Source organism: Streptomyces aurantiogriseus (assembly GCF_014649375.1).
In the GTDB taxonomy this organism is placed as follows: Bacteria; Actinomycetota; Actinomycetes; order Streptomycetales; family Streptomycetaceae; genus Streptomyces; species Streptomyces aurantiogriseus.
The window spans coordinates 1-96,327 of sequence record NZ_BMSX01000032.1 but is presented as its reverse complement, the minus strand read 5'-3'; the positions used below and the strand labels follow the sequence as shown (position 1 = coordinate 96,327).

Genomic DNA, 96,327 nt, shown 5'->3' with positions numbered 1-96,327 from the left:
GCGACGAAGCCGAGCGCGTCTTCACCGTCTGACGCCTCCCAGCTCTCCCCCGTTGAATCTTTGTTGAACCTTGATCCGCTCCATCCTCATCCGCCGCGGCGATCCCCACCGCGGCGCGACCTAAGAAGAAGGTCTCCGCTCCGATGAACGTGTTCCTGTGGATCCTGCAGGGCGTCCTCGCCGCGCTGTTCGTGGCCGCCGGCGTCACCAAGGCCACCCAGCCCCGCGAAAAGCTCATATCCCAGCTGCCGTGGGTCAGTGACGTCTCGACACCCGTGGTGCGTCTGATCGGCGTCGCCGAACTCGCCGGCGGCCTCGGGCTGATCCTGCCAGGTGCTTTCGACATCGCCACGGTGCTCACCCCGCTGGCCGCCACCGGCCTGGCTGTGATCATGGTCCTGGCCATGGGCCTCCACGCCCGCCGCAAGGAGCCGCAGGCCATCGGGTTCAACGCGATCCTGCTCATCGTCGCCGCGGTCATCATGTGGGGCCGGTTCGGGCCCCACTCCTTCTGACCACCCGGTCCCCCGCCCCTTCACAGCGGCCCGGTCCGCGACCACGCCGGTCGGGCCGCTCCCTCTCAACCCCTGTCCGCCTACCGGAGACGACCGTGGAACTGGGCATCATCTCCCTGTCCGACCTGCAGACCGACCCCGCCACAGGAAAACTGCACGACCCGGGGCGCCGCACCCGCGAGATCATCTCCTACGCCATCGCCGCCGACCAGGCCGGCCTGGACGTCTTCGGTCTCGGCGAGCACCACAGCTGGGACTTCGCTGTCGCCAACCCCGCCGTCCCGCTGGCCGCGATCGCCCAGGCCACCAGCCGTATCCGGCTGGCCAGTGCCGTGTCGGTGCTGTCCACCGCCGATCCGGTCCGGCTGCACCAGGACTTCGCCTCCCTGGACCTGATCAGCGATGGCCGCACCGAGATCATCGCCGGGCGCAGCGCGTTCGCCGAGGCGTTCCGCCTGTTCGGCGTGGACCTCGAGGACTACGACGACGTGTTCACGGAGAAGCTGCGGCTGCTGCTCACCATCCGTGAGAACCCCGAACACGTCACCTGGCGCGGGCGGTTCCGCCCGGCCATGGACGGCCTGTCCGTCCAGCCCCCGCCCCAGCAGCCGCAGTTGCCGCTGTGGCTCGGCGTGGGCGGCACCCCCTCCAGCGTGGAACGCGCCGGACGCCTCGGCCTGCCCATGGTGCTCGGCCTCATCGGCGGGGACATCCGACGTGCCCGCCCCCTCGTCGAGCACTACCGCGCGGTCGGCACCGCAGCCGGCCACCGCCCCGACCGGCTGCGGCTCGGCAGATCCGGCCACTTCTACGTCGGCCGCACCTCCCAGGGCGCACGCGACGACGTCTTCCCCTTCTACAAGGAATACGTCCGCCCCAAGCCGCCCACCGGACGCGGCTTTCACATCGGACGCGCCGATTTCGACGCCGCAGCGGTATCGTTCGGCGCGCTGATGGTCGGCAGTCCCCAGGAGATCATCGACAAGATCCTCGCCGAACGCGAAGTGCTCGGCATCGACCGTTACATCGGCCAGGTCGATTTCGGCGGCATGCCCGCCGGGATGGTCCACGACTCGATCGAGCTTCTCGCCACCGAGATCGCCCCCGTCATCCGCAGGGAACTCGCCCCGCCGGCCGGACCGGCCGCAGCCTGACGAACAGCTGAACCGGCGTCGCGGACGTCGGCGGCCACGATCTTGCGACATGCGCACCCTGTTCGAAAACGACGACCGACCTGAAAGCCTCGACGAGGATCGCGGCGTAGGGATTGACCAACACCCGGTCGACGTAGGACAACCCGGTCGCTCAACTCCTTCTGCGGGGTCTCAGCACCCGCAGGACGCTGACGTAGTTTCCGGTGCCAGGCATCGAGCATCCGCGCAGTTCGCCGGACCAGCGGTCACCGGCATGCCCGGTGCAGCGGAGTTCGTCGGCGTGACCCGGGTCGTCGTCACCGGCGGTCGTGTCACAGTGGAGGAAGACGCGGTCCGCGTCGAGGCAACGAAGTGCGTGGTGTTGTTGACCCGGATGGACGGGTCGTCGACTCCTGTGGACGCCAAGGCGCTGAGCGAGGCACTGCTCGCCGAGTACGACGAGTTGCTCGCCCGCCACGCCCCCATCCACGGCGAGCTCTACGACCCCGGGCGGAACTCGACCTGAGCGTGTCCGACAGCGACAGGGCTGCGACTCGATGCCCCCGCCACGCGCGCCGAGCTGCGGTTCGCACTGCAACCTGACGACCGGTCCTGAGCAGGATCGGGGCCGCGGTGCCAGCCGAGATGCCGAAGCCGGCCGCGGGCTGCGCGAGACCGTTGTGCCGACGCATCGTGACCCACTCGAATCAGCGGGGCGCTGAGAGCCGCTACCAGCTGACCCGGGAGGCGGCCGATCCCGCGTACTCGACTCGTGCGCGAGCCGGGATGGTCCCCGAGATCGCCGCCCGCACCTATCTGGACCCGGACGGGCTACGCGGCGTTCCCGCCGGGGCCGCGCTCCCACACGGCATCACACACGCCGCGCTCACGTCGAACTCGGCGGTTTCGGTGGTCACGGATTCGTCGGCAGCCTGAGAATCGTCTGCGCCGTGGCGTCAGGGTTCGCGTTCGTCTGGAGCACGTTCATCATCCTGTGCTCGAACAACCAACCGGCGTCCATCCAGTTCACGCGGGACCTGGCGGAACACCAGCATGTACGACATCTGGGTCGCCTTGTCACCCTCGATGGTGATGACGTTGTCGCTGGTGACACACACGGCAGAGAAGAGATGTCCCGTCTTTCCGAAGCCAATGTCGACAGGCTCTCCATGCTCCTGGGCGTCAAAGTAGGCTGCGATGGCCGCTCTGCCCTCGAAGCGCGCGGCCGACTCGAGTACGCCGTTCTCGGTGAAGGCTGCGGCGCAATCGGCGCCGCGTATCTGGTTGGCCATGTGATTGAAGCGTGCGGTAAGGCCACGGATGGCCAACTCGTCGGCGACTGTCCACCGTGGGGCCATCGCCGCCAGCCCCCTGGGCTGCGGCGGAGCGCGGTCTGGCACCCCGCGCTCCGCCGAGCCGCCTGGGTCCGGTTCGCTCAGACTGCTGGGGTCACCGGGCGCAGTACGTAGTCGTGGGTCACGGTGTGGTAGGGCGCATCCAGGCCGCGCGCCTTGAAGTCGGCCGGGTCGTCGTGGAGCTGTGTGGCGTGCACGCTGGACTCGGGCGTCGTGCGGGGTTCGAGGGTGTTGCCGACCCTCGGGTCGCCTTGAAAGTGGGACTGCGTGGTCAGCGTGTGGAAGCCGGCGGCGGTGACGATCGCGTGGATGTGCAGCGGGCGGGTGTCGACCCGGTCCAGTTTCTTGATGAGCCTGCCCAGGGGGCCGTCCTCGGCGATGCCCATGACCTCGATGCCGGGCATGACCGTGCGGTACTCGAAGCGGCCCTCATCGTCCGTGAGCAGCTTTCCGCGCAGGTTGAACGGGGGCAGGCTCTCGTCAAGGTCTATGACCAGAGGCCGGATCATCTCCGCGGTCAAGTTCGAGTAGTCGCCCTTGGCGTTGGTCATCCAGATGTCGAGCTCCGCGCCCGCGATCGGCTCGCCGCTCGTGGAGCGCACCTGTCCCGAGACGAAGAGCGCCTCGCCGGGTTCGTCGGGGCGCATGGGCAGCGCGTACGGGCGTTCCAGGACCGGCGCCCCGGGTACATAGGCCGGTCCCCTGCCGATCCAGGGGCTCGCACCGTCCTTCTCCGGATTCGCGTACGCGGCGCCCGGGTTGGCCTCCAGTACCGGATGCATGAAGAACTGGTAGATCGTCATGGGTATTTCGCCGGCTTCGGCGAGTTCCAGGGCCCATGCGATGGCTCGCTGGAACTCCTGCTCGGTCACTCCGTGCTTGATGATCAGATCCGCGATCGTCGACTGGAGGTCGTCGAAGACGACCTGGAGCCTGGTGCTTTCCGACGTACTCATCAAAGTCCCCTGCCGGTGGTGGGCGTCGGGCCGCGACGGCCCGGATCCCTCAAGTGGATATGGTACTCCAGTTGATGTTACATCAACTGGAATGGCTTATCCAATAAACCTTGTCCCGTAACTGCTGGTCACAGAATGTGCCCAACTCGGCGTCGGAGCCGTCTTGGACAACCCCGTTCACGGCACTGAATCCGCGCCCCCCTACCTTGTTGCGTACGTCCGCGCCCGGGAGGGAAACGTCGCCGGGCCGAAGCAAGGACCGCATGCGGGCGAGGAGGCCGGGTCGTTCGGCGGGCAGCAGGTTGCCGATGGGAACGCCCAGATTTGACCCTCTTGTGCGACGTTCATAAGGGCGCGTCAAAGAGGGACGCGGGTGGCCGTGGGCGAAGAACTACCTCGGCACAGCCTTGCCGCGTCAACGCCCGCTCAGCGTGACATCCGCGTTGTATGGAGGAAGACCAGCAGTTTCTGGTGCGGTTCATCACAAATACGGCTGATCAGGATCCCGGCGGCAGGTCCTGCTCGGTCCAGATGCACTTGCCGTCTCCGAAGAAGCGGGTGCCCCAGCGCCGGGAGAGGGCGGCAACCAGGTGGAGGCCTCGACCCCCCTCGTCCGTGTACCCGGCGCGCCGGATGCGCGGGGTGGTGAGGCTGTGGTCGTACACCTCGCAGATGAGTGACCGGCTGCGCAGGAGACGCAGGCAGATGGGTCCCTGTGCGTGCCGGACCACGTTGCCCACCAGCTCGCTCACCAACAGCTCGGTGGTCATGGCCAGTTCGTCCAGCTCCCAGACGCCGAGCCGGTCTCGGACGTGGGCTCGGGCCTGTCCGGCCGCCCTGGGGTCATGGGGCAGGTCATAGGAGACGACGTCGGCGGCGGGGGTGCCGTGGATGCGGGTGATGAGTAGTGCGGCGTCGTCGGTGGTTCCCTCCCGATCGGGTACCAGGGCCGAGACGATGTGGTCGCACAGCCTGTCGAGATCGCCTCCGTCGTCCGGCGGGTCGACGTCGAAGTACGGGGTGCGGCTCACTTCTTCGGCCAGGGTCCGGCGCAGCTGGACGAGGCCTTCCTCCGTGTCCCGGGTGGCGGACTCGACGAGACCGTCCGTGCAGAGCACCAGCAGGCTTTCGTCGGGCAGGTGCACCTCGTGGACGTCGAAGGGCGGTTCGGCGGCGCCGAGGGGAGGGTTGACGGTCAGTTCTGGACTGTGCACCGTACCGTCGGGATGCACCACGAGTGGCGGCGGATGACCTGCCAGGCAGAAGGAGCAGGTGCGCGCGACCGGGTCGTAGACGGCGTACGCGCAGGTGGCGTAGTGGTCATAGCCGAGGTCGCCGACGAGTTCGTTGAGGTGGCCGAGGAGTTCGGCCGGCTCCAGCTCCAGGTCGGCGAGCGTGCGGACGGCCGTGCGGAGTCGGCCCATGGTCGCGGCCTCGGTGATGCCGTGCCCCATGACGTCCCCGATCACGATGGCCACGCGGTCGGCGGACAGCGGGATGACGTCGTACCAGTCGCCGCCGGCCTCGTCCCCGCCGCGCCCTGCGGGAAGGTAGCGGGCGGCGGCGGAGGCGGCGGGCAGGGAGGGCAGCGTTCTGGGCAGCAGGTCGCGCTGGAGTCCCTGGGCCCGGGTGTGTTCGACGTCGTACAGGCGGGCCCGTTCCAGAGCCTGGGCGACCAGGCCGCTCAGTGCGGTCAGCAGGGTGCGTTCCTCCTCGTCGAAGGAGCGCGGCCGGGCGAAGGAGACGACACAGCAGCCGACGGCGTGACCCGAGGCGATGAGCGGGAGGAAGGCCCATGCCTGCATGGGCGACATCGCGGTCAGGCTCTTCAGGTTCGGATAGAGCTCGATGAAGGCGGCCGTGGACTCGACGAACGCCGGGGTTCGGGTGCGCAGCGCCTCGGTGACCGCGGTGTTGGCGGCCAGCGGGATGCCGTCGATCCTGCTGAGGAACTCATGCGGGTAGCCGACGGAGTCGACCACCCTCACTCGTCCGCCCTCCAGCGTCTCCACCACCAGTCCGTCCGCGCCGAACGCCGGCAGCACATGCTCCGCGACCGCCCGGACCACGTCCTGCGACGTCACGGCCTCAGCGAGGGCCACGGTCAGCACGCCCATCCGGGCGGTGCGCGCGGCCATCGCCCCTTCCTCCGCCGAGCCCGCGCCCTGCCCCAGCCGACGGTCGGTGACGTCGAGGAACGAGACCGCCAGCCCGCTGCCCGGCACGGGGTCGAGCCGGACGTAGTAGAGCCGCTGGTCGGTCGGCCAGCGCACGTCGAAGCCGACCGGCCGGCCCTCAGCGGCTGCCCGTCGGCACTGGGCCTCCAGGCCGTGGACACGGGTGGCGGGAAAGTCCCAGAACACGGTTCCGGGCTGTACCCGTCCGGCGGCAAGCAGGCGCTCGGCCTCCTCGTTGGCGAAGGTGACCCGCCAGTCGTCGTCGACCGTCACGAAGCCGACACGCAGGCCGCGCAGCGTACGGAGGAACGGCCCGTGCGGCACGTAGGTGCCGTCGGATGCCGGTGTGTCCAGGTGCTCGGCGGCCCATGCCGCCACCGACCGGAGCAGGGACCACTGGTCGGGGTCCGGTGCCGCGGATGCCACGGTGAACACCGACAGCGCGCCCACCGGCCCGTCGGGGCCGGGCAGCGGCACGGATGCCGTACCTGATGCCCCGACCCCGGCGACATCCCCGGTCAGCCAGACCTCGGAGACACCCCGGACGGCGCGGGCAGGCGCGCTGTCACCGTCCTCCGGGAGACCGGCCCATGCCTCGGTGACCGCGGGAGCGAGCCCGCTGACCGCCATGAGCCTCAGCGCTCCGGATCCGGGGTCCCGCCGGTGTACCACGCCGCCGAGTCCCCCCAGACCTGCGGTCGCCTGCTGCAGGGCCAGCAGCAGGGCCCGGTCGCCGGGCAGTCCTGCGGCCGCCGACGCCAGCAGCGCCAGCCGCGTCGGCACCGCCGCCCCGGCATGGCTCGCACGCTCCGCGGATTGAGCCGACACATCGCCTCCAGCTGGCTCGCGCCCTGACCGCACAGGAGCACGGCCGCGAGCCCGACGTAACCCACAGTAGTTTGTGTGGGGCCCACAGGCTCCTTGTGCTACCGGACTCCGCAGAGCCGCTACGCGGTCGCGAGGGGACTCACGAAGAAGTTGCTGAAGCCGCCGCTGCGCCGCGCCGTGCCGCTGATGGCCTCGTTGACGCGTTTGGGGGATGGACAACGTGTTCCAGCGGGCTCAGGTCGAGCGGTCCGGCCGCCACCATGTCGGCCATCGCCTGCCCCTCCCCCGAGGTGAACCATGCCGAGCCGATCATGGCCAGGCAGCTCGGTGGCGACGCACCAAGAACGGCTCCGCCGCGAGTGGATGCGCTCGTCGCAGCCGTCTGCGGCTGCTTGGGTGTGACTAGTAAACTCGGCCTCCCGCGTCGAGCAGCGGCGCGATCTTCTCGGCGTACTCCCGGACCGCCTCACGCGCCAGGTGCGGCGGCGGGTTGAGCGTGACGTTCCGAAGTCCTGCCGCCTGGAGCCCTCGCAGGATGTCGGCAATCTCGCGCGCCGTGCCCGTCAGGGTCGTCATGCGGATGATCTCCTCGGTCAGCACGTCCTCCTCGCCGGGGAGCAGATGCGAAAGGTGACCCCGGTGCGTCTCCTGGTACAGCCGGTCACGGGGGACGTCGAGGCGGGACAGCACCCTGCGCTCATAGATGTCCAGGCGGTCGCGTATCGGGGAAGGAAGGTGTGCACCTATAGCCGGGTTGTCGGCATACGCATGGAACGGCAGCATCGCGACTGGGCCGACCCGTTCGAGTGCGCGCGGCGACATCGGGGATTCCCCCTCCTCAAGGACGCACAGCCCCAGCGAACACATGGTGTAGAAGTCATCGGGACCCTTGCCGGCCGCAGCCGCCGCTGCTCTAGCCGCCGCCAGAGACGCTCCGAGCACCTCCGGCGCGTTCACCATCGCGTTGCAGCCCTGAAGGCCCATGATCCATCCGTTGCCGAGCTCGTATGCCACACCGCGCGCCCGTGGGCCGTCGGCTGCGACATAGATCGGGACACCGCGGTGGACGTAGCGATCCTCGGGGGCATGCGCCATCCGCACCCACTGCGAGGTGTCGCCCGCCCGGTGGGTGGCCTCCTCGCCGTCGAGCAAAGCACGGCACGAGGCGATGTACTCCGCGAGACGACTGACGGGCAGCGACTTCAGCCCCAGGATCGCGCGGCCCGTGTTGCCGGTGCCGAGGCCGAGGAAGGCCCGGCCGGGGGCCAGACGATTGACGGTCGCGATGGCGGTGGCACAGACGGGGGCGATGCGATTGCTGGGAATGGCGAGCATCGTCCCGATCCGAAGGGTCGATGTGCGCTCGGCGGTCAGTGCCATGGCCACGAACGGGTCACCGGCGATGAGGGGTGAGTCGACGAAACCCACACACGCAAAGCCGTGCTTCTCGGCATAGGCAGCGTCATCCCATGAACCGTGATAGCTCATAAGTACAAGACCGGCATCCACTACATCTCCTTTGTGTAACTTGGTGAAGGGATGTCCCGACCATGTAAGCGCCGGATATTTTGCTCGGCGACAACGGATACGACCGCAGCCCCAATCGGCGCGAACTACGCAGGCGCGGTCTCAAGGCGCCCGCCGAAGAAGCCGATCAGGTGAGCTTCTCTGGCTGTGGCTACCTATCGTGGTCGCGGACGTTCCGGTGGGCGTGCATGATCCATGCCGAGTCTCCGCTCGACCCGCCATCGACTAGGCAGGGACTGCGAATCGGCTTCCTCGGGGGAAGTCTGAACCCCAGGAGTTGGTGAAATCTCCATTCAAACCGGGCGGCTCCCATGCTCCCGAGCGCCCTTCATGCCTGCGACAGCATGGTCCGCTTATGGCCGCCCACAGCCAGGCAGGCGCCTCGCACCCTGTCGATCAGGCCGTCCGGATTGGCCGGGCTCTCGTCACTCCGCTACGCCACCATCCCGTCGGGCCGGACCAGAACGAAGGCCCGAGCGTAGAGGGCCGCCACCGCGGGATCATCAATCTCCACGATCCTCAAGGGGACCTGTCGCGCACGCGCCGCGACGACGAGACCGTGGGCGTCGGACGCCCGGCGGCCGAAACAGAGAAGGACCATTTCCTCGCCGAAAAGGTCGAGGGTGGACGCTCCGTCGGGCACCGCTCCGCCAGCACGGCGCCTGCAGCCATCACCTGCACCGCGGGACCAATCACCCGCCGTCGGAGAACCTCGTCTTCGCCACTGTCCCAACGACTGGAGCGCTATGCGTACTTGATGGCACGGGCCTGTGATGAGGGCCGTAATGCCGATATTCCCGTCCCGTGTGGAACTCATGTCGGGCCATGCATCACGCACCGGTTGGCCGCGGCTCGATGACCGTTCGCCCGCTGGCCCGCGCCCTCAGTCCGCTCCCCGAGGAATCACTGCCCGGCCTGCTCCTGCGGCTGGCATACCGCATGGAGCGCTCACCCGCCAGGGCTGCACGCTTGTGCGGACTGATGCCCCGTCAAAATCGGCTCCCGGGTAAGTACCTGATCTCCCTGCCCGCCGACCGGATCGGGTCATTCGCCGCAGCCACCCGCTTGAACGTGGAGGAGGCCAACGCACTGACGATGTCGTCCCTTGCTGCCGTCTACCCGCCCCTGGCATCCATTCGGATCGACGGCAGCCGCAACACCACGGCCGCGCGGAAGTCGTGGGCTGCCAGCATTTCCAGTCAATACTGTGCCGCCTGTCTTTCCGGGGACGGAAGTCCCGTCCAGACTCTCTATGGCGGTCCCTGGAAACTGCGCTGGCATCTTCCCGTCTCGTATGCCTGTGTCAGGCACCGCACCTTCCTCTCCCACACGTGCCCGAGTTGTGGGGGTACGCCAAATCGGCCGACGAATACAGAGCGTCAAGGGTTGATCACACACCGCACCACTAGCGGGTTGCACCCGGCTCAATGCAGGCGACTTGTGCCTGATGTGCACGGTGCTCCGGCTTCCTGCGCTGCCCGCCTGGACCACGACCGCCAGGGCGCGCGTGTGCCCGAAGCCGACCTGTCCATTCTTCTTGCCCTGCAGCACCGCATCGATCAGCGTCTGGTGTGTGGGCCATCCACCATCAGTGCAGGCCAGTCGGGCTCGAATCGCTACTTTTTTCCCGATCTGATCGTCGCTGCACATCTGATCCGGATCAGCTGGCCAGACGGTGCGCGATACGCTTCCTCGACGTCGCTGGCTGATCTGATCGACCGCCACGTTTCCTCCGCTGCCGCTCGCCGCTCCACCCCTGGGCCCGACGGACGCATAGCCATCGCCTGGGATGCCCCCGAGGACCCAGCGGAGTGCGCGGCGGTGCTCGTTGCCGCCGACAACCTCCTCAGTCACGAGGAACGCGATAACGCCGGGATGACCGATCACGTCCGGCCGCTCGCTGCGTCCGCCTTCAGCCGTAGTCCGGCCAACATCGGCGCCTCTTTGCGACGCGTGGACGTCTCCCCTGCGATGGCACGTGCCCTGCTATGCCATACGCAGGGTTTCTACCGTGCCGGTGGCCACCGGCACGCGCGGCAGCGCCTTCCCTCACGCCAGAGCCGCTTCCGAATCGAGCATGTGCCTGCTCTTCTGCCGCAGGAGTGGCTCTCCGCCCACTTCGACGACCTGTTGTCCCACTGGGCGCACCACACCGACTGGAAGGTGCGGCACCTGCGGCGCGTTTCAGCGCTCAAGCTCGCGGAGATGAGTGGCGGTGGCACCTGGCCCGATTGCGCGAAGACTCTCCGCATCCCGTGGAACACCGCGCAGCAGTCCCTCAAAGTCATCCGGCAGGAGTTGAATTCACGGCATCTGTGGTCGGACTTTGAGCGGTCCGTCGAAGGTGTGGCCAGCCAATTGGACTGGGGCACGGGTCGTGTTCACTACGGGCGACGCCGGGAGCTTCTTTCGTCCTGGCAGGTTCCGGCTGGTGACTGGGCCGAACTGTGCCGCGATCTCGTGCAGTTCGGCCAGGGGGCTACCTCCCCCACCTGTGACACCGCGACCGTGCTGATCTGGACTCATGTCACTCAGGGCGATCACCTTCACAGCCCCGTGCTCAGCGCCCTGAGGGAATCGGGCTGCAGCACCCAGCGCCTGGTCGCGTCGATCAACCAGCTCCGCACCCCAGCAGAGCGAGGCCCGCCTGGCATACGTCGCCGTGATGCCGGCGCTCCGCCGGCATCACCGTCGATGAAGTCCCGCCGTACCTTCCTCTCGACTGGTTCTCGGACCACTTCACCGACCTCAGAACTCAACTCCCCGACGCCACGTACCGCGACGACCGCCTTATCCGCCGCGGAGCGTCGCTCCGCCTCGCCGAACTGGTCACAGGGCTCACGTGGCCGGAGTGTGCGGAAGTGTTGGACGTCGGCAACGGCGTGGGGAGATACACGCGCAACGCGCTGGGCCGCCGACTTACCGAGAACCGACTGGGGCCGGCCTTCACCCGAGCTGTCGATCAAGTCGCCGAGCGACTCGTCGCCTCGGCCCACCGGACCAACTATGCCAACCGACGCCGCAGAATGGCACGTTGGAGTATGGGCGCCACCCACTGGTCCCGCCTCTTCGAAGAGTTGCCTGGACTCACGCACATGCGTACCACGGCAAATCCCCGCATCGCCTCGATCATCGTCTGGAGCGATGTCACACGGGCCGAAGCCCCGCACTGCCCCATCGTCAAGAAGGAGCGCGGCAGAGGAGACGCCCGACTGCTCACCTCCCGCACCAGCGCACTCCACGAAGCCGACATCGGCCGCGGCGAACGATTCCGCCTGCGCCAACGCCTCAGCCTCTATGCGACGCAACTCGCGGCAGCCTGCGACCAGAATCGGCCCCTGTGTGTCTCCGTGCGCGCGATCGTCGAGGAAGAGACCCGTACTCGCCGCACGGCCCAGTTGCGCTGACCCTGACCAATAAGCAGGTCAGCGGGGCTAGGACACTAACAAGCCAAGCCCATCGTGCGTCAGGCCAAGCGCTCCGCTCAGTGCCAACTATCCCGCTTTTGTGCCTACTAAAGAGCCTCGTCACAGTCACACTAGCGCCGCACCCGCGGCATCCCCAGCCCGATCCACGAGATGATCTCCCGCTGGATCTCGTTGTTGCCGCCGCCGAAGGTGAAGATCACGGCGGAGCGGTAGCCGCGTTCGAGTTCGCCGTGCAGGACGGCGCCCGCCGAGCCCTCCTGGAGTGCGCCCGGCGCCGCCACGACCTCCAGCAGCCAGGCGTAGGCGTCCCGGCGGGCCTCGGAGCCGTAGACCTTCACGGCCGAGGCGTCCTGCGGGGTGAGGGTGCCGTTCTGGAGGGCGCCCACCATCTGCCAGTTGAGGAGTTTGAGCGCGTCGAGCTTCACATGGGTCTGCGCGAGCCGGCGGCGCACCCACGGCAGGTCGACCACCCTGCGGCCGTCGGCGAGCTTGGTCTCCATCGCCCAGCACTGGACGTCGTGCAGGGCGCGGATGGCCATGGTGCCGTGGGCAGCGAGGGTCACGCGCTCGTGGTTGAGCTGGTTCGTGATCAGCCGCCAGCCCTGGTTCTCGGCGCCGACTCGGTGGGAGACGGGGACGCGGACGTTCTCGTAGTAGCTGGCGGTGGTGTCGTGGGAGGCGAGGGTGCGGATGACGGTGCAGGAGTAGCCGGGGTCGGTGGTCGGCACGAGCAGCATGGTGATGCCCTTGTGCGGTGGGGCCTCGGGGTCGGTGCGGACCGCGAGCCAGACCCAGTCGGCGGTGTCGCCGTTGGTGGTCCAGATCTTCTGGCCGTTGACGACGTACTCCTCGCCGTCGCGCACCGCGCGCGTCTTCAGCGCGGCCAGGTCGGTGCCCGCGTCGGGTTCGCTGTAGCCGATGGCGAAGTCGATCTCGCCGGAGAGGATCCTCGGCAGGAAGTACGCCTTCTGCTCGTCCGTGCCGTAGCGCATGATCGTCGGGCCGACGGTGTTGAGCGCCATCAGTGGCAGCGGGACGCCGGCCTGGGCGGCCTCGTCGAAGAAGACGAACTGCTCGGTCGGGGTCAGACCGCGGCCGCCGTACTCCTGGGGCCAGCCGACGCCGAGCCAGCCGTCGGCGCCGAGGCGGCGGATGGTCCGGCGGTAGAAGCGTTTCGCGCCGACGGGGTCGGCGTGCCGGGCGTAGGCGTTGTCCGGCACCAACTCGGCGAAGTAGGCGCGTAGTTCGGTGCGCAGTCGCAGCTGCTCGGGTGTGTGGTCGAGGTGCACGGCGCCTCCTGGCTTCCCAAGGCCGGTGTCCTGACGGCGCACACCGTAGAACGTGTTGCAGAAATTGGGAATGGCGGGGAGGGAAGAGGCCGGGGAAGGGCGGACCCGGGTGGGGCAGGATGACCTCCCGTGACGGGAGAAGAGCTCAAGGAGCTGCTGCGGCGGGCCGGTCTGGAGCCCGCGGAGCACTGGCGGACCGAGGAGGTGCTCCCGGCCCGGGCGGCCTGGCGCCGGATCACCTCCGGGGAGGCCGCGCCCCTGGTGACCGTACGGGGGGACCGGGCCGACGAGGTCAACGCGCAGTGGCACCGGCTCGCGGCCGAGAACGGTCTGTTCGGCGAGGACGGGACGTTCCTCATCGACGTGGAGGGCGACAGGCCGAGCTGCCGGCCGAGGAGCTGGACGCGGGTGCGGCTGACCGCCGGCTGGGACCTCGCCGGTGTGCTGGGTGAACGACCCGGTCCGCAGCCGGAGTTCGTCGCGATGCCGGTCGGCGAGGACACCGTACTCGGCGTGACCGCCGACCAGGACGGCGTCGTCCGGATCACCGTGGTCGACCGGATCACGGAGCGCATCGAGGCGGAGGCCGCGGCGGCGGCCGAGGAGACCCCGCGGGAGCGGGCGGCAGCATGGCGGTCGCTGTTCGAGGGACCGGAGACGCCGGAGAGGCTGCGCGCGCTGTGGGCGAACGGTCTCGGCGGCAACCCGGCCGCCCCGGACGACATACGCATCGGCCTGCTGGGCCTGTCGGGCCCCCTGCTGTACCGCCCCCAGCCGACGGCGGTCGTGGAGGCGGCCCTCGTCCACCCGGACTGGAACGTGCGGGGGAGGCTGGCCGAGCACCAGCCGAACGTCACACCGGAGCAGTGGGTGCGGCTGATTCTGGCCGAGGAAGACTCCCGGCGCCGGATGTCCCTCGTCTGGGCGGCCTGGTACCGGCGGACCGAACTCCCCGTCTCCGCCTGTGAGCGGCTCGCGGCCGACCCCTCCGCCCTGGTCCGGGAGGAGATCGCCCGGTTCCCGGGCGTGCCCGCGGCCCTTCTGGTGGCCCTGGCCGGCGACTCCCAGGCCTCCGTGCGGGCCGCGGCCTGCGGGGCGGCCTGGCCGCATCTGGACCAGCGGGCACGCGAGGAGCTGCTCGCCGACCCGGACGGCACGGTCCGTAGGGCCGCGCTGCTCCGGCACCATGAGGAGCGTCCGATGCCGCTGTCCGTGTTCGAGGCCGAGGGCTTGCCGGTCCGCGCGGTGGAGGGCTGCCGGCTGCGGCGCGACCTCGCCGAGCGGCTGGTCCGTGAGCAGGACCCGGAGGGACGGCGTTCCGTCGTGCGCAATCCGCACCTGGACACGGACCTGGTCCTGCGCCTCGCCGAGGACCCCGACGAGAGGGTTCGTTTCCAGGCGTCGGTGCACCCGGCTCTCACCGAGGAGGAACGCGCCCGCGTCGACTTCCCGCGCGACGACGCGCACATGCGGCACGACCTCGACTGGGTCACGGCCCTCCACGGCGACCCGGACGCCATGCGCCGCCTGGCCGTCTCCGCCCACCCCGCCGTCCGCCGGAGCGTCGCCCGTGCCCGGCGGCTGCCGGCGGACGTGGTCGAGCGGCTGGCCCGGGACGAGGACCGGGTCGTGCACCTCTTCCTGGCCGAGTCGTGCGAGGACGCGCCCCCCGAGCTGCTCCTGTCGGTGTGGCGGTGGTGGACCGGCAGCTTCAGCCATCCCGACCGGCCGCACGGCCACCCCAGCTTCCCCCGCCGCGATCTGCTCCGGTACGCCGACGACCCCAGCCCCCGGATGCGCCGGCTGGCCCTGGACGACCCGGACTCGACGGCCGAGCTCGTGGAGCGGTTCGGCCGGGACCCGAGCGAGGAGGTCAGAGAGCGGGCCGCGAGCGACCCCCGGCTGTCGGCCGCCTCGGCGGTACGGCTGCTCAGCGACCCGCACAGCCGGGTCCGGTACGCAGCCGCCCGGCACTCGAAGTTGCCCGCGCGGGTCCTGGTGGCCCTGCTGCGGGACATCGAGACGGCGGAGGACGCGGCCCGGCATCCGGCGCTGCCCGTCGCGGTCATGCGCCGGATCCTGGACGAGGCGAGCACCCGGGGGGTCGGCTGAGGCGCCCAGCGCCTGTCCGGCGGATCACGCCGGACAGGCCCTAGCCGAGCGTCGCCATGAAGTCGGAGCAGGCCTGGGCGCACGCTCGGCACGCGGCCGCGCTCTCCTCGGCGCCCGGGTACTTGTCGAAGACGTGCGCGCACTCCAGGCAGACGGTCCGGCACCACTCGAGCTGGACGCGGATGCCGGTCTCGTCCATCCGGTTGTTCTCGGACAGCACACGGCAGGTCGCGTCGCACACCTCCGCGCACATGATGCCCTTGCGTCGGACGAGTTCCTGCAGTTCCGTCCCGTCCGGATCCACGAGGCTCGCGCGCGTCGCACAGGCACGCGCACACTCGGTGCACGCCTGGGCACAGGCGAAGCGGTCCTCCAGGAACCGGAAGAGTTCCTGTTGGGATGTCGTCGAAGTCACACAGCGCGGGTAGCCCGGGCCCGGCCGCGTCAAACCAGGTCCTGCGCTCCGCTTCGGCCGCCGCCCGCGACGCCGTGCGCACGCAGAGCGACCGGCGCCACCGGGCGGTTCATGACCGGTTGCAGGGGTATTCGCCTGTTATGACTACCGCAAGCATGCAGCTGGCCGCGTCGAGCGGCCTGCTCAGCCTGGGCATGTTCGTGGTCGGCATCGCCGTCGTGGCCCTGTTGGCCGGCAGCTTCTGGCTGGGCGCGCGTATCAAACTGCGCGAGCCGCCCCGGCCGCGCCCCGACGAGCAGCCGCACCTGCCCCCGGACGGACCGGTGCACGAGGTCCGGGAGAACCGGGAGCCCGACGAGGTACCCGTCATGCCGAAGGACGGCCGCGCTCTCACCCCGTACGAACTGACCAACATGCAGACCCGGACGAGCGCGTCCAAGACGCGGCCGCGCTGGAGCCGGGGCAGCAGCGGCTCGTTCGGCGGGGGAGGTCTGGGCGCCCACTGAGCGGGCCGCCGCGCCCCGCGCGCGGATACCGCTCGAGGCCACCTGCGAACGGAAGTGAGACCCCATGGCCGACAACGGCCGCAGCACCCTGCCCCTGCCCGACTACGACCACCTGCCCATCGGCGGCCTGGAGAGCCGTGTACGGTCGCTCACGGCCGGGGAGGTGGAGGAGCTGCTCGCCTACGAGCGGACGCATGCCGACCGGCTTCCGGTCACCGAGCTGCTGACGTCCCGGCTGGAGCAGTTGGAGGCGGGCGCCGAACCGACCTCGGGCGATCCGGGAGCCCTGCGTCCGGAGCAGTCCCAGCGGCACACGGGCTCCCCGGTGTCGCCGGCGACCTCACCGCAGCCCCACAGTCCGCCGCCGCACGGCACCCCGGACCAGCGGGGCAAGCCGAAGGGGGACCGGATGTAGCGGTTCCCCGGCCGGGCGCGCGTCCCTCGCGCGCCTCGATCGGCGAAGGACACAGAGGGCCCGGGCCACCCGCCCGGGCCCTCTTCAGCAGTTCCGCAGGGCTCGCGCGGCCACCGACAGCGCCTGCTCGGCGTAGGTCCGGCCGAACAGGACCGCGTGGACGAGGAGCGGGAAGAGCTGGTGCAGTCCGACGCGGTCGGGCCGGCCGTCGGCGAGCGGTGCCGCCTCCTGGTAGCCGTCCAGCACCTCCTCCAGGTGGGGGCAGCCGAAGAGCTCCAGCATCGCGAGGTCGGTCTCGCGGTGTCCGCCGTGCGCGGCCGGGTCGATGATCCAGGCGTGCCCGTCCTCGCCCCACAGGACGTTGCCGGTCCAGAGGTCGCCGTGGAGTCGCGCGGGTGGCTCGGCGGGACCGGCGAGGTCGGGCAGGCGTTCGCAGACCTGCTCGACGACGGCTGTCTCGGCGGGGCGTATCGCGCCGTCGTCGACCGCCGTCCGCAGGTACGGCAGCACCCGGTGTTCGGCGTACCAGCCGGGCCAGTCGTCGCCGTCGGCGTTGCGCATGGGGGCGAGCCCGATGAAGGCGTCCCGGGGGCCGCCCGGCGGTGGAGCGCCGAAGGCGGGCGCCCCGGCGCAGTGCAGGGCGGCCAGGTCGCGGCCGAACCGGCGGGCGGTTTCCGGGCTCGGCCGGCCCGTCGGCACCCGGTCGGTCACCAGCCAGCGTTCGTCGTGCCCGTGCACGGACGGGATGTGGACCGCGCCGGCCTCGGCCAGCCAGCGCAGCCCGGCCGCCTCGGCGCGCACCGCGCCCGTGCCGTCACCGCGTTTGACCATCACCGTGCGCCCGTCGTCGAGAGCGACCTCGGCCAGGCTTGCGGACAGCGGGCGCTCGCGGACCGCGGCCGTTCCGGTGAGGCGGGCCGCGACCGCGCCGGGTGCGTCAGGCATGTACACGGCGCCCAGGGTACGGCGACGCAGTCGATGCGAGGCGCTGCCGGCGTCAGACTGCTGCTGCTCGGCGTGGGCCGCATGGTGGCGATGCGGCGGCGCGGCCCGGCATTCTTCCGCGGCGAGGTCCTGACGGCGCGGACACCGGCGCTGGTGGTGAACGACTGGGTTCGCCTGCCGGATGGCCAGGTTCGGGCGTGAACGGTCAGTAAGCGACATCACGGAGCGGAGACGGTGTGAAGGCGCTGTGATGGCCTGAATCGTCGCGCAAAGTGAGGTGGAACATGGCCGACTTGGTGCAGGCGGAACCGGCGGCACGACAACGGTGCGGCTGCCGCGCCCCCGCGCGGGAGGGCGGCGCCGAGGAGCGGTTCCGTGGGCTGCTGGAGGCGGCGCCGGACGCGATGGTCATCGTCGACGACACCGGCGTGATCAGGCTCGTCAACGCCCAGACGGAGGCCCTGTTCGGCTACGACCGCGAGGAACTGCTCGGCCACCCGGTCGAGTTGCTGATCCCGCACCGCTTCCGTGGCCAGCACACCGCGCACCGCGGCGGTTACGCGGCCAACCGGCAGGTCCGGCCCATGGGTGCCGGGCTCGAACTGCACGGGCTGCGCAAGGACGGCACGGAGTTCCCCGTCGAGATCAGTCTGAGCCCGCTGGAGACGGCGGAGGGCCTGCTGGTGTCGGCGGCCGTCCGGGACGTCAGCGACCGGAAGGCGGCCGAGGCCCGGATCAACGAGCTGGCCGCGCTGGTGGAGTCCTCGCAGGACGCGATCCTCGCCCACACCCTCGACGGCTGCATCACCTACTGGAACGCGGCCGCGCAGCGCCTGTACGGCTACACCGCCGAGGAGGCCATCGGCCGGCACGTCTCCCTGCTGGCCCCGCCGGAGCTGCGCGGCGACGTGCGGGCACTGCTCAAGCGGCTGCGGCGCGGCCGTAAGGTCGAGCACTTCGAGACGTTGCGGGTCACCAGGACCGGGGCCCTGCTGGACGTGGACGTCACGCTGTGGCCGACCCGGGACACGCACGGCACGGTGGTCGGGGCGTGCGCGATCGTGCGGGACATCAGCGACCGCAAGCGCGCGGAGGCCGAGCTCACCGCCCTGTACGAGCAGCAGCGGCACATCGCGCTCACCCTGCAGCGCAGCCTGATGGGCACCCCGCCCGCGCTGCCCGGCCTGGCCACCGCCAGCCGCTACCGGCCCGCCACCCAGGGCGCCGGTGTGGGCGGCGACTGGTTCGACCTGATCCCGCTGGGCGCCGACCGGGTGGGCGTGCTGATCGGTGACGTGATGGGCCGCGGCCTCGAGGCCGCCGCCGTGATGGGCCAGTTGCGCTCGGCCGCGCACGCCCTGGCGAAGACCGGCATGCAGCCGCGGCAGCTGATGCGGGCGCTCGACACCTGCGTCGCCGACCTCGACGTACCGGACCAGCTCGTCACCTGCTGCTACCTGGTGATCGCCCCCGACGCGGGCACGGTGACCGTCTGCTCGGCCGGCCATCTGCCGGTCCTGGTGGCCGGTGCCGGCGACGGCGTCCGCGCCCTCGCCAGCCCGGTCAACGCGCCCCTCGGCGTGGGGGACATCCTGTACGAGCAGTCCAGTTCGGAGATACCGCCGGGGTCCACCCTGGTGCTCTACACGGACGGTCTCATCGAGACGCCGGACGCCGACATCGAGATGCGCATCGATGAACTCACCGGCCTCCTGGACGGCCTCTTCACCGGCACGCCGTCTCTGGAGACCGCGGCGGACCAGGTGCTGGCGGGCCTGCTGCCGGACCCCGAGAGCCACAACGACGACGTGACCCTGCTGCTGGCCCAGCTGCCCGCCGCGCCGCTCGCGGCCGTCACCACCGACCTCCCGGCCGTCCCCTCCTCCGTCCCGGAGGGCCGCGCCTTCCTGCACAAGGCGCTCACCTCATGGCACTGCGCGGACCGCGCCGACGACGCCCTCCTGCTGCTGTCGGAGACGCTGACCAACGCCGTCCAGCACGGCGAGGGCCCGATCGCGCTGCATCTGCACCGCACGGCCACCGACCTCACGGTCGAGGTCGGCGACCGCAGCCCTCAGCTGCCGCAGCCGCGCCGGGCGGAGGAGGAAGAGGAGTCCGGGCGCGGTCTGCTCCTGGTCCGTGCCCTCGCCGACAGCTGGGGCGTGCGGCCGACGGACGAGGGCAAGACGACGTGGTTCACGCTGAGGTTGTGAAACCCTCGCGGCCCGTACCGATCGACTCGGACACGTGCGGCGGCCGGGCCGTGCCGCGGGCGCCCCGCGCCAGGGCGTGGGCGTCCAGATGTGCCTGGATGTACGGCACGGCCACCGCGTCGACCTCGACTTCGCCGTCGACGAAGGCGGGCTGGACGTTGACCTCGAAGACGACCCCGCCGTTCTCCACGGCCAGGTCGACCCCGGCGAAGGGCAGCCCCACCGACGCGGTGGCGGCGACCGCCAGTTCGGCGAGACGGGGCGGCAGGTCCGGCGGGGCGATGTGGACGGCGGTGGCGCCCTGGCAGGTGTTGCAGGGGGCGTCGGGCTCGGGCTGGAGGTGCTCGCGGGCGTGCACGACGCGGCCGCCGAGGACGAAGACGCGGAACTGGTGGCGTAGTCCGTCGGCGGTGACGTTGCCCGCGTCGCGGGAGAGCATCCAGTCGGTGCCGTGCTTGGCGTAGTAGGCGGTGGCGTCCTCCAGTTGGGCCGGGGTGGTGACGTGGAAGGTGTCGTTGCCGCCGGTGCCGACGACCGGGCGGGCCCAGGTGTCGTGGCCGAGCCGCTCGAAGGCGTCGGCAGCCTCGCGCGCGGAGGGCCGGGACAGCACGACGGTCTCCATCTGGGCGATGCCGTCCCGGCGGAAGCGTTCGACGGTCAGGTTCTTCTCCGTCGCCGTGCGCCAGGCCTCCGTGCCGGTGCCGAGGGTGACCACGTCATGGCGTTCCAGGACGTCCTGGAAGGCGGCGAGGGAGCGACGGCGGTGCGGCGGGATCTCGTAGAGGACGACGATGTCGGGCACCAAGTCCAGTTCTTCTTGCGGAACTTGGAGCCGTAAGCGGCCTCCGTCGCGGACGCCGCGGCCGGTGCCGCCGGTCGCGAAGTGCCGGGAGTCGATGCGGACGGGCGGTGTGCCGGTGAGCAGTTCCACCGCCTCGGCGAGGTACTCCCGGCAGCCTTCGGGCGACGTGGGGTCGGCGATCAGGGCGATGCACGGTCGGGACACAGCGGCCTCCAGTGGCTCTCGACGCGCGCCCGGACCGGGCACCCGGCTGCGCGGCCCGAACGGCGTCACGGGGTGGTGCCTGTCGCGCGGGTGGTCGTCGCAGCCGTCGCCCTGGAAGCCGCGCCGGTGTGCGGGCCGGGCCGGGTCCGGGCGAGGGCCGGGCCGGGACGGCCGGTGACCACGTCAGTGGTGGGACTCGCCCCGCCGGATCCGCGCCGCAGGGCTGGGCGGAACACTGTAGGCGTCGGGCGGGCGGCCGTACCAGGGCGCACGCCCAACGGCCCCCTGCCCCTTCCCCTGCGCCGTCCGCCCCCGTCCGTGCGCCCTGCCCGAGGCCCTGCGGTCGGCCGGCCCGGTGCGCGGTGCCGCCGAGCGAGACCGTCACCGTGTTCTGGAAGCACAAGAAGCCGGCGGGCCGGCCAACTGCTGTGCCTGTGCACGCACGTTGGCCGGCCCGCCGGATCAGGAGTACTCCCCGAGTTCCTGTTCAGTCACGCTTCTTGGTGTACACCACGACCACGTGGAAGCTGCGGTCTGCCAGCACCCCTGTCGAGTCGAACGTCTGAATGTACAGACAGTTGTCGGTGCCGGCCCGGCCCACGACGGTGATCTCACCGGGTGCCGACACCCCGCTGTTGCCGGGAATTCCGATGCTTGCGACGTAGGTACCGTTGGTGACCGGTACGTCGAAGCAGACCTGATAGGTGCCGACGGGGTTCTCGACCCTGGTCGCCGACGAGGCGCCGAAGCTCTGTCCGGCGACGAGAGTACCGTCGTCTCTCACGACGGCCCGCACGATCTTCTGATCCTTCCTCAGATCGAGGGCGCTGAGCCCCTTGGCGCCTGTTGCCGCGGTCGCCGAGTTCGTCGTGTTCGGCGGGACCGGTGTGCCTGCGGCGGCCGCGGGTGAGGCCATGAGAACCCCGGCGATCACGGATCCGGCCGCTGCCCACAGACCTCTCGCGGGCCAAGTGAAGCTCTTGGACGGGCCGTCGAGACGCCATGGGGCCCTGAGTCCGAATGTCACGCTTGCTTCCCTTTCTGTGAGTACGAGAAATCCGCAGACGCCTGGGGAAGCTTTCTGCCGGCATGCCGTCATCGCGAACCTGCGCCTGGGCGGTGCCCGGTGAACAGCCCGCGGGAGTCATGCAGGACCAGATGGAAGCCTTCCGCTCTCGACAGGCGCAACGGTCTCTCTCGGAAGCAGCAATTCCGCAGGTACCGCACCGTTTTCGCGATCGATCCGAGTTATCACCCGTGCGGGCCATCGAAATGCGCCGAACGGGACGGAGGAACTGGCGGCTCCTTCAGCCGTCCCAGGTCCAGTCGGCGACCTCGGGAAGGTCGGTGCCGTGGACGCGGATCCAGTCGTGGTGGCGCAGTCGCGCGTCCTCCATCCGCTGGCGCACGGAAGCGGCGCGCACCGCGAGGCCGGGGACGCGGTCGATGACGTCCATGACGAGGCGGTAGCGGTCGAGGTCGTTGCGGACGACCATGTCGAAGGGCGTGGTGGTGGTGCCGATCTCCTTGTAGCCGCGTACGTGCAGATGGGCGTGGCCGGTGCGGCGGTAGGCGAGGCGGTGGATCAGCCACGGGTAGCCGTGGTAGGCGAAGACGACCGGCTTGTCGGCGGTGAACAGGCCGTCGTACTCGAAGTCGCTCATCCCGTGCGGGTGTTCCCCGCTCGGCATCAGGCGGGCGATGTCGACGACGTTGACGACGCGGACGCTGACCTCCGGGAGGTGGGTGCGGAGCAGCTGGGCGGCCGCGAGCACCTCCTGGGTGGGGACGTCGCCCGCGCAGGCGAGGACGACGTCGGGTTCCCGGGTGCCGTCCTCGGTGCCGGCCCACTCCCACACGCCGGCGCCGCGTGCGCAGTGGACGCGGGCCTGGTCCAGGGTCAGCCAGTCGAAGCAGGGCTGCTTGCCGGCCACGATCACGTTGACGTAGTCGCGGCTGCGCAGGGCGTGGTCGGCCACCGACAGCAGGGTGTTGGCGTCCGGCGGCAGATAGACCCGTACCGCCTCCGGGCTCTTGTTGAGGATGTGGTCGACGAAGCCGGGGTCCTGGTGGGAGAAGCCGTTGTGGTCCTGGCGCCAGACGTGGGACGTCAGCAGGTAGTTGAGGGAGGCGATGGGGGCGCGCCAGGGCAGTCGGCGGGTGACGCGTAGCCACTTGATGTGCTGGTTGACCATCGAGTCGACGATGTGCACGAACGCCTCGTAGCAGGAGAACAATCCGTGCCGGCCGGTCAGCAGATAGCCCTCCAGCCAGCCCTGGCAGGTGTGTTCGGAGAGGATCTCCATCACCCGGCCGTGCCGGTCCAGGTGTTCGTCGACCTGGAGGGTCTGCGCCTGCCAGGCCTTGCCACTGGCGCCGTAGACGGCCTGGAGGCGGTTGGAGGCGGTCTCGTCGGGGCCGACGAGCCGGAAGTCGCGCCGCTCGGCGGTGGACCGCATGACGTCCTCCAGCAACTGGCCCAGGACGCCGGTGGGTTCGTGCAGGGTGGCGCCGGGCTTGTCGACTTCGACGGCGTACGTCTCCAGGGCGGGCAGGGGGAGTTCGCGCAGCAGGAGTCCGCCGTTGGCGTGCGGGGTGGCGCCGAGGCGGCGGGTGCCGTCGGGGATCCAGGCCAGGACATCGAGGCGCGGGCTGCCGTGCTCGTCGAAGAGTTCCTCGGGCCGGTAGGAACGCAGCCACGCCTCCAGCCGGCGCAGGTGCTCGGGGTTGTCCCGGACGGCGGCCAGCGGCACCTGGTGGGAACGCCAGGTGCCCTCCACGGGCAGGCCGTCCACCTGGGCCGGGCCGGTCCAGCCCTTCGGGGTACGCAGGACGATCACCGGCCAGCGGGGGCGTTCGCCGGCGCCGTCCTCGCGGGCGGCGCGCTGGAGGTCGGCGATGCGGTCCAGGGCGGTGTCCAGCGCCTCGGCCATCGCGCGGTGGACGGCGGCCGGGTCGTCGCCGGTGACGTGGATGGGGTCGTGGCCGTAGCCGCGCAGCAGTTCGTCCAGTTCGGGCTCGGGGATCCGGGCGAGGACCGTCGGGTTGGCGATCTTGTAGCCGTTGAGGTGGAGGATCGGCAGGACGGCGCCGTCGTGGACGGGGTCGAGGAACTTGTTGGAGTGCCAGGACGCGGCCAGCGGCCCGGTCTCGGCCTCGCCGTCCCCGATCACGCAGGCGACCAGCAGGTCGGGGTTGTCGTAGGCGGCGCCGTAGGCGTGGGAGAGGGAATAGCCGAGTTCGCCGCCCTCGTGGATCGAGCCGGGTGTCTCGGGGGCGACGTGGCTGGGGACTCCGCCGGGGAAGGAGAACTGTTTGAACAGGCGGGCCATACCGGCCGCGTCCCGGGTGACGTCCGGGTAGGTCTCGGTGTACGAGCCCTCCAGCCAGGAGTTGGCGACCACGGCGGGGCCGCCGTGGCCGGGGCCCCAGACGCACAGGGCGTTCAGATCGCGGGTCCGGATGACACGGTTGAGGTGCGTGTACACGAGGTTGAGCCCGGGCGAGGTGCCCCAGTGACCGAGCAGCCGCGGTTTGACGTGCTCCGGGCGCAGCGGCTCGGTGAGCAGGGGGTTGGCCATGAGGTAGATCTGGCCTACGGACAGGTAGTTCGCGGCGCGCCAGTGGGCGTCCAGTGTCCTCAGCTCGTCGTCGTTGAGCCGGGCGGACGTCTGCCGGGTGTCGACGGACATCTCGGGTTCCCTTCCGGTTCGGCTTCGGCGGGAGGTGCATGCCGTCCGTACCTCCCCACCCTCTCCCGGCCGCCGGGTACCCGCCAGGGCCGATCGGCCCATCCGGCGGAGGGGAAACGGCCCTGCGGCTCCCTGGGCCCCGGTCGGAACCTCTCGGGAATCCGTCGGGAAGCCGTCAGGAACCCGTCCGGCCCTGGTCGAGCCGGTCGATGTGGCGTACGTTCTGCCGGTCCTCGGCGTCCTCACTGACCTCGCCTCCGAACCAGGCGTCGAGGATCTCCCTGAGCAGCGGCTCGGAGGTCAGGCGCAGGCTGAGCGCGAGGACGTTGGCGTCGTTCCAGCGGCGGGCGCCGTCGGCCGTGTAGGCGTCGGTGCACAGGGCCGCGCGGACACCGGGCACCTTGTTCGCGGCGATCGACGCGCCCGTGCCGGTCCAGCAGCACACCACCGCCTGCTCCGCGGTCCCCTCGGCCACGTCCCGGGCCGCCGCCTCCGAGCACACCGCCCACTGCGGGTCGGCACCGGGGTGCAGCGCGCCGTGCGTCACGACGTCGTGGCCGCGATCGCGCAGCTCCGCGACGAGGGCACGGGCCACGGGTTCGTCCATGTCGGAGGAGACGGAGATCCGCATACCTCGGAGCCTACTGCTTCTGGACGCCACGCCCGCAGCCGCCTTAAGGTGCCCGAGAAAGCGCTTTCTAACATGCCCATGCCATGTTCTTCCCCGGGGAAAGGGGCGCTACTCATGCCGCACACCGCACCGCAGGACCCGTCGCAGGGGTGGACCCGCAAGGCGTTCCTCAGGGGGATGACGGCCGTCGGGCTGACCCCGCTCCTCCCCGGCGTACTGTCCTCGGAGGCCCGAGCCGCGTCGGCGGACCGTGCCGGCGACTTCGCGCTGGTGCGCGACGGCGTCGCGGTCGACGTGTTCGTGGACGCTGCGGACGACGCCGCCGTGGTCCGCGCGGCCGGCGATCTCCAGGCGGACGTCGAACGCGTCGGCGGGGTCCGGCCGGCCCTGCGGCACACGCTGCCGGAGCGGGCCGCCGGACTGGTCGTGGTGGGCACGATCGGCGCGAGCGATGTCGTCGACCGGCTCGTCGCGCAGGGCCGCCTGGACGTCTCACGGGTGAAAGGCCGCTGGGAGGCGTCGGTGACCCAGGTCGTGGACCGTCCGCTGCCCGGCGTGGACCGCGCCCTGGTGATCGCGGGCAGCGACCGGCGCGGCACGGTCTACGGCGTCTACGACACCTCCGAGCGCATCGGGGTCTCCCCCTGGTACTGGTGGGCCGACGTCCCGGTCGAGCACCGCGACACCGTGACGGTGCCGGCCGGCCCCCTCAAGCGGTACGAACCCTCCGTCCGTTACCGCGGCGTGTTCGTCAACGACGAGCAGAACCTGACCACTTGGTCCCACCGCACCCAGGAACCGGACAAGAACATCGGCCCGAGGACGTACGAGCGGATCTTCGAGCTGCTGCTCCGGCTGAAGGCCAACTACCTCTGGCCGGCCATGCATCCGTACTCCGACTTCTTCAACAAGCACCGCGAGAACCCCGAACTCGCCGAGCGCTACGGCATCGTCGTCGGCTCCAGCCACCCCGAGGCCCTGCTGCGCAACGGCGTCCACGAGTGGGCGCCCTGGGCGGAGGAGCACCGCGGCGCGGACGGAAGTGTGCCGGTGTACGACTACACGGTGAACCCCGGTGTCATCTCCGACTACTGGAGAGCCAGGGCCCGGCAGAACGCCGCGTACGAGAGCAGCTGGACCCTCGGTATGCGCGGGCTGCACGACAGCGCGCTGGAGACCAAGTACGCCACCACGATCCCGGAGAAGGTCGCGGTGATGAACGACATCATCGCCGACCAGCGCCGGATCCTGGCCGAGGAGGTGGGTGCCGCCGCCGAGCCGCAGATCTTCATCCCGTACAAGGAGGTCCTGGAGCTGTACAACGCGGGCGTCCGGGTGCCCGAGGACGTGACGCTGATCTGGCCCGACGACAACCACGGCAACATGCGCCAGCTGCCCGACGCGGCGGAGCGCGCCCGGGCGGGCGGCAACGGTATCTACTACCACCTCTCCTACTGGGGCCGGCCCCGTAGCTACCTGTGGCTGGACACCACCCAGCTGGCGAAGGTCTGGCAGGAGTTGCGGCGGGTGTACGAGCACGGCGCCGACCGTATGTGGATCTTCAACGTGGGGGACGTCAAGTCGATCGAGACCGGGCTGTCCTTCTGCATGGACATGGCCTGGGACGTGGACCGTTGGCACGCCGACGACGTCGAGGACTTCCTGGCCGAGTGGGCCGGGCGGCAGTTCGGGCGCCGCCACGCCCGGGAGATCGCCGAGATCCGCACCAAGTACTACCGCCTGGCAGCCGAAAGACGCCCGGAGTTCATCGACCGCGGGATCTTCTCCGTCGTCCACCACGGCGACGAGGCGGGGCGACGGCTGGCCGCGTACGACCGGCTGCTGGAGCGGGCACGGGCCGTGGGGGCCAAGGTGCCGGAGGCGTATCGGGACGCCTTCTTCGAACTGGTCGAATACCCGGTGCACGGCGCCTACTTGATGAACCTGAAGTACTACTGGGCGGACCGCAACGCGCTCGCCGTGCGTCAGGGACGCGGCGCGGGCACGAACCGTTTCGCGGACCTGGCCCACGCCGCGCACGCCGAGGAACTGGCGATCACCCAGCGGTACAACACCCAGGTGGCGGGCGGGAAATGGGACGGGATCGTCAACCCGTACCCCTCGCAGATCCCGAAGGCGCCGGGCCGCCCGACCGTCACGCGGCTTCCCCGGCAGGAGACGTCCGGGCTGGGAGTGGCGGCCGAGGGCAACGAGACCGGTACGGCACGGCCGCTGTCGTTCTCCTCCTACTCCCGCGACCGCCGCTTCGTGGACGTCTTCAACACCGGCTTCCTGGCGGTGGACTGGGCTGCGGAGGCCAGCCATCCCTGGGTCGTGCTGAGCGCGGCCGGCGGCTCCCTGACCGAGCAGACACGGCTGTGGGTGGGGATCGACTGGGCGCGCGTGCCCGAGGGGGCGTGGGATGCGACGGTCACCGTCAGCGGTGCCGGGCAGCGGATCGAGGTGCCGCTGCGGGTGCGCAACGACGGGGAGCGGGCGCGCCGGCGGGCGCGCGGGTTCGTCGAGGCGCACGGGTACGTGTCGATCGACGCCGTGCACGCCGACCGCCGGGTGGCGCGTGGCGGGGCCCGCTGGCGGACCGTGCGCGGGCTGGGCCGTCGTACGGCCGCCGTGGAGGCGGTGCCCTCGACGGCGGCTGCGGTGACCGGCGACTTCGCCACGCGGGCACCGGAGTTGAGGTACCGGGTGCGCTTCACCGGCACCGGGACCTTCCCCGTCACCGTCTTCCGGCTGCCGTCCCTGGACGAACGCGGTCACCGCCGCCTGGCACTCGCGCTCGACGACCAGCCGGTCACCGTCCTGTCCGGACAGGCCGTCGCCACCGGCAACCGGGGTGACGCCTGGGCCCGCAACGTGGAGGAGGGCGTCGAGAAACTGACCGCGACGGTGACCGTCACCGAACCGGGCGAGCACGTCCTGCGGCTGTTCATGGCCGACCCCGCGATCGCCGTCGACCAGATCGTCATCGACACGGGCGGACTGCCCACGGCGTATCTGGCGCCGCCGGAGAGCTACCACTCGGTGTTCCGTCCCGAGCCTGCTGCCGTGGAGGGTGTGGACACACCGGACGTTTGAAGTGCTCTCCCGGCTGAAGCCGGGAGATTCCCTCCTACCTCACGGCGGCGGGCTTGACGCCTCGTTGGGCGTCTCCGCCCGGCTGCTGCGCGAGGAGTACCAGGCGCCCGCCGCCGGCTCGCGGCGATCCACGCGGCCGTGCCCGTGCCGCTGGTGCCGCATGTGCCGCGCGGTGCGAGCGGTCTCCGCGGCGAGAAGCTGCGTGGGCGTCCTCGCCCGCGGCGTCGCCGAGGGTGACGTCAACGCGGAGCTGCGGCGGGGCCGCCCGCGGGGCGGTGACGGCCGCGCCCTGGACCTCGTCGACCGCCTGTCCTCCGACCGAGTGACATCCGATGTGGGACAGCGAAGGTCCTGCGTCCGGCTCGGCACCCTGGCCCCACGGCGAACACGCGCGCTCCCCCGCCCGGGTTCCCCTCCCCCCGGCCTTCCCTCAGGAGGACAAGGATGTCTCCCCGTCCCCGCACCGCCGCGGTCGGTCTCGGTGCCATGGGCCTGCCCATGGCCCGGCGACCGGCCGGTGCACGCCCCGTCGTCGTCCACGGCACAACCACCGGACGGCGCGCGCCGTCCCCGAAGCAGTCGGCGGGAGGGCGAGGATGAGCGACGACACGCTCCTGGTCATCGCGGTCGCCGGTGTCGCGGCCCTGCTCCTGCTCATCCTCAGGGCAAAGGTCCAGCCCTTCGTCGCCCTCGTCGTCGTCAGTGTCGGCGTCGCGCTGGCCGCGGGCGTGCCGGCGGCCGATGTCGTGAAGACCGTGGAGGAGGGCATGGGGGCCACGCTGGGCCACATCGCGACCATCATCGCCCTGGGCGCGATGATCGGCCGCATCATCGAAGTCTCCGGCGGAGCCCACGCGTTCGCGCACGCCCTCATCGACAGGTTCGGCGGCAAGCGCACCCCGCTGGCACTGACGGTCGCCGGTTTCGTCCTCGGCATCCCGGTGTTCTTCGAGGTCGGGCTGATCATCCTGATGCCCATCGCGTACGGCGTGGCCCGCGCCTCCCGCAGGCCGCTGCTGGTGTACGCGCTGCCGATGGGCGCCGCGATGCTCACCGTGCACGCCTTCCTGCCGCCGCACCCCGGAGCGGTGGCCGCCGTCGAGGCGATCGGCGCCAGTCAGGGGCTCGTCCTGCTGATGGGCATCCCGCTCACCGCGGTCGTCGTCCTGATGGGCCACCTCGTCGCACGCCGCCTCACTCGCCGCGCGTACCCGATGGATCCCGCCGTGTACGCCGAGGTGTACGGCGACCAGGAGCCGGGCCCGGACGGCGGGGGCACCGGCACTGCAGGCACCAATGACGCCGCGCCGGACCTCACCGCGTCGCCCGCTGCCGTCGGCGACGGTCACCGTACCGCCGTCCTCTCCAGACCGGCCGCCACGGCCACCGGGATCCGGCCGCCGTCGCTCGGCATGGTGCTGACGCTGATCGTCACCCCGATCCTGCTGATCCTCCTGGGCACCCTCGGCCAGAACCTGCTCGCCGACGGCTCCCCGCTCCGCGCCGTCCTCACGGTCCTCGGTGCCCCGATGGTGGCCCTGCTGATCGACCTCGCCCTGTGCGCGTACTTCCTGGGTGCCCGGCGCGGCTGGAGCCGTGCGCACCTCGCCGAGGTGATGGGCTCGGCGCTGCCCTCCGTCGCGATGGTGATCCTGGTGGCCGGCGCGGGTGGTGTCCTCGGCAAGGTGCTGATCGCCGGCGGCATCGGCGACGCGGTGGCCGACGTGCTGGAGCGGAGCGGGCTGCCCGCCCTGGCGCTGGCCTTCGTGACGGCGCTGGCGCTGCGCGCCGCCCTGGGCTCGACGACCGTGGCGCTGATCACCACGGCCGGCATCCTCACCCCGCTGCTGCAACGCGCCGAGCTGTCGACCGGTCAGCTGTCGCTGGTGGCGCTGGCGATGGGCGCGGGCGGTCTGGCCGTCTCGCACATCAACGACGCCGGCTACTGGATGTTCACCAGGCTCGTCGGCCTCGACGTCCCGACCGGTCTGCGGACGTGGACCGTCCTGACCACCGCCATGGGGCTGATGGGCTTCGCGCTCACGGCCTGCCTGTGGCCGTTGGTCTGAGCCGTCGGCCGTACGCCCCCTCCGGCTCGACATCGGCTGCCGCTGCGGACGTCACCCGCTCCCCGAGGCCTTCTTGATCGCTTCGCGGATCCGGGAGTACGTACCGCAGCGGCACACGTTCTCGATGCGGTCGATGTCGGCGTCGGTCGGCCGGTCCGTCCTCTTCAGCAGGGCCACCGCGGCCATGATCTGGCCCGGCTGGCAGAAGCCGCACTGCGCGACGTCGCAGTCGAGCCAGGCCTGCTGCACCGGGTGCAGCGTGTCGCCGTCGGCCAGGCCTTCGATCGTGGTGATCTCGCGGTCCGCGCAGTCCGCGACCGGGACGACACAGGGCTGGATCTCCTCGCCGTCGAGATGACTCGTGCAGGCGCGGCAGACGCCGACACCGCAGCCGTACTTGGGTCCGGTGATGTGCAGCAGGTCCCGCAGCACCCACAGCAGGGGCATGTCGGCCGGTGCCTCGACGGTGACCTGTCTGCCGTTGAGGACGAAGGAGTAGGAGGGCATCAGCACCTTCTCGGAGGTCGAGATGTCAGAAGTCGGGGTCTCAGAAAGTCGGGGTCGCAGAAAGTCGCGGTCTCAGAGAAGTCGCGGTCTCAGAAGTCGAGGGGGAAGCGGCGGGGCTTGGTACCGGTGGCCCGCGCGTAGGCGTTGGCGACGGCGCCGGCCGCGGCCGGGACGCCGAGTTCGCCCGCCCCGCCCGGCTCCCCTCGGGAGGGCAGGATGTGCGCCTCGAAGTGCAGGGGGGCGTGTCGCTGCCGGGCGTAGCGGAAGTCGGCGTAGCTGCTCTCCCGGACGGCGCCCCGGTCGATGTGGAGGCCGGCCTGGAGGACGGTGGAGATGCCGTCGATCGCGGTGCCCATGAGCTGGGCCTCGAGTCCGCTCGGATTGACGGCGGTGCCGACGTCGGCCGCCATCACCACCTTGGTCACCCGGGGGTTCTTCGGGTCGGTGGCGTCGATCTCGACCAGGCAGGCCACACAGGAGCCGTACTCCTCGTGGACGGCGACACCCTGCGCCTGCCCCGTCGGCAGGGTCCGGCCCCAGTCTCCGGCGGCCGCGGCCTTGTCGAGCACGGCTCTGACGGCCTTGTTCCTGAGCGTGGTACGCCGGAAGGCGACGGGGTCCTGGCCCAGGCTCCGGGCCACCTCGTCGACGACGATCTCCTCGGCGGTCCGCATCGTCCCGGAGTCCACCGACCGCCAGGCGCCGAGGGGGATCGCCAGCTCGACCGAGCCCGAGTCCTCGGAGACAGGGCCGAAGTTGTACAGCCCGCTGTCGCTGGGCAGCGGGGCGGCAGCGCGTACGGCGGCCGGGGTCACCCCGCCCTGGGCGGACAGTCGCTGCCCCTCGTACGACTCGCTCACGGAGGCCATCATGTGGGTGAACGCGACCACCCTGCCCCGGGCGTGGCTGGCGCGGATCCGGTGGTGGCTGGCCGGGCGCATCCTGCCGTGCCGGATGTCGTCGGCGCGGCTCCACATCAGTTTGACCGGCCGGCGCGCGGCTTTCGAGATGAGGGCCGCCTCGATCGCGGCGTCGTGGTTCAGCCGCCGGCCGAAGGAGCCGCCGCCGCGCAGGACATGGACCCTCACCTTCGACGAGGGCAGCCCGACCGCCGAGGCGATGGTGTCCCGCGCGTCCATCGGCGTCTGGGAGGAGAACCAGATCTCCGCACGACCGGCCCGCACGTCCGCCACCGCGGTCAGCACCTCCATCGGCGCGTGGCTGACGAAGGCGAACTCGAACTCGCCCTCCACCTGCGCCGATCCGCGCGGCGGGGCGGCCGGCACGGGGACGGCGGCCCGCAGTCGCGAGCGGATCGCGGCGTCGGAGAGCGACGCCAGGGGGCCCGGCGCCCAGGTGATCCGGAGGGCGTCCCGGGCCTGGAACGCGTGGTGGAAGGTCTCCGCCACCACGGCGACCCCGCCGGCGACCTTGACGACGGCGTGGACGCCCGGCATCGCGCGGGCCGCCCGGTCGTCGACGGCCACGACCTTGCCCCCGAGCGTCGGCGGCCGCGCCACCACGGTCGGCTTGGCCCCGGCGACCGTCAGGTCCCCGGCGTACGTGGCCTTGCCGGTGACGATGTCCCGGGCGTCGATCCGGGTCGTCGGCCGCCCGATCACCCGGTGCCGGGACGCCGGCTTGGGCCTGCTCGACACGGCCGGCCGGTCGATCCGGGCGGCGCTCGCCGTCAGTGACCCGAAGGTGGCTGTACGCCCGTCCGGCGCGATCACCCTCGTGCCCCAGGTGCGCAGGGTCCACGCAGGCAGGCGCCAGCGCCGGGCGGCCGCGGTCACCAGCTTGGCGCGGGCCATGGCGGCCAGCTCGCGGGCCGGACCGTACAGCGAACGGACCGAGCTCGAACCGCCGGTGAACTGGTTGCCCTCGGTGCGGGCGTCGGCCAGGGGGATGTCGACATCGGCGAGCCGGGCGTCCAGCTCCTCCGCGATCATCATCGCGACCGCGGTGGTGACACCCTGGCCGACCTCGACGCGCGGCAGCCGCACGACGACCCTGTTGGCCTCGGTGACTTCGAGGACGAGCATCTCCTCGTCCGCGCCGCTCACCAGAACGTCGGACGGTCTCCGAGCGGCCTCGGCGCCTTCCGCGGACGATGCGTCGCAGCCGATGGGGGCCGCGACGGTCAGGGTGGACGCCGCGAGCGAGTACACCATGAACCTACGGCGGGACAGCTGACGCGCCATCAGGCCCTCCTCTCCGAGTTCCCTGTTCGGTTCGACTGGTATGAGGGGTCAACGCTCTTCAGGGTTGCGTGCGGGAGCAAGGAGCGTGGCGACCGCGCCCTGGAATCAGGCACCGCGTCCGCCGGGGAGACACCTTCAGGCCTGGGCGCTGTCCTGCACATCCTCCAGGCGCATGAGGGTGTCCCGGGCCGCCTCCCGCTCCTCGCCGGTGAGGCGGACCGCCGCGGCCTGCGCGAGCGCAGACGCAGCCGTCTCGTCGTCACCGAGGCGCCCGGCGACATCCGCCCGCAGCACGAGGAGTTGCAGCAGTTGCACGCGCGTCGGCCTTTCGTCCGCGAGGCCCAGCGCGCGGTCGATGACCTTGGCGGCGCCGGCCGGGTCCTCCTTCGAGTCCGCGAGGAGGGAGGCGTGGTGCAGGGCCTTCGCGAAGGTCTCCTGGGGTGCGGGCCGGTGGTGCAGGTCCTCACTCGTCTGCTGTCCTACGCGGACGCAGTTGCCGCCGGGATCGGTCATCAGGAACTGCCGTACACCGTAGGACATGTCCTTCAGCGGTCCGATGCGTGGCAGTCCTCGGGTCGGGATCCTCCCGTAGGCGGCCTTGAGCCCGGCCCGGAACGCCTCGTAGAGGCCGTCGACGTCATCGGTCAGGACGTAGCACGTGCTGACCGACTCGGCCGGCTCGTACCGCTTCACCCCGAAGAACTGCAGCTCGATGCCGCCCCGTTGCACCACGGCGTACGGGTTGGGGCTCCGCTGCTGGAAGGTCACCTCGAACCCGAGGGCGGTGTAGAAGTCGAGCACCGGTTGGAGAGTCCTGCACGGCAGGATCGGAATGGTCTTCTCACCCATACCCCCACTCTAGTCAAAGTTGACTAGAGTGGGGTGGTCTTCGGACTCCCAGCGCTTGGGGCCCATGCGCTGCATGGGCCCCATGGTGTTACGACGCGTTCGGGGCCGCGGTCGGGCCGATGCCCCGGAGCTGCTGGATCGTCCCGCCGAGCTTGGCGCGGAACTGCTCCAGCATCTCCGGCTCCTTCGCGCTGACGACCCACCGCGAGCCGACCAGGTACTTGCCCCCGTAGACGGCGGCGGAGTCCAGCCAGGCCTGCTTGTACTTCTCCTCGGGGAAGGTGGTGATGAGGTAGTCGACCTTCTCCGTGTGGCAGAGGCCCTGGCGCAGTTCGTCCGCGTCGATCCGGATCTTGGGCTTGCAGCCCGTCAGACCGGCGATCACCTCGACCTTCGCCGGTGCCACGACACCGGCCGCGGGGGCGGCGGAGATCTTCGCCGGATCGCTGTTCATCGCAACGTCTTCCTCACCGCCGCTGCAGGCCGCGACCAGGGGCAACAGGGCCAGGCTCGCGACGAGCGCGGCGCCGCGTATCCGGCGGGTGGTGGGCAGGGTCCGGCCGATGCGTCCTCGCTGCGACTGGTGTGGCACGTGCCTCTCCGTATCCGGTCCAAGATGCCTGCCCGCAGGGGGCGGAGGCGTACGACTACGACAAGGGGTACGGGCGAACGGCAGTTGCTGTTCAGCCGTCATGTCGCCGGAGGCCCGCGGGGCAGCCGGGTGCCTCGGCCCGAGTCGCGTGAGGTCCCGTCACGGGGCGCTGCGTCGCCGTGCCTCCCGTGACCGTCGGCGGTACCGGCCGCCGGCCGCGATCGCCATGACAGCCGCGGACGCTGCCGTCAGGGACAGCCACGGCGGTGCGGGCCCGGAGGCGGTGACCGTCCGCAGCGCGGTGGTGAGGAGCCAGCCGCTCGTCGCACCGAGGGCGAGAACGACCGCCGTGTCGACGCGGGCGAGGGGACCGGACACGGGCGGGGGCGCGGCGCGGCCCGCCGCCACGCGGGAGGCGGCCAGGGGCAGGGCCAGGGCGAGGACGGAGAGGAAGGCGATGAGCGGCGCCTGCAGGTAACCGGGCGCCGGCACGCGGTAGGACAGTGCCTGTACGGCCGCCAGTCCCATCAGCAGCGCCCCGAGGAACGCCGTCTGCAGCAGGGCCAGCCGCTGCTCCCGCCGGTGGAGCCGGCTGACGATCGTCGTCTCGGTGATCCGGACGGTCTCGCTCACCTGCTCCCGGAGATCGCTCAGATAGGCGCTGTCGTCCTCCACCATGCGGCGGAAGCGGGCGCCCGCGCGGCGGTCGGCGTCGAAGAGGGAGTACGGCCTGACCTCGGCGGGCAGGGCGACGGCCTCTTCCATGGAGTGCAGCGCGATCTCGACGGTGCGCAGCGCCGAACGCCGCAGGGTCAGGGTGCGGACCAGACCGGTCTCGCCGACCTGAAGGTTCTTCAACAGGGCCTGGGACCGGAGCAGTTCCTCGAAGAGCGCGGCGGACTCGTGCTCGATGAACTGCCGGTGCAGCCCGGCGAGTTGGTCGCACTGCGCGGTCAGCCGGTGCCGGAGTTCGCCGATGTCGCGGCCTTCGAGATAGGCGGCCATCTGACGGCGCATCTTCCCCGCGTGGACCAGGTAGCGCACGAACGGCGCCGGCGTGTACCGGTCGGCGGGCTGCCAGAGCCACTCGTCCAGCGAGCCCTCCGCCTCCGTGGCCGCGAGCACGGCGATACGGCGGTCCCGTGCCGGAACCCGGCCTCGCCCACCCGGGTCGGTGTGCCAGACCAGCGCTCCCTCGGCCGTGCGCTGCCATCGCCGCTGCCAAGGGCCGTCCCGTAGGCCGGGGATGTCCCGGGCCAGCAGGGCGGCGGCAGCCGTGGCGGCCTCTTCGGACGCCAGGGCGCCGTCTTCGTCCCGGGTTCCGGCGGACGGGGAGGTCACGGCGTCAGCGAGTGCCGTGTGGACGTGGTGCAGGCCGAGCAGCCGTTCGGAGGGGACCGGTCCCAGGTGTTCCGACCACCGCCTGTCCAGGTCCGCCCAGCTGTCGGTCTCGTCCTCGCCGGGGGCCAGCAGGGCCGAGAACACCAGCACGTCGTGCTCGACGAACAGGAACGCCTGGTACACGGAGGGCTTGGCGGCGTCCGGTGCCCGGGGTCGTTCGCGGGCCCGTATCAACCGCGTCCCGCCGTCGCGGGTGCGGGCGATTTCCTCGGCGAGCTCCTCCCGGGTCGGGAAGGAGGCGTCGAGGTGCCGGCGCGTCAGCGGGGCGCGCATGGCGAAGCGCTCGCAGTTCTCCCAGAGCCGCCGGATCGCGTCGACGGCCCGCGGGTCCTCGGGGTCGGCGACGGCCAGGACGAGGAGTGCCCGGCTGTGCAGCACGAGACCGGTCACCGGGTCAGTCACCGGGGCCGGGGCCGGATTCCGGGGCGTACTGCGCCGTACCGGGCGGGTGGGCGGACACGTCCTTGATGAAGGTGTCGACGAGCGCGAGGGTCTCCGCAGGGGCCTCCGTGAGTTCCTCGGGTTCGGGTTCCCCGGTCAGGGCGGGCCGGGCCATGCGTGGGGACGTGAGCTCCAGCAGGCGCCCGTAGGAGTCCTGGGCCTCGGCGAGCGCCCCTTCCGCGAAGGCGGACTTCAGACTGCGGATCTCCTCGTCCACGCGGGACCAGGACCCGGCGCGCAGCAGGTCCCACTCCTCCGGAGCGCTCAGATGGGCGAGGACCGCCGCGTGCAGTGCGCCCCAGGCGGCGGACGGGTCGTCGTCGGTCAAGGCAGGGCTCCTTCGGGGACTTCACCGGCTTCGGGGACGTCGGGGGATTCCGGGACGGCGGGCCGCGTCGGCCCGAGGTGGACGTACGTGGCCCAGAGCTGAGGCTCACGCGGGACGAGCTGCCGGACGCCGCGTACGGCGTCGTGGAGGGCCAGCGCGGGGTCGATCCGTTCCAGGGCGCGGGGGCCCGCGGTCCCCGGGGTGAACAGACGCCGGGCGATGCCCGCCGCGATGTGGTCGCGTGCGGGCATGAGCGAGCTCAGTACATGGGGGAAGCCGGCGACCTGGAACGCCGTCCCCAGATGGGCGACCTCGTTGACGAACCGGTGGCCCGCGAAGCCGCCGTGGCAGGTGAGCAGCAGGCAGCCGATCCTGCCGCTGCCGAAGCGGCGCGCCCTGATCTCGGCGACACTGAGCGGCCTGTCGTGGAGCAGGAGTTCGGAGCCGCTGGGATTGTCCGCGTCGGCGTCGGTGTGCGCGGTGATGACGGCCCAGGCGTTGCGGCCGAGCTCCGCTGCCACCCGGCTCGCTTCGGCTGCCTCGTCGACGAGGGGCCGGACGCCGTACGCCTCGGCGATGCCGACGGCCGCCCGGCCGGTGGCCCGCAGGCGGCGCTGTTGTGGTGTGTTCTCCATCGCGACGACGGTGATCGACCCGGCGTCCGTACCCGCGCTCTCGGCCGCCCGCCGATGTGCCTGGCGCAGCATGCGCAGCGTGGGAGTGTACGAGGAGACGATCCGGTCGATCGCGCACGCACCGGTGTCGGGGTCGAGCGCCGCGTGCAGGGGCAGCAGGGTCAGGCGGCCGGTCGGACACCAGTGGAGCCGGGGCCAGCACGACGTCCGCGGCGTCGCCGGGTCCCCGTGTCCGAGACGGTCCAGGACGGGCCCGACGACATGCCGCCACAACCACGTCCGGACCTCCGCGAGGCGGGCGGTGCGACCGGCCTCGTCGCCGTCCCACCACCGGGCCGCCTGCTCGTCCACCTCCTGCGGCGTGAGTCCCGGCAGCGGCACCACCTCGACGTGGTCCTTGCCGTTCCTCGTCCGCACGATCAGGGCGTCGGAGCGGTGGCCGCTGACATTGATCAGCACTGTGGGGTCGGGATCAGGGCCCACCGCCGTGCCCGTCGCTGCGGGCCGGCGGAAGGACTCGAAGCCGGGGAGCCCGCGGACGCGCGCGAGTACGTCGGCGTACCCCGCGCGCTCGGTGTGCTGCTCGTCGTCGTCCGAGCCGTCGGTGTTCCCGGGCAGTCCGGCCTCGTACCGTCGGCGGTCCTCGGCCCGGAGGTCCTCCGCCAGGCGCGGGTGGGCGCGGTCGAGGGCGTCCATGTCCCAGTCGTCGGCCATCTGGGCGAGGAGGATCCCGCGGCCTTCCTCCAGCCGCTCCACCGCTGCCTCGGTCCGGCCGGCTTCGAGCGCGGCCGCGGCGGCGTCGGTGACCAGGTCCTCGAAGAGGGTCAGCACATGCTCGCGGTCGGTGGGTTCCAGGTGGGTCCGGCTCATGGCCCCGCGGATCTCCAGGGCCTTGCGGTAGGCCGCCTCGGAGGCCGGCCAGTCCTCCTCCTCCGCGGCGAGCCGCCCCCAGGCCCGGGCGGCGGTCAGCCGTACCTTCAGATGTCCGGCGGGGGACGAGACCACCTCCTCCAGAAGGCCGGCGGCCTCGCGCCGCAAGGGCCGCGGATCCTCGGCGATCTCGGCCTTGTACTGCAGCGAGTTCGCCGCGTTGACGCGGAAGACGACACCGTCGGGGGTGTCCGGCCGGCTCGCCTCGACGCAGGCCCGCCCGACGGCGATCGCCTCGTCGAGGTCCTGGCGCCGGCGGGACGTGTCGTAGCGCATGCGCAGGGCGTTGGTGAGCACCGTCATGAAGCGGAGCCGGCCACGGCTGCCGGGCGTGCCGATCCGCACCGCCTCGTGGGCGGCGTCGACCGCCTTGGACAGCTCGGCGTCCGAGTCCGGGTCCACGAGCCGCTGCGCATCGGCGTAGTTGGACAGAGACGCGGCGTGGTACGCGGTGCCCTTCGCGTTCTTCACCGCCCGGGTGAAGGCCTCGACCGCGGCGGCGATGTCGGAAGGGGCGCCGAAACGCTCGTACCGGCGCAGCAGCGTCGCACCGAGCGTGGTCGCCGCCAGATGGCGCAGCCACAGGTCCTCGGCCGTACTCAGGCAGGCGTCGGCGAGCTCGGCTTCCGCGACCGCCGCCTGGACCAGGGTGGAGTCACCGACGCGGGTCAGGCGTGCCTGGAGGGCCTGCGCGAGGACGAGGCGGTAGCGGGCGCGCAGCAGCGGATCGTTGTCGGGACGCAGAAGCATCTCGCGGAAGATCTCCACGCCGAGGTCGCGACGGCCGTCGAGGTTCAGCTCGGCGGCGAGGAGCACGGCGTTCCCCAGATCGCTCAGGACGTCGTCCTGGTCGGGTCCGTGCCGTGTCACCGGGTGATCGGCCAGGAAGCACAGGGTACGCAGGAAGGCTTCCAGCAGCTGCCGGTCGTGATGGTGGTGGAGCTCCGCGACGAGGACGTAGAGGTGGGACCGCAGGGCCGTCACCACATCGGCTTCCGGGGCCGGTGAGGGATCCGGTGACGGCGCGCGCGAGGCCCGGACGGAGGCGACGTCCGACAGGGCGGCCGCGGGGATCTTGGAGCCGGTCCGGTCGCCGAGGGCGGCGAAGCACCAGGACGCGGCCACCCGGTCGTGAGGGTGGCCGTCGTCGTCGGCGCGTCCGAGGTACCGGTACCAGTGGAAGAGACCCAGCAGGTGGAGTGCCGCCGCCGGCTCCGGCGCCGGCGGATCGTCTGCGGTGGGAGCCGGCCGGTCGTCCGTCGGGGACGAGGGGATCCCCGGCAGTCCGGTCAGGACCGTCCGGGCCAGTTCGGTGGCCGCGGCGAGCGCGTCGGGGGTGGCGAGAGCGTCGGCGTTCTCGGCGGCCAGGGCAGCGTCGAGGCGTTGCCGGAACGCTGCTGCGAGATCCGATGCGGTCAACACGCTCTCCTGTACCGGGTGGAGATGAAGCGGGGTCGGCGACGAGCGGACCGTCCCGGGGGGCGGTCCGACGAGAAGCGAACCACCGCGGCCTCCCCGCGCGCAGGGGCGCACGGCGTCGCACGCCCGGCGCGTGGTCGCACCGGCGGGCCGGCAGCCGGGGGCGTGCGCGCCGCCCCCGGCCCGGGGTCGGGCAGGCGCAGAAGACCCGCCGTACTTCCCGGACGGCGCCGGAGGCCACCTCCTGCTCCCCCAACTCCCGCTGGGAGACCCGCGAAAGGCCTGCCACGAGGCGGTCCGTGCGCCGTACAGCCACCTGCGCTCTTCGGTGGGTGCCACTTCGCCGAATCCTTCCTTCGAGCGACCCATGCAGCAATCGGCCCAGCCGAATGCGCAGGTCACGCCCGGGCTGGCTAGGGCTTGGAGGTGACCACTCCCCTTTCAAGGAGCACCACATGAGCCTTGATTCCCCTGACGCCATGGCGACGGAGATCCGGTCGACGACCGCCCAGCGGATAGTGCCCCGGTCCGGGCAGACCGCCGACTGCGTACTCCCCGAGCCCCCGGACGACAGGGAGAAGTACTCCTACGTCAGACGTCACCTCTGGGTACTTACGGCGGCCTCGCTCATCAGCATGAGCTGTCTTGTCTTCAGCCAGTTCAAACTGGTCCAGTCCTCGCCGTGGCTGATCGTCCTGTTGCCGTGCCTGGGCTTCACCGTCCTCTACTACGTCACCTCGATGCGAGTGAACGCCTTCACCGCCGACTTCGATCTGAAGGCCCACCGTCAACTGGTCCATGGCTGGCGGCCGACGGTGTACCCCACGGTCGCGGTCTTCTTGCCGGTGTGCGGTGAGCCCGTCGACGTGCTGGTGAACACCTGGACGCATGTGCGCCGGCTCGCCGACCGTTACCCCGGCAGGGCCACCCCGTACGTACTCGACGACTCCGCCAACCCGGAGCTCGCCGCCCTGGCCGAGAAGTTCGGCTTCGTCTACGGGACCCGGCCCAACCGGGGCTGGTTCAAGAAGGCCGGCAACCTGCACTACGGGCTGGGCATCTCCGACGAGCAGTACATCCTCATCCTCGATGCCGACTTCGCCCCCCGGGCGGACCTGCTGGAGGAACTGCTGCCGTACATGGAGCGTGACCCGAAGATCGGCATCGTCCAGTCACCGCAGTACTTCCGCGTGCTCGGCCGGCAGACCTGGATCGAGCGCGGTGCGGGTTCCGTCCAGGAGCTGTTCTACCGGGCGGTCCAGGTGTCCCGTCAGCGCCATGGCGGCGCGATCTGTGTGGGGAGCTGCGCCGTGTACCGGCGGACGGCTCTCGAGGCCAACGGCGGTACCACGCTGATCGAGCACTCGGAGGACGTGCACACGGGCTTCGACCTGCGGCGTCTGGGCTGGACCCTGCGCTATGTGCCGATCCCTCTCGCCACCGGCAACTGTCCTGACAACGTGAACGCGTTCTACCACCAGCAGTACCGCTGGTGCTCGGGTTCCATGAGCCTGCTGGGAAGCAAGAAGTTTTGGGACACGAAGCTCAGGCTGACGACCCGGCTCTGCTACATTTCCGGCTTCTTCTACTACCTCCACACGGCACTGTTCACCTTCGTGGCACCGCTGATCCCGATCGTCCTGCTGGTGGCCATGCCCGAGAAGCTGAAGGTGGAGTACCTGCTGCTGGTCCTTCCCAGCGTCATCTACACAGTGCTGATCTTCCCGTGGTGGCACAGGTGCCGTTATCGGCTCGAGGCATGGGCCGTGCGCCTGATGTACGGCTGGGCGCACCTGTTCGCCATCTGGGACATCGTGCGCGGCAGACGCCAGTCCTGGCGGCCGACCGGCTCGGCGTCCGCGGGCCGGAGCACGAACAGGCGCTTCTGGATCGGTGTCTGGGTCTGGAACGGCGGAACGGCGCTCGTGTGGGTGAGCGCCGCGACCTGGCGCGCGCTGACCCTGTATCCGCCGGATTTCAGCCTGGTGCTGGCCTGCGGTGTGTTCTACGCAGCGATCGTCGGCCGCGTCCTCATCCCGCCGCGGGAGACCGCCAAGGCACGCGTTCCCGCCGCCGCACGAAGAAAGCTGATGGAGCCCGCGGAGAATCTCGGGGGACTGTGAAACGCAAAGAGGTCCTCAGAGCCCGGACGGGGGCTCTGAGGACCTCTTTCCACCGCTGGAACGACGACTACCTGGCGCCCGAGGTCACTTGAGCTCGACCTGGAGCACCCTGTCCGCGTTCTTGCCGGCCTTGTCGGTCGTGATCCACAGCTTGTTCTGGCCCGGGACCTTCACGACGTCCCGCAGTCGGCCGAAGCCCTTGGTGTAGTACGCGACCGGTGTGCCGGCGTGGGTGCCGCCGACCGGGACGCGCCACAGCCGCTGTCCGCGCAGCGAGGCGAGGTACAGGGCGCCGTCGGCGTGGGCCAGGCCGCTCGGTACGGCCTCGGCGGGACGCCACTTCCGCTCGGGGTCGACCAGACCGGCTCGGGAGCAGGTCCCCTCGCAGGTGGGCCAGCCGTAGTTCTTGCCGGGCCTGATGAGGTTCAGCTCGTCGTACGCGCTGTTGCCGATCTCGGTCTCCCACAGGCGGCCTCGCGCGTCCCAGGCGAGGCCTTCCGGGTTGCGGTGGCCGTAGGAGTAGATGAGGGTGCCGAAGGGGTTGCCCGGCGCCGGCTTGCCGTCCTTGGTCATGCGCAGGATCTTGCCGTTGAGGGAGTTCCTGTTCTGCGCGTAACTGCCCTTGTTGGCGTCGCCGGTGGTGACGTAGAGGAAGCCGTCGGGGCCGAACTTGATACGGCCGCCGTTGTGCAGGCCTCTCTTGATGCCGGTGACGAGTTTCTTGTAGCCGGTGAGCTTCGCACCGTCGTAGGTCATCCGGGCGATCCGGATGCCGTCCTTGGCCGCGTGGTAGACGAAGACGTGATGGTCCTGGCGCCAGTTGGGTGAGACCGCCATTCCGAGCAGCGCGTCCCCGCGGTTGAAAGCGGCGCTCCGCACTTGGGCGGCGACATCGGTCCTGGCGCCGGACCGGGTGACCTTGAAGACCTTGAGCGAGTCCCGCTCGTTGATCAGCGCCGTACCGTCCGGCAGCCAGGTCACACTCCAGGGGTTGTTCCATCCGGACGAGACGGTCTTGATTCCTGAGGGGGTCTCGGCGACGGAACCGGACGGGACCTGCGCCGCGTTGCCGGTCGTCGTCAGCGGAACCAGCAGTCCTGCTCCGGCGGCCAGGGCTGCCGCGGCGCGGACCGTGACTCTCCGCGAGGGCATGAGGGTGTCCATGGTCCTCAGCCCCTGATCCGTGCCCGGATCCACGCACCGCTGCGCGTGAGAGCGTCGGTGCGGGCGAAGGTGCCGTCGCGGCAGGTGCCCTTCTTGAAGACCGAGTGTTCCCGGTCGTCGTCGGAGAGGCTCCAGTTCGTCCAGCTGATCTTCTTCCTCGCCATCAGGTCGACCCATTTCTGGGCGGTGGGGAAGTCGCTGCCGTACCCCGTCCACGACGCGATGCCCCACTCGGTGACGAACACCGGGAGTTTGGCCGAGGCACGGTCCAGGATCTGCATGTATCCCTCCGCCGCTACGCGCGCGTAGAAGTGGAAGGTGTACATGATGTTCTTCGCGGCCACGGGATTGTTCACGACCGTCCGCTCATTGGAACCCTCGGACGCGCTGAACGTGGCCCAGCCGGGTGTCGGGACGAGGACCACGCTGTCGGGATCCTGGGAGCGGATCACGGGAATGATCTTCTCCGAGTACCTCTTGATGGTCGGCCAGTTCACCCCGTGGGGCTCGTTGGCGATCTCGTAGATCACGTTGTTCCGCTGCTTGTGCCGTTGAGCGATCTCCTTGAAGAACTTCTTCGCGTTCTCGAAGTCCTTGTTCGGGTCGCCCGGGTTGACCATGTGCCAGTCGACGACGACGTACAGGCCGCGGGCGCTCGCCCGCTCGATCATCCGGTGGACCAGGTCGGTGTACTTCTTCGGATTCGTCTCGTACCCGCCCTGCCGCGCGTACGTCGCGACGCGCACGACGCTCGCCTTCCAGTCGTGCGCCAGGACGTCCATGGCGCGGTCGCTCAGGCAATGAGCGAACCACTGCGTCCCGTGCGAACTCAGACCTCGCAACTGAACCGGTTTTCCGGATTCGGAGCACAGCTGCGTACCGCAGACGCGGATTTTTCCGTATTTCTTGACCGGCGTGATGGCCTTGGCCGCCGGCGGGATTTCCTGCGCGTGCGCCGTGGTCGCGGACAGAAGGCCCAGCGCCGCCGCCAGAGCCAGTGAACTTCGGGCGGCCCAACGGTTGCGGGAAGTCAGTGAGCGCACCTCTTCCTCCAATTCCGTGAGATGGTGTGCTGCCCAGCAAATCTGACGAAAAAATCGTCATAAGTAATGCGGCGCCGACGTGCTTCGTCCGAGGAACGGGCAAGGTTCACTCCCTTGGGCCACGGTCACCCGCCCGAGGGGCCCCGGCCTGGGGCGATCTGCGGTGCGGTTCCCCCGCACGCCGTGCGCGCACGGCGTCCGACAGCCCGGAGAAGACCTCCGTCGGCGTCCGCACACGTGACCCGCGGTCGATCAGCGTCAATACTTCCGAGAGCAGCGTGCGACCCTTCGGGCCGCACGTCGGACCCGCCTGACGACCAGTCTCACCAGGAGGAACCCATGAAGATGCTCATCAACGTCCCGGAAACCGTGGTCGCGGACGCCCTGCGCGGTATGGCCGCCGCTCATCCGGAACTGGCCGTTGATGTCGAGAACCGGGTGATCGTGCGGCGGGACGCCCCGGTGGCCGGGAAGGTGGGGCTGGTGTCGGGGGGTGGGTCCGGGCACGAGCCGTTGCACGGGGGGTTCGTGGGGCCCGGGATGCTCTCGGCGGCCTGTCCGGGGGAGGTTTTCACCTCTCCCGTACCCGATCAGATGGTGCGGGCGGCGGCCGCTGTCGACAGCGGCGCGGGGGTGCTGTTCGTCGTGAAGAACTACACCGGCGACGTCCTCAACTTCGACATGGCGGCCGAACTCGCCGAGGACGAGGACATCCGGATCGCGAAGGTGCTGGTGAACGACGACGTCGCCGTGACCGACAGTCTGTACACCGCTGGGCGCCGCGGTACCGGCGCGACACTGTTCGTGGAGAAGATCGCGGGGGCGGCGGCCGAGGAGGGGCAGCCCCTGGAGCAGGTCGAGGCGATCGCACGGCAGGTCAACGAGAACGCGCGCAGCTTCGGGGTCGCGCTCAGCGCGTGCACCACGCCCGCCAAGGGCAGCCCGACCTTCGACCTGCCCGCCGGTGAGCTGGAGCTGGGTATCGGCATCCACGGCGAGCCGGGGCGGGAGCGGCGGGCCATGATGACGTCCGGCGAGATCGCGGACTTCGCGGTGCACGCCCTCCTGGAGGACATGTCGCCGCGCAATCCCGTCCTCGTGCTGGTCAACGGCATGGGCGGGACACCGCTGTTGGAGCTGTACGGCTTCAACGCCGAGGTGCAGCGGGTGCTGGCCGAGCGGGGGGTGGCCGTCGCCCGCACGCTCGTCGGCAACTACGTGACGTCCCTCGACATGGCCGGCGCCTCGGTGACCCTGTGTCAGATCGACGAGGAGCTGCTGCGGCTGTGGGACGCGCCGGTGAAGACGCCCGGGCTGCGGTGGGGCATGTGACACGGGGGCGTACGCACCGCGCCCGACGTATCGACCAGGCAAGGAGTTCCAGTGCTCGACGCCGATTTCTTCCACCGCTGGATGGCGGCGACCGCCGCGTCCGTCGACCGTGAGGCGGAACGGCTCACCGCCCTCGACTCGCCCATCGGGGACGCCGACCACGGCAGCAACCTCCAGCGCGGGTTCACCGCCGTGAGCGCCGCCCTGGAGGAGGAGGCGCCCGCGACGCCCGGCGCCGTCCTAGTCCTCGCCGGACGCCGGCTCATCTCCACCGTCGGCGGGGCGTCGGGGCCCCTGTACGGCACGCTGCTGCGGCGGACCGGGAAGGCGCTCGGGGACGCGGCCGAGGTGAGCGAGGAGCAGCTCGCTCAGGCGCTGCGCGAGGGCGTGGACGCGGTGATGCAGCTCGGCGGGGCCGCGCCGGGCGACAAGACGATGATCGACGCGCTGGTGCCCGCCGTGGACGCCCTGGGCGACGGGTTCGGCGCGGCGCGGACCGCCGCCGAGCAGGGGGCCCTCGCCACGACACCCCTGCAGGCCCGCAAGGGCCGGGCGAGCTATCTGGGCGAGCGCAGCATCGGGCACCAGGACCCGGGTGCCACCTCGTCGGCACTGCTCGTCGCGGGCCTCGCGGAGGCCGCCGGTGAGTGACGACAGGCCGGTCGGGATCGTGCTCGTGTCGCACAGCGCGCAGGTCGCGGCCTCGGTCGCCGAGTTGGCGCGAGGGCTCGCGGGGGGCGGGACCGCCGTTCCCGTCGCTGCGGCGGGTGGCACGGAGGCGGGCGGGCTCGGGACGAGCGCGGAGCTCATCGCCGCGGCTGCCGCCTCGGTGGACCGGGGTGCCGGCGTCGCCGTCCTCGCCGACCTCGGCAGTGCCGTGCTCACCGTGAAGGCACTGCTCTCCGAAGGCGACGAACTGCCCGAGGGCACCCGGCTCGTGGACGCGCCGTTCGTGGAGGGCGCGGTGGCCGCGGTCGTCACGGCGGCGACGGGAGCCGGCCTCGACGCGGTGGAGGCGGCGGCCGCGGAGGCGTACAGCTACCGAAAGGTGTGACCGCCGCTCGGTCCCGAGAAGACGTGACCCGACCCCGGACAAGCCCCACCGACACCCCGCACGGAGCGGTGGAGGCGTTCGCTCGCGGCCGTGCGGTCCCGGCTCAGGTCAGGCCGTGCGACGCGATGGTGAGGGCCGAGCGGAGGGCCTCCGCCGGCTCGGCCCTCGCCGTCGCGGCGTCCGCGCGGATGTCGGCGGCGCCTCGGGTGCAGTGCTCGACGGCGGCGCGCAGGGCCGCGTTGAACATGGCCGCCTGGATTGTCGGCCGCAGGTCGTCGTACGGCAGCCCGGCCCGGTCGGGCCGTCGCAGTCGATGTCCATGTCGGCCGTCCAGAAGACCGCTTGCTCGGTGCCGCAGACCGGGACCGTGGCGGGCCGGCCGGCATCGGTGCGGTAGCGGCCGCGGGAGACGGGGGCGCAGTCCCGCACCCGGGCCAGCAGGTCGGCGGCGCGTATGGAGCCCTCGTACCGCGGGACCGGCTCCCGTGGGTCGTCGGGGAAGGCGGTCGCGGCGAGCAGGGCAAGGCCGGCCGCGGCCGGTGTCAGGTACTGGGCACGCACGATGAGGAAACCTCTCGTGGGGGGACAGGGACGAGCACCCGGCCCAATCTGGTGCGGGTCGCATTCCCGGACCACCCTGAGGGGGCCGTACGGTCCCCTTCTGACAGTGCGACAGGGGCCGGGGACCGGCGCGCGTGTCGGCGCCGGCCGCCCGGCCGCCCCGCAGGCGCGGAATCAGCGACGACAGCGGTCCGCGCCACCGGCATGAACTCCCGAGCCCTCAAGGAGAGTTCAGCCGTGAGGAGCCTCAGCATACGAAACTCCCCGGACCACACACCAACACCGGGGCCCCACCGTGCGGCCCTCTTGATGTGCTCACGTCGACACGCCATATTGGTCCGGACCATTACCGTCGTGCCGGGCCGGGAGGCGAAGCCGTGCGACGCGTCGTGCTGTGCGGAGGGGTGCTGGCGGTGTGCTGTGGATGCGCGGGGCCGGCCGGCGGGGACGAGGGGCGGGCACCGGGCGCGCCCACCGGGGTCACCGCGGAGGCGGGGAGCGCGACCAGCGTGCACGTGATGTGGAACGCGGTCCCCGGGGTCAGCGGGTACGAGGTCTTCCGGGACACCGCGAAGGTCGCGGAGGTGTCCGCCTCCGCGCACATGCTGGACGTCACCCGCCTGACGCCGTCCACCACGTACGTCTTCACCGTCCGCGCCCGCGACGGGGAGGGCCGGCTCGGTCCGCGCAGCCGGGAGGTACGGGCGACGACTCTGGCGGCACTCGCGGCGGACCGCTCGGCCCCGACCCGGCCGGGCGGCGCCGACGGCCGGGCCGCCGGGAGCCGGGCGGTCCAGCTGTCCTGGTCGGCGTCCACCGACGACCGGAAGGTGGTGTCGTACGACGTCTACCAGGGCGGGACGAAGATCCACAGCGTCGGCGGGGGACAGACGGCGACGGTGGTCACGGGGCTGCGGCCGGGCACCCGGTACTCCTTCACCGTCCGGGCGCGGGACGCGGCCGACAACCTCTCGCCCGCCAGCACGCCGGTACGCCTCGCCACCGCGCCCGGCGCCGACGAGGGGCGGGACACCGCACCGACGGGGTTCCGGGCGACGACCCGGCAGGCCGACGGGGCGTACTACATCGACCTGGCCTGGGTGCCGCCACGGGTGGACGGCGTGGTCACGGAGTACCAGATCCAGCTCGACGGGCAGCCGGCCACCTCGCTCGCATGGGGCGGGGCTCCCCCGCGCGAGAAGGCCTCGTACAGCTTCTACGTGGGCCGGGAGGCCGGTGTCGGCCATCGGGTGCGGCTGCGGGCGCGGCTGCCGGACGGGACGTGGGGCGCGTACTCGGTGGAGAGGGCGGTGACGACGGGCGTCCGGCCGTGACGCGCCCGCCGGGCGGATGGGGCCGTTCGGGGGAACGCGTCACCTGAACGGCGGCGGCCGGAGTGCAGGGCGCCCCAGGGGCGCGTTGGCTGCCCCTGAGGCAGCACGGGCGTACCCGATCCTCGGCGGCGCAAGGGATGTACCGCCAACCGTGCCGCCGCCGGAGGACATCCGATGCGCACTTCCCGTCTTCTCGTCCGTACCGGACTGACCGTGGCAGCCGCCGCCGCGCTGCCGCTCGCCGTGACGGCCCAGCCGGCCGCCGCCCGGGTCTCGGGCATCTCGGTGAGCACGACCGGCTCCACGGTGTCCGTGGTGACCAGCTCGTGTGCCCAGATCAACGGCATCTGGGGCTCGGCGTCCCTGCTCAGCAGCGGCCAGACGAGCTTCTCCCAGGGGCGCCAGGTGGCGCTGTCCGGCACGACCATCAGCCAGTCCGCCGCCTGGTCGGGCGTCAGCCCGGGCACGTACACGGTGGTCGTCGTCTGCTCGAACGGCAGCACCGCCGGCACCCAGTCGGTGATCGTGTCCACTGCGTCCACCCCGACGATCTCCGCGACGTCCTCGCCCACGCGCGGGGTCATGGGCGGCGTGGGCGGAGCGGTCCGCGACCACGGCACGGTCACCCTGGCTGTCGGCGGCGTCCTGGTGGGCTCGGGCGTCATCGGCGCGGTCTGGTTCCTGCGCCGCCGCTCGAAGCCGTACCGGTTCTAGGACGCCTGTTCGGCCGGCTCGGGCAGTTCCTCCAGGGCCTCGGTGAGCCACTGGATCCAGAACGTCTCGAGTTCGATGCCCGCGCGCAGGACCAGGTGCTGCAGCCTGGCCTGCGCGCTGTCGTTGCCGGGCGGGAAGTCGCGCTTCTCGATCTCCTCGTACTCCGCCAACTGGCGCCGGTGCAGGTCGAGATGGCGGCGCAGGTCGGTCTCGAGTCCGGCGGTGCCGACGACGGCGGCGGCGCGCAGCCGCAGCAGCAGCGCGTCGCGGTGCGGCTTGGGGTCCTGCGCCGCGGCCGTCCACCGCTGCAGTTCGGCGCGGCCCGCGGGCAGGACCTCGTAGCTCTTCCTCTGCCCGCGGGCGGGCTGCTCCGTCGGCAGGGCGCGGATGAAGCCCTCGGCCTCCAGTTTTCCCAGCTCGCGGTAGATCTGCTGGTGCGTCGCCGACCAGAAGTAGCCGATCGACTTGTCGAACCGGCGGGTCAGATCCAGCCCCGACGACGGCTTCTCGAGCAGAGCGGTGAGGATCGCGTGCGGGAGTGACATGGCCTCATCCTAGGGACGCGCCCGACGGGCCTACAGCGCCGCCGCCAGCTCCGTGCCCTGCTGGACGGCCCGCTTGGCGTCCAGTTCGGCGGCCACGTCGGCGCCGCCGATGAGGTGCGCGCTCACCCCGGCGGCGACCAGCTCCTCGTACAGGCCCCGGCGCGGTTCCTGGCCGGTGCACAGCACGATGGTGTCGACCTCCAGGACCGTGCTCTGCTCGCCGACGGTGATGTGCAGTCCGGCGTCGTCGATGCGGTCGTAGCGCACGCCCGGGACCATCGTCACGCCCCGGTGCTTGAGCTCGGTGCGGTGGATCCAGCCCGTGGTCTTGCCGAGACCGGCGCCCACCTTGCTGGTCTTGCGCTGGAGCAGATGGACGGTGCGCGGCGGGGCGGGCCGCTCGGGCGCGGCGAGGCCACCGGGTGCCGCGTAGTCCATGTCGACGCCCCAGTGGCGGAAGTACGTGGCCGGGTCCTCGCTCGCCTTGTCGCCGCCGTCGGTGAGGAACTCGGCGACGTCGAAGCCGATACCGCCGGCGCCGAGGATCGCGACGCGGTCGCCGACGGGGGCGCCGTCGCGCAGGACGTCCAGATAGCCGACGACGCTCGGGTGGTCCACGCCGGGGATGTCGGGGGTGCGGGGGGTGACGCCGGTGGCGACGACGACCTCGTCGTAGCCCTCCAGGTCACCTGCCGCTGCGGGCGTGTTCAGCCGTACGTCCACGCTGTGGGCGTCCAGCTGGTGGCGGAAGTAGCGCAGCGTCTCGTCGAACTCCTGCTTGCCGGGGACCTTGCGGGCGACGTTGAGCTGGCCGCCGATCTCGCTCGCGGCGTCGAACAGGGTGACCTCGTGGCCGCGTTCGGCCGCGCTGACGGCACACGCGAGGCCCGCCGGGCCCGCGCCCACGACCGCCACCCGCTTGCGCAGACGCGTCGGGGAGAGGACCAGCTCGGTCTCGTGGCAGGCGCGCGGGTTGACCAGGCAGGAGGTGATCTTGCCGCTGAAGGTGTGGTCGAGGCAGGCCTGGTTGCAGCCGATGCAGGTGTTGATGGCCTCGGGCGTGCCGGCGGCGGCCTTGTTGACGAACTCGGGGTCGGCGAGCATCGGGCGGGCCATCGACACCATGTCCGCGCTGCCGTCGGCGAGCAACTGCTCGGCGAGTTCGGGGGTGTTGATGCGGTTGGTGGTGACGAGCGGCAGGGAGACCGCGCCCATGAGCTTCTTCGTCACCCAGGTGTAGGCACCGCGCGGCACGGACGTGGCGATGGTGGGGATGCGGGCCTCGTGCCAGCCGATGCCGGTGTTGATGATCGTGGCTCCGGCGGCCTCGACGGCCTTCGCGAGGGTGACGACCTCGTCCAGCGTCGAGCCGCCGGGCACGAGGTCCAGCATCGACAGCCGGTAGATGACGATGAAGTCCTCGCCGACCGCCTCGCGCACCCGCCGCACGATCTCCACGGGGAAGCGCATTCGGTTCTCGTACGAGCCGCCCCAGCGGTCGGTGCGGTGGTTGGTCGCGGCGGCGATGAACTCGTTGATGAGGTAGCCCTCGGAGCCCATGATCTCCACACCGTCGTAGCCGGCCTGCCGGGCGAGGCGGGCGGTGCGGGCGTAGTCGTCGATGGTGCGCTCGACGTCGGCGTCGGTCAGCTCGCGGGGCGGGTAGGGGCTGATCGGCGCCTGGAGGGGGCTGGGGGCGACCAGGTCGCGGTGGTAGGCGTAGCGGCCGAAGTGCAGGATCTGCATCGCGATCCGGCCGCCCTCGCGGTGCACGGCCTCAGTGATCGTCCGGTGCTGCTCCGCCTCCGCGTCGGTGGTGAGCTTGGCGCCGCCCTCGTACGGCCGGCCCTCGTCGTTGGGGGCGATGCCGCCGGTGACGATCAGACCCACTCCCCCGCGCGCGCGGGCGGCGTAGAACTCCGCCATGCGGGCGAAGCCGCCCTCGGCCTCCTCCAGGCCGACGTGCATCGAGCCCATGAGGACGCGGTTGGGCAGCGTGGTGAAGCCGAGGTCCAGCGGGCTCAGCAGGTGGGGGTAACGGCTCATGGCAGGCCTCCGTGCGCGGTGTCGTCCCCTGTAGTTCTAGAGGCCGCGCACGGATTATGCAACTAGTTGCACAATGAGCGGGAGGGTCTGTGCCGCAGGTCACCGGCTTTCGAGCAGGACGTGCAGTTCCTTCTCCTGGTCCCCGGAGGCCGAAGAGAGGTCGCGCACCGCGAACAGCGAGTCCAGCGTCTTGCGGAGCCGGTCGATCGCCCAGTAGCCACCCTGCGCGTCGGCCTCGACGGAGGACGAGAGCCGGGCGGGAGGCGGGCACGCGTGGGCGTCGGTGACCTCGAAGGTGCCGAGCCACACCATCGGGCGGGTCTCGTGGAGCTGCTCGGGCACGTCCTCGGCGCAGCGGTCGGACTCGAAGCACGTGCACAGCGCGTCGAACACGATCCGGGCGTCCTCCTTGCTGCATCCGCTGATCTCGACGGAGACGGACTCCTCGTGCGGTCGCTCACGGTCCATCGTGATCGCTCCTCTCATGGCGGTGGCGCGGTACCGCGGGTTCCCCGCGAACCGCGCCACATCCCAAGAAAAGCACCACTTTCCGGGCGGGACCAGCGACAGGATCAGCGCGGAATCAGCTCCGCGTGAAGCGGTACGTCTTGCTGTCCGTCAGCACACAGAAGCCGGGCGAGATGACGATCACCCGCAGGGTTCCGGTACGGCGGTCGTAGTCGATGCCCTCCGTCTCGAAGGTGCCCGAGCAGGAGCTGCGCAGCGGGAGCTGGCGCAGGGCGGTGACGTGGCCGGTCACGTCGGAGGTGCCGTTCGGCTCGGCGGACAGGTCGATCCGCAGGAGGGGCTTGGTGATGCCGAACAGGGTGCCCGCGGGGTCGTCGGAGGAGCACAGGAGGGTGGTCGGGCCGGTGAAGTCGCAGCCCTGGACGTCGCGTACGGCGCGGTCGAGGCGGACAGTGGAGGCCTGCGGCAGGTTCGCCGAGGGCGAGGTGCTCGGGTTGACGCCGGGGGTCGGGAAGACGAGCAGCCGGGTCATGGTGCCCCACTCACCCGACAGCATCCACTGACCGCCGGGCGCGATCGCCACCCAGGAGTTGTTGAGGGCCTCGCCGGAGCTGAGCGCGTGGACGTACTCCGACCAGGCACCGCCGGGTGCCTGCACCCGGAACATCTTCGAGGTGCCCGAGTCCCGCTGGTAGGGCTCGACGTAGTAGCCGTCGTAGGAGGCGTCGGGGTCGCCGACGTGGTTCCAGCCGCGGGTGCTCACGCCGAGAGGGATGGTGCCGATGCCCGTGTAGCGGTTGGCGCTGTTCACCGGGACCTCGACCGAGGTCAGGCCCTGGCTCTCGGTCAGCGGGTCGGCGCGGTCGGAGCCGACCTCCGTCCAGGTGTCGGCGGCCGCGGCGGGCGGGGCGGCGCTGAGGGCGGCGACGGTCGCGGTGGCCAGCGCGACCAGGGCGGCGCGGACGGTACGGACCACGTGACGGCGTCGCCGGGCAGGGCGCAGGGGCATGGATCTCCTCGGTCGGGGGGTGGGTGCGCGCTCGGCCGACAGTGTGGCCAACTTCGGTGGTCATGTACAGACCAATTCCATGGACGGGCGCGGACCGTGAGGAGAACGGCGGGCAGCGCCGTACTGGAGGAGCATGGAAGACGGGCCCCAGGCGTGGGAGAAGACGGTTGTGCGCGAGAGAACAGGGGGAGTCGGCACGGGGGACGGCGTGCCGCGTCGACCTTCGGAGGCGAAGCGTGGCATGAGTGCAGTCGGGACGACCGCGGCCGAGGGCGGCGGTCCGACAGGGCCCAGCGGGCTGCTGGACGTGCTGAACGTGGCCTCGGTGGTGCTCGACACCGAGGGCCGCATCGTGCTGTGGAGCCCGCAGGCCGAGGAGCTGTTCGGCTACTCGGCGCGGGAGGCGCTGGGGCGGTACGCGGCGCATGTGATGGTCCACGAGCGGCACTTCGACCTGGTCGTGAAGCTGTTCACGGACGTCATGGCCACCGGCCGCAGCTGGGCGGGCGCGTTCCCCATCCGGTGCAAGGACGGCAGAACACGGCTGGTGGAGTTCCGCAACATGCGGCTCGAGGACGACCAGGGCGACATCTACGCCCTGGGCCTGGCCGCCGACCAGTCGACGGTGCGCCGGCTGGAGCGGGACGTGGCCCTGTCGACGCGGATGGTCACCCAGTCCCCCATCGGCTTCGCCGTCCTGGACACCCGGCTGCGGTACGTCACGGTCAATCCCGCGCTGGAGCTGATCAACGGCGTTCCCGCGGAGGAGCACGTGGGCCGGAGGATCCACGAGGTGCTTCCCATGCTGGACACGGAGGCCCTCGAGTCAGCGGCCCGGGAGGTGCTGCGGACCGGTGTGCCGATCCTCGACCGGTCCACCGTCGGACGCACGCCCGCCGACCCCCACGAGGACCACGCGTGGTCGCTCTCGCTGTACCGCCTGGAAGACTCGCGCGGCACCGTGCTGGGCGTGGCCTTCTCCGTCCTCGACGTCACCGACCAGTACCGGGCGAGCGTCGAGACCGAGGCCGCGCGTCGCCGCCTGGCCCTGGTCGCTGACGCCTCCGCCCGGATCGGGACCACCCTGGACCTCGAACAGACCGCCCGGGAACTGGCCGACGTCGCCGTGCCGGAGCTGGCCGACGTGGCCACGGTGGACCTGCTCGACGCGGTGGTCGCGGGCCGGCGCAGCAGCCTCGGGCCCGCCGAACCGGCCGTGATCCGCGCGCTGGCGGTCCGGGCCGCCGACGGGCCGGACGGGCTCGATGCGGCCGATCCGCCCGGCCAGATCACCCGCTACGCGCCCGACCGCCTCGTGACCGAGTGCGTGCGCACCGGCCGGCCGGTCATGGTGACGCAGGTCAAGGACGAGGACCTGGCACGCATCGCCCGCTCCTCGGAGGCGGCCGGGCTGCTGGAGCAGGCGGGCGTCCACTCGTATCTGGCGGTGCCGCTCATCGCCCGAGGCGAGGTACTGGGCGCCCTGGACCTCAAACGGACCCGCAACCCCGTGCCCTTCGGCCGGGACGACCTGCTGCTCGCCCGCGAGCTGGCCGCCCGCGCGGCCGTGCAGATCGACAACGCCCGCTGGTACCAGAACGCCCGCAGCACCGCGCTCACCCTCCAGCGCAGCCTGCTGCCGAGCCATCCGTCGGTGACCGGAGGCCTGGAGGTGGCCTCCCGCTATCAGCCCGCGGGGGCCACGACCGAGGTGGGCGGCGACTGGTTCGACGTCATCCCGCTGGAGGGCGGCAAGACCGCGCTCGTCGTCGGCGATGTCATGGGCAGCGGCATCGACGCCGCCGCCACCATGGGCCGGCTGCGCACCGCGACGACCACCCTGGCCTCCTTGAACCTCGACCCTGCGGTGCTCCTGGAGCACCTCGACCGGATCACCTCGGGCCTGGACCACTCCATCGCCACCTGCGTGTACGCCGTCCACGATCCCCGTCTCGGCCGGTGCCGCATCGCCAACGCCGGGCACCTGCCGCCCGCGCGGGTACGTCCCGGCCACCCGCCCGAGCTGCTCGATCTGCCCACCGGAGCTCCGCTGGGCGTGGGTGGCGTGGCGTTCTCCACGACCGACGTCGACTTCGCCCCCGGAGACCAACTCGTGCTGTACACGGACGGCCTGGTCGAGACGCGCCGTCACTCCCTCGACGAGCGCCTGGACGCGCTGCTCGCCCTCCTCGACGGCCCGACGCGCCCGCTGGAGGAGATGTGCGACCTGCTCCTGCGCGCGCTGCACCACCCCGACAACCACGACGACGTGGCACTGCTCGTGGCCCGGGCGCGGGAGTGACCACACCAGCAGCGGGGCCTGATGACCTCCGTTCGTATGGAATTGCGAACTTCCAACGGGAGCTGCGGGGATGCGCCGGGCGCAGGTGTTAGGTCTGTCGCGTCGACACGGCGCGCCCCTGGTGCGGTTCCCTTACCTCCTCTTCGGCTGACGGAGGCGCAGGCGGGCGGGCTCGTTTGAACCGAGAGGAAGAAACACCCATGAAGAAGTGTCTCGTGGTGGCCGGGTCCGCGCTGGTGGCGAGTCTCGGGGTAGCGGTGACGGCGCCACCGGCCGTGGCCCAGAAGGCGAACGCGAGCATCGCGTGTGGTGACGCCGCCGGTCTCATCGCCGCCGTGGGCCGGGCGAACGCGCACGGCGGTGTGATCACGCTGGCGAAGCGCTGCACGTACCGCTTCGCGCACGACTTCAACGGTTCGGGCACCGCCCTGCCGGCCATCACCGGCAAGGTCACCATCATGGGTCAGGATTCGGCCCTGGTCCGCTCCTCGCACCACGCGGCCTCGCGTTTCCGCCTGCTCGCGGTCGCCGCCGGAGGCAGCCTCACCCTGCGGGGCACCACGGTGGAGGGCGGTCTCATCATGGGGAACGGCGGCGGGATCAGGAACAGGGGCACGCTGCGGTTGGAACACAGCACGGTCGCCGGCAACTACGCCACCGGCAGGGGCGGTGGCATCTCCAACGAGGGCGGCCACGCCACCCTCGTCAACAGCCGCGTCCTGACGAACGTGGCCAGCAACCCCCCGCGGTTCATCGGCGACGGCGGCGGCATCAACAACAACGCCTCGGGCACCCTCAGGCTCACGAACTCCACGGTGGCCGGCAACACCGCCGACGAGGACGGCGGCGGCATCCTCAACGAGGGCAGGCTGATCGTCGAGGGCAGTCGCATCGCGAACAACGAGGCCCGTGAGGACGACGGCGGCGGCATCAACACCTACGGACATGCCACGATCAGGGACAGCTCGATCACCGAGAACTGGGCCGCCATGGAAGGCGGCGGCCTGGCCAACAGCGAGGACGGGACGGTGGACGTCCAGCGCACCTCCTTCGTCTCCAACCAGGCGGGACACGACGCCGGCGCCCTCAACAACGAAGGCACCGCGACGCTGAGGGACAGCCAGGTCCTGAAGAACCGGGCGGGCCGGAACGGCGGCGGCCTCAACAACGAGCAGGAACCGAGGACGGACACCGCCCGGCTGACGCTCGACCGCACGACGGTCTCGGGGAACCGTGCCAGCGGACAAGGCGGCGGCATCCACAACTGGCCTGGGGCCGTCGTGACGCTCAAGGGCGGCGGGGTCAGCCTGAACAAGCCGAGCAACTGCACCGGAAGAGTGCCCGGTTGTGCCTAGAAGGGCGCAGCCGCGCACAGCCCCGGACAGTTCTGTCGACACAGTCGGCTTACGCGGGGCGCCGCGTGACGTCGTTCCCCCCTGGCCCCACTCGTGGCCCGGGGGAACGACGTCTTCGCGGCCCGGACCGGTGGGACAGAAACTCACAGCTGGCCATTACCCGTTCCTTACCGGGCGCCTCACACAATCACAGCAAGGCGTGTTCCCCCGAGGCTGAGGAGAGTGAGGGGTCATGGACGACCCGGAAGAGGTCGAGGTGCTCTCGGGCCCGGGCGGAGAGGAACCGGAGCGCACGTCACTGCGCGCGCTGTGGCAGCGGCGGTCGGCCCGCGGGCGCGCTGTGATCGCGGCCACGACCGTGGCCGTGCTGGCGCTCGGCGGCACCGTCGCGTACGCCGCGACCTCGGGAGGCTCCTCCGACGCCGCGCCCGGCGCGTCCCCGTCGGCCTCGGCGTCCCAGGACGGGCCCGGCGACCGGCAGGGCCGCGGCGGCCCGTGGTCACGCTTCGGCGGCGAGGGCGTGCACGGCGAGGCGACCGTGAAGGACCGGGACACCGGCGAGTGGGTCGTCCGGAGCTGGCAGCGGGGCACCGTCGAGGAGACCGACGGCGACCGGGTGACCGTCAGGAGTGAGGACGGCACCTCGTGGACATGGACGGTGACCAAGGACACGAAGGTCTTCGCCGACGGCGACTCCACCTCCGGGGCGGACGCCCTGAAGAAGGGCGACACCGTGTACGTCGCCGGGTCCCGATCCGGTGACACGCGGACGGCCGAGCGTGTCCTGTCCGGCACGTTCGAGGACAAGGCCCCGGGTGACCGGCGGTTCGGCTTCCCGGGGCACGGGCCGTGGGGCCGCGACGACCGCTCGCCCAGCCCCTCGGGCAGCGGCGCCACGACCTGACTCCTACCCCCTGGTCCCGATCACCACGTGGGCGTACAGCTCCTCGTCCACGGCCAGACGGGTCGTCAGGCCGCCGCGGGTGAACGCCTCGACGGCGTCCGGTGCCTGACGTTCGCTGGTCTCGACGAGGAGGCAGCCGCCGGGCGCGAGCCACCGCGCCGCCCCGGCGGCGACCCGGCGCAGCACATCGAGTCCGTCGGCGCCTCCGTCGAGGGCAGTGAGGGGCTCGTGGTCACGTGCCTCTGCGGGCAGCAGGGGGACCTCGCCGGTGGGGACGTACGGCACGTTGGCGGCCAGGATGTCGACACGGCCGCGCAGCCGGCCGGGGAGTGCCTCGAACAGGTCGCCCGCGTGGACGTGTCCGCCGTGGGGGGACACATTGCGGCGGGCGCAGCGCACCGCGGCCGGGTCGATGTCGGCGGCGTGCAGCTCGACTTGGCCGAGCGCTGCGGCCAGGGCCGCGCCGACCGCGCCCGAGCCGCAGCACAGGTCCACGACGACGGACGCGTGCGGGGCGTGGGCGAGCGCCTGCGTGACGAGGAACTCGGTGCGGCGGCGGGGCACGAAGACGCCCGGTTCGACGACGACGCGCAGTCCGTGGAACTCCGCCCAGCCGACGACGAGTTCAAGGGGCAGACCGGCCACACGGCGCTCCACCATCGCGGCGAGCTCGTCCGGTGTACGGGCGGTGGCGAGCATCAACTCCGCCTCGTCCTCGGCGAAGACGCACCCGGCGGCGCGCAGCGCGGCGACGACGGCGTCACGGGAAGGAGAGGACGAGGAAGAGGGAGAGGAGGAAGGAAAAGGGAAGGGAGAGGAGGAGGATGAGGGGAACAGTGAGGGCATGGAAGCCGAGAGCCTTTCGGGAGCCGAAGGGCGCTCTCGCGGTCGCCTACCGGCGGCGTTCCGCGCCGTTCTGAGGTGAGAGCACCCGACCTGACACTGCGGTAATGGGTCTCACCCCCTCGGGTCGCTCACGGCTGGGGACCTCCGCAGCCGGCCGCCACCCTACCCCAACTGGCGGACTCCGAGGCCGTGGCGACCTGATGCGCCACTACGGCAACCCCATGAGTCCGAGCTTCGCCACGCCGAGCGGCGAGAACGTCATCGGACCGGTCCAGCCCTGCCGGACAGCGGCGATCTGGGAGGGCACCGGGGTCACCGGGTAGACGGCCCGGCCGCGCGCCCAGTTCGCGAGGAGTCCGTCCGTCGTGTCGACCGCTGAGACCGCCAAGGTGACCGGCGCGCCGCCGTCGCCCCAGGTGTTCCACAGCGCCCAGCCCTCGGCGCGGGGTTCCAACCCGAGGCGTGCGCATGCCTCCTCGTACGTCTCCTCCGTTCCCGCGGGCATCACAGAGGGGCGCAGGACCACCACGCCCACGAGGCGGACGGTGGGCCTGTCCTCCTCATCGGGCAGGCAGCCGTCGCCGGGGAAGTGGTGGTGACGCAGTGCGCGGGCCAGGGCGTTCACGGCCCGCTGCACCTGCGTCGCCTCCTCCGGATCACTTCCGTAGGTCAGCGAGTCCTCGGTCTCGGCCGCGTCCCTGACCGCCCGGGCGAGGCGCTCGATCTCCCGCAAGTGGTCGAGGTCGGAGAGGTCCGGTCGTGGCATGCCCGGCAGTCTCGCACCGTGCGGCATTACGGGTAACCGCTTTTTCCGGCCGTGACCGGGTCGGACTTCACCCCACCGACACCGTCTCCCGCCCCTCCCCCAGCCGCTGCGGAACGCGGGCCGCGAGGAACGCCGTCCTGCGGCGCAGGCGGAAGCCCAGCGACTCGTAGAGGCGGATGGCGTTGGTGTTGGCGGCGCCGGTGTGGAGGAAGGGGATCTCGCCGCGTGCGCGGATGCCGTGGGCGACGGCGAGGATCAGGCGGGTGGCGAGGCCCTGGCCACGGACGGCGGGGTCGGTGCAGACCGCGCTGATCTCGGTCCAGCCGGGCGGGTGAAGGCGTTCGCCCGCCATGGCGACGAGGGCGCCGTCGCGGCGGATGCCGAGGTAGGTGCCGAGCTCAATGGTGCGGGGCTCGAAGGGGCCGGGCTGGGTGCGGGCGACCAGGTCGAGCATCTCGGGGACGTCGGCGGAACCGAGGCGGACCGCCTCCGGGTCCGGTGCGGCGGCCAGCCCGTCGTCCACGAACTGCACGCCCTCGATGCGCAGGGTGATCTCCCAGTCCGACGGGACCTCCCCCCGGAACCCGGGCAACGCAACCTCCGCTCCCGGCCCGGCGAGCGCCGCGAGATCCGCCCAGTCGCGGGCGTCCGGCTCGTCGGGCAGGGCCAGCCAGGGAGACACGTCGACGGGATAGCGCAGCACCCGACCCCGACGCTCGGCGAACCGGGCGTGCGGGCCGGTGAGGGAGGCGAGGGCGGGGTTGTCGAGGACGTGCCGGGACGCGGAGGCGGACGCGGAGTCGGGCACGGACGCGGAAGCAGACGCGAACTGGGACGCGGGGTCGGGCACGGACGCGGAAGCAGCAGCTGGCGCGGGCCCGGAGGCGGGGGCAGACGCGGACCGGGACGCGGGCCCGGGTGCGGACCCGGACGCGGAGGCGAGACCGGACGCGGCGGCGTGCCCAGGCGCGGGAGCAGACACGGACCGGGACACGGACACGGGACCGGGCGCGGACCGGGACGCGGACACCGCAGCGAGCCCGGACGCCGACGCGGGCGTGGGCCTCGGCCCGGACGCCGGCGTGGGCGTGGGCCCGGGTGCTGCGTGGCTCATATCGCGGCTCCGATCTCGATCACGACCTTGCCCCGGGCCTGGCCGTCCTCGATCTCGCGCAGGGCCTCGCCGGTCTCCTCGACGACGCCCGCGACCTCGTTGCCGAGGACCGAGGGGAAGACGCGCTCCCCGGTCTCGCCGGGGCGTCGGTAGCCCGTGCGCAGCTTCCAGTCGACGGGGTTCACCCCCGCCGCGCGCACCGCCACGAGCACCTGGCCGGGCCCGGGACGGGGCCGGTCCACGTCGATGAGCGCCTCGGTCTCCGGACCGCCGTACCGCGTGAAGACATCAGCCTTCGGCATTGCTTCCCCTTTCCTTCGCTGCCGCCGGACCACCGGGTCCGCAACGACTGCTGCAAGGGGGGAGCGACGGGCGGCTATTCCCGGGGCGCTGGAGAGTTCATACGGGCTTAACGATCGTGGGGCCGCCCCGGCGGAGAGCACGGCCGGCGGCCCCGTACGGTTGACGGCGTAAACGATCGTCACGCTCACGCTGGACCCACATGAACGTCACCCGAGGCTTCACCGGACGCCCCCGCGTCGACAACCCGGGGCTGCCGCCCGGTCAGTACGACGCGGGCGACGACTGGCCCGTGCTGTCCGCGGAGGTCACCCCCGACCTCGCGCCCGCCGACTGGACCTTCCGGATCGACGGGCTGGTCGAGCGGCCGCGCACCTGGGACTGGGAGCAGGCGCACGCGCTGCCCGCCTCCGCGTACGAGGGCGACATCCACTGCGTGACCAGCTGGTCGAAGTTCGGCGTGCGGTTCGGGGGCGTGTCGCTGGACGCCTTCCTGGACGAGGTCCGGCCGCAGGCCGCCGCGACCCATGTCGTCGCCTACTCCCACACCGGGTACACCACCAACCTGCCGCTCGCGGATCTGACCGGCGGGCGCGCCTGGATCGCCTTCGCGTACGACGGCGCGCCCCTCGCTCCCGAGCACGGCGGCCCGGCGCGGCTGCTGGTGCCCCATCTGTACTTCTGGAAGAGCGCGAAGTGGATCGCGGGCCTGCGTCTGCTCGACCACGACGAGCCCGGCTTCTGGGAGCAGAACGGCTACCACGCGCGGGGCAACCCCTGGGAGGAGCAGAGGTACTCCGGTGACTGAGACCTCCACTTCCCAGACGGCCTTCGCTCCCCCGACGGCCTTCACTCCCCCGACCCGGTTCGCCGTGCCCGGGCGCATCGCCGTCAGCAGCGGGACGGCGACGGTGTGGCAGACGGCCACGCTCACCGAGATCCGCCGCGAGACCCCGCACGCGGCCACCTTCCGGTTGGCGGTCCCCGCGTGGGCGGGGCATCTGCCGGGGCAGCACCTGATGCTCCGGCTGACCGCCCAGGACGGCTACACGGCCCAGCGCCACTACTCGATCGCGTCCGCACCCGACGACTCCGGGCACATCGAGCTGACCCTGGACCACGTGGCCGGCGGCGAGGTCTCCGGCTGGTTCCACACGGTCGCCGAGCCCGGGGACGAGGTCGAGGTACGCGGCCCGCTCAGCGGCTTCTTCGCCTGGCCCGGCGACCGGCCCGCGCTGCTGATCGGCGCCGGTTCCGGGGTCGTCCCGCTGATGTCGATGGTGCGCCACCACCGGGCGCGGGGCCTTGCCGTGCCGCTGCGGCTGCTGGTGTCCGCGCGGGGCCCGGAGGAGCTGATCTACGCGCGCGAGTACGGCACGGAGACCACGCCGGTGTTCACCCGCAGCGCGCCCGCGGGCGTGCCCGTGGGCCGGCTGACCGCCGCGCATCTGGCGCCGCTGCTCGCCGAGCGGCCGACGGGCGGCTGGGAGGCGTACGTGTGCGGATCCAACGGGTTCGCCGAGCACGCGTCGCGGCTGCTGGTCGAGGCGGGGCAGCCGGTGGACCGGATCCGCATCGAGCGCTTCGGCTGACCCGTTCGCCGCCCTGCGCCACCGTTCGCCGCCCTCCGTCGCCGGTCGGCGCTCTGCGCCACCGTTCGCCGCCCTCCGTCGCCGGTCGGCGCTCTGCGCCACCGTTCGCCGCCCTCCGTCGCCGGTCGTCGCCCTGCGCCACCGACGGGCGCCGCTCACCGCCCGCTTCCAGATGGCACGTTCTCACCCGAACGGGGGTATTTCCTCCATGTGGGCACTCGTCCGCGTGACGGCGAGGAGGTCGACATGCGAACCCGGGTGCGCGGCTGGCGCTGGCGGCGCAATCCTCTGCGGCGCCGGTCGGACGTCGTGGCGGCGTGGACGGCGCTGGTGGTCGCCGTGCTGCTGCTGGTGGGCGCGCCCCTGACGGGTGCCCTGGTGGGCCGGTGGGCCCACGACGACGCGCGGGCGATGGCGGCCGAGCAGCGGGCGGAGCGGCAGCGCGTGCGGGCCGAGGTCGTGGGCCGGCCGCCGGACGCCCTGCCGACGGTGCACGGCGGCCAGGATGACTGGTACCGGGTGGCCGTGCGCTGGACGGAGCCGGGGCAGGGCACGCGGACGGCCACCGCACGGGTCGCGGCCGGTACGCACCAGGGCGATGTGGTCGACGTGTGGTTCGACGCACGGGGGCGGAGCGTCGGCCCGCCGGCGGACGGCACGGCGGTGTGGCAGCACACCGTCACCATGGGCGTCTCCTCGGCGGGCGGCGCGGCCGTCACGGTGCTGCTCGGGCACGCGGTGGTCCGCCGGGTGGCGATGCGGCACCGCCTCGCCGAGTGGGACCGGGAGTGGGCGCGGACGGGCCCGGAGTGGAGCGGGCGCCGCGCGTGAGCTCCCCCGCGTCCATGGCCTGAACGGGGTCTGGCGGGCGCTCCCACCCCCCACGTACCGTGTGATCATTCGTACGGCCACTTAACAAAAGGCGGTTGTTCATGGCCCTGTTCGACCTGTCCCTCGAGGAGCTCCACGAATACCGCAGCGCGTCCACCGAGCCGGAGGACTTCGACGCGTTCTGGTCCAAGACCCTCCAGGAGGCCCGCGAGCACGACCTGGACGCGCGCTTCGAGCCGGTCGACACGGGGCTCGCGACCGTGCAGGTGTACGACGTGACGTTCTCCGGGTTCGGCGGTCACCCCGTGAAGGCCTGGCTGACGCTGCCCGCCGCGGCCGAGGAACCGCTGCCACTGGTGGTGGAGTTCGTCGGCTACGGCGGCGGCCGCGGTCTGCCGCACGAACACCTGCTGTGGGCGTCGACGGGCCGGGCGCACTTCATCATGGACACCCGCGGCCAGGGCAGCGCCTGGGGTGGCGGCGGCGCGACCGCCGACCCGGTGGGCGGCGCGCCGGCGTACCCCGGTTTCATGACGCGGGGCATCGACGCCCCCGAGCACTACTACTACCGCCGGGTCTTCACCGACGCCGTGCGCGCCGTCGAGGCGGCCCGCTCGCATCCGCTGACCGACGCGGCGCGGACGGCGGCGATCGGCTCGAGCCAGGGCGGCGGCATCACGATCGCCGTGGGCGGCCTGGTGCCGGACCTGGTGGCGATCGCCCCGGACGTGCCGTTCCTGTGCGACTTCCCGCGCGCGGCGACGCTGACGGACCGTCACCCGTACCGCGAGATAGGCCTGTTCCTCAAGACGCACCGCGGCCGCACCCAGGACGCGCTGCGCACCCTGTCGTACTTCGACGGCGTGCACTTCGCCTCGCGCGGCTCGGCTCCCGCCCTCTTCTCGGTGGCCCTGGAGGACCAGACCTGCCCGCCGTCGACCGTGTTCGCCGCCTTCAACGCGTGGGCGCACGAGGACAAGGCGATCGAGGTGTACGACTTCAACGACCACGAGGGCGGCGGCCCGTACCACGAGGCGGCCAAGCTGCGCTGGCTGCGGTCGCACGCCTGAGGCAGCCCACATCCTTCCCTCCAGTCCGACCAGTCGGTACGTTCAGGGAGCCCGGACCGCGCCGTCGCGGCCCGGGGTCCCGGCGGATCACGGAGGGCCCATGTCCGAGCACGTGCCACAGGTTCACGGTCACTGCGACGCGCGGTTCGCGGCGGTGCGCGCCGCGTTCGAGGAGAACTTCCGGGAGCGGGGCGAGCTCGGCGCCGCGGTGACCGTCACGGTCGACGGCGTGACCGTGGCCGACCTGTGGGGCGGCTGGGCCGACCAGGCGCGCACGCGCGCGTGGGAGCGGGAGACTCTGGTCAACGTGTGGTCGACGTCGAAGGGGCCGACGGCGCTGTGCGCGCACATCCTGGCCGACCGGGGGCTGCTCGACCTCGACGCTCCGGTGGCCGCTTACTGGCCCGAGTTCGCCGCGGCGGGCAAGGAACGGATCCTCGTCCGGCATCTGCTCTCGCACCGCGCGGGACTGTCCGGGCTGCGCGAGCCGCACACGCTGGAGCAGCTCTACGACTGGGAGCTGACGACCGCGCGTCTCGCGGCGACGGAGCCCTGGTGGGAGCCGGGCACACGGTCCGGCTATCACGCGTTCACGTACGGCTTCCTGGTCGGAGAGGTCGTCCGGCGCGTCTCGGGGCTGCTGCCCGGCGCCTTCCTGGAGCGGGAGGTGACGGGCCCGCTCGGCATCGACTTCCGCCTCGGCCTGCCGGAGAAGGAGGCCGGGCGGGCGGCCGAGCTGGTGCGTCCGCCGGCCGCGTCGAGCAGTGAACAGGCCGCGATCTTCAGCCAGTTGGCGCCCGCGGCCATCGCCGCGCTGGCCAACCCCCTGGCGGGCGCCGATGAGGCCAACTCGCCCGGCTGGCGGGCCGCAGAGATCCCCGCCGCGAACGGCCACGCCACCGCGCGGGCCGTCGCCGCGCTGTACGGCGTCCTCGCCGGCCGGGGTTCCTACGGCGGCCGGCGCATCCTGTCCGCCCAGGCGGCCGAGCGGGTGCGTGAGGGGCAGGGCCGCTGTCGGGACCTGGTGCTGGGCGCCGGCCTCGCGCGCGAGACGGAGCTCGGGCTCGGCCTGTGGCTCAGCGGCCCGAACGGCTCCTACGGGCCCAATCCGCGGGCCTTCGGACACGACGGCTTCGGCGGCTCGTGCGGTCTCGCCGACCCGGAGGCCGGGGTGTCGATGGGGTACGTGATGAACCGCATGGGGCCGCACATCGCGGACGACCCGCGCAAGATGGCGCTGGTGGAGGCCGTGTACAGCGCGGTGTGAGGGGGCCGCGGGGCGGTCCGGTTTCGGCCGATCGGGCCGCCCGCTCTTCCCTGGTGGTTTAGACCAATGCTAGATCTGGTGGCGCACAAGCCCGCACGGCACGTCACCAGGAGGCGCGCGGCATGGCCCGCACCATCCCCCACGACCATCCCATGTACCGGCGGATAGCGAAGGAGTTGCTCGGCGAACTGCGCGACGGCACCATCCCGCCCGGCGAACGCCTGCCCGGAGAGCGGCAGTTGGCGGAGCACTTCGGGGTCAGCCGGGTGACCGTCCGGCAGGCGCTGGAGGTGCTGCGCCGGGACGGACTGGTCGAAACCGACCGGCGCGGCAGCCACGCCGTCCTGCCGGGCACGCCGGTCGCCGCCCCGGCCACCTTCCTCGCCTTTCCCGTGGGCGCCCGGGCGGCGGACGACCCGTCGGCGGTGGAGCAGGCCACGCTGAGCTGGGAGCCTCCCCCGCCCGAGCACGCCGAGGCGCTGGGGCTCGCGCCGCACCGGCCGACGCTGGTCCACCGGTACGAGTCCGCCGCGGCCGACGGACGCGGTCTGCGCGTGGCCGTGACGTCGTTCTCCGCGGTGGCCCTGACGGAGGTCGAGGAACTCGCCCGCTACCACTCCCGCGCCGACACCACCGGATCCCCCCGACTGCGCCGCGCCTACGACTGGATGCGCCGGGCGGGACTGACCCTGCACCACCGGGACTCCCTCACCCTCCACGACGACACGCGCTCGCTGCGGGTGACGCGGCGCGTGCACGACCAGTACGCACGGCCGCTGGAGATCACCGACCTGGCCATGGACGCCCAACAGGAGGAACTGGTCTACGCGTTCACACTCCCCGCGACGGAAGAGCCGCACGCCGGCCGGGACTCTGCACGGTGGGTCCACAGTCGTGCGCTCTGAGTCGCTTCGCGGCCCGCGTCCGCTGTCAGGATCGGGCCATGACGACGCATGACGCGCAGCAGATCGAGGCGGCCAACGCCACCGACCGCACCCCGGTCGTCTTCGTCCACGGCCTGTGGCTCCTGCCGAGCAGCTGGGACCGCTGGGCGACCTACTTCGAGCAGGCCGGCTATGCCCCGGTCCCCCTGTCCTGGCCGGACGACCCGGAGACCGTCGAGGAGGCGAAGGAGCACCCGGAGGTCTTCGCGGGCAAGACGGTCGGGCAGGTCGCCGACCACCTCCAGGAGCTGATCGGCTCCCTCACACGCAAGCCTGCGATCATCGGCCACTCCTTCGGCGGACTCCTCACGCAGATCCTCGCCGGCCGCGGCCTGTCCGCCGCCTCGGTCGCGATCGACCCGGCGCCGTTCCGGGGTGTGCTGCCGCTGCCGATCTCCTCGCTGCGCGCGGCGGCGCCCGTGCTGACCAACCCGGCCAACCGCAACCGGGCCGTGCCGCTCACCTACGACCAGTTCCGCTACTCCTTCGCGAACGCGGTCGGCGAGGAGGAGGCCAGGGAGCTGTACGAGACGTTCGCCGTGCCCGCGCCGGGCGCACCGCTGTTCCAGGCGGCGACCGCGAACCTCAACCCGTGGACGGAGGCCAAGGTCGACACCGAGAACCCGGACCGCGGCCCCCTGCTGATCATCTCGGGCGAGAAGGACCACACGGTGCCGTGGGCGCTCTCCCACGCCTCGTTCAAGAAGCAGCAGCACAACCCGGGGATCACCGAGATCGTCGAGATGAAGGACCGCGGCCACGCCCTGACCATCGACCACGGCTGGCAGGAGGTCGCGGACACGGCCCTGTCGTTCGTACGGCGCTTCGTCTGATCCCTGTCGGCCGGAGCTCGTCGGTCAGGGTCCGGCCGGTCGGAGTCTCGTCGGTCAGCGCACTCGTCGCGCCTCGACCATCCGGACGCGTGGGCTTCCGTCGCTCCTGGTCCCGAACTCGGGCAGGGCCTGGAGATCCACGCGGAATCCGGCGCGCTCCAGTTCCCGGCGCACCTCGCTGAGCCGGAACGCGCGGTAGTACATCACGAACGGCGGCCGCCACAGGGCGTTGCGCACCCGCATCACGGCGTCGAAGCCGAGCAGCATCCAGAAGGCCCGGGAGGCGGGGCGGGGCGGGGCGAGCACCGGGAACGCGAACCGGCCGCCAGGCCGCAGCGCCCCGTGCACCTGCGTGAAGAGCCCCGGGAGCTCGCGGGGCAGGAAGTGCCCGAACGCGCCGAAGCTGACGACGAGGTCGAAGGCGGCCGTGAACGGCAGCGCACGGGCGTCCGCGCGCACCCAGGACACCCGCGGGCCCGCCGGGTGCGCGCGCCGGCGGGCCACGTCGAGCATGCCCGCGCTGAAGTCGACCCCGGTGACACTGCGCCGGCACACGGTCGCCAGCACGTCGACGCCGGCGCCGGTGCCGCAGCACAGGTCGAGTCCGTCGTCGCAGGGGCCCGTCCGGCGCAGGGCCGAGGTCACCGCGGCCAGGACGGAGTCGGGGGTGCGGAAGGGCGTGTGGTCGAACTTCGGCGCGAGCAGGTCGTAGCCGTGCTCGACGGACGACAGCGCCTGGACGGCGAGTTCGCGCAGCGTGGGACCTTCGGGGCTGAACATCGGCGTCAGCCTATCCCTGTGGACACCCTGCCGACAGGCACCTATTCTCATCTGCACCTAGTCAAATAATTGAGTGCTGAGAGGGGCGGTCCGATGCGCGCGTTCCGTGAGGCGGTCGAGGCCGGGGACCTGGCCGCCGTCGAGGCCCTGCTGGCCGAGGACGTGGTGTTCACCAGCCCGGTCGTGTTCAAGCCGTACGCGGGCAAGGCGATCACCGCGGCGATCCTGCGGGGTGTCTTCCGGGTCTTCGAGGACTTGCGGTACGAGCGTGAGCTCACCGGGGCGGACGGCCGTGACCACGCGCTGGTCTTCCGGACCCGGGTGGGCGAGCGGGAACTGAACGGGTGCGACTTCATCCACGTCGACGACAACGGCCTCATCGACGAACTGACGGTGATGGTGAGGCCGTTGTCGGGTGCGCAGGCGCTGGCCGCGGCGATGGGGGCGCAGTTCGAGGAGATCGTGAAGGAGGCGGAGGGACGGGCCGGGTGAGACAGGGGCCTCACCACGAGCCCGCCACCGGACGTCAGCCCTTGAGCGCCTCCAGCGTGGCCCTGCTGTCCGACTTCATCCAGTCGGTCACGTCGTCGAGCTCCGGCGGGTCCTCCTCGTCCTCGTCGTACGAGGACAGATAGACGCTGTAGCTCATCGTGTACGTCATCCAGCCGTCCCGGACGGCGAGGGTGGCGTAGAGGGAACCGCTGGAGGAGCCGCCGGTGGTGTCCTCGCTGACCAGATAGGCCTCGTCGCCCAGGCCCTCGACGGTCTCCACGTCGTAGCCGGAGTGGTTCTCGGCGTAGTTCTTCCACGTGGCCGTGAACTCCGGCCCGGGGTCCGTCTTCTTGTGCAGGTCCACCTGGGTCGAAAGGTAGGCGTCCGCGTAGCTCGACCCGGTCTTCTTCAGGCCGATGCTGCAGTAACTCTCGTCGAGGGCGCTGTCCTTCAGGGAGGTGTGCGTCGGCGAGCCGTCGTCGTCCGGGTACTCCGTCCGGAAGGACGAGTAGTCCGTGTCGGAGCAGAGGTTCGCCGGCGCCGTGTAGCCGCGCAGGTCCGCGTCCCCGGCGGCGCCGATCAGGAAGACGCCGGCCGCCCACGCGGCGGACGCGACGACCGCTCCGACAGCGGCCCACAGGACCGCGCGTCCGGCGCCGCCGGCACCACCGCCGGTACCGCCGGACGAAGGACCGACCACGGAGGGATACGCGGACTGCTGGGCGTACGGATGGCCGACCGGAGGTTGGCCGGGCTGACCGGCCAGGGTCGGTTGTGCGTAGAAGTTCTGCGGGCCCGGTGCCGGCGCGGGCGCCGACGGGGGGAAGCTCCCCGTCCCGCCCGGACCGGGCGACTGCGGATTCGGATACGGATACGCACTCGGCTGCGCCGACGCCTCGGACGGCTGCTCGGGCTGCTGCGAGGGCTTGGGCGGCGTGGACATGACGTGAAGATAGTGCAGCGTTGGTGGTCAAGTCCCTTGACGTCCAGGATCGTTATGGTCTGGGGACATCTGGTGCCGACCGAAGACACCGCGGTCCGGACCAATGCCGGAACCAGGGCATGCCGGTCATGGAACAGGAACAGGCGCCAGGAACAAGCGCACAGGAACAGGCGCACAGGAACAGGCGCACAGGAATAGGCAAGGCCGCTCCGGCGTTCCCCCCTCAAGAAGTGCCGTGCCCCCGTCCCATGGCCACGGCCACATCCCGAGTGCTACGCTCCGGTCAGCACGTGTGTACGCCCCGCTGTGGGCGCCGGTGCTGTTCTCTCTTCAGTCCGCTGGGCCACCCGCCGCTTCCGGCCGGTGCGCCGGCTCTCCCGCACACCTTGTGACCTGCGGTTCCGCTCCGCCCGAGGTGATGCTCTCCGCCGCCGGAGGACGCGCACACACCGTCCCTCCGCCTCGCGGCCTCCCCCTTCCCTCGCATGCCTCATGCCTTCCGTCCTCGAAAGGACCGACCACCATGACCACCACTCTCGAACACCCCCCTGTCCAGCAGTCCCCGGCCCAGCTCGTCACCGGTGTCCTCGACATCGACGGCAACGGGAAGGGGCACCTGCGGGCCGCGCACTGCCTGCCCTCCCCCACCGACCTCCAGGTCCCGCCCGCGCTGATCCGCCGGCTCGGCCTGCGCAAGGGCGACTTCGTCGAAGGGATGCGCGGCGGGCAGCGCGCACTGACCGACGTGGCGCGCGTCAACGGCCGTACGCCACAGGAACTGCGCGAGCGCCGGCACTTCCGCGACCTCACACCCCTGCACCCGCACGAGCGGCTGCGGCTCGAACACCCGGCGGCCGGCCTCGCCGGACGCGTCATCGACCTGCTCGCGCCCGTCGGCAAGGGCCAGCGCGGGCTGATCGTCGCCCCGCCCAAGACGGGCAAGACCGTCCTGCTCCAGCAGATCGCCGCCGCCGTCGCGGGCAACCATCCCGATGCCCGGCTGATGGTGGTGCTGCTCGACGAGCGCCCCGAGGAGGTCACCGACATGCGGCGCTCCGTGCGCGGCGAGGTGTACGCCTCGACCTTCGACCGGGCGCCCAAGCAGCACATCGCCCTCGCCGAACTCGTCGTCGAGCGGGCCAAGCGGCTCGTCGAGGCGGGCGAGGACGTCGTGATCCTGCTCGACTCGCTGACCCGGCTGTGCCGGGCCCACAACAACACGGCCGCCGCCGGGGGCCGCACCCTCAGCGGCGGTGTCGACGCGACCGCGCTCATCGGCCCCAAGCGGTTCTTCGGGGCCGCCCGGGCGGCCGAGGAGGGTGGCTCGCTGACCATCCTCGCCACCGCACTCGTCGACACCGGCTCGCGCGCCGACGACTTCTTCTTCGAGGAGCTGAAGAGCACCGGCAACATGGAGCTCCGCCTCGACCGGGAACCGGCCTCCCGCCGCCTCTTCCCCGCCGTCGACATCAACGCCTCCGGCACCCGCCGCGAGGAACTCCTCCTCTCCTCCGGCGAATTGACCACCCTGCGCGGACTGCGCCGCGCACTGCAGACCCGCGACGGCCAGGCGAACCTCGAGACGCTCCTGGAACGGATGCGGGAGACGCCGGACAACGCGACGTTCCTGCGCCGCATCCAGCCGACGCTGCCGGCGGCCTAGATCACCGCCGCGGGAGGACCCCGGCCCCGCTGCCCCACGGCGACCGCTGCTCCCGGGGCCCTATGGCGCACCCGGCGTGCGGCATCCGGGTGCACGCGGGCGGCGTTCGGCACGGGCAGCGCGGGGAAGGCCAGGTTCGTTTCTACGTTGATCATATGACTATCGGATTTTCTTCCCGGGGCGCTGCCTCGGCCTGCGCTCTCTGCGTGGCAGGCGTTCTGGTCCTCGGGCCGACCGCGGCCGCCGCCCCCGCCGGGCCGGATCCCGGTGCACCTGGCAAGCCCCGGGCGACGCTGCCCCGCCCGGGGCTGCTGTTCCGCTCCGGTACACAGGTCAGACCGCACCGCGAAGCGCCCGAGGTCCCGGACGTCTCCGCGATGTCATGGGTGGTGGCCGACGCCCACACCGGCGAGGTGCTCGCCGCCTCGAACGCCCACCGCAGGCTGCCGCCCGCCAGCACCCTGAAGACCCTGTTCGCCCTCACCGTGCTGCCGGTCCTGCCCGGAGGGACCCCGCACCGGGTGACCGAGGAGGAGCTCAGCGGCATCGGGCCCGGCAGCAGTCTGGTCGGGGTCACCGAGGGGCAGCGGTACCGGGTCGCCGACCTGTGGCGCGGGGTGTTCCTCAACTCCGGCAACGACGCCGTGCACGTCCTGGCCGCGATGAACGGCGGCTGGCGCACCACGGCCGCCCGCATGCAGGCCAAGGCACGGTCCCTGGGCGCCCTGGACACGCGCGTGCTGTCCCCGGACGGGTACGACACCGCGGGCCAGGTGTCCTCCGCGTACGACCTGGCGGTGTTCGGGCGGGCCGGCCTGCGCAACGCCGACTTCGCCCGGTACTGCTCCACCGTGGAGGCGCGGTTCCCCGGAGGCGGCGGATGGACGTACGAGATCGTGAACACCAACCGGCTGCTGACCGGTGCGGACGGTGTCGAACCGTATCCGGGGCTGATCGGCATCAAGAACGGCTACACCAGCGACGCCGGTCACACACTCGTCGCCGCCGCCCGCCGGGGCACGCGCACCCTCGTCGTGACGGTGATGCACCCCCGTGCGGGCGGCGGGTTCAGGGTCTACGAGGAGGCGCGCGAGCTGCTCGACTGGGGGTTCGCGGCAGCCGGGCGGGTCGATCCGGTGGGCTCGCTGGACGCGCTGCGGGCGCCGGCGCGGCCACGTCCGGGGCCCGACGTGGTGGCGCCGGTGGCGGCCGCGGCCGTCGTCGACGACGGGCCCGGCTGGTCGGAGGCGGCCCTCATCGCGGGCGCCGCCGTGCTGGGCGGGGCGACCGTGGCGCTGGTGCTGTGGGCGGCGGGGCGCCGCCCGTCGGGGAAATGACCGGTCGGCAGCCACACGAGCAGGCCGAGAGTGATCCAGGTGTAGAGGTTGCTGCCGAGGAAACCGTCGACGCCGGACGCGTCGTCGAACCACAGCCACACCACGCTGGTGCACAGCACCGCGTACAGGGCGCCCGCGACACGCGGATGCCCGGCGCGGATCAGCACGGCGAAGGAGGGCAGCAGCCAGACCAGGTGGTGCACCCACGTGATGGGGCTGACCAGGCAGGCGGTGAGACCGGTGAGGGCGAAGGCCGCCTGCCAGTCCCCCGCGGCCACCGCCCGCCGGGACCGCCAGGCCCACCCGCACAGCACCAGCACGACCAGCACCGCCCAGACGGGCCGGCTCTCCACGCCCAGCCGGGCCAGGACACCTTGGAGCGACTGGTTGGAGACGTAGTCGAGACGGCCCACCCGGTTCGTGTCCCACAGGGCCCGCGTCCAGTAGAAGCGGGAGGCGTCCGGGGCGACCAGGGCCGCGAACGCCGTGGCCCCGACGGCGACGCCCGTGGCGACGGCGGCCGCGCGACGGCGGCCGGCGACGAGCAGCAGGCCGATGAAGAGCGCCGGTGTCAGCTTGATCGCCGCCGCGAGACCGATGCCGATCCCTGCCCAGCGGCCCCGGCCCGTGGACAGCAGCAGGCAGTCGGTCAGCACCAGGGCCAGCAGCAGGAGGTTCACCTGGCCGAAGCTGAAGGTGTCCCGCAGCGGTTCGAACAGGGCGAGGGCGCAGGCGGCGAGGGCGACGCCGTACCAGCCGTAGCGGCGCCATCCCGGGCCGGTCAGGACGCGGGCGGCGACGGTGAGGGCCGTCAGATTGAGCAGCAGGGCCGCCGCGATCGCCGTGTGCAGTCCGACCAGCGCCATCGGCAGCATGGCGACGGCCGCGAACGGCGGGTAGGTGAAGCCGTACGGCGTACCCGGCACGCGGTAGTCGTAGACACGGCCGCCGTCGTGGATCCAGGTGTTGACGGTGCCGTAGTAGACGCGCAGGTCGAACCAGTCGCGCAGCAGCGGGACCGTCGCGGTGAAGACGGTGACGGCGGTGGCGAGGGCGAGGATCAGGAGGAGGCGGCCGCGATCGGTGCGGGGTGGTCTCATGCCGTACGCCCCAGGGCCGTCGGGGCCTGTGCCGCGAGGTGGGCCTGCCACAGGACGACGACCGCGAGCGCGCCGCCGGAGACCGCGAGGAGCAGGCGGCCCGCGTCGGCCGGTCCGCCGTCGGGGAGGGCGGCCAGGGCGAGAACCCCGGCCACGGCCGCCATCCGGTGCCGTACGGAGGTGCTGGGGGCCGCGGCGGCGATGAGGAACAGGCCCCACAGGGCGTACCAGGGGCGGATCGCCGGGCCGAAGGCGGCGACCGTCGCGAGGCTCAGGCCCAGCGCGTACACCGGGCGCGGACGCAGCCGCCACCATATGACGACCAGGGCGACGGCGGTGACGGCGAGGCCCAGTGCGTGCCAGACGGGGACGGCCAGCGGGGCCAGGTCGCTGCCGAGGGTCTCCAACAGGGCGCGGGTGGCACGGCCGAGGAGGCTGGTGAGGGCCCAGTTCTGCGGGGAGACCGGGGTGTCGAGGGCGCCTATCCAGCCGTAGCCGGTGCCCGCGACGGCGGTCGCGGTGACCGTGGTGACGGCGGAGGCCGCCGTGGTGGTCAGGACGGCACGCAGCCAGTGGTGGCCCGCGCGCAGTTGGAGGACCAGGACGGCGGCGAGACCGAGGGCGGCGGGTGCCTTGACCAGGGCGGCGAGGGTGACGAGGACGGCGCCGAGGACCGGGCGGCGGCCGAGGGCGGCGACCAGGCCGACGCCGAGCAGGCCCAGCATGATCGCGTCGTTGTGGGCGCCGGCCACCAGATGCAGCAGGACCAGCGGGTTGAGGGCGCCCAGCCACAGCGCGGCGGCCGGGTCGGCGCCGCTGTGCCGGGCCAGTCGGGGCAGGGCGGCGGCCATCAGCGCGACCCCGCAGAGCGCGACGCATCGCATGCCGACCAGCCCGGCGGGGAGTTCGCCGCTGGTCAGAGCGGACAGGGCGGCCGCGACGGCGAGAAACACCGGGCCGTAGGGGGCGCCGGTGTGCTGCCACAGCGGGGCGACCTCCTCGGCGAGCGGGCCGCCGAGCCGGGCCGGGCCGTGCGCGTACACGTCCATGTGCGCGTCGACCATCGCGCCCTGGGCCAGATAGCTGTAGACGTCCCGGCTGAACAGCGGCGGCGCGATCAGCAACGGCGCCGCCCACACGGCGAGCACCAGCACCAGGGCGCGTGGAGTGGGCGGGTCGCCGCCGCGCACCAGACGGCCGAGCAGCACCCAGGCCGCGGTCAGCAGCACCAGCCCGAAGTACACGCCGACCAGGCCGAGTACGGCGTGCGGCGAGGACGGGGCGAGGAGCTCGCGGGCGGGCAGCGCACCGGCCGTCTCACCGCCCAGCGCGAGACAGGCGGTGCCGGCCAGGCCCAGCACCTGACAACGACGGACATCGACGGGGAAAGCCATGGCCAACACTCAGTCAGCGTGTCCAGGCCGGGTGGCCGGAAAGCGACGTTCCGCCCTACAGGCGGCGGCCTGCGCGTGACCGCCGTGTGAGCGTTCCGGAGCGGTCAGAGGAACCGGGGGCTGAACACGGGTCCGGACGACTTCACCCGGCCCCGGTCGCCCCGCAGCCAGGTGCCGCGGACGGCCGTGACGAAGTCCGTGAGCCGCTCGACGGGGTCCGCGGGTGTCTCGCCGTCGCCCTGGTCGGGCGTCGGGTCGGCGGCCACGATCTCCGCGGCGATCTCCTCGTCGGGCCGCTCGTCGGGCTCGCCCGGCTCCACGCCGCCGTCGGCACTCTGCCGCAGCCCCGCGCCCCAGGGCGCCACGACCGACTGGTGCAGCAGCGTGACGCTGTCGGGGGTGACCGCCGGTGTGTCGGTCCAGCAGCTCGCGTGCTCGTGGAGCACCTGGCCCGGGACACGGTCGAACAACTGGCCGATGATCTCCGGGCCCTGGTCGGCGCCGGCCGTCTCGTTCAGGTCGTAGGCGATGACGACGGTGTCCTGGCGTGCCGCGTCGAAGGGCTCCGCCGGGAGGTCGAGGATCTGTGCGGCGGCCAGGCCCAGGATGCGGCTGCCGCGGTCGGGCAGCAGGGACACCGATCGCGGCCGCACCTCGGCGGCCTCCAGCACCGCCTTCAGCCGCAGCAGGCCCCGCAGGCAGGTGTCGTGGGTGTCCTGGAGGAAGGCGAACCGGCCGGCCATCCCCGCGCCGAAGCCGTACGGGGACAGGGTGCCGAGCACGGTGCCGCCGATGACGTACTGCCAGCCGCGGACGTCCGTGCGGTCCAGCGTGCTCGCGTGCTCGGCGCACTCGGCCCTGCGCAGGACACGGTTCTGGCGGTCGCGGGCCGGCAGCCACATGTCGTCGTCCGGGGCCGGGAGCAGGGCGTGGTGGCGGCGGGCCAGCTCCAGGTCGCCCGCCAGGACCGCGTTGAAGACCAGCAGGTAGCGGTCCGGCCACTCCGCGAACCTCTCCTCGTGCGCGACCAGCACGTCGGCGGCCTCGCGGTGCCGGCTCTCGTCCTCGTACGCCGAGACCAGCTCACGCAGGGCCGACAGGGCGCCCGGCGCCAGACGCAGGGCCTCACGCAGCGGGGGTATCGCGAGGTAGGACACGCCGCGTTCCACGCACGCGTACCCGAAGTCGTAGAGGGCCTGCGCCGTGCCGGGCTGGGCCGCCAGCGCGCCGGCGGCCTGCCGGAGATCGTCGAAGCCGGCCGCCTCCGCGGCCCGTCCGACCACGAGGGCGACCTCCGCGAGGGGCTGGGGCTCGGGGGCCTGCCGCAACTGGCGCAAAGCGCCGGGGACATCGCCTTCGTCGAGACGCTCCCAGGCCTTGAACAGTTCGGGGGAACTGGGGCGGCGGAGCTTGCGCGAGAACATGCGGAGGATCTTCGCCGGTGGGCGGGTGCGGCCTCAACTGCATTAAGCGGTGGGGGACGTTGAGTATCCGTACTCAGGACGCCGCGTCGTGCGGCGGCCAGGCTGGAGCCATGACCACGGCATCCACCTTCGCCGCCCCTCGGCCGTCCACCCGTCTGCATCCCGTGGCGGACGTCTTCCTCGCGCTCGTGCTGCTCGCGGCGGACGCCGTGGCCGCGCTGATCGCCTGCCTCTGGGGTCTGGACGCGGCGGGGTTCGAGTTCTTCGGCTCCGACGGCAACTCGACGGTCAGCTTCACCACGGCCGGTGTGTATCTCTCCGTCGTGGGCCTCCTCGTGCTGGCCACGGCGTTTCTCGCCGGGCGGGGGCGGGCCTACGTCACCGCCGTCCTGCAGGCCGCCGCGGGGGCCGTGCTGCTGCTCACCGCGGGGTTCGGGCTGAGCGAGCAGTACCGCGAGGACCATCCGCCCGTGCCCGAGCCCGGTTACAGCGGTCCCCAGTCGCAGTGTCTGTCCGGTGGCGACACCAGCGAGTGCAACGGTTCCTGAGGGACACTCAGGACAAGCGGGGATCTGCAGGAGAAGAGGGGCGCTCAGAAGACCGACAGGCCCGTCATCGTCGTGAAGCGGTCCAGAGCCGCCACCCCCGCCACCGAGTTGCCGCGTTCGTCCAGGCCCGGGCTCCACACGCACAGCGTGCAGCGGCCGGGGACGACCGCGATGATGCCGCCGCCGACACCGCTCTTGCCGGGGAGGCCGACGCGGTAGGCGAACTCGCCGGCCGCGTCGTAGGTGCCGCAGGTCAGCATGACGGCGTTGACCTGTTTGGCCTGGCTGCGGGTGAGCAGGCGGGTGCCGTCGGCGCGGACGCCGTGGCGGGCGAGGAAGGTGGTGGCCAGGGCGAGGTCGGCGCAGGAGGCGGTGATCGAGCACTGGTGGAAGTACTGGTCCAGGAGGACCGGTACCGGGGTGTCGATGTTGCCGTAGGACGCCATGAAGTGGGCGAGGGCGGCGTTGCGGTCACCGTGCGCGGACTCCGAGGCGGCGACGTCCTGGTCGAAGTCGAGGGCGGGGTTGCCGCTCTCGGCGCGCAGGAACGACAGGAGTTCGCCGGCCGCGTCTCCGGTACGGGTGTGGAGGCGGTCGGTGACGACCAGGGCGCCCGCGTTGATGAAGGGATTGCGCGGGATGCCGTTCTCGTACTCCAGCTGGACCAGGGAGTTGAAGGGGTTTCCGGACGGCTCGCGGCCCACGTGCTCCCAGAGTTCGTCGCCCTCGCGAGCCAGGTCGAGGGCGAGGGTGAAGACCTTGGTGATGGACTGCGTGGAGAACGGCTCGCGCCAGTCCCCCACGCCGTACACCGTGCCGTCCAGTTCCGCGACGGCCATGCCGAAGCGGCGGGGGTCGCGGGCGGCGAGCGCCGGGATGTAGTCGGCGGGCCGGCCGCGGCCGGGGGTGCGCTCCATCTCCTCGGCGATGCGCTCCAGGACCGGCCGGAAGGTGAGGGACGACGTCGTTGTCATGATCGCCATTGTGCCTCCTCCCGGCCGGTCCTGATGCGTCACCGCAGGTCAGAGCTGGTTACTACGCAAGGGGTGAGCCGCTGCCCGCGACGACCTCGGGGCGGAGCAGGTCGGCGAGCCGCTCGGCGGGCAACAGGCCCTTCTCCAGGACGAGTTCGGCCACACCGCGGCCGGTGACGAGGGCCTCTTTGGCGATGTCGGTGGCGGCCGTGTACCCGATGTGCGGGTTGAGGGCGGTGACCAGCCCGATGGAGTTCTCGACCGTGGCGCGCAGCACGTCCGTGTTCGCGGTGATGCCGGCCACGCAGCGCTCGGCCAGGGTGAGGCAGGCCGCGCGCAGATGGGTGATCGACTCCGACAGCGAGTGCAGGATGATCGGTTCGAAGGCGTTGAGCTGGAGCTGTCCGGCCTCGGCGGCCATGGTGATGGTGACGTCGTTGCCGATCACCTCGAAGGCGACCTGGTTGACGACCTCGGGGATCACCGGGTTGACCTTGCCGGGCATGATGGACGAACCGGCCTGCACCGGCGGCAGGTTGATCTCACCGAGGCCGGCGCGGGGCCCGGAGGACAGCAGGCGCAGGTCGTTGCAGCTCTTCGACAGCTTCACGGCGATCCGCTTGAGCACGCCGGACATCTGGACGAAGGCGCCGCAGTCCTGGGTGGCTTCGACCAGGTTGGCGGCGGTGACGAGCGGCAGGCCGGTGATCTCGGCGAGGTGGCGGCGGGCCGACTCGGCGTATCCGGCGGGGGCGTTGAGACCCGTGCCGATGGCCGTGGCACCGAGGTTGATCTCGTGGATCAGCTCGACGGCCTCGGCAAGACGGCTGCGGTCCTCGTCCAGCATGACGGCGAACGCCGAGAACTCCTGGCCGAGGGTCATCGGCACCGCGTCCTGGAGCTGGGTGCGGCCCATCTTCAGCACGTCACGGAACTCGACGGCCTTACGGGCGAAGGCATCCTGCAGGACGGCCATCGCCTTCAGCAGACCGCGCACCGCGAACACCGTCGCGATCTTGACGGCGGTCGGGTAGACGTCGTTCGTCGACTGGCCGAGGTTGACGTCCTCGTTGGGGTGCAGGTGGCCGTACTGCCCCTTCTCGTGCCCCAGCAGCTCAAGCGCCCGGTTGGCGACGACCTCGTTGGCGTTCATGTTGGTCGACGTGCCGGCGCCGCCCTGGACGACGTCCACGACGAACTGCTCGTGCAGCTTGCCGGCGCGGATCTCGCGGCAGGCGGCGGCGATCGCGGCGGCCTTCTCGGGCGCCAGCAGACCGAGTTCCTCGTTGGCGAGGGCGGCGGCCTCCTTGACGGCGGCGAGGGCGTCGATCAGGTGCGGGTAGGCGGAGATCGGGGTGCCGGTGATCGGGAAGTTCTCGGTGGCGCGCAGGGTGTGAATGCCCCAGTACGCGTCGGCCGGGACGTCCCGGTCTCCGAGCAGGTCGTGTTCGCTGCGGGTGACGGCGGCGGTCATGAGGGTGCGGCCTCTTTCTGGGGCGAGGGTGAGGGTGGGAGGAGGGAAGGGGAGCTGTCGGGACGGTGGCCGGCTCGGGCGGTACGAGGTGACGCCCGCCCGAGCCGACCGGACACCGGCCCGGCGGGTGACCGGGACGGCGGTTCAGGTCCGGCCCCGCACCGGCGGGGGCCGGGTGACACAGCCCACCGCGGTGCACGGCACTGGCGGCGGCCGGAGCCATGAGGTGCCGGCCGGCCACCGCCGACTCGCACCGTCCGACCTCGCCGACCACCGGAGGCGTCACACGCAGGCTGCCGCCCCCGGCCCACGGCGATCCAGCGGCCCGGACGGCCGGAGCCGGGTCGGCCCGTGATGGCTCCAGCCGTCGGCCGTGACACCGGCCGGACCACGATCGACACGCGCCGTGTCACCCCGCAACCGCCGGAGGCATCACGCGCAGGCCGGCAGGGGCACCGGGTCCAGGGACCGTGCCGGGCGGATGCTGCCGACCGGTTCGCCGCCGCCGAGGAGGGGCTCGCCCGCGAACTCGGTGAGGAGGGCGGGGGCGACGCCGGTGCGGGCGAGGGCGGCTGCGGCGACCGGGACGCGGGCCCGGTTGGCGCCGTCGGCGATCTTGACGGCGATCGCGCGGCCGTCCGGGAGCGCGGCGACCTCGACGCCCTCGAAGCCGTCCTTGGCGAGCAGTCCGGGCACGGCCCGCATCAGGGCGGCGACGTCCCGGCCGGAGCCGGAGGCCATCTCGGCGTGGTCGCGCATGGCGTCCGCGACCCGGGCCTCCGGCGTGCCCGGGGCCGCCGTGGTGATGCGGGCCGTGGCACGGGCGAGGCCGTGCAGGGAGACCGAGAAGAGAGGGGCGCCGCACCCGTCGACGGTGACCTGTGCGATCCGCTGCCCGGTGAGGTCCTCGACGATCTCGGCGATCGCCTGCTGGAGCGGGTGCTCCGGGTCGAGGTAGCCGTCGAGGGACCAGCCGTTGAGCTTGCAGGTGTACAGCATCGCCGCGTGCTTGCCGGAGCAGTTCTGCGCGAGGCGGGAGGGCAGGCGGCCCTCCCTGACCCACGCGTCGCGTACGACCGGGTCGAACGGCAGGTCCGGCACGTTGCGCAGGTCGTCCTCGGTGACGCCGGCCAGCTCGAGGATCCGCCGGGTGCCGGCGAGGTGGCGTTCCTCGCCGGAGTGGCTGGCGGCGGCGAGCGAGAGCAGCTCGCCGTCGAGCGGCAGCCCGGCCCGCACCATGGCGGTGGCCTGGACGGGCTTGAGCGCCGAGCGCGGGTAGAAGGCGACCTCGATGTCACCGAGCTGGAAGTCGACCTCGCCGCCCGCGCCGAGCACGACGACGGAGCCGTAGTGGGTGCCCTCGATCACCCCGCCGCGGACGAGGTGGGCGACGGGTACGTGGAGGGGTTCGCGGATGGCGGGGGCTTCGGCGAGGGAACTGCTGTACATCACTGCCTGGATCACTGGTGGGTTGTCGTGGGCCGGCGCCGGGGTCACGCGTCGGCCTTGGATGTGGTGCGCGCGAGGCGGCCGCGGATGGCGTACCAGCCCGCGACGAGCGCTCCGACGATCAGCGGCAGGCACAGCACGGTGGTGCGTCCGGCGCCGCCGTCGGCGTACATGAGGACCAGGACGGAGGCGAGGAAGGCCAGCGTCACGAGTTCGGTCCAGGGGGAGCCCGGGAGCTGGTAGCCCGGGCGGCTCAGGTCGCCCTTCTGGGTCTTCTGCCAGAAGAGCAGGTGACAGATCATGATCATGCCCCAGGTCGCGAGGATGCCGATCGCCGCGAAGTTCAGGACGATCTCGAACGCCTCGGCGGGGACGACGAAGTTGAGGCCCACGCCGAGGACACACATACCGCTGGTGAGCAGAATGCCGCCGTACGGGACCTGGCTGCGGCTCATCTTCGCGGTGAACTGGGGGGCGGAGCCGTTCACCGCCATGGAGCGCAGGATGCGGCCGGTGGAGTACAGGCCGGAGTTGAGCGAGGACATCGCCGCGGTGAGGACGACGAGGTTCATGATCCCGCCCGCCGCCGGGACGCCGATGTTGGAGAGCACGGTGACGAAGGGGCTCTCCCCCGCCTTGTACGAGGACCACGGCAGCAGCATCGACAGCAGGACCACCGAGCCGACGTAGAACAGGCCCACGCGCCACATGATCGAGTTGATCGCCTTCGGCATGATCTTCTCGGGGTTCTCGGTCTCGCCGGCGGCGACACCGACCAGCTCGACGGAGGCGTAGGCGAAGACGACGCCCTGGACGATCAGCAGCATGGGCAGCAGGCCGTTGGGGAAGACGCCGCCGTTGTCGGTGATCAGGGACGGGCCGGGGGTGGTGCCGTCGACCTGGTGCTGGGTGACCAGCAGAAAGATGCCGATGCACATGAAGATCACGAGCGCGCCGACCTTGACGATGGCGAACCAGAACTCGAGTTCGCCGAAGATCTTCACCGAGATCAGGTTCACGGCGAGGACCACGGCCAGGGCGATGAGCGCGATCACCCACTGGGGTATGTCGGAGAACATGCCCCAGTAGTGGGTGTAGGTGGCGACCGCGGTGATGTCGGCGATGCCGGTGGTGGCCCAGTTGAGGAAGTACATCCAGCCCGCGGTGTAGGCGCCCTTCTCGCCCATGAACTCCCGTGCGTATGACACGAAGGCGCCGGAGGACGGGCGGTACAGGACGAGTTCGCCGAGGGCGCGCACGACGAGGAAGGCGAAGACTCCGCAGACCGCGTAGGCGATGAAGAGGGAGGGGCCGGCGTCGGCCAGGCGGCCGCCGGCGCCGAGGAAGAGGCCGGTGCCGATGGCCCCGCCGATGGCGATCATGTTGACGTGCCGGGACTTCAGGGACTTGCTGTAGCCCGCGTCTCCGGCGTCGACGTGACGGGACGAGGGGCGCGTCTCGTCTTTGAGGTGCTGCTCGCTCACGCCTCGGTTCCGCCTTCCAGGGGAGTGTCCGTGCGCGGGGAGCGCACGATGTCGGTGAGGGTCGTCTCGACGCGGTCGAGGTGGTGGCTCATGGCCTCCACGGCGTCGTGTTCGGAACCGTCGATCAGCGCCTCGACGATGGCCCGGTGCTCGCGGTTGGACTGCTCGCGCCGGCCGCCCAGCTCGTTGAGGAAGGCCGACTGACGCGCCAGTGCGTCACGGATCTCCTCGATGACCCGGCGGAAGACCGGGTTCTGGGCGGCCTCGGCGACGGCCAGGTGGAAGAGGGTGTCCATCGCGACCCACGCGGTGGTGTCCGTCTCCCGCTCCATCCGGTCCAGGAGGTGGGCCAGGTGGTCCAGGTTCTCCGGGGTGCGGCGCACGGCCGCGTACCCGGCGACCGGGATCTCGACGTGGCGGCGCACTTCCAGCAGGTCGCTGGCCGCGTAGTCGCCGAAGGTGGGGTCCTCGACGGCGTTCGCGATCACGAAGGTGCCCTTGCCGGTCTTGGCGACCGTCAGGCCCATGGTCTGCAGGGCGCGCAGGGCCTCCCGCAGGACGGGCCGGGAGACCTCGAGGGTGCGGCAGAGCTCCGCCTCGGAGGGGAGCTTGTCGCCGATGGCGTACTCGCCGCGTTCGATGGCACCGCGGAGGTGGGCGAGCACCGCTTCCATCGCGCTGACGCGACGGGGTGCCGGACCACCTGTCTGGCTGTCTGACAGGTTCACGGGAGAGATGTTCCGTGTGACGTGTGGGTGGTGTCAAGGGAGCTGAAAGGAAAAATACAGCGGGCGGGACGTCTGAAAGCAGACTTCCCGCCCGGTTCGGTGATCAGCTGTCGAGGACGCCGGCGCCTAGCAGCCCGAACAGCAGCAGGCCGACGACGATCCGGTAGACCACGAAGGCGTTGAAGGAGTGCTTGGCGACGAACTTCAGCAGCCAGGCGATGGAGGCGTAGGCGACCACGAAGGACACGACCGTGCCGACGACCAGGGGGGCCGCGCCCGCGCCCGTGCCGAGGGCGTCCTTTAGTTCGTAGAGGCCGGCGCCGGTCAGGGCCGGGATGCCGAGGAAGAAGGACAGGCGGGTGGCGGCGACGCGGTCCAGGTCGAGCATGAGCGCGGTGGACATGGTGGCGCCGGAGCGGGAGAAGCCGGGGAAGAGCAGCGCGAGGATCTGGGAGCTGCCGACCAGCATCGCGTCCTTGAACGAGGTGTCGTCCTCACCGCGCTTGTGCCGCCCGATCCGGTCCGCGGCCCACATCACCCCGCTGCCGGCGATCAGGGAGCCCGCGACCACCCAGAGGGAGGCCAGCGGCCCCTCGATGAGCGGTTTGGCGGCCAGGCCGACGGCGACGATCGGAATCGTCGCGCAGATCACCCACCAGGCGAACCGGTAGTCGTGGTGGTGGCGCTCGTCCTTGTTCCCGAGGCCACGGAACCAGGCGGAGACGATCCGCACGATGTCCTTGCGGAAGTACACGAGCACCGCGGCGATCGCCCCGACCTGGATGACGGCCGAGAACCCCACGACCGCGTCGTCGTCGACCGGGATGCCCATCAGGCCCTCGGTGATCTTCAGATGACCGGTGGAGGAGACGGGGAGGAACTCGGTCACTCCCTCGACGGCTCCGAGGACGACGGCCTGGCCGACGGAGATGGCGCTCATGGGATCCAGTTCTGCGGGTGGGTCGACGGTGCGGGGCACAGTCCTACCAGGCGCGGGTGCGGATCCGGCTCATCTACGGCCACACGGCCTCGCCGAGGGCGACCCCGGCGAACGCCGCCCCGAGCCCCGCCGCCACGCTCCCGACGACGTTGGCGAGGGCGTACAGCCCCGCGCCGGTCTCGGTCAGCCGGAGGGTCTCGTACGAGAAGGTCGAGTACGTGGTCAGGGCCCCGCAGAGGCCGGTCCCGAGGAACAACCGCAGGTCGGGGTCGACGGAGGCGGCTCCGGTCAGCACACCGAGGACGAGACAGCCGACGACGTTGACCACGAAGGTGCCCCAGGGGAGGACCGAGTCGTGCCGCGCCTGCACCGCACGGTCGGTGAGATAGCGCAGCGGGGCGCCGATCATGCCGCCGGCGACGATCACCACCCAGTTCACGACGACTTCTTACCTTCCATGTCCGGTACACCGGGATTGTCCGCCTCGAGTGTGCCGTACCTGCCGGTGAGCCTCACCCCGGCCACGACCTGTCGGGTCGCCGTGGCCGCCAGCCACACCGCCGTGAGGGCCGCGAGCGGCGTCGCGGCCAGGTAGGCGAGGGCCGTGCGCGGGTGACCCGTGTCGAACAGTTGCTGGAGGTCGACGGCGTAGGTCGAGAAGGTGGTGAAGCCGCCGAGGACGCCGGTGCCGAAGAAGGGGCGGACGAGGCGGTGGGGGGTCAGCGTCTCGGTGATCAGCACCAGGAACAGCCCGATGACCGCGCAGCCGACGACGTTGACCCAGAACGTCGTCCAGGGGAAACCGCCGGGCTGCGCGGACCACCACAGGGAGGCCGCGTAGCGGGCGGTGGCGCCGAGGCCGCCACCGAGGGCGACCACGGCGACCACCGGGAACTGCCCCACGCCACCGGGCCGCCTCCCGGGCTCCGGGAATGTCATGTCGTACGTCTCCTGCCTGGCCCTCCGTGACCCGCCGGGCGGGGCGTCACGGCTGGTCGACAGGGTAACGCCCGCTCATTTGCTCTCGGGTGCCTCGCAGACCGCGATGCCGCGTTCCCACAGGCTGCCCAGGACCAGCCGGCCGCGGGCCTCGCAGACGCTGGTGACCATGCGGAAGCCGGAGTGGCGGCGGGTGAGGCGGTGAAGGATGTGGCCCTCGTCGTCGACCGCGAGGACTCCGGTCGTGCCGGAGGGGCGGAAGGGCGCGTGCAGGGCGAGGCGGGCGGCGCGGCGGCGGACGGCGGGGGCGGCGCGGTGGAGGAGGTCGAGCGGAGGGACGCGGGGCCCGGCGAGCGCGACCCAGACCGGGCCGTCGGGGGCGCCGCGCCACAGGTTGTCCGGGTAGCCCGGCAGGTTCTCGACGAAGGGCTCGGCCTGTCCGGCCCTTTCTCCGGTCAGCCGGTAGCGGGTGAGACGGCGGGCGCCGGTCTCGGCGACGATCAGGAACGAGCCGTCGGCGCTCGGCGCGAGGCCGTTGGCGAACTGCAGCCCTTCCAGGAGGACTTCGGGCGCGCGGTCACCGGGGGCGAGCCGCAGCAGGCGTCCGGTGCCGGTGTGTTCGACGAGGTCACCGATCCAGTCCCGTAAGGGATGGACCCGGCTGGAGACGGTGAAGTAGATGGTGCCGTCGTCCAGGGCGACGACGTTGCTGCAGAACCGCAGCCGCTCCCCCGCCGCCGACTCGGCCAGGACGCGCACCCGGCCGTCGTCGGGGTCGAGCCGCAGCAGCCCGCCGTCGGCGTCGCACACCAACAGGTCGCCGTCCGGGAGGAGTTCGAGGCCGAGTGGGCGTCCGCCGATCTCGCCGACCCGCTCGACGCGGGCCGCCGGCGGGTCGTCCAGGCCGTCGATGCGCAGGATCCGCCCGTCCGACACCCCGGTCAGGACACGTCCGCGGGGGTCGGCGACGACGTCTTCGGGGCCGTGGTCGGGGAGCGTGATGTACCGGAGGGGGACAAGAGCCGTGCGACGGTCCATGGGGGGCTGCCCTTCCTGTCGGAGACAGCCATCTTTTCAAGCGGATATGTCGTCGATGTGTCATCCCCGTGGTCGTTTGCCACAGATTTCCGGAAAGTACCTCTCTGTCCCCTACCATCCCTTCTCGAACATCCGGGCCACCTCGGCGATGCGCATCTCGTCGCGCCGGTAGTAGGTACGGCGGCGGATCCGCTTGGCGCGCAGCAGACCGAGGTCGGCGAGCAGAGTGAGGTGGGTCTCCGCCACCCGTCGGCGCACACCCAGCTTCGTCGCCACGGCGTCCGCGGTGACGCCGTCCTCGACGGGATCACCGTGCCGCTGCGGCGGGAAGTGCCGGGCCGGCTCCTTCAGCCACTCCAGGATGGCCAGTCGCCGCTCGCTCACAGGAGTCCTCAGCATCGCCGCCCCCTCCGTCCCTTTCGTCGGGGCTCCCTCGTCCCGCGTCTTCCCACTGTTCCGCAGGGGAGGCCACCGTGTCCCGGACTCCGCCACCGTTGGCCGGGACCGAACACCCTTGCGCCACGGGGGAGTTCGGCGCGGCCGCCGGAACAAAGGGAAGGGGCCCGGCCGCGGGAAGGCGGCCGGGCCCCTCGGTCACGAGGTCACGGGGTCAGCGGTGACTGAACCACGCCATCGAGGACAGCGCCCGGTCGTCGTAACCGAACAGGGCCTGGTTCTCCCAGCCGTTGCCGGAGGAGGCGTCGGTCGGGTCCCAGCCGTTGCCGGTGACGGCGGTCCAGGTGGACTCCCAGTAGAAGACACCGAGACCGCGGCCGTTCGGGACGGCCTCGACGATGCTCGCCACGTCCTTCATCCACCGCGTCTGGCCGGTGGTCGAGGCCGGGTAGCCGGACACCAGCTCGCTCGAGAGGTCGATGATGTTCTCGTGCGAGTCCTCGCTGTCCAGCCGGAAGGGGTATGCCGTCTCGGCGACGAACACCGGCTTGGAGTAGCGGGAGGCCGCGTCGTCGAGGGTGGTCTGGAACTCGGCGAGCGTGCCGTGCCAGTAGCCGTAGTACGACAGACCGATGGCGTCGAACTTCACGCCGTTGGAGACCGCGCTGTCGAACCACCAGCGGGTGCCGGACAGATCACCGCCCTTGGCGAGGTGCAGCGCCACGGTCGTACCGGAGTTGACCGCCTTGACGGCGTCGTAGCCGGAGTTGAGCAGTCCGGCGAGCTGCGACCAGTTGGAGGTGGAGCCCGTCGGCCACAGCATGCCGCCGTTGGTCTCGTTGCCGACCTGCACCATGTCGGCGGTGGTGCCCTGTGCCTTGAGGGCGTTGAGCACGTCGTAGGTGTGGTTGTAGACGTCCGTCTTCAGCTGGCTGTACGAGTGCCCGGACCAGGTCGACGGCACGCTCTGCGCGCCCGGGTCGGCCCATATGTCCGAGTAGTGGAAGTCGACCAGCAGCTTCATGCCCTGCGCCTTGATGCGCTTGGCCGCCGCCAGCACACGCGTCTTGTTGTTGTAGCCGTCGGCGGGGTTCACCCAGACCTTCAGCCGCGCGTAGTTCTGCCCGGCGTTCTTGAGGACGGCGAGCGCGTCCTGGGTCGTGCCGGAGCTGTTCTTGTAGACGCCGCCCTTGGCCTCGCTCTTGATGAGGGAGGAGACGTCGGAGCCCTTGATGGACAGGCCCGTCGAGCCCGAGGTGAAGGTCAGGTCGTCGACGTTGATCCAGTTCCCGGCGTTCGCGTCGGAGTTGATGCTGATGGTGCACTGGTTGTTCGTCACCGCGACGGAGGTGACGATCCGGATCCAGCCGCTCGAGGAGACCGGGATGTCGGTGCGCTGCTCGGCGCTGCCGCAGTTCTTCAGCGCGAGGTACGCGGAGTTCTGGCCGCCGCCGGAGCGCACCCAGGCGGTGAGCTTGTAGGTGCCGTTGGTCAGCCCGGAGAGGTACTGGTACGTCTCGACCTTGTAGGCGGAGGACGACCAGTGGGTGAGGCGGTGACTGCCGCCGTGGCCACCGGACTCGGTGAAGGAGGCGGAGTTCTGCCCGGCCGCCGAGTACGTCGACCAGCCGGCCGGGGTGGCGGTGCCGGTGCCGTCGCTCTCGAAGCCGCCGTTGGTGAGCGTGGAGGCCGCCTGGGCGGTCTGCGCGGGCAGGGCGGTGAGGGCGAGCCCCGCGGTGAGCGGGAGCAGCAGGGCTCTCAGGGTGCGTCTGGGATGGAACATCGTCGTCCGTCGTCCCTTCGACGTGATGGGGGTGGGGTTCCCTCGGCGTGAGGGCCCGGGAGGGGCCCGTGAGGGGCCCCCTCCGCCCGCGGCTCGCGGCTCCACGGGCGGAGGGGGAGTCGGCTCAGCCGTCGAGGCGCACGACCCGGACGGCTCCCGCCGGGACCGCGAGGCGGCCGGCGGCGCGTTCGCCCGTCAGCAGCTCGGTGCCGGGCGTGTCCAGCGGCACCTTGGTGTCGGTGCCGGTGTGGTTGATCGCGAACAGGTAGCTGCCCGTCTCCCCGCTGCGGCGTACGACCTCGACGTCACGCGGCAGGTCGGCGCGCGGGGCCAGCCGCGCGTCCTCGGCGGCCCAGCCGAGCAGGGCGTCCAGGCCCTCGTGGCCGAGGCGGGTGGAGACGTACCAGGCGGTGCCCTCGCCGAGGCGGTGCCGGGTGACGGCGGGGTGGCCGGCGGTGAGGCCGTCGGCGTAGGTCCAGACGGTGTCGGCGCCGCGCGGCACCACGAACTCGGTCCACACGTCCCCGCCGAGCTCGGACCCGTCCGGGCCGGTGATGCGGACGCTCTCGCCCGGGAGCAGCGGGGAGAACTCCTCGACGGTCAGGCCGAGGACGTCGCGCAGCGCGCCCGGGTAGGCGCCCTCGTGGACGGCGTCGTGCTCGTCGACGATGCCGGAGAAGAACGACACGACGAGGGTGCCGCCGTTCTCGACGTACTCCTTGAGGTTGTTCCCGGCCGCCTCCGTCATCAGGTACAGGGCGGGGACCACGACCAGGGGGTACTTGGCGAGGTCGGCCTCGGGGTGGGCGAAGTCGACGGTGAGGTGGCGGTCGTAGAGGGCCTCGTAGAAGGCATCGGCGCGCTCACGTGGGTCGTGGTCCTCGCTGGGGCGCCAGGCGAGGTTCTGCGCCCACCAGGAGTGCCAGTCCCACAGGACGGCCACGTCGGCCTCGGTGCGGGTGCCCCGGATGGTGCTGAGGGAGTCGAGGGAGGCGCCGAGTTCGACGACCTCGCGCCACACGCGCGTGTCGGTGCCGCCGTGCGGAACCATCGCCGAGTGGAACTTCTCGGCGCCGCGCCTCGACTGCCGCCACTGGAAGAACATGGCGCCCTCGGAGCCGCGCGCCACGTGGCCGAGGGAGTTGCGGGCCATCTGCCCGGGTGCCTTGGCGGGGTTGCGGGGCTGCCAGTTGACGCCCGAGGTGGAGTGCTCCAGGAGGACCCAGGGGGCGCCGCCCGCGACGGAGCGGGTGAGGTCGGCGGCCATCGCGAGGTTGACGTGGGTGCGGCGGCCGTCGGTGATCAGGTAGTGGTCGTTGGTGACGAGGTCGACCTCGCGGCCCCAGGCCCAGTAGTCGACGGAGTCGCACTGGCTGAGGGCCGTCATGAAGTTGGTGGTCACCGGGACGCCGGGTGAGAGGCGGTGCAGGATGTCCCGCTCCGCACAGAAGTTCTCGCGCATGGTGGCGTCGGCGAATCGCTTGTAGTCCAGCGCCTGGCCGGGGTTGCCGACGGTCGGGCTGGTGCGCGGCGGGTTGATGTCCTCGAAGCTCGCGTAGCGCTGGCCCCAGAAGGCGGTGCCCCAGGCCTCGTTGACGGCGCCGACCGTGCCGTACGTCGTCTCCAGCCAGCGGCGGAAGTGGGCGGCGCAGGAGTCGCAGTAGCAGGCGGAGACGGGGACGCCGTACTCGTTGTGCACATGCCACATCGTGAGCGCGGGGTGGTCACCGTAGCGCTCGGCGAGCTGGGTGGTGATGCCGGCCGCCGCCGCGCGGTAGTCGGCGTTGCTGTGGCAGATCGCGGCACGGGAGCCGAACTCGTGGCGCACGCCGTCGGCGGTGACGGGCAGCGCCTCGGGGTGCTCGCGGTAGAACCAGACGGGCGGGCAGACGGTGGGCGTACCCAGGTCGACGCGGATGCCGTTCTCGTGCAGCAGGTCGATGACCCGGTCGAGCCAGCCGAAGTCGTACACCCCGGGCGAGGGCTCCAGAAGGGCCCAGGAGAAGATTCCGACACTCACCATGGTGACGCCGGCCTCCCGCATCAGCCGGACGTCCTCGTGCCAGACACTTTCCGGCCACTGCTCGGGGTTGTAGTCCCCACCGAAGGCGAGCCTGGTGAGGCCCCTGGGGGTGGTCTCCGGCATGGATCTCTCCCGTTTGGTCGATCATTTGGGAACGTGCACACACGTGATCGGCGGTGCGATCCCAACATAACCGCACAGCAACAACCATTGACAAGTGTCCGGGATGTTTCTCTACTGTGAACGCTCACAGACAGCATGACAGGGCCTCGCGACGGGCGGGGACCCCGGTCGTGTGATCGCATGGCAGGTTCTCGCAGCAGGCGGGAACCCAGGTCAGGGGAGAAATCCATGCCCAACGCGAAGCGCCGTCGGCTCTCGAGAGTCACAGCCACCGTTGTCGCCGTCACGCTCGGCGGCACCGCCCTCGCCGCTTGTGGCTCGTCCGACGAGGACAGCGAGGCCCAGTCGGGGCCGGTCTCGCTCACGTACTGGACCTGGACGCCCGGCATGGACAAGGTCGTGGACCTGTGGAACAAGGGGCCGGGGAAGAAGGACCAGATCACGGTCACGGTGAAGAAGCAGGCGTCCGGCGACACGCTGGTCACCAAGATCCTCACCGCGCACAAGGCGGGCAAGGCCCCGGACCTGGTGCAGGCCGAGTACCAGGCGCTGCCGACGCTGGTCAGCAATGACGCGCTCGCGGACATAGCGAAGAACGTCGGCGACGCGAAGAGCAAGTTCGCCGACGGCGTCTGGCAGCAGACGACACTGGGCACGGACGCGGTCTACGCGGTGCCGCAGGACATCGGCCCGATGATGTTCTACTACCGCGAGGACCTCTTCAAGAAGTACGGCCTGACGGTGCCGGCGACCTGGGAGCAGTTCGCTCAGACAGCCCGCGCGCTGAAGAAGAAGGCCCCCGACCTGGACCTCACCACCTTCTCCGCCAACGACTCCGGTCTCTTCGCGGGCCTCGCCCAGCAGGCCGGCGCCAAGTGGTGGACGACCTCCGGCGACAAGTGGCAGGTCGGCATCAACGACGCGGCCACCAAGAAGGTCGCCGAGTTCTGGGGCGGCCTCGTCAAGGAGGGCGCCATCGACAACCAGCCGATGTACACCCCGGCCTGGAACAAGGCGCTCAACACAGGCAAGCAGATCGCCTGGGTCTCCGCCGTGTGGGCGCCGGGCACCCTGACCACCGCCGCGCCCGACACCGAGGGCAAGTGGGCCATGGCCCCGCTCCCCCAGTGGTCGCAGAGCGACAACGTCACCGGCAGCTGGGGCGGCTCCTCCACCGCTGTCACCACGGACTCCAAGCACAAGGAAGCCGCCGCCAAGTTCGCCGCCTGGCTGAACACCGACGGTGACGCCCTCAACGCGCTGGCCAAGGAGGGCGGCATCTACCCGGCCTCCTCCTCCGCCCAGCTCAGCGGCGCCTTCACCGCCCCGCCGGCCTTCTTCTCGAACCAGCCGGACTTCTACAACGAGGCCGCCGACATCGCGAAGACCACGGCTCCCTCCGCCTGGGGCCCGAACGTGAACGTCGCGTACACGACCTTCAAGGACGCGTTCGGCGCCGCCGCGAAGAACAAGTCGGACTTCACCGTCGCCCTGGACGAGATGCAGGCGGACACGGTCGCCGACATGAAGAAGCAGGGCTTCGAGGTCTCGGAGTGAAAACCGCAGCACGCCGGAAGTCGTACGGGGTCAAGGGGGCCCCGTACGCCCTCCCGTCTCCCACCACCACCCTCAAACGAGCGCGAAGCGCCCCCTACTTCTTCCTTGTTCCCGCCACGATCCTCTTCGCCCTGTTCTTCGCGCTGCCCATCGGGTACGCGGTCTGGCTCAGCTTCCACAAGGTGAAGGTCTCCGGGCTCGGCCTGGGCGCCGGCGCCCGCAAGGAGGTCTGGGCCGGCCTGGAGAACTACACCGCCGCCATCACCGACAGCGAGCTGCTGGACAGCGCGCTGCGCGTGCTGGGCTACGGCTGCATCGTCGTCCCGGTGATGCTGGGCCTCGCCCTGCTGTTCGCGCTGATGCTCGACGCCGAGAAGGTGCGGCTCGCCCCGTTCGCCCGGCTCGCGATCTTCCTGCCGTACGCCATCCCGGGTGTCGTGGCGGCGCTGCTGTGGGGCTTCCTGTACCTGCCTGACGTCAGCCCCTTCTACTTCGTGCTCGACAAGCTGGGCCTGCCGCAGCCGGACCTGCTGGACGGCGGTCCGCTCTACCTCGCCCTGTCGAACATCGCGATCTGGGGCGGCACCGGCTTCAACATGATCGTCATCTACACCTCGCTGCAGGCCATCCCGGCCGAGGTGTACGAGGCGGCGAAGCTGGACGGCGCGACCCCGCTGCAGATCGCCCTGAAGATCAAGATCCCGATGGTGGCGCCCTCGCTGGTGCTGACCTTCTTCTTCTCGATCATCGCCACGCTCCAGGTGTTCAGCGAGCCGACCACCCTGAAGCCGCTCACCAACTCCGTGTCCACGACCTGGAGTCCGCTGATGAAGGTGTACCGGGACGCGTTCGGCACGGGTGACATCTACGCGGCGGCCGCCCAGGCCGTGATCATCGCGTTCGTCACCCTGCTGCTGTCCTTCGGGTTCCTGCGGGCCACGAACCGTCGCAACAAGCAGGAGGCAGCAGGATGAGTTCTCTTGCCGTTCAGAAGGTCCCCTCGGCGGCCGGCGCCACCGGCGCAGCCCAGAACCGCCCGCCGCTGCGCAGCCGCATCGCGCTCGTTCCGACGATCACGCTGCTGCTCGGCGCGGTCTACTGCCTGCTGCCGGTGGCGTGGGTGGTGATCGCGTCCACCAAGTCCGGCCGCGAGCTGTTCTCCACGTTCACCTTCCTGCCGGGCACCGGCTTCGCCGACAACATCAGCGACCTCAACGCGTACCGCGACGGCGTCTACTGGAAGTGGATGAGCAACTCCGCCTTCTACGCCGGCCTCGGCGCCCTGCTGTCGACGTGCGTGTCCGCGTTCAGCGGCTACGCGCTGGCGACGTACCGCTTCCGCGGCCGCGAGACGATCTTCAACGTCCTGCTCGCGGGCGTGCTGATGCCGCCGATCATCCTCGCCGTCCCGCAGTACCTGCTGCTGGCGAAGGCGGACCTCACGGACTCCTACTGGTCCGTGCTGCTGCCGCAGGTCCTCTCCCCGTACGGCGTCTACCTCTCGCGCATCTACGCGGCCGCGGCCGTCCCCGGTGACGTGGTGGAGGCCGGCCGGATGGACGGGGCGAGCGAGTGGCGGATCTTCACCCGCATCGCGCTGCCGATGATGGTCCCCGGGCTGGTGACGGTGTTCCTGTTCCAGTTCGTGGCCGTGTGGAACAACTTCCTGCTGCCGTACATCATGCTCAGCGACGACGAGAAGTTCCCGATCACGCTCGGCCTGCACACGCTTCTGGAGCAGGGCGCCAACACCCCGGCGCTGTACACGCTGGTGATCACCGGCGCGTTCCTCGCGGTGATCCCACTGGTGGCGCTGTTCCTGGTCATTCAGCGGTTCTGGAGTCTGGATCTGCTGTCCGGAGCCGTAAAGTCATGACCATGAGCAATGGTGGTGCGGGGGGCCGGCGCAAACCGCCGACGATCCACGACGTGGCGCGCGAGGCAGGGGTCTCACGAGGCACCGTCTCGCGCGTGCTCAACGGCGGCCACTACGTCAGCCCCGCCGCCCAGGAGGCGGTCAACGCCGCGATCCGCAAGACGGGTTACGTCGTCAACCGGCACGCCCGTTCGCTCATCACCGGGCGTTCGGACTCGATCGGCTTCCTGCTCACCGAACCGCAGGAGAAGCTCTTCGAGGACCCCAACTTCAACGTCCTGTTGCGATGTTGCACCCAGGCGCTGGCCGCGCACGACATCCCGCTGCTCCTGATGCTGGCCGGCACGGAGGACGAGCGGCGCCGGATAACGCGCTACATCACGGCGGGCCACGTCGACGGTGTGCTGCTGGTGTCCAGCCACTCCGCTGATCCGGTCGCCGAGGAACTGCGCGAGGCCGGGGTGCCCCTGGTCCAGTGCGGCAAGCCCATGGGACTCGGCTCCAAGGTGAGTTACGTGGCCGCGGACGACCGGGACGGCGCCCGTGACATGGTGCGCCATCTGCTGTCGCTGGGCCGCCGCCGTATCGGTGTCGTGACCGGTCCACTGGACTCCCCGGGCGGTGTCGACCGCCTCGCCGGTTACAAGGAGGTCCTCACCGAGGCGGGCGTCGAGATCGACGAGCGGCTCATCGTCTCCGGCGACTACAGCCGGGCCAGCGGCGAGGCGGGCGCCGAGCGGCTGCTGTCCCAGGCCCCGGACATGGACGCGGTGTTCGTCGCCTCCGACCTGATGGCACAGGGCGCCCTGACGGCGCTGCGCCGGGCCGGCCGCCGGGTCCCCGAGGACGTGTCCGTCGGCGGCTTCGACGACTCCAGCGCGGCGACGGAGTCCACCCCCGCCCTCACCACCATCCGCCAGCCCTACGACCGCATCAGCAACGAGATGGTCCGGGTCCTGCTGGCCCAGATCGGCGGCGAGGACCCGGCGGCGGTGATCCTGCCGACGGAACTCGTGCGGCGCGAGTCGACCTGACGGCTCAGGACCGGCTCGTGGCGGACGCCACGAACATCGGAACGGCCACGAACAATCTGTCCTTCGCCGCGCGAGCGCGCTGACCGGCGACCCAGCCGGCGGCGCGCTCGCGCGTCACCGCGCCCGCGGCGCACACCGCCTCGGCGAGGCCGGCCAGGAAGGGCAGTGCCGCCGGGCCGGTGAGGACGGTCGTACGGACGTCGACGGTCACGTCCCGGAATCCCGCCTCCAGGAGCAGGGTGCGGTGGGCGCGGGCCGCCCGGGGAGCGGTGACCAGATCGGCGCGGGCATGCACCAGGGTGCGGGTCAGAGCGGGGTCGTCGGAGTCGACGACCACGGTGTCCCAGTCCTGGCCCACCAGCACGGCGCGTCCCCCCGGGGCGAGCACGCGGCGCGCCTCCGCCAACGCCCGCTCGGGCTCGGCGAGCTCATGGAACACCTTGTCCGCGCGGTAGGCCTGCGTGGAGTGGTCCGGCAACGGGAGGGCGCAGGCGTCGGCGACCCGGAAGTCGGCGTGCGGCCATCGGGCACGGGCGATCGCGATCATGCGCTCGTCGGCATCGACTCCCACGGCGGCGACGCCCCGGCCGGTCAGCTCGGCGACGGCCCGCCCGGCACCGCAGCCGACGTCCACGACCGAACCGGCCGGGACCATCAAGTCGTAGGAGTACGCGCGCAGTTCGCCGGCTCCGGGCAACCGGTCCGCGGCGTCGAGGCGGGCGATCAGGGCGTCGGTGTGGGGCTGTTCCTTGGTCATGGCTGTCAGGCTGCGACTTAATGTCGACATGAGGTCAAGCGAGCAGAGCGAGACGCTGGGAATCGGCGCGCTCGCGGAGCGGTTCGGGCTGGCTCCGCATGTGCTGCGGCACTGGGAGTCGGTGGGTCTGCTGGCCCCGGAGCGCGACGCGGCCGGTCGCCGACGCTACGGGGCCGCCGACGTGGTCCGCGTCGCGGTGGTGCTGCGCGGCAAGGAGGCGGGGCTGTCCCTGGAGGCGATCCGCACCCTGACCGCGGGAAGCCCCGGGGTGCGTCGTGCGGTGCTGCGGCGGGAGGCCGAGACGCTGCGGGCCCGGATCGCCGCGGCGCAGGCGTCTCTCGACCTGGTCGAGTGTGCTCTGGGCTGCGCGCAGGAGGACCTGGCCGCGTGCCCGCACTTCCGGCCCGTGCTCGGCAACCGGTCAGGATCGAAGAAGCGGTCCGTGCCTCCCCCGGCCTAGCGTGAGAACCACCGAACGGCATCTCACCGAGGAGGACGCGATGACCACCGGACTGCAGACGATCATCTACCCCGTCAAGGACCTCGACGGGGCGAAGGCCCTGTTCAGCGCGTTGCTGGCGGTGGAGCCGTACGCCGACGAGCCCTACTACGTCGGCTTCAGGGCCGCAGGCCAGGACGTGGGGCTCGACCCGAACGGGCACGCCAAGGGCATGACCGGGCCGGTCCCGTACTGGCACGTGGACGACATCCGGGCGCGGCTGGCGGCTCTGCTGGAAGCCGGGGCGGAGGTGCTGCAGGACGTGCAGGACGTCGGCGGCGGCAGGCTGATCGCCTTCGTGAAGGACACGGACGGGAACCTGGTGGGGCTGCTCCAGGATCCGGCGGCTTCCTGAGATCCCTCCGGGTTCCTTGCACCCGCACTAGTAGGGCTTGGTCAGGTTCGCATTGGGGTGGGTATGTCGCGGTGGCAGGTGGGGCA

General features: G+C 71.5%; 83 protein-coding genes and 3 pseudogenes. 39 read left to right on the top strand and 47 right to left on the bottom strand.

The annotated features are described in order from the left end of the window. The first annotated feature begins 143 nt into the window (after positions 1–143). The 4 genes from IE263_RS42685 to IE263_RS42670 all read left to right on the top strand — a co-directional run bounded on the left by IE263_RS42685 (position 144) and on the right by IE263_RS42670 (position 2,584). Positions 144–515, top strand: coding sequence for a DoxX family protein (locus IE263_RS42685; protein ID WP_189943513.1), 372 nt, complete (start codon positions 144–146; stop codon positions 513–515). A 95-nt stretch (positions 516–610) separates the two neighbouring features. Then, entirely contained in the window at positions 611–1,669 is a 1,059-nt protein-coding gene (locus tag IE263_RS42680) for an LLM class flavin-dependent oxidoreductase (RefSeq protein WP_189943512.1), read from the top strand. A gap of 253 nt (positions 1,670–1,922) precedes the next feature. Further along, a complete protein-coding gene (locus IE263_RS42675) occupies positions 1,923–2,174 on the top strand; it encodes a hypothetical protein (protein ID WP_189943511.1) in 252 nt (83 codons plus the stop codon). Between the two features lie 167 nt (positions 2,175–2,341). Next, the gene (locus IE263_RS42670; protein WP_189943510.1) at positions 2,342–2,584 is read left to right on the top strand and encodes a hypothetical protein; all 243 of its coding nucleotides are present in this window, start codon (positions 2,342–2,344) and stop codon (positions 2,582–2,584) included. Between the two features lie 20 nt (positions 2,585–2,604). On the opposite strand, the gene IE263_RS42665 is transcribed toward IE263_RS42670, so the two are convergent. The 4 genes from IE263_RS42665 to IE263_RS42650 form a co-directional block, all read right to left on the bottom strand. Next, a complete protein-coding gene (locus tag IE263_RS42665; RefSeq protein ID WP_268256135.1) occupies positions 2,605–3,006 on the bottom strand; it encodes a nuclear transport factor 2 family protein in 402 nt (133 codons plus the stop codon). A 77-nt stretch (positions 3,007–3,083) separates the two neighbouring features. After that, complete coding sequence (locus IE263_RS42660; RefSeq protein ID WP_189943508.1) at positions 3,084–3,959, bottom strand: dioxygenase family protein; 876 nt, start codon at positions 3,957–3,959, stop codon at positions 3,084–3,086. A 497-nt stretch (positions 3,960–4,456) separates the two neighbouring features. Further along, complete coding sequence (locus IE263_RS42655) at positions 4,457–6,964, bottom strand: ATP-binding SpoIIE family protein phosphatase (protein ID WP_229911473.1); 2,508 nt, start codon at positions 6,962–6,964, stop codon at positions 4,457–4,459. 402 nt (positions 6,965–7,366) lie between these two features. Then, positions 7,367–8,473 (bottom strand): LLM class flavin-dependent oxidoreductase, encoded by a 1,107-nt coding sequence (locus IE263_RS42650; RefSeq protein ID WP_189943507.1) that lies wholly within the window; start codon positions 8,471–8,473, stop codon positions 7,367–7,369. A gap of 843 nt (positions 8,474–9,316) precedes the next feature. On the opposite strand from IE263_RS42650, the pseudogene IE263_RS50220 reads away from it, so the two are divergent. Both IE263_RS50220 and IE263_RS49175 read left to right on the top strand, forming a co-directional pair. Beyond that, positions 9,317–9,802: pseudogene (locus tag IE263_RS50220) on the top strand (TniQ family protein); the annotation flags it as partial. A 1,784-nt stretch (positions 9,803–11,586) separates the two neighbouring features. Further along, on the top strand, positions 11,587–11,898 hold the full coding sequence (locus IE263_RS49175; protein ID WP_229911472.1) for a hypothetical protein: 312 nt from the start codon (positions 11,587–11,589) through the stop codon (positions 11,896–11,898). 131 nt (positions 11,899–12,029) lie between these two features. On the opposite strand, the gene IE263_RS42640 is transcribed toward IE263_RS49175, so the two are convergent. Next, positions 12,030–13,208, bottom strand: a complete 1,179-nt coding sequence (locus tag IE263_RS42640) for an acyl-CoA dehydrogenase family protein (RefSeq protein WP_189943505.1) — start codon at positions 13,206–13,208, stop codon at positions 12,030–12,032. Positions 13,209–13,337: 129 nt separating this feature from the next. Between IE263_RS42640 and IE263_RS42635 the strand changes: the two genes are divergently transcribed. Then, complete coding sequence (locus tag IE263_RS42635; RefSeq protein WP_189943504.1) at positions 13,338–15,320, top strand: PE-PGRS family protein; 1,983 nt, start codon at positions 13,338–13,340, stop codon at positions 15,318–15,320. Positions 15,321–15,360: 40 nt separating this feature from the next. Here the strand turns inward: IE263_RS42635 and IE263_RS42630 are convergent, their stop codons facing one another. Then, a complete protein-coding gene (locus IE263_RS42630) occupies positions 15,361–15,735 on the bottom strand; it encodes a four-helix bundle copper-binding protein (RefSeq protein ID WP_189943503.1) in 375 nt (124 codons plus the stop codon). Between the two features lie 140 nt (positions 15,736–15,875). Between IE263_RS42630 and IE263_RS42625 the strand changes: the two genes are divergently transcribed. Together IE263_RS42625 and IE263_RS42620 are read left to right on the top strand one after the other, a co-directional pair. After that, positions 15,876–16,241 (top strand): DUF6479 family protein, encoded by a 366-nt coding sequence (locus tag IE263_RS42625; protein ID WP_189943502.1) that lies wholly within the window; start codon positions 15,876–15,878, stop codon positions 16,239–16,241. Between the two features lie 64 nt (positions 16,242–16,305). Beyond that, the gene (locus IE263_RS42620) at positions 16,306–16,656 is read left to right on the top strand and encodes a DUF8129 domain-containing protein (protein WP_189943501.1); all 351 of its coding nucleotides are present in this window, start codon (positions 16,306–16,308) and stop codon (positions 16,654–16,656) included. 84 nt (positions 16,657–16,740) lie between these two features. Here the strand turns inward: IE263_RS42620 and IE263_RS42615 are convergent, their stop codons facing one another. After that, positions 16,741–17,601 carry a fructosamine kinase family protein gene (locus tag IE263_RS42615; RefSeq protein WP_189943520.1) on the bottom strand — a complete coding sequence of 287 codons (861 nt, stop codon included), beginning with the start codon at positions 17,599–17,601 and terminating at the stop codon, positions 16,741–16,743. A gap of 33 nt (positions 17,602–17,634) precedes the next feature. Between IE263_RS42615 and IE263_RS42610 the strand changes: the two genes are divergently transcribed. Continuing rightward, positions 17,635–17,802 (top strand): hypothetical protein, encoded by a 168-nt coding sequence (locus IE263_RS42610; protein ID WP_189943522.1) that lies wholly within the window; start codon positions 17,635–17,637, stop codon positions 17,800–17,802. 83 nt (positions 17,803–17,885) lie between these two features. Continuing rightward, positions 17,886–19,814, top strand: a complete 1,929-nt coding sequence (locus tag IE263_RS42605) for a PAS domain S-box protein (RefSeq protein WP_189943500.1) — start codon at positions 17,886–17,888, stop codon at positions 19,812–19,814. On the opposite strand, the gene IE263_RS42600 is transcribed toward IE263_RS42605, so the two are convergent. The 4 genes from IE263_RS42600 to IE263_RS42585 form a co-directional block, all read right to left on the bottom strand. Further along, positions 19,798–20,820: an ATP-grasp domain-containing protein gene (locus IE263_RS42600; protein ID WP_189943499.1), complete on the bottom strand. Its 1,023-nt coding sequence runs from the start codon at positions 20,818–20,820 to the stop codon at positions 19,798–19,800. The genes IE263_RS42605 and IE263_RS42600 overlap by 17 nt on opposite strands. 487 nt (positions 20,821–21,307) lie before the next feature. Next, positions 21,308–21,736 carry a hypothetical protein gene (locus IE263_RS42595; protein WP_189943498.1) on the bottom strand — a complete coding sequence of 143 codons (429 nt, stop codon included), beginning with the start codon at positions 21,734–21,736 and terminating at the stop codon, positions 21,308–21,310. A gap of 391 nt (positions 21,737–22,127) precedes the next feature. After that, positions 22,128–24,512, bottom strand: a complete 2,385-nt coding sequence (locus tag IE263_RS42590) for a phosphoketolase family protein (RefSeq protein ID WP_189943497.1) — start codon at positions 24,510–24,512, stop codon at positions 22,128–22,130. Positions 24,513–24,687: 175 nt separating this feature from the next. Further along, a complete protein-coding gene (locus tag IE263_RS42585) occupies positions 24,688–25,143 on the bottom strand; it encodes an RpiB/LacA/LacB family sugar-phosphate isomerase (protein ID WP_189943496.1) in 456 nt (151 codons plus the stop codon). Positions 25,144–25,320: 177 nt separating this feature from the next. Between IE263_RS42585 and IE263_RS42580 the strand changes: the two genes are divergently transcribed. Together IE263_RS42580 and IE263_RS42575 are read left to right on the top strand one after the other, a co-directional pair. Beyond that, positions 25,321–28,239, top strand: a complete 2,919-nt coding sequence (locus IE263_RS42580; protein WP_373312271.1) for a glycosyl hydrolase 115 family protein — start codon at positions 25,321–25,323, stop codon at positions 28,237–28,239. Between the two features lie 596 nt (positions 28,240–28,835). After that, on the top strand, positions 28,836–30,308 hold the full coding sequence (locus IE263_RS42575) for a GntT/GntP/DsdX family permease (protein ID WP_189943494.1): 1,473 nt from the start codon (positions 28,836–28,838) through the stop codon (positions 30,306–30,308). 51 nt (positions 30,309–30,359) lie between these two features. On the opposite strand, the gene IE263_RS42570 is transcribed toward IE263_RS42575, so the two are convergent. The 7 genes from IE263_RS42570 to IE263_RS42540 all read right to left on the bottom strand — a co-directional run bounded on the left by IE263_RS42570 (position 30,360) and on the right by IE263_RS42540 (position 39,614). After that, positions 30,360–30,815, bottom strand: a complete 456-nt coding sequence (locus IE263_RS42570) for a (2Fe-2S)-binding protein (protein WP_189943493.1) — start codon at positions 30,813–30,815, stop codon at positions 30,360–30,362. A gap of 89 nt (positions 30,816–30,904) precedes the next feature. Then, a complete protein-coding gene (locus IE263_RS42565; protein ID WP_189943519.1) occupies positions 30,905–32,989 on the bottom strand; it encodes a xanthine dehydrogenase family protein molybdopterin-binding subunit in 2,085 nt (694 codons plus the stop codon). Between the two features lie 165 nt (positions 32,990–33,154). Further along, positions 33,155–33,868, bottom strand: coding sequence for a bleomycin resistance protein (locus IE263_RS42560; RefSeq protein WP_189943492.1), 714 nt, complete (start codon positions 33,866–33,868; stop codon positions 33,155–33,157). Between the two features lie 88 nt (positions 33,869–33,956). Beyond that, positions 33,957–34,460 carry a hypothetical protein gene (locus IE263_RS42555; protein ID WP_229911471.1) on the bottom strand — a complete coding sequence of 168 codons (504 nt, stop codon included), beginning with the start codon at positions 34,458–34,460 and terminating at the stop codon, positions 33,957–33,959. 159 nt (positions 34,461–34,619) lie between these two features. Further along, positions 34,620–36,251 (bottom strand): CATRA conflict system CASPASE/TPR repeat-associated protein, encoded by a 1,632-nt coding sequence (locus IE263_RS42550; protein ID WP_189943491.1) that lies wholly within the window; start codon positions 36,249–36,251, stop codon positions 34,620–34,622. A 4-nt stretch (positions 36,252–36,255) separates the two neighbouring features. After that, entirely contained in the window at positions 36,256–36,630 is a 375-nt protein-coding gene (locus IE263_RS42545) for a hypothetical protein (protein WP_189943490.1), read from the bottom strand. Then, positions 36,627–39,614, bottom strand: a complete 2,988-nt coding sequence (locus IE263_RS42540) for a CHAT domain-containing protein (RefSeq protein WP_189943489.1) — start codon at positions 39,612–39,614, stop codon at positions 36,627–36,629. The genes IE263_RS42545 and IE263_RS42540 overlap by 4 nt, the downstream gene beginning before the upstream one ends. Before the next feature lie 455 nt (positions 39,615–40,069). Between IE263_RS42540 and IE263_RS42535 the strand changes: the two genes are divergently transcribed. Continuing rightward, positions 40,070–41,737: a glycosyltransferase family 2 protein gene (locus IE263_RS42535; protein WP_373312269.1), complete on the top strand. Its 1,668-nt coding sequence runs from the start codon at positions 40,070–40,072 to the stop codon at positions 41,735–41,737. An 84-nt stretch (positions 41,738–41,821) separates the two neighbouring features. On the opposite strand, the gene IE263_RS42530 is transcribed toward IE263_RS42535, so the two are convergent. Both IE263_RS42530 and IE263_RS42525 read right to left on the bottom strand, forming a co-directional pair. Next, positions 41,822–42,889: a PQQ-dependent sugar dehydrogenase gene (locus IE263_RS42530; RefSeq protein WP_189943488.1), complete on the bottom strand. Its 1,068-nt coding sequence runs from the start codon at positions 42,887–42,889 to the stop codon at positions 41,822–41,824. Positions 42,890–42,906: 17 nt separating this feature from the next. Further along, complete coding sequence (locus tag IE263_RS42525; protein ID WP_229911470.1) at positions 42,907–43,944, bottom strand: glycoside hydrolase family 5 protein; 1,038 nt, start codon at positions 43,942–43,944, stop codon at positions 42,907–42,909. Between the two features lie 339 nt (positions 43,945–44,283). On the opposite strand from IE263_RS42525, the gene dhaK reads away from it, so the two are divergent. From dhaK to IE263_RS42510, 3 genes are read left to right on the top strand one after another with little or no spacing between them, the layout of a single operon-like run. Then, positions 44,284–45,276 carry a dihydroxyacetone kinase subunit DhaK gene (gene dhaK, locus IE263_RS42520; protein WP_189943487.1) on the top strand — a complete coding sequence of 331 codons (993 nt, stop codon included), beginning with the start codon at positions 44,284–44,286 and terminating at the stop codon, positions 45,274–45,276. A gap of 51 nt (positions 45,277–45,327) precedes the next feature. Then, the gene (gene dhaL / locus IE263_RS42515; protein WP_189943486.1) at positions 45,328–45,927 is read left to right on the top strand and encodes a dihydroxyacetone kinase subunit DhaL; all 600 of its coding nucleotides are present in this window, start codon (positions 45,328–45,330) and stop codon (positions 45,925–45,927) included. Then, a complete protein-coding gene (locus IE263_RS42510) occupies positions 45,920–46,330 on the top strand; it encodes a PTS-dependent dihydroxyacetone kinase phosphotransferase subunit DhaM (RefSeq protein WP_189943485.1) in 411 nt (136 codons plus the stop codon). Before dhaL ends, IE263_RS42510 begins: the two co-directional genes overlap by 8 nt. A 103-nt stretch (positions 46,331–46,433) precedes the next feature. Here the strand turns inward: IE263_RS42510 and IE263_RS42505 are convergent, their stop codons facing one another. Then, positions 46,434–46,577, bottom strand: coding sequence for a hypothetical protein (locus IE263_RS42505; RefSeq protein WP_189943484.1), 144 nt, complete (start codon positions 46,575–46,577; stop codon positions 46,434–46,436). Between the two features lie 691 nt (positions 46,578–47,268). Here IE263_RS42505 and IE263_RS42500 point away from each other — a divergent pair. Further along, positions 47,269–48,225 carry a fibronectin type III domain-containing protein gene (locus tag IE263_RS42500; RefSeq protein WP_189943483.1) on the top strand — a complete coding sequence of 319 codons (957 nt, stop codon included), beginning with the start codon at positions 47,269–47,271 and terminating at the stop codon, positions 48,223–48,225. A 174-nt stretch (positions 48,226–48,399) separates the two neighbouring features. Further along, positions 48,400–48,939, top strand: coding sequence for a hypothetical protein (locus IE263_RS42495; protein ID WP_189943482.1), 540 nt, complete (start codon positions 48,400–48,402; stop codon positions 48,937–48,939). On the opposite strand, the gene IE263_RS42490 is transcribed toward IE263_RS42495, so the two are convergent. The 4 genes from IE263_RS42490 to IE263_RS42475 form a co-directional block, all read right to left on the bottom strand. Further along, positions 48,936–49,484 (bottom strand): PadR family transcriptional regulator, encoded by a 549-nt coding sequence (locus IE263_RS42490; RefSeq protein WP_189943481.1) that lies wholly within the window; start codon positions 49,482–49,484, stop codon positions 48,936–48,938. The genes IE263_RS42495 and IE263_RS42490 overlap by 4 nt on opposite strands. A 30-nt stretch (positions 49,485–49,514) precedes the next feature. Next, positions 49,515–51,530, bottom strand: a complete 2,016-nt coding sequence (locus tag IE263_RS42485) for an FAD-dependent oxidoreductase (protein ID WP_189943480.1) — start codon at positions 51,528–51,530, stop codon at positions 49,515–49,517. Positions 51,531–51,629: 99 nt separating this feature from the next. Continuing rightward, on the bottom strand, positions 51,630–51,998 hold the full coding sequence (locus IE263_RS42480; protein WP_189943479.1) for a hypothetical protein: 369 nt from the start codon (positions 51,996–51,998) through the stop codon (positions 51,630–51,632). Between the two features lie 115 nt (positions 51,999–52,113). Then, on the bottom strand, positions 52,114–53,007 hold the full coding sequence (locus tag IE263_RS42475) for a hypothetical protein (RefSeq protein ID WP_189943478.1): 894 nt from the start codon (positions 53,005–53,007) through the stop codon (positions 52,114–52,116). A 241-nt stretch (positions 53,008–53,248) separates the two neighbouring features. Here IE263_RS42475 and IE263_RS42470 point away from each other — a divergent pair, with 241 nt between their 5' ends. The 3 genes from IE263_RS42470 to IE263_RS42460 all read left to right on the top strand — a co-directional run bounded on the left by IE263_RS42470 (position 53,249) and on the right by IE263_RS42460 (position 57,568). After that, the gene (locus IE263_RS42470; RefSeq protein ID WP_189943477.1) at positions 53,249–55,309 is read left to right on the top strand and encodes a SpoIIE family protein phosphatase; all 2,061 of its coding nucleotides are present in this window, start codon (positions 53,249–53,251) and stop codon (positions 55,307–55,309) included. Between the two features lie 200 nt (positions 55,310–55,509). Beyond that, positions 55,510–56,664 carry a hypothetical protein gene (locus tag IE263_RS42465; protein WP_189943476.1) on the top strand — a complete coding sequence of 385 codons (1,155 nt, stop codon included), beginning with the start codon at positions 55,510–55,512 and terminating at the stop codon, positions 56,662–56,664. Between the two features lie 232 nt (positions 56,665–56,896). Beyond that, on the top strand, positions 56,897–57,568 hold the full coding sequence (locus IE263_RS42460) for a DUF5666 domain-containing protein (protein ID WP_189943475.1): 672 nt from the start codon (positions 56,897–56,899) through the stop codon (positions 57,566–57,568). 3 nt (positions 57,569–57,571) lie between these two features. On the opposite strand, the gene IE263_RS42455 is transcribed toward IE263_RS42460, so the two are convergent. From IE263_RS42455 to IE263_RS42440, 4 genes and pseudogenes are all read right to left on the bottom strand, one after another. Beyond that, positions 57,572–58,414, bottom strand: a complete 843-nt coding sequence (locus IE263_RS42455) for a putative protein N(5)-glutamine methyltransferase (protein WP_189943474.1) — start codon at positions 58,412–58,414, stop codon at positions 57,572–57,574. 208 nt (positions 58,415–58,622) lie between these two features. After that, entirely contained in the window at positions 58,623–59,180 is a 558-nt protein-coding gene (locus IE263_RS42450) for a hypothetical protein (protein WP_189943473.1), read from the bottom strand. Positions 59,181–59,247: 67 nt separating this feature from the next. Next, positions 59,248–59,988 (bottom strand): GNAT family N-acetyltransferase, encoded by a 741-nt coding sequence (locus IE263_RS42445; protein WP_189943472.1) that lies wholly within the window; start codon positions 59,986–59,988, stop codon positions 59,248–59,250. 365 nt (positions 59,989–60,353) lie between these two features. After that, positions 60,354–60,596 (bottom strand): annotated as a pseudogene (locus tag IE263_RS42440) (alcohol dehydrogenase catalytic domain-containing protein); the annotation flags it as partial. Between the two features lie 200 nt (positions 60,597–60,796). Here IE263_RS42440 and IE263_RS42435 point away from each other — a divergent pair. The 7 genes from IE263_RS42435 (at position 60,797) to IE263_RS42405 (ending at position 67,131) form a co-directional block, all read left to right on the top strand. Beyond that, positions 60,797–61,402, top strand: coding sequence for a sulfite oxidase-like oxidoreductase (locus IE263_RS42435; protein ID WP_189943471.1), 606 nt, complete (start codon positions 60,797–60,799; stop codon positions 61,400–61,402). After that, positions 61,395–62,186 (top strand): ferredoxin reductase, encoded by a 792-nt coding sequence (locus IE263_RS42430; protein ID WP_189943470.1) that lies wholly within the window; start codon positions 61,395–61,397, stop codon positions 62,184–62,186. Before IE263_RS42435 ends, IE263_RS42430 begins: the two co-directional genes overlap by 8 nt. Before the next feature lie 246 nt (positions 62,187–62,432). After that, entirely contained in the window at positions 62,433–63,017 is a 585-nt protein-coding gene (locus tag IE263_RS42425; RefSeq protein ID WP_189943469.1) for an Rv1733c family protein, read from the top strand. Between the two features lie 101 nt (positions 63,018–63,118). Further along, positions 63,119–64,087, top strand: a complete 969-nt coding sequence (locus tag IE263_RS42420) for an acetylxylan esterase (protein WP_189943468.1) — start codon at positions 63,119–63,121, stop codon at positions 64,085–64,087. A gap of 100 nt (positions 64,088–64,187) precedes the next feature. Continuing rightward, on the top strand, positions 64,188–65,354 hold the full coding sequence (locus IE263_RS42415; protein ID WP_189943467.1) for a serine hydrolase domain-containing protein: 1,167 nt from the start codon (positions 64,188–64,190) through the stop codon (positions 65,352–65,354). 122 nt (positions 65,355–65,476) lie between these two features. Beyond that, entirely contained in the window at positions 65,477–66,259 is a 783-nt protein-coding gene (locus IE263_RS42410) for a GntR family transcriptional regulator (RefSeq protein WP_189943466.1), read from the top strand. Positions 66,260–66,297: 38 nt separating this feature from the next. Next, positions 66,298–67,131, top strand: a complete 834-nt coding sequence (locus IE263_RS42405) for an alpha/beta hydrolase (protein ID WP_189943465.1) — start codon at positions 66,298–66,300, stop codon at positions 67,129–67,131. 54 nt (positions 67,132–67,185) lie between these two features. On the opposite strand, the gene IE263_RS42400 is transcribed toward IE263_RS42405, so the two are convergent. Continuing rightward, complete coding sequence (locus IE263_RS42400; protein WP_189943464.1) at positions 67,186–67,911, bottom strand: class I SAM-dependent methyltransferase; 726 nt, start codon at positions 67,909–67,911, stop codon at positions 67,186–67,188. Between the two features lie 93 nt (positions 67,912–68,004). Here IE263_RS42400 and IE263_RS42395 point away from each other — a divergent pair, with 93 nt between their 5' ends. Then, a complete protein-coding gene (locus IE263_RS42395) occupies positions 68,005–68,403 on the top strand; it encodes a nuclear transport factor 2 family protein (RefSeq protein ID WP_189943463.1) in 399 nt (132 codons plus the stop codon). A 34-nt stretch (positions 68,404–68,437) separates the two neighbouring features. Here IE263_RS42395 and IE263_RS42390 read toward each other — a convergent pair whose 3' ends face one another. Continuing rightward, positions 68,438–69,346 carry a hypothetical protein gene (locus IE263_RS42390; RefSeq protein ID WP_229911469.1) on the bottom strand — a complete coding sequence of 303 codons (909 nt, stop codon included), beginning with the start codon at positions 69,344–69,346 and terminating at the stop codon, positions 68,438–68,440. A 523-nt stretch (positions 69,347–69,869) separates the two neighbouring features. Between IE263_RS42390 and rho the strand changes: the two genes are divergently transcribed. Then, on the top strand, positions 69,870–71,009 hold the full coding sequence (gene rho, locus IE263_RS42385; RefSeq protein ID WP_189943462.1) for a transcription termination factor Rho: 1,140 nt from the start codon (positions 69,870–69,872) through the stop codon (positions 71,007–71,009). Between the two features lie 62 nt (positions 71,010–71,071). After that, a pseudogene (locus tag IE263_RS42380) lies at positions 71,072–71,998 on the top strand (D-alanyl-D-alanine carboxypeptidase family protein); the annotation flags it as partial. A gap of 86 nt (positions 71,999–72,084) precedes the next feature. Here the strand turns inward: IE263_RS42380 and IE263_RS49845 are convergent. The 3 genes from IE263_RS49845 to IE263_RS42365 all read right to left on the bottom strand — a co-directional run bounded on the left by IE263_RS49845 (position 72,085) and on the right by IE263_RS42365 (position 76,264). Continuing rightward, positions 72,085–73,446, bottom strand: a complete 1,362-nt coding sequence (locus tag IE263_RS49845; protein ID WP_189943461.1) for a glycosyltransferase 87 family protein — start codon at positions 73,444–73,446, stop codon at positions 72,085–72,087. Then, a complete protein-coding gene (gene mptB / locus IE263_RS42370) occupies positions 73,443–74,840 on the bottom strand; it encodes a polyprenol phosphomannose-dependent alpha 1,6 mannosyltransferase MptB (protein ID WP_189943460.1) in 1,398 nt (465 codons plus the stop codon). Before mptB ends, IE263_RS49845 begins: the two co-directional genes overlap by 4 nt. Positions 74,841–74,944: 104 nt before the next feature. Further along, positions 74,945–76,264 (bottom strand): tetratricopeptide repeat protein, encoded by a 1,320-nt coding sequence (locus tag IE263_RS42365; RefSeq protein ID WP_189943459.1) that lies wholly within the window; start codon positions 76,262–76,264, stop codon positions 74,945–74,947. A 110-nt stretch (positions 76,265–76,374) separates the two neighbouring features. Between IE263_RS42365 and IE263_RS42360 the strand changes: the two genes are divergently transcribed. Continuing rightward, positions 76,375–76,812: a DUF6234 family protein gene (locus IE263_RS42360; RefSeq protein ID WP_189943458.1), complete on the top strand. Its 438-nt coding sequence runs from the start codon at positions 76,375–76,377 to the stop codon at positions 76,810–76,812. A 44-nt stretch (positions 76,813–76,856) separates the two neighbouring features. Here the strand turns inward: IE263_RS42360 and IE263_RS42355 are convergent, their stop codons facing one another. From IE263_RS42355 to IE263_RS42300, 12 genes are all read right to left on the bottom strand, one after another. Further along, a complete protein-coding gene (locus tag IE263_RS42355; protein ID WP_189943457.1) occupies positions 76,857–77,795 on the bottom strand; it encodes a glutaminase in 939 nt (312 codons plus the stop codon). A 52-nt stretch (positions 77,796–77,847) separates the two neighbouring features. After that, positions 77,848–79,260, bottom strand: a complete 1,413-nt coding sequence (gene aspA, locus IE263_RS42350; protein ID WP_189943456.1) for an aspartate ammonia-lyase — start codon at positions 79,258–79,260, stop codon at positions 77,848–77,850. A 432-nt stretch (positions 79,261–79,692) separates the two neighbouring features. After that, on the bottom strand, positions 79,693–80,709 hold the full coding sequence (locus tag IE263_RS42345) for an asparaginase (protein ID WP_189943455.1): 1,017 nt from the start codon (positions 80,707–80,709) through the stop codon (positions 79,693–79,695). 44 nt (positions 80,710–80,753) lie between these two features. Further along, entirely contained in the window at positions 80,754–82,193 is a 1,440-nt protein-coding gene (locus IE263_RS42340; RefSeq protein WP_189943454.1) for an amino acid permease, read from the bottom strand. Further along, positions 82,190–82,867: a FadR/GntR family transcriptional regulator gene (locus IE263_RS42335; protein ID WP_189943514.1), complete on the bottom strand. Its 678-nt coding sequence runs from the start codon at positions 82,865–82,867 to the stop codon at positions 82,190–82,192. The genes IE263_RS42340 and IE263_RS42335 overlap by 4 nt, the downstream gene beginning before the upstream one ends. Before the next feature lie 157 nt (positions 82,868–83,024). Further along, complete coding sequence (locus IE263_RS42330; RefSeq protein WP_189943453.1) at positions 83,025–83,861, bottom strand: undecaprenyl-diphosphate phosphatase; 837 nt, start codon at positions 83,859–83,861, stop codon at positions 83,025–83,027. 73 nt (positions 83,862–83,934) lie between these two features. Further along, positions 83,935–84,300 (bottom strand): fluoride efflux transporter CrcB, encoded by a 366-nt coding sequence (gene crcB, locus IE263_RS42325; protein WP_189943452.1) that lies wholly within the window; start codon positions 84,298–84,300, stop codon positions 83,935–83,937. Beyond that, positions 84,297–84,800: a fluoride efflux transporter CrcB gene (gene crcB / locus IE263_RS42320; RefSeq protein ID WP_189943451.1), complete on the bottom strand. Its 504-nt coding sequence runs from the start codon at positions 84,798–84,800 to the stop codon at positions 84,297–84,299. The genes crcB (IE263_RS42325) and crcB (IE263_RS42320) overlap by 4 nt, the downstream gene beginning before the upstream one ends. A 75-nt stretch (positions 84,801–84,875) precedes the next feature. Continuing rightward, a complete protein-coding gene (locus tag IE263_RS42315; protein WP_189943450.1) occupies positions 84,876–85,838 on the bottom strand; it encodes an SMP-30/gluconolactonase/LRE family protein in 963 nt (320 codons plus the stop codon). Positions 85,839–85,949: 111 nt separating this feature from the next. Continuing rightward, positions 85,950–86,237, bottom strand: a complete 288-nt coding sequence (locus IE263_RS42310) for an ArsR family transcriptional regulator (RefSeq protein WP_189943449.1) — start codon at positions 86,235–86,237, stop codon at positions 85,950–85,952. Between the two features lie 211 nt (positions 86,238–86,448). Further along, positions 86,449–88,017, bottom strand: a complete 1,569-nt coding sequence (locus IE263_RS42305) for a glycoside hydrolase family 53 protein (RefSeq protein WP_189943448.1) — start codon at positions 88,015–88,017, stop codon at positions 86,449–86,451. A gap of 124 nt (positions 88,018–88,141) precedes the next feature. Then, positions 88,142–90,163 carry a beta-galactosidase gene (locus tag IE263_RS42300; protein ID WP_189943447.1) on the bottom strand — a complete coding sequence of 674 codons (2,022 nt, stop codon included), beginning with the start codon at positions 90,161–90,163 and terminating at the stop codon, positions 88,142–88,144. Between the two features lie 228 nt (positions 90,164–90,391). Between IE263_RS42300 and IE263_RS42295 the strand changes: the two genes are divergently transcribed. The 4 genes from IE263_RS42295 to IE263_RS42280 are packed head-to-tail and all read left to right on the top strand — an operon-like array spanning position 90,392 to position 94,630. Continuing rightward, the gene (locus IE263_RS42295; protein ID WP_189943446.1) at positions 90,392–91,720 is read left to right on the top strand and encodes an ABC transporter substrate-binding protein; all 1,329 of its coding nucleotides are present in this window, start codon (positions 90,392–90,394) and stop codon (positions 91,718–91,720) included. Next, positions 91,717–92,694 (top strand): carbohydrate ABC transporter permease, encoded by a 978-nt coding sequence (locus IE263_RS42290; protein ID WP_189943445.1) that lies wholly within the window; start codon positions 91,717–91,719, stop codon positions 92,692–92,694. Before IE263_RS42295 ends, IE263_RS42290 begins: the two co-directional genes overlap by 4 nt. Continuing rightward, positions 92,691–93,596: a carbohydrate ABC transporter permease gene (locus tag IE263_RS42285; protein WP_189943444.1), complete on the top strand. Its 906-nt coding sequence runs from the start codon at positions 92,691–92,693 to the stop codon at positions 93,594–93,596. The genes IE263_RS42290 and IE263_RS42285 overlap by 4 nt, the downstream gene beginning before the upstream one ends. Continuing rightward, positions 93,593–94,630, top strand: coding sequence for a LacI family DNA-binding transcriptional regulator (locus tag IE263_RS42280; protein WP_189943443.1), 1,038 nt, complete (start codon positions 93,593–93,595; stop codon positions 94,628–94,630). Before IE263_RS42285 ends, IE263_RS42280 begins: the two co-directional genes overlap by 4 nt. A 4-nt stretch (positions 94,631–94,634) precedes the next feature. On the opposite strand, the gene IE263_RS42275 is transcribed toward IE263_RS42280, so the two are convergent. After that, positions 94,635–95,387 (bottom strand): methyltransferase domain-containing protein, encoded by a 753-nt coding sequence (locus IE263_RS42275; RefSeq protein WP_189943442.1) that lies wholly within the window; start codon positions 95,385–95,387, stop codon positions 94,635–94,637. Between the two features lie 28 nt (positions 95,388–95,415). On the opposite strand from IE263_RS42275, the gene IE263_RS42270 reads away from it, so the two are divergent. Next, complete coding sequence (locus tag IE263_RS42270; RefSeq protein ID WP_189943441.1) at positions 95,416–95,847, top strand: helix-turn-helix domain-containing protein; 432 nt, start codon at positions 95,416–95,418, stop codon at positions 95,845–95,847. A 40-nt stretch (positions 95,848–95,887) separates the two neighbouring features. Beyond that, a complete protein-coding gene (locus IE263_RS42265; RefSeq protein ID WP_189943440.1) occupies positions 95,888–96,241 on the top strand; it encodes a VOC family protein in 354 nt (117 codons plus the stop codon). The last annotated feature ends 86 nt before the right edge of the window (positions 96,242–96,327 follow it).

Coding starts and splice junctions, on each gene's coding strand:
- IE263_RS42685 (WP_189943513.1), top strand. CDS start 144: ATGAACGTGTTCCTGTGGATCCTGCAGGGCGTCCTCGCCGCGCTGTTC.
- IE263_RS42675 (WP_189943511.1), top strand. CDS start 1,923: ATGCCCGGTGCAGCGGAGTTCGTCGGCGTGACCCGGGTCGTCGTCACC.
- IE263_RS42665 (WP_268256135.1), bottom strand. CDS start 3,006: ATGGCCCCACGGTGGACAGTCGCCGACGAGTTGGCCATCCGTGGCCTT.
- IE263_RS42660 (WP_189943508.1), bottom strand. CDS start 3,959: ATGAGTACGTCGGAAAGCACCAGGCTCCAGGTCGTCTTCGACGACCTC.
- IE263_RS49175 (WP_229911472.1), top strand. CDS start 11,587: ATGCGTACCACGGCAAATCCCCGCATCGCCTCGATCATCGTCTGGAGC.
- IE263_RS42625 (WP_189943502.1), top strand. CDS start 15,876: ATGACTACCGCAAGCATGCAGCTGGCCGCGTCGAGCGGCCTGCTCAGC.
- IE263_RS42620 (WP_189943501.1), top strand. CDS start 16,306: ATGGCCGACAACGGCCGCAGCACCCTGCCCCTGCCCGACTACGACCAC.
- IE263_RS42615 (WP_189943520.1), bottom strand. CDS start 17,601: ATGCCTGACGCACCCGGCGCGGTCGCGGCCCGCCTCACCGGAACGGCC.
- IE263_RS42610 (WP_189943522.1), top strand. CDS start 17,635: ATGCGAGGCGCTGCCGGCGTCAGACTGCTGCTGCTCGGCGTGGGCCGC.
- IE263_RS42605 (WP_189943500.1), top strand. CDS start 17,886: ATGGCCGACTTGGTGCAGGCGGAACCGGCGGCACGACAACGGTGCGGC.
- IE263_RS42595 (WP_189943498.1), bottom strand. CDS start 21,736: ATGGCCTCACCCGCGGCCGCCGCAGGCACACCGGTCCCGCCGAACACG.
- IE263_RS42590 (WP_189943497.1), bottom strand. CDS start 24,512: ATGTCCGTCGACACCCGGCAGACGTCCGCCCGGCTCAACGACGACGAG.
- IE263_RS42585 (WP_189943496.1), bottom strand. CDS start 25,143: ATGCGGATCTCCGTCTCCTCCGACATGGACGAACCCGTGGCCCGTGCC.
- IE263_RS42580 (WP_373312271.1), top strand. CDS start 25,321: ATGACGGCCGTCGGGCTGACCCCGCTCCTCCCCGGCGTACTGTCCTCG.
- IE263_RS42575 (WP_189943494.1), top strand. CDS start 28,836: ATGAGCGACGACACGCTCCTGGTCATCGCGGTCGCCGGTGTCGCGGCC.
- IE263_RS42570 (WP_189943493.1), bottom strand. CDS start 30,815: ATGCCCTCCTACTCCTTCGTCCTCAACGGCAGACAGGTCACCGTCGAG.
- IE263_RS42565 (WP_189943519.1), bottom strand. CDS start 32,989: ATGGTGTACTCGCTCGCGGCGTCCACCCTGACCGTCGCGGCCCCCATC.
- IE263_RS42560 (WP_189943492.1), bottom strand. CDS start 33,868: ATGGGTGAGAAGACCATTCCGATCCTGCCGTGCAGGACTCTCCAACCG.
- IE263_RS42535 (WP_373312269.1), top strand. CDS start 40,070: ATGAGCCTTGATTCCCCTGACGCCATGGCGACGGAGATCCGGTCGACG.
- IE263_RS42530 (WP_189943488.1), bottom strand. CDS start 42,889: ATGCCCTCGCGGAGAGTCACGGTCCGCGCCGCGGCAGCCCTGGCCGCC.
- dhaK (WP_189943487.1), top strand. CDS start 44,284: ATGAAGATGCTCATCAACGTCCCGGAAACCGTGGTCGCGGACGCCCTG.
- IE263_RS42505 (WP_189943484.1), bottom strand. CDS start 46,577: ATGTTCAACGCGGCCCTGCGCGCCGCCGTCGAGCACTGCACCCGAGGC.
- IE263_RS42495 (WP_189943482.1), top strand. CDS start 48,400: ATGCGCACTTCCCGTCTTCTCGTCCGTACCGGACTGACCGTGGCAGCC.
- IE263_RS42490 (WP_189943481.1), bottom strand. CDS start 49,484: ATGTCACTCCCGCACGCGATCCTCACCGCTCTGCTCGAGAAGCCGTCG.
- IE263_RS42485 (WP_189943480.1), bottom strand. CDS start 51,530: ATGAGCCGTTACCCCCACCTGCTGAGCCCGCTGGACCTCGGCTTCACC.
- IE263_RS42480 (WP_189943479.1), bottom strand. CDS start 51,998: ATGGACCGTGAGCGACCGCACGAGGAGTCCGTCTCCGTCGAGATCAGC.
- IE263_RS42475 (WP_189943478.1), bottom strand. CDS start 53,007: ATGCCCCTGCGCCCTGCCCGGCGACGCCGTCACGTGGTCCGTACCGTC.
- IE263_RS42470 (WP_189943477.1), top strand. CDS start 53,249: ATGAGTGCAGTCGGGACGACCGCGGCCGAGGGCGGCGGTCCGACAGGG.
- IE263_RS42465 (WP_189943476.1), top strand. CDS start 55,510: ATGAAGAAGTGTCTCGTGGTGGCCGGGTCCGCGCTGGTGGCGAGTCTC.
- IE263_RS42460 (WP_189943475.1), top strand. CDS start 56,897: ATGGACGACCCGGAAGAGGTCGAGGTGCTCTCGGGCCCGGGCGGAGAG.
- IE263_RS42455 (WP_189943474.1), bottom strand. CDS start 58,414: ATGCCCTCACTGTTCCCCTCATCCTCCTCCTCTCCCTTCCCTTTTCCT.
- IE263_RS42450 (WP_189943473.1), bottom strand. CDS start 59,180: ATGCCACGACCGGACCTCTCCGACCTCGACCACTTGCGGGAGATCGAG.
- IE263_RS42435 (WP_189943471.1), top strand. CDS start 60,797: ATGAACGTCACCCGAGGCTTCACCGGACGCCCCCGCGTCGACAACCCG.
- IE263_RS42425 (WP_189943469.1), top strand. CDS start 62,433: ATGCGAACCCGGGTGCGCGGCTGGCGCTGGCGGCGCAATCCTCTGCGG.
- IE263_RS42420 (WP_189943468.1), top strand. CDS start 63,119: ATGGCCCTGTTCGACCTGTCCCTCGAGGAGCTCCACGAATACCGCAGC.
- IE263_RS42415 (WP_189943467.1), top strand. CDS start 64,188: ATGTCCGAGCACGTGCCACAGGTTCACGGTCACTGCGACGCGCGGTTC.
- IE263_RS42410 (WP_189943466.1), top strand. CDS start 65,477: ATGGCCCGCACCATCCCCCACGACCATCCCATGTACCGGCGGATAGCG.
- IE263_RS42405 (WP_189943465.1), top strand. CDS start 66,298: ATGACGACGCATGACGCGCAGCAGATCGAGGCGGCCAACGCCACCGAC.
- IE263_RS42400 (WP_189943464.1), bottom strand. CDS start 67,911: ATGTTCAGCCCCGAAGGTCCCACGCTGCGCGAACTCGCCGTCCAGGCG.
- IE263_RS42395 (WP_189943463.1), top strand. CDS start 68,005: ATGCGCGCGTTCCGTGAGGCGGTCGAGGCCGGGGACCTGGCCGCCGTC.
- IE263_RS42390 (WP_229911469.1), bottom strand. CDS start 69,346: ATGTCCACGCCGCCCAAGCCCTCGCAGCAGCCCGAGCAGCCGTCCGAG.
- rho (WP_189943462.1), top strand. CDS start 69,870: ATGACCACCACTCTCGAACACCCCCCTGTCCAGCAGTCCCCGGCCCAG.
- IE263_RS49845 (WP_189943461.1), bottom strand. CDS start 73,446: ATGAGACCACCCCGCACCGATCGCGGCCGCCTCCTCCTGATCCTCGCC.
- mptB (WP_189943460.1), bottom strand. CDS start 74,840: ATGGCTTTCCCCGTCGATGTCCGTCGTTGTCAGGTGCTGGGCCTGGCC.
- IE263_RS42365 (WP_189943459.1), bottom strand. CDS start 76,264: ATGTTCTCGCGCAAGCTCCGCCGCCCCAGTTCCCCCGAACTGTTCAAG.
- IE263_RS42360 (WP_189943458.1), top strand. CDS start 76,375: ATGACCACGGCATCCACCTTCGCCGCCCCTCGGCCGTCCACCCGTCTG.
- IE263_RS42355 (WP_189943457.1), bottom strand. CDS start 77,795: ATGGCGATCATGACAACGACGTCGTCCCTCACCTTCCGGCCGGTCCTG.
- aspA (WP_189943456.1), bottom strand. CDS start 79,260: ATGACCGCCGCCGTCACCCGCAGCGAACACGACCTGCTCGGAGACCGG.
- IE263_RS42345 (WP_189943455.1), bottom strand. CDS start 80,709: ATGTACAGCAGTTCCCTCGCCGAAGCCCCCGCCATCCGCGAACCCCTC.
- IE263_RS42335 (WP_189943514.1), bottom strand. CDS start 82,867: ATGGAAGCGGTGCTCGCCCACCTCCGCGGTGCCATCGAACGCGGCGAG.
- IE263_RS42330 (WP_189943453.1), bottom strand. CDS start 83,861: ATGAGCGCCATCTCCGTCGGCCAGGCCGTCGTCCTCGGAGCCGTCGAG.
- crcB (WP_189943451.1), bottom strand. CDS start 84,800: ATGACATTCCCGGAGCCCGGGAGGCGGCCCGGTGGCGTGGGGCAGTTC.
- IE263_RS42315 (WP_189943450.1), bottom strand. CDS start 85,838: ATGGACCGTCGCACGGCTCTTGTCCCCCTCCGGTACATCACGCTCCCC.
- IE263_RS42310 (WP_189943449.1), bottom strand. CDS start 86,237: ATGCTGAGGACTCCTGTGAGCGAGCGGCGACTGGCCATCCTGGAGTGG.
- IE263_RS42305 (WP_189943448.1), bottom strand. CDS start 88,017: ATGTTCCATCCCAGACGCACCCTGAGAGCCCTGCTGCTCCCGCTCACC.
- IE263_RS42300 (WP_189943447.1), bottom strand. CDS start 90,163: ATGCCGGAGACCACCCCCAGGGGCCTCACCAGGCTCGCCTTCGGTGGG.
- IE263_RS42295 (WP_189943446.1), top strand. CDS start 90,392: ATGCCCAACGCGAAGCGCCGTCGGCTCTCGAGAGTCACAGCCACCGTT.
- IE263_RS42285 (WP_189943444.1), top strand. CDS start 92,691: ATGAGTTCTCTTGCCGTTCAGAAGGTCCCCTCGGCGGCCGGCGCCACC.
- IE263_RS42280 (WP_189943443.1), top strand. CDS start 93,593: ATGACCATGAGCAATGGTGGTGCGGGGGGCCGGCGCAAACCGCCGACG.
- IE263_RS42275 (WP_189943442.1), bottom strand. CDS start 95,387: ATGACCAAGGAACAGCCCCACACCGACGCCCTGATCGCCCGCCTCGAC.
- IE263_RS42270 (WP_189943441.1), top strand. CDS start 95,416: ATGAGGTCAAGCGAGCAGAGCGAGACGCTGGGAATCGGCGCGCTCGCG.
- IE263_RS42265 (WP_189943440.1), top strand. CDS start 95,888: ATGACCACCGGACTGCAGACGATCATCTACCCCGTCAAGGACCTCGAC.